We start from the raw sequence: 108,935 nt of genomic DNA on the forward strand, positions 1-108,935 counted from the left end.
CCACCACGTCGAACTTGTGGTCGACATAGGTATAGGCGGAAGCCGTGCTGGCGGCTTTTGCGTCCTTGGCCAACGTCAGCCTCCGAATGCCAGTTTGAGCAGGGCGAAGAGCGAGGCGACGCCGACCGCTATGGAAAAGAATGTGTTGAGTGCGATGAGCGCCAGCTTCATGCCCTCGCCATGCACGTAATCCTCGATGATGACCTGCATGCCGAGCCGCATATGGTAGAGCCCCGAGATCAGCACCAGCGCCAGGATCAGCGCCACGAACGGATTGGCGAGCGCTGCCCGCACCTCGGCATAGCCGGCGCCGTTGAGCGCGATCAGGAAGCCGACGAAGAACAGCGTCAGCGGGATGTTGGCGATTGCGGTAAGGCGCTGGCGCCAGAAATGCTCGGTGCCCTCGCGGGCCGAGCCAAGACCACGGACCTTGGCCAGCGGCGTGCGCATATCGGTATTCTTGCCGCTCATGGTCAGGCTCCCCGCGCCATGTAGCCGGCGATCCAGATCAGCAGCGTCAGCGCGATCGAACCGGCCAGCGTCGCCCAGGCGATCTTCGAGGCGGTGTGCTTCTCAAGCCCGGCGCCGGTGTCCCAGACCAAATGGCGCACGCCGCCCAGCATGTGGTGCACAAGCGCCCAAGTGTAGCCGAACAGCACCAGCCGTCCCAGCCACGAACCGAAGGCCCAGTTGACGAGATCGAAGGTGGCCTCGGTGCTCGCCGCAGCCATCAGCCAGAGCGCCACCAGCAGCGTGCCGAAATAGAGCGCGCCGCCGGTGATGCGATGGATGATCGACATCGTCATGGTGATCGGCGGCCGGTACACGGTCAGATGCGGCGACAGCGGCCGTTCACGTCTGGCAGTTGCGCGGGTGGCTGGTGATTTGCTCATGGCTCCCCCAGTTCGGCGTCGCTCAAGCCCCAAGCGGAAAGCGGCATTGCCGCTTCCGGATGCGACTTCGGACAAGCGGTTTCTAATGCTCTTTTTGCACCGCGTCAAAGCCAGAAAATCGTTTTGGAAACGTCATTTAGTCTGACAAATCGGCAGTCTTTTGCTTCAATCGATTAGGGCACCGGCTCGAAGCCGGCGCAACGTTCGCTGCAGTGCGGTATACCTGTAGGATCGCATTACCGTGTGCAGGTGAGCGGCGTCTTTCCGCCCTTCATGACCAGCGCGTCGCGCCCGTCGATCACGATTGCGTCATGTGCGATGCCGAAGCGGCTGTTCTGGTTGGCGGGCGAGGCCGGCAGATCCTCGATCGTGCCGTCGGGACCGATCACGCGCAGCGACGTGCCCAGGTTTTCGATGGTCATCCTGCCGCCGTCGGCGCAGTTGTAGGTGGCAGTGCGCGGCTGCGGCGCCGTCAGGTCGGTGGCCGTGGGGGCGGCGGCATTTCCAGCCTTCGGCGCGCTGTTTTGCGGCACGCAGGCCGCTACGGCCAAGAGCAGCAAAACCAACGGCGCCACCCGAAATGCCCGGCGTAACGCCATATGCTGTCCTCCCGCGCGGCAAGCTAGCCACGATGCCTCGCCAGATCAAGGTCACCAGACCTTAGCCCCTGGGCCGGCGATGGTGCGGGCAAGCATGGCCGAAAGATGGCCGCCGACCGCCGGATATTAACCATGTTCATCAAGATCCTGCCCCGAAAGCCGTCGGGCTATTAACAAAGGTTAAGAAAAGGTTAATTTCTGATTCGAACAGGCTCCGGACCAAAAAGGTCGTAGAAGATGGAGGACGCCATGCGTTCGAATTCGGGCAGACTGCGCCTCGCGGCGCTCACGCTGGCGGTGATGTCCGTCGGCTTCGCGGCACCCGCAATGGCATGGTCGCGCCACCATGATCGCGTCTATGCCGATTCCTTCGGCAATCTCGTCATCGACAGCGCCGCCGGCTACAAGCGCATCATCGTCGGCGAGGGCAAGCTAGCCAAGGAATTGTCCGACTACACCGGCGCCGGCCAGCCCGACGTGATCTATGAGAACGAATCGGACGATGTCTCGGACCATGGCTGCTACCAGCCACCGGTCTTCGTGAAGGGCCGCTCCTATATGTACGGCCTCTCCGACGGCGAGATGCCAAACCTCAGCCCTTGCCGCTGACCTTGGACATCGCGCGGTCTTGCCGCGCGGCCGGTCCAGCCGAGACGCGCACGCAGTCGCGGCCGCTGCCCTTGGCCTGATACAGCGCCTCGTCGGCGCGCCGCAGCAGATCGGAAAAATCCTCGCCCGCATCAAGCTCGGCGACGCCGAAGCTGGCGGTGCAGCGATGTTCGACCGGCAGGCTGTCGATCGGCAGCGCGCCGAAAGCGCTGCGCGCGCCTTCGGCGAACAGCCGCGCCGCGGCAAGATTGGTGCCCGGCAGTATGATGGCGAACTCCTCGCCGCCGATGCGGCCGGCGACGTGATGCTCGGCCGCCGCCTCGCGCAGGAAGCCGGCAAACGTCTCGATGACGCGGTCGCCGGCGGCGTGGCCGTAGCTGTCGTTGATGCTCTTGAAATGATCGAGATCGGCGATGACAAGCGCCACCGGAACGCCCTGGCGCACCGCGTCCTTCAGCGCGATCTCGGCATGGCGCTCGAAGCCGCCGCGGTTGAGCAGCCGCGACAGCGTGTCGGTCTCCGACTTCGACGTCGCTTCGGCCAGCACGTCGCGCACCAGGATCGCCAGCGCCAGCAGCGCCAGCGCGAAGCCGAACACCGTGCCAACCGATTGCGACACCAACGCGTAGACGGTCTGCCCATAGGCTTGCGGATTGGCGCCCCAGCCGCCCAGGGCATGCGCGATGAACGGCTTCGAGGCGAATTGCGCGGCGCTGGCGGCCAGGACGGCCATCAGCAGGGCGTCGAGCCGCTCGCGCCTTTGCCTGGACGACCAGACGATGCCGAGGGCCGCGAACTGCATGGCTGCGTAGGGAAGCTGGTAGGCCATCATGCGGGTCAGCGAATGGCGCGGCAGATCCTGCACGAACCAGACCGCGACCGAAGCGACGGCCAGAAAGGCCAGCATCGGCGGCCAGGGCGGCGTCACACCGTATTTATGGGCCAACCCGCCATTGAAGGCGATGGTGGCGCCGAGGAACACGGCAAAGGCCGTGACAACCACCGGCCGGGCATTGTCGAAGGCCGGGATGCTGAATTCGATGGCGAAATAGGCCATGCCCAGCATGTAGCCGAACGCCAGCCAGCGCGCCGACACGCGGCCCACGTCGTGGATGGCGATCATCATGAAGGCCGCCGCCAGCAGGCCGGCGACGAACAGATTGATAATCAGAATGAATTCGGCGCTGCCCATGGTTCTTCATACCCCGCGGGACAGCAAACCATCGACGGGCGAAAAAGACGTTAACGGGCGGCACGATGACATAGTCGTTGGCCGAAGCGCGTTCGCCTTCAGCCGACGCTGGCGTTCTCCGCAACGAAGACGGTTTCCGCCCGCTCGTAGGACAGCCGCACGCTGTCGCGGCCGTTCTTCTTGGCCTTGTAGAGTGCCTCGTCGGCGCGCTGCATCAACGGCGCCAGCCCTTCATCGCCGGTGCGGGCGGCGACGCCGAAGCTTGCCGTCACCCTGACACCCGGCGGCAGGGTGGTGACGCCACCGGACGAATAGAGCGAACGGATCGCCTCGGCGAACAGGCGCGCCGAAGCAAGGTCGCACAGCGGCAGGAGCACGGCGAACTCCTCGCCGCCGATGCGGCCGGCAGCACCCCGCGTGCCGGTGGCGAAACTCAGCTTGGCGGCGAAATCGGCGATGACCCTGTCGCCCGCCGCATGTCCGTGCTGGTCGTTGAGCGCCTTGAAGTGATCGAGGTCGGCCAGCACCAGCGCAACCGGGAGCTTGGCCGAAGCGCACTGCCGCAGAAGCAGGGCCGCTCGATCCTCGAAGCCGCGGCGGTTGAGCAGGCCGGAGAGCGGATCGGTGTAGGTCTCGGCCTTCAGCGCCTTCATCACGTCGAGCGCAGCGGCGGTAAACAGCGAGAGCGCGATCAACAGCGACAGCAACGCCTGCGACAGCAGCGCCGTGGTCCAGTAGGACGAGGAATAAAACCCGTCATAGGTCGTGAAGGGGCCATGCATGACGACGATGGCGAGGGTGCGGCCGATGAAATTGAGCCCGGAAAGCAGCGCCAGCACGAACAGGATCATCTCCGTCGGGCCATTTCTGCGCACGGTGCGCAGTTCCGCGGCGACCAGCAGGCTGAGGCCGCCGAAACCGAAATTCATCGAGAGAATCCGCCATGTCAGGTCCGGCTGGACGAACAGGAACCAGCACAGCGCCAACAAGCCGCCGCCCGCCAGAATGCCGATCCCGACATAGGGCACGCGCCGCCCGTAACGCGCCACGATCGCCCCGGCCAGGCAGCAGGCGGCAATGGTGAAGCATATGTTGGACAGGAGCTTGGTCGGCGCCATGCCGATCGGCAGCGTGAAATACTGCAGCAGGAAACCCGCCGGACAGAAGGCATAGCTGAGGGCCAGCGCCGCCAGATAGGGACGGTGGCGCTGATGGAACCACAGCACGAGGAACGCAGCGCCGAGCGCCAGCGCTATCGTTGGATTGAGCAGCGCTATGAATAGGCCTGTGTCCAAAGGACCGTGACTTCCCCTCGCTTACGCCGGGGAAGACGTTAGACCCTAAGCCCAAACAAGCAGTTAAACGACACCGGAAATATACAGGGATCGTCTCCTATCGGCGGGTCGCCGGCGCGATCTTCAAAGCAATTCCAGGAAAAGTGTGAACGGTTTTCCGTCCGGAATTGCACCAAAACAAGAGCAAAAACCCCGAGCCGCAGCGCGGTCTCGGGGTTTGGCATGGTTCGCGACGGATTGCCGAGGTCGGTACCTATTTCCAGTCGCGGATGTCGACGAAATGACCGGCGATCGCCGCCGCCGCCGCCATCGCCGGCGACACCAGATGGGTGCGGCCCTTGAAGCCCTGCCGGCCCTCGAAATTGCGGTTCGAGGTCGAGGCGCAGCGCTCATGCGGCTTCAGCCGGTCGTCATTCATGGCCAGGCACATCGAGCAGCCCGGCTCGCGCCAGTCGAAGCCGGCGGCAAGGAAGATCTTGTCCAGACCCTCGGCCTCGGCCTGTTCCTTGACCAGGCCTGAGCCCGGCACGATCATGGCGTTGACGCGCGGATTGACGGTCTTGCCCTCGACCACCTTGGCGGCGGCGCGCAGATCCTCGATGCGGCCATTGGTGCAGGACCCGATGAAGACGCGGTCGAGCGCGATGTCGGTGATCTTGGTGCCCGGCGTCAGCCCCATATAGTCGAGCGCGCGCAGCTTCGAGCTGCGCTTGTTCTCATCGGTGATGTCTTCCGGATTCGGCACGATGCCCTGCACCGAGACGACGTCCTCGGGCGAGGAGCCCCAGGAGACGATCGGCGGCAGTTTCGCCGCATCAAGCACGATCACTTTGTCGAAATGCGCGCCCTCGTCCGACTGCAGCGTCTGCCAGTAGGCAAGGGCCGCATCCCAGGCCGCGCCCTTCGGCGCGCGCGGCTTGTCCTTGACATAGGCGAAGGTCGTCTCGTCGGGCGCGATCAGGCCGGCGCGGGCACCGCCCTCGATCGACATGTTGCAGATGGTCATGCGGCCTTCCATCGACAGCGCGCGGATCGCCTCGCCGGCATATTCGATGACATAGCCGGTGCCGCCGGCGGTGCCGATCTCGCCGATGATGGCGAGGATGATATCCTTGGCGGTGACGCCTTCCGGCAGCACGCCGTCGACGCGCACCAGCATGTTCTTGGCCTTGCGCTGGATCAGCGTCTGCGTCGCCAGCACATGCTCGACCTCCGAGGTGCCGATGCCATGCGCCAGCGCACCAAAGGCACCGTGCGTCGAAGTGTGGCTGTCGCCGCACACGATGGTCATGCCGGGCAGCGTAAAACCCTGCTCCGGGCCGATGATGTGGACGATGCCCTGGCGGATATCGTTCTCGGAATAATATTCGATGCCGAAGTCCTTGGCGTTCGTCGCCAGCGCCTCGACCTGGATGCGGCTTTCCTCGTTCTTGATGCCGAACTTGCGCTCAGGCGAGGTCGACACATTGTGGTCGACCACGGCCAGCGTCTTTTCCGGATGCCGAACCTTGCGGCCGGTCATGCGCAGGCCTTCGAAGGCCTGCGGGCTGGTCACTTCATGGACGAGGTGACGGTCGATATAGAGCAGGCAGGTGCCGTCGTCCTGGCGGTCGACGACATGGTCGTCGAAGATCTTGTCGTAGAGGGTGCGCGGTGCGCTCATGTGCGTAAATCCGTCGATTTGACTATGGGAAGAGGAACGCCAGCAGACCGGCGCTGGTCAGTCGGCCTGGCTAAGTCGGCTGGTCGGCGCGCCGCAGACGCGCGCGGAAAATCGCGACGGCAGGCGTTTTCTGTCCTGCAGAACGAAACCCTTGTAGGCCGGATCGCCAAAAAGCTCTTCCATGGCGCTGCTCATATCAACGTTTTGGCTTTTCGGCAATTGCGGCTGCCTTGCACGACTCTACCTTCTCCCCCTGCGGGAGAAGGAAAGATGCGCCCCGCTCAAGCCACCTCGAACACGAACGTCTTCACCAGCGCCTCCGGATCGCCGATCGCATAGCAGCGGAACCATGGGCTTTCCTCGACCGGCCGCCATTTTTGCGCCTGCGCAAGCTCATCGAACACCGCCTGAAACCCGCCGGCCCCAAAAACCTGGTCGCGCACGGTGAAGATGGCGTGGCCGCCTTTTCTGGTGATGCGCACCAGTTCGTGCAAACCGGAGGCCGGCGCATGGCCGATGGTGAACACGCCGGTGGAGAAGAACGCGCGAAAATGCCCGTCCGGCCAGGGCAGCGGACCGCCGAGCATCGCCTTCTTCAGTTCGCTGTAGGCATTGCGGCTGCCGGCGATCTTGAGCATGTCGTCGGACAGGTCGAGCCCGGCAATGTCATGATAGCCAAGCGCCTTGAGCGATGGCCCCGACAGGCCGGTGCCGCAGCCGGCGTCGAGCAGCGGCCCTTCGCTCAATGGCACATGGCGCGACACCCAGGCGGTGATCAGGAACGGCAGCAGATAGCCGAGCGAAGCGGTCTCGCTGTCATAGGTCGCCGCCCATTCGGCATAGGCCTTGGCGAGTGCTTCCGGCGTATCGGCCGAATAGACGGAGTCCAGCGCCGCATTGGCCTTGTCGACGATCATGGGGTTCTCTGGATCTTGTCGCATCGTTGCGATGGTAGCCCGGTCTTCGCTGGCCGACTATTCCCCTTGCTGGTTTCGCAGCCGCTTCTCCAGCGCCCGCAGGGCCAGCGACAGGCCGACGGTGAGGATGAGATAGATATAGGCGACGATCGAATAGGTCTCGAAGAAGCGGAACGAGCCGGCGGCATAGACCTTGGCCATCTGGGTGACGTCGGCGACGCCGAGCACCGAGACCAGCGAGGAATCCTTGACCATGGCGACGAAGTCGTTGCCGAGCGGCGGCAGGATGGTGCGGATTGCCTGCGGAAAGACGATCAGCCGGAAGCGCTGCGCACGCGTCAGCCCGAGCGCCTTGGCCGCCTCGATCTGGCCCTTCTCGACCGCCTGGATGCCGGCCCGGAAAACCTCGGAGATGAAGGCCGAATAGCCGATGGTCAGCGCCATGATGGCGCGCCACAAGAGCGACACGTCGCGCACCAAAAGCTCGCCGAGGATACCGGCAATCTGCAACGGTGCTGTCAGCGCGTTCCACGCGGCGACGAAGGCCGGCGCGCCGGCGAAGGCGATCCAGAACAGCAGCACCAGGATCGGCACGCCGCGGATGATCTCGACATAGAAGCGCGCGACCTGGCGCAGCACACGCGAGCCCGACAATCCCATCAACGCGATGCCGAGCCCGATCACTGACGCCAGCGCGAAGGCAACGACGGTGACGAAGATTGTGATGCCGATGCCCTTGGCGACAGTGGCGAAAACCTGGGCGTAGAGGCCGTTGGCGGCGATGAAGACGGCGGACGCAAGCGCAAGTGTCGCGGCTACGGCCAGCCACCAGGGGAAATCGGGCTTGGAGGTTGCGGGCGCGGGTGGCATCAAACGATACCGGTGACAGAGCCACGAGGGCTGCGTTTCGTCACACCCCCCTCTGTCCTACCGGACATCTCCCCCGCAAGGGGGGAGATTGGCTGCTTCTTCGAAGGTGGCCCCTCACCAGCGTCGGGAATTATTGAAACCAGTCGCGACATCCGATCTCCCCCCTTGCGGGGGAGATGTCCGGCAGGACAGAGGGGGGTGGGAAGAAACTCCGTCCGTGCGATGTTCAGCACACGGTCCTCGCGCAGCAAGGTGCGCCGAGACGAGCTCACTGCCCCATCTTGTAATCAAGAAACCACTTCTTGTTCAGCGCATCCAGCGTGCCGTCGGCCTTAAGCGCGGCGATCGCCGCATTGACCGGCTTCACCAGGTCGGATCCTTTCGGGAAGATGAACCCAAAATCCTCGGTGCCGAGCGGTCCGCCGATCAGCTTCAGCTTGCCTTCGGAGGCATCGACATAGCCCTTGCCGGCGGTGCCATCGGTAAGCACCGCATCGACGTCGCCCGACTTCAGCGCCTGCACCGTGGCGCCGAACGTCTCGAACAGTTTTATCCTCGGGTTCTGTTCATTGCCGTCGAGCACGCTGTAGACGGCGGTGTAGAAGGGCGTCGTGCCGGCCTGCGCGCCGATCAAACCGTCCTTGAAGGCGCCGAAGGTCTTGGCGTCGGTGAAGCGGCTTTCGTCGCCACGCACCAGCATGAACTGTTCCGAGCGCATATAGGGGTCGGAGAAGTCGACTTTCTCCTTGCGGTCGTCCTTGATGGTGATGCCGGTCATGCCGATGTTGTACTGGTTGTCGGAAACCGCCTGGATCATCGCGTCCCAGGAGGTGTTCTGGTACTCGACCTTGAAGTTCAGCCGCTTGGCGATCTCGTCCATCGCGTCATATTCCCAGCCGATCTGTTTTCCCGTCTTGGCATCGATGAACTGCAGCGGCGGATAGGCGTTTTCCGTCACCACCACCACTTTCTTGCCGCCGAGATCGGGCAGCGCCTGCGCCCATGCGGCGACGGGCGCGAGCAGGCAGGCCAGCAGGCCGGCCAGCAGCAGTTTCGATTTGGTCATGACACACTCCCGGAACGTGAAACGCCCCGATCCGTTTTGGGGCTTGCAGGAAAATCCGGCGCCGACTTTAGCTTTCCGCAAGCGCCATGCAAGCCGATCCGCTGCACCGCTTGGCGCGATAGCGGATTCCCATGCTTTCAATCGGCGGGTTCCGGAACGATCGTGTCGTGGTGAGGATCAGTCGCGATCCGCCGCATTCTCGGTGGCGTTGCGCAACCGAGTGACCAAACGGCTGACCGTCGCGTGCAGGGCTTTCAGCTCGCCAGGCTCCAGCGGCATGCTGCAGGCAAGCCCGGAGGACACATCCTTGACGCGCCCGCGCAGCGCCTGGCCCTTGGCGGTCGGCTCGACCAGCACGCGGCGCTCGTCCGCCACGTCGCGCCGGCGCGTGACCAGACCACCTGCTTCCAGTCGTTTGAGCAGCGGGGTCAGCGTCGCGGAATCCAGGCCCAGCGCCGCGCCAAGCGCGCCCACCGTGCTCGGCGCGTGCTCCCACAGCGCCAGCATCGCCAGATATTGCGGATAGGTGAGCCCGAGCGGATCGAGCAACGGCCGATAGAGCTTCGTCATCAGCCCGCTCGCCGAATAGAGCGCGAAACAGAGCTGCTGGTCGAGCCGCGGAACAGGAAAAGTCCCGGCGCTTGCCGCCGGGAGGTCGCTGGCACTCTCTATGGTGTTTGTCGTCATGCTGCCTTTGCCGGAAGCGTCACTGCCGAAAGCGCCACCTCGACATTGCCCTTGATGGCGTTGGAATAGGGGCAGATCTGGTGCGCCGCCGATACAAGCGCTTCCGTGGCCGCCTGATCAAGACCTTTCGTCTCCGCCAACAGCGAAACGCCCAGTGCGAAACCGCCCTGGCCATTGGGGTGCAGGCTGACATTGGCCGTCACCGCGGCATCCTCGAGCGGCAGCTTCTGCTTGCCGGCGATGAAGCGCATGGCACTTTCGAAGCACGCCGCATAGCCGGCAGCAAACAGCTGCTCCGGATTGGTGGCGCCACCCTTGCCGCCCAGTTCCTTCGGCATGGCAAGGTCGACGCTGAGCAGGCCATCGCTGGTCCGGACATGGCCGGCGCGGCCGCCGACGGCACGGGCTTCGGTGGAGTAGAGTGCAGGCATTTCGTTTCTCCAATTACTTTGTACACGATTGTTTAGTATACAAGGTAATTGGAGTCAACCAAAGCTGGGGCAGATTTTCCGCCTTGAGCAAACCGATCCCATCGGGACGGCTCTGCCTGCCCGCAAAACGAAAAAAGGCGGCCGAAGCCGCCTTTCCGAAGAATGCGTATCGAAAAACTTATTCGGCGGTAGCCGCTTCCGCGGCCTTGGCAGCCTCGTCCGCAGCCTTGGCGGCTTCGTCAGCGGCCTTCTTCTCGGCGGCTTCCTGGGCGGCCTTCTCGGCGGCCAGCGCCTGGGCAGCGGCGACTTTCTCGGCCTCGATGCGCGCCTTCTCGGCGTTCAGCGCATCACGCTCCTCGTCGTTCAGCTTGCGGGCGCGCACGCCGGTGTTCTCGGAGATACGGGCCGACTTGCCGCGACGGTCGCGCAGGTAATAGAGCTTGGCGCGGCGCACCTTGCCGCGGCGCACGATCTCGACGCCCTCGACCATCGGCGAATAGACCGGGAACACGCGCTCCACGCCTTCGCCGTAGGAGATCTTGCGGACGGTGAAATTTTCCTGGAAGCCGGCGCCGGAGCGGGCGATGACGACGCCCTCATAGGCCTGGACGCGGGTGCGGGTGCCTTCGGTCACGCGGACCTGGACGCGCACGGTGTCGCCGGGCTGGAATTCGGGAAGCTTGCGCTTGGCTTCGATCTTGGCGGCCTGTTCGGCCTCGAGCTGACGGAGGATATCCATCTAAAAATCCACTTCTTGTTCTTCCGACAGTCAGAGCGTCCGACACTCGCCTTGCAGTTCCATTGACCGCTCGGCTATGCCCTTTGTCGGAGACATCGGGCAGGGGCGACTACACCGTCATTGTTGACGGGTCCCGGCAGATTTTTCTTCCGGTTCGGGCGGGCACATACAGCTATTTCGAGGCTTTGTCACGCCTTGGCCCTGTCTTTTTTCCTCGCATGCCTCCATCCATTCGTCCAGCGCGGGGTTGCGCGCTCCGGTCAAGCTTCCTAATCCGGGGCAAGCATTCAGTCTTCGGCGGCGCCCTGATGTCAGTTTTCGACGTGATCCTGCTCTTTCTGGCGGGTTTTTTGTCAGGCGCCGCCAACGCGGTCGCCGGCGGCGGCACGTTCATCACCTTCGGTGCCATGACGCTGGTCGGCCTGCCGCCGATCGTCGCCAACGCCACCTCGTCGGTGACGCAGTTTCCCGGCTACGTCACCTCGACGCTCGCCTACGCCGCCGACATCAGACATTTCTGGCGCCGGGCATTGCTGCTCTGCCTGATCTCGGCCTTCGGCGCGCTGGCCGGCTCTCTCATCCTTTTGGCACTCGACAATCCGTCCTTCCGCGCCATGGTGCCGTGGCTGCTCTTGGCGGCGACCGCTCTCTTCGCTGCCGGTCCCTGGCTGAAGCCGTCGCCGAAGCCGGATCATGAAGCGTCTGTGGGCTCACTCGTCGGCTCGCTGGCACAGTTCCTGACCGCCATCTATGGCGGCTTCTTCGGCGCGGGCATGGGCGTCATGATGCTGGCGACGCTTGGCCTTACCCAGTCAGGTGACTATCACAAGCTGAACGCACTGAAGAATATGCTGGCCATGGTCATTGCCGCGGTTGCGATCATCGTCTTCGTCTCCGGCGGCGTCATCGCCTGGCCGGAGGCGATCGTCATGATCCCGGGCGGCGCGCTGGGCGGCTATGCCGGCGTCTGGATCGCCAAGCGCGTGCCGCAAAATGTCGTGCGCGGCTTCGTCGTCGCCGTCGGCCTCTTTCTCGCCTTCTATTACTTCGCCAAGGGGTGAACCCGACCATTGCCGGAAGCTTTGTCGGCATCGGTCTCGTTCGCCACCATGGAATTCGCCAGCTCCCCAACCCGCCGCAGTGCGTGCCGGTGGGCATCGTCCCAGCGTCCGCCCAGCCCCAGCCGGATGCAGTGGCCGAAATGGTTTGTGGCGCTGAACATCTTTCCAGGCGCAATCACGATGTTCTCCGCCAGGCAGACCCGGTACAGCTCAAGCGAGTCGATGCTGTGCGGCAGTTCCACCCAGATAATAAACCCGCCCTGCGGATCGGTGACGCGCGTTCCCGCTGGAAAATACCGCGCTATCAATCCGCGCGCCTCGTCGACCCGCGTCGCGACCGTCGCGCGCAATTGACGGTATCCGGCCTCGATGCCCGGCTGCGTCAAGAGATCGGCCATCGCACGTTCCAGCACCGCCGTCTGGCTTCCGCTGGTCGATTCCTTCAGGCGCACGAGCTTGGCACCCCAGCGCCCGGCCTCAACCCAGCCAAGCCGAAGGCCTGGCGCGATCGTCTTGGAGAACGACCCACACATCATGACGTGCCCGGTCGCATCGAATGAGCGCACCGCGCGGCGCTGTTCGTCCAGCTCGGCGAGATCGTTGTAGAGGACATCCTCGACCAGCGGGATGCCACGGTCGGCAACCATCCGCGCCAAACGCTGCCGGTCGGCCAGGGGAATACTTGATCCGATCGGATTGGAAAGTGTGGGCACTGCGAGCACGGCCTTGATCGGTTGAGTGTCGAAGGCGAATTGCAGCGCATCGAGCGAGAAGCCGGTGCGTGGATGGGTCGGGATCTCGAGCGCGCGCAGGTGCAGGTTCTCGAGGATCTCCAGGAAGGCAAACAGGGTCGGCGATTCCAGCGCAACGATGTCGCCCGGTTTCGTCACCGCCCGCAAGCACAGCGTGATCGATTCCAGGCAGCTGTTGGTCACGACGATGTCCTGTGGGTCGAGCTGGCAGCCCATGCGTAGCGCATGGCGTGCAATGGCGCGCCGCAGGCTCTCGTCGCCATAACCGGTCGTGTAGTTGCACAGTGTCGCCCTGTGGCGTTGCACGGCGCGGCTGACGGCACGGCGGACACGCTCCTCGGCAAACAGGTCCGCACTCGGACAGGCAGCGCCGAAGGGGATGTAGGCGGGATCGTGCGCGAGATGCATCACTCGCGCCGCGAGCGAACTGACGTCCACCGCCATGGAATCTGCCGGCGGATTCGATGTCTCCGGTTCGGGCAGGCTCGGCGACCGTGTCGCGACGAAATAGCCCGAGCGCGGTCGCGCTTCGATCAGGTGCGCATCCTCCAGCATGCGATAGGCCTGCAGCACGGTGCCGATCGACACGGCGCGGCTGCGCGCCAGTTCGCGCACGGACGGAATGCGTTCGCCCCGCATCAGCGTACCCGCCCGGATCGGCGTCGCGATCGAATGCGCGAGCTGCAGGTAAAGGACCTCTGCGGATTGATCGTCTTGCATGTGCAATGCCTACCGCAAAATCGACTGAGCCGACTGACACAGATTGCAGGCACTTCGCCTGGTACAGATGCCCGATAATCCTCACTGTACCATATCAGATGCCCGCTGGCTGTGACTGTGCGTGCTGACGCTGGCGATCTACCGTTCAGCCCATGACCGATGTCGGCCCCGAGCCTGGCGGTCGAAATGGACCACGCAAAACAGCCAGCCGACACCAACGCATTCACACGGAGGACGGAGCCATGTTTCCGATCGATATCTGGTTGGCCTACACAATCGCGAGCGTCCTGATCGTGCTCGCGCCCGGACCCGACATCGTGCTCTCGATTGCGCGCGGCCTGAGCCAGGGCCGCCTCGCGGCGACGGTGTCGGGAATGGGGGCCGGCACCGGCATCCTGATCCACTCGCTTGCCGCCACCTTCGGGCTGGCGCTGCTGATCCAGACCTCGGCCGCAGCGTTCCTGGCGCTAAAACTCGCCGGAGCTGCATATCTTGTCTGGCTGGGCGCAAAGGCGCTGTTCTCACGAAATCTCGTCAGTTTCGCGCCGACGGCGCGGCGGCCTCTTCACGCGATCTACCTGGCGGGGCTGATGTCGAACGTCCTCAATCCGAAGATCGGACTGTTCGTGCTTGCCTTCATCCCGCAGTTCGTCAGCGCCGACCGCGGCCTGGCTTGCCATCATCGCCGCCATCGGCCTTTCGCTCATCGGCGGCTTTGCTTCGGTTTTGAGCCGATGGCTGCTCAGCCGTCCGCGCGCGGTTGCCGGGATCAATATCGGCGCAGGCATCACATTCGTCATGACCGGCCTGTCCGCCGCCGCGATGAGACACAGCTGAAGCCGGCAGCGGCATGGCGAAAGGCATCAGCCAGCTGGCCGACGGTGCTGTCCAGCTTGAAATCCTTCCTCGAAACCGGCAGCGGCATCGACCTTTTCGCCAAGCCGAAATCACCCTGAAACGCTAGAGCAATTCCACGCAAAGTGCGTAGCGGTTTTCCGTGCGGAATTGTGTGAAAACAAAGAGTTATCGGGAGAACGACGATGAGCAAGATCTATGGCGGCGGCTGTGCGTGCGGCGCAATCCGTTACGAAACGAGCAGCGAACCCATCTTCGAGAACCACTGCCAATGCCATGATTGCCAGAAACGCAGTGGCACTGGCCACGGATCCTATCTGACCTTCGGCCGCCGCGCCGATATGGCAATCACCGGCGAAGCGAAAACCTGGCGGTTGGCGGGCGACAGCGGCAACGAAAAGGTGCATGCTTTCTGCCCGACCTGCGGAACGCCGGTCTATCTGACATTCGCCGCCATGCCGGACCTGATCGCGGTCCACGCGAGCAGCCTTGACGACCCGGGCCAATTTAATCCGCGGGTTGTGACATACAGCATTCGCGGCCATGCCTGGGACACGATGGATCCCGTCTTGCAGAAGTTCGAGCGGATGCCCGGCTAATAGCCAACGGGGTGGCCAAATTGTCGCCAGAGATTCGAAACGATCTCAGCCTTTGGTCTTGCCGTTCTGCACCAGGTCCGGCCGTCGTGTTTTTGTGAGCGCCTCGGACTCCGCGCGTCGCCAGGCGGCGATCTTCTTGTGATTGCCCGAGATCAGCACCTCGGGGATCGGCCGGCCCTCGAACTCCTGCGGCCGCGTATAGTGCGGGTGCTCGAGCAGGCCGTTCTCAAAACTCTCTTCCTCGCCCGACACCGCATTGCCCATGACGCCGGGTAAAAGCCGCACCACCGCGTCGAGCAGCACCAGTGCGGCCGGCTCGCCGCCGGAAAGGATGAAGTCGCCGACCGAAACCTCCTCCAGCCCACGCGCCTCGATCAGCCGCTGGTCGACGCCTTCGAAACGGCCGCAGAGTATAACGGCGCCCGGCCCGGCGGCGAGCTCGCGCACCCGAGCCTGCGTCAACGGTCTTCCACGCGGGCTCATCAGCAGGCGCGGTCGCGTATCGCCCGGCGGCGAAGCATGGTCGATCGCCTTCGCCAGCACGTCGGCGCGCATCACCATGCCGGCGCCGCCGCCGGCCGGCGTGTCGTCGACGGTGCGGTGCCGGTCGGTGGCGAAATCGCGGATCTGGATCGCGTCCAGCGACCATGTCCCGGCCTCCAGCGCCCGCCCGGCCAGCGACAGGCCGAGCGCGCCCGGAAACATCTCGGGATAGAGCGTCAGCACCGAGGCGGCAAAGCTCACCGGTTGCCCCCGGCATCCCTTGGCCCGCGCGGCCGGCCCTTCGGATCGAAACCGTCGCGGCCGGGCGCCTCGCTGTCCTCGTCGTCGACCAGGCCGGCGGCCGCCGGATCGACGCGAACAAAACCTTCGGCGATCGACACTTGCGGCACGGCGGCCTGCGTGAACGGGATCAGCACGCCCTTGCGCCCGCCCAGAGTCACGTCGAGTATGTCGCCGCCACCAAAATTGTGTACCGCCACGACCTTGCCGATCTCGGCGCCGGTGTCGTCCCTGACCGCCAGGCCGACCAGGTCGGCATGGTAGAATTCGTCCTCTTCGCCATCGTCCGGCAGCATCGAGCGGTCGACGAAGAGTTCCGTGCCGGCGAGCGCCTCGGCCGCATTGCGGTCGCTCACGCCCTTGAACCGCACCACGACCACGGTGTTGGCCGGCCTGATGTCGATGATCTGGAAGGCGCGGCCGTCCCTGGCATAGAGCGGCCCGTAATCGGCGAGCGCCAGCGGCTCGCCGGTGAATGTCTTGACGCGCACTTCGCCCTTGATGCCGTGCGCGGCGCCGATCACTGCCATCTGGACGGGGTTCTGGGGCTTGCTCATGGTGAAAGGTCCTTTGCCTTGCTCTAGCCCCAGCCAGTTGTCATTTCAATGACGCGCTCTTCACCGCTTCCTAACCTGGCTGCCGGAAAATGGCCGGGAACTGGACGAGCGCCATGCAGGAATTCCTCATCCCGGCAAAGCCCGACCTTCAGGCGGCGCGCGAAAGCTGGCTGAAGATGCTGGCGCGCGAACGCCGGCTGTCGCCGGAAACCGTCGAAGCCTATGAGCGCGACACGCGCCAGTTCCTGCATTTCCTGACCGGCCATTGCGGCGGCCCGCCCGGCATTTCGGATATCGCCGATCTTCGCCCGGCAGACCTGCGCGGCTTTCTCGCCGCCCGCCGCAACGCCGGCGCCGGCGCCCGCACGCTCGGGCGAGGGCTGGCCGGCATCCGCTCGCTGCTGCGCTTTCTCGAACGGCGCGGCCTTGCCAATGCGGCGGGCGCGGCAGCGCTGCGCGCGCCGCGCCAGCCAAAGTCGCTGCCCAAGCCGCTGACCGCCGACGATGCGCGGCGCGTCGTTTCGGTGGAAGGCCAGCTGGCGGAGGAGCCATGGATCGCCGCCCGCAACGCCGCTGTGCTGACGCTGCTCTATGGCTCGGGCCTGCGCATTTCCGAGGCGCTCGGCCTCAGCGGCGCCGACCTGTCGTCGGAGACCGACACCGTGCTGCGCATCACCGGCAAGGGCGGCAAGACGCGGCTAGTGCCGGTGCTGCCGGTGGCGCTCAGGGCAGTTGCCGAATACCGGCGGCTCTGCCCCTATCATATCGACCCGAAGGGCCTGCTGTTTCGCGGCGCCCGCGGCGGTCCGCTCAATCCGGCCATCGTCCAGCGCGAGATGGCAAAACTGCGGTCGGCGCTCAATTTGCCGGATACGGCGACACCGCACGCGCTGCGCCATTCCTTCGCCACGCATCTTTTGGGCCGCGGCGGCGATCTCAGAACCATTCAGGAACTCTTGGGCCATGCCAGCCTGTCGACCACCCAGATCTACACCGGCGTCGACACCGCAAGGCTGCTCGAAATCTACGACTCCGCGCATCCTAGGGCGTGATCGGGTTGGGTCTCAGAACAATTTTGCCACGCCGGTTAACCGTTTTGCCGCTTTTTTCCCTTAAGACGCAGGCCATGAAACGTGTCATCGCCATCGCCGACCGCGCGGCCTCTGTGTCGTTGAAGCTGCTTGTGGCGCTCAACATCCTGTTTTTCCTGTCTTTCCTGGTCGTCGCGCTGCTTGCCGCCGGCAGGGCGCATGCGCAGACGCCAGCCTGCAGCGGCACCGACATGCTGTCGGCCTTGCAGAAGGACAACCCGGACACCTACCGCAAGATCGAGACGGAGGCGACCGCGACACCGAACGGCAAGGGCCTGTTGTGGAAACTGGAAAAGGCTGGCGAAAGGCCGTCTTTCTTGTTCGGCACCATGCATATGACCGACCCGCGCGTCACCACTCTGCCGCCCGCCGCGCAAACGGCCTATGACGCCGCAGACACCATCATCATCGAGACCACGGAAGTGCTCGACAAGCAGAAGATGATGGCGGCCATGCTCAACGAGCCGGACCTGATGATGTTCACCGACAACACGACGCTGTCGTCGCTGCTGTCGCCGGACGATGCAGCGGTGGTGAACAAGGCACTCGACGCACGCGGCATTCCGCCGGGCAGCGTGTCCAAGATGAAGCCGTGGCTGTTGTCGGCCATGGTGGCGCTCCCGGTCTGCGAGGTCGCCCGCCAGGCCGGCGGCACACCGGTGCTCGACGTCAAGCTCGCGCAGGATGCCATGGCTTCAGGCAAGACCGTCGAAGGTCTGGAAACGGTCGCCGGCCAGCTGCGCGCCATGGCCTCGCTGCCGCTCGCCTTTCACATGAAGGGGCTGGTCGACACACTCAAGCTCGGCGACAGGATAAACGACGTCAACGAAACCATGATCGTGCTCTACTTGAACGGCGACACCGGCATGTTCTGGCCGCTGTTCCGCGCGATCCTGCCGGGCGATGGCGACGACGCGGCGGGCTACGCGGCCTTCGATCAAACCATGATCACCAGCCGCAACAAGGTGATGGCTGACCATGCCGGACCGATCCTCGCTCGCGGCAACGCCTTCATGGCGGTTGGCGCCATGCACCTTCCGGGCGCGCAAGGCCTGGTCGAGGATTTTCGCAAGGCGGGTTACACCGTCACCGCCGTGCGCTGATCTGCACGGTCGGGTTGCACGTCGAATCACGCGAGTCCCCGTCCCTGTCGGGATTCGCCCTGATTCGCAGATCGATGGCGGACGGGTCCTGTTTTCAGCGAAAAGGGCCAAAGCGGTTGGCTTCCGCTCGCTCGCGGCCAAATTTGCGGGGGAAATACATGCCAACCAGCGATTCCGGGTTAAGATTGCCCTGCTTTCGGCATTTTCCAAGCGTAGTATGAAACCCGTTCAACGGTTGCGCGTTGATGGGTGTTGATTGATACTTTTCATCCTCGGAGGACACTTTTATGGCGAACCCAAACGACCCCTTCACCTCTCCTGGCCCTGCGCCCAAATCGGGTGGCGGCGGTAGCGGCTGGCTGATTGCCCTGGTTGTCATCATCCTGGCCATCGTCGCCTACTATGTTTTCGGAAGAAGCGGCGAACACCCCACGGCGCCCGCCGAACCGCCAGCCGCCAGCACACCGGCGCCTGCGCCCGCACCGGCTGAGCCGATGAAGCCCGCCGAACCGGCTCCCGCGCCTGCGCCAGAACCCGCGCCGGCTCCCGCACCAGCCCCGGCGCCTGCTCCAGAACCGGCCCCTGCGCCCGCACCGGCTCCTGCACCAGCCCCGGCGCCCGCACCGGCCAACTGATCAGGCCCTGAATTCAACGACGAACGGCCCGCTGCAAAGCGGGCCGTTTTGTTTTGGGCAAGACACGCGAACACCGGAAGCGCAGAAAACCGCGTCAGATGGCCGCCGGAGTAGAGTTTATGACGGGGCCTTAGATATGGATCGGCTTGAAGAACGTAGCCAGCGCCGCTTCCTTCACCGCTTCCGACATTGTCGGGTGCGCATGGCAGGTGCGGGCGAGATCTTCCGACGAGCCGCCGAATTCCATCAGCACCGCCGCCTCGTGGATCATCTCGCCGGCGCCGAAGCCGACGATGTGGACGCCGAGCACGCGGTCGCTCGCCTTGTCGGCCAGGATCTTGACGAAGCCGTCGGTGTGCAGCATGGCGCGCGCCCGGCCGTTGGCCGTGAACGGGAATTTGCCGGCCTTGTAGTCGATGCCGGCCTTCTTCAGCTCCTCCTCGGTCTTGCCGACCGAGGCGATTTCCGGGCTGGTGTAGACGACGCTCGGGATCACGTCATAATTCACGTGGCCGGCCTGGCCGGCAATCGACTCCGCCACCGCCACGCCCTCGTCCTCAGCCTTGTGCGCCAGCATCGGCCCGGCGATGACGTCGCCGATGGCGTAGATGCCGGGCACATTGGTCCTGAGATGGCCATCGGTCTTGACCCGGCCGCGCTCGTCGACCTCGACGCCGGCTTCCTTCAGCCCAAGGCTGTCCGAATAGGCGCTGCGCCCGGTGGCGATCAGCACCGCGTCGGCCTCGATCGTCTCGGCAGCGCCGCCCTTCACAGGTTCGAAGGTGACGGTCGCACCCTTCTTGGCCTTGGCGACGCCGGTGACCTTGGCGCCGAGCTTGAACTCGAAGCCTTGCTTGGAAAGCATGCGGTGGAACTGCTTGGAGACCTCGCCGTCCATGCCGCCGAGGATCGTGTCGAGGAACTCGACGACGGTGACCTTGGCGCCTAGCCGCGCCCACACCGAGCCGAGTTCGAGCCCGATGACGCCGCCGCCAACCACCACCAGATGGCCCGGCACCTTGGCCAGCGACAGCGCGCCGGTCGACGACACGATGACCTTCTCGTCGATATCGACCTTGACGCCGGGAATGCCGGCGACGTCGGAACCGGTGGCGATGACGATGTTCCTGGTCTCGATCTCCTCGATCTTGCCGTCCTCGCCGGTCACCGAGACCCTGCCGGCCGCGACCACCTTGCCGGTGCCGTGAAAACTATCGATCTTGTTCTTCTTGAACAGGAAGGCGACGCCGTTGACGTTGGCCGCCACCGTTGCGTCCTTGTGCGCCATCATCTTCTTCAGATTGAGCTTCGGCGTCACCTCGACGCCGAGCGTGTCGAAGGAATGGCCGGCCTCGGCGAACATCTCGGAGGCATGCAGCAGCGCCTTGGACGGGATGCATCCGATGTTGAGGCAGGTGCCGCCGAAGGTCGCGTTCTTCTCGACCACGGCGGTCTTCAGCCCGAGCTGTGCTGCCTTGATGGCGCAGACATAGCCGCCCGGTCCCGATCCGATGATAACGACGTCATAAGCCATGATGGTGTCCTTCTTGGTCCGGCCGTCAGCGGCCGCCGCTTACATTCAGGATCGCGCCCGTCGAATAGGACGCCGCGTCCGACAACAGATAGAGGATTGCGCGCGCGACTTCATCCGATGTGCCGGCCCTTTTCATCGGCAGCGTATCCTGGATGCGCGCCACGCGGTCGGGCTGGCCGCCGGAAGCATGGATTTCGGTGTCGATGATGCCCGGGCGCACCGCATTGACGCGGATACCCTCGGTCGCCACCTCGCGGGCGAGCCCGAGGGTGAAGGTATCGATCGCGCCCTTGGATGCCGCGTAGTCGACATACTCACCCGCCGAGCCATGCGCTGAGGCGGCCGACGAGACGTTGACGATGGCGCCGCCCTTGCCGCCGTGCAGCGTCGACATGCGCCTGACCGCCTCGCGCGCGCAGAGGAAGGAGCCGACGACGTTGACGCGCATCATGCGCTCCAGCCGCGCGCCGCTCATCTCGTCGAGGCGCGCCTTGACGTCGACGATGCCGGCATTGTTTACCAAGGCATCGAGCCGGCCCCAGGAACGGTCGACCACCTCGAACATGCCGACGACATCGGCCTCACTGCCGACATCGCCTCTGACCGCGATCGCCTCGCCGCCGCCAGCCTCGATCTCGGCGACCAGCGCCCTGGCGGCGCCTTCATTGGCGGCATAGTTGACCGCGACGCGGTAGCCGGCTTCGGCGCCGAGCCGGCAAACCGCCGCACCGATGCCGCGGCTGCCGCCGGTGACCAGCAGAACTCTTTGCGTCGCGCTCATTCCTGGCAACCCTTCAGCAGAAACGCATCCCATGGCACCTTGGAGAAGCCATTGTTGCCATAGGCCGCCGACATCTGGAGGGACGGCCCGAGATCGGGAAAGATCAGTGTCTTCGGCGCATCGACGCCTTCGGCCGGCAGCAGTGCGATGTTGCCCTTGTCATCGGCGCTATAGACGACGCCTTCCCACACCGTGCAGGCGGCGAGCTCCTCACCGGTGACATCGCCGGTCGGGCATTTGTACATCAGCGAACCGTGCGGCCGCGCCACGCCATCCGTCCACATGACGATGCCGTCCAGCACGACGCCCTTGTCGAGCACCATCTTGAAGCTGTTGGTGACGGTGGCCGAGTCCGTGGTGGGCCTGAAATCGATGCCGGCCTCGCTTTCGGCATCGCCATAGACGGCAAGCGCCAGCGGACAGGCAGCGTGGACGGTGGCAGGTATCATCACCGCTCCAACCGCTATCGATACGGTCGACAGGCCTTTGGACAAGAAAGAACGAATCGTCACTGCTATCCACCTTGAACAGCTTGATCGAGGATGAAGACCGTAGAAAGAAAATAGTCTATCTCGAAAGCAACGTTCTCATTCCTGTCGACCGGAAGCGCATTCACCTCGTATTTGAGGGTCAAGATGCGAGAACTCTCCGCCATCTCAATATAAACGTCGCGCTCACGACCGCCGCCGACTACCCACTTGAATTCGCTCTTGTTCAGGAACTGTAGTGCCTTGGGCAAGGTATGTATGGCTATCGGCTTTGTGCCTGCAAAAGTCACGGGATGCCGGCCCACGTCGACGTCCAGATGGCCGTACCAAGTTGCCATCGTTCCACCCGATTGCATTCTTCCGAAGATGGGCTCGATGCTGATCGACCTCAGACGAAAATCGGGGCTGAAGAAGAATTCGCAATTGGCGCCATAGATGCACCACGCGGACTCCGTGTCCTCGTGGCGATAATGGTTGTCCGCCCGCAGATCCTCCTCGTCGATAAGGCCTCGAACCGTCTCTCGGCTGCTTTTGCCGAGTTCGAGAGGACCCGCACGGCCTGCCGCCAGAAGCTCGAACAGGTCGATGGGCTGGGCGGGCTCGGCCATCCCGGGTCACTCACAGGTCGAGCACCAGCCGTTCCGGATCCTCCAGGCTTTCCTTGACGCGCACCAGGAAGGTCACGGCTTCCTTGCCGTCGACGATGCGGTGATCGTAGCTCAGCGCCAGGTACATCATCGGCCGGATGACGATCTGGCCGCCGACCACCATCGGCCGGTCCTGGATCTTGTGCATGCCCAAAATGCCCGACTGCGGTGCATTGAGGATCGGCGTCGACATCAGCGACCCGTAAACACCGCCATTGGAAATCGTAAACGTGCCGCCTTGCATATCAGCCACCGAGAGCTTGCCGTCGCGCGCAGCCAGACCCAGCCTCCCGATCTCCTTCTCGATCTCGGCGATGGACATCTGGTCGGCGTTGCGCACGACCGGCACGACGAGGCCCTTTTCGGTGCCGACGGCGACGCCCACATGGGCGAAGTTCTTGTAGATGATGTCGGTGCCGTCGATCTCGGCGTTGACCGCCGGAATCTCCTTCAGCGCATGCGTCACCGCCTTGGTGAAGAAGCCCATGAAGCCGAGCTTCACGCCGTGCTTCTTCTCGAACACGTCCTTGTATTTGGTCCGCAGCGCCATCACCGCGCTCATGTCCACCTCGTTGAAGGTGGTGAGCATGGCGGCGGTCGACTGCGCTTCCTTGAGCCGGCGCGCGATGGTCTGGCGCAGCTTGGTCATGCGCACGCGCTCTTCGCGCGACGCGTCGTCGGCGGTTGATGGCGCGCGCACGGCAACCGGCGCCGCCTTCGGCGTCTCGGCCGGCTGCGACGGCGCGCCCTTGGCGATGGCATCGAGCACGTCGCCCTTCAGCACCTGGCCGCGCTTGCCCGAGCCCGCGATCTGGTCGACCGCAAGATTGGCCTCGGCGAGCAGCTTTGCCGCGGCTGGCGCCGGCGGCATGGAGCGCGTCTCGATCGCGCCGGCATCGCCGGCGATCTTGGCGCTCTCGGCCGCGGCCTGCTTGGTCGTATGGGCCGCATCGGGGCTCGACGCCTGTGACACGGCTTGCGGCTTGGTGGCGGGTGCGGCAGCGCCGGCGCCAGCCGAAATCGTCCCTAGAAGCGCGCCGACCTCGACCGTCTCGCCTTCCTTGACGGTGATCTCGGACAGCGTCCCGGCGGCCGCTGCCGGCACCTCCACCGTCACCTTGTCGGTTTCGAGCTCGACCAGCGGCTCGTCGGCGGCGATCGTGTCGCCGACCTTCTTGAACCATTTGCCGATGGTCGCCTCGGTGACGGATTCGCCGAGTGTGGGGACGCGGATTTCGGTAGCCATTGTGCCTGTCCGTTCTTCGAGGGTTCTATTCGCCAAGCGCGTCGTCGAGCAACGCGGCGAGCTGGCTGAGATGCTTCGACATCAGTCCGGTCGCCGGCGAAGCGGAAGCCGGCCGGCCGGTGTAGCGCACCCGCTGATGCTTGGCGTCGATATGCGCCAGCACCCATTCGAGATACGGATCGATGAACGACCAGGCACCCATGTTCTTCGGCTCCTCCTGGCACCACACCATCTCGGCGTTGCGGAAGCGCGACAGTTCGGTGATCAGCGCCTTGGCCGGGAACGGATAGAGCTGTTCGACGCGCAGCAAGTAGATGTCGTTGATGCCGCGCTTCTCGCGCTCCTCGTAGAGGTCGTAATAGACCTTGCCCGAGCACAGCACGACACGGCGGATCTTGGAATCCTTGACCAGCTTGATCGCCTGGCCGGAAAGCAGCTGGGCATCGTCCCACAGCAGTCGGTGGAAGGAGCTTTCGCCGGAAATCTCCGGCAGCGTCGACACCGCCCGCTTGTGGCGCAGCAGCGACTTTGGCGTCATCAGGATCAGCGGCTTGCGGAAGTCGCGCTTCAGCTGCCGGCGCAATATGTGAAAATAGTTAGCCGGCGTGGTGACGTTGGCCACCTGCATGTTGTCCTCGGCGCAAAGCTGCAGAAAGCGCTCGAGCCGGGCCGATGAGTGCTCGGGCCCCTGGCCTTCATAGCCGTGCGGCAACAGGCAGACGAGGCCGGACATGCGCAGCCACTTGCGTTCCCCCGACGAGATGAACTGGTCGAACACCACCTGGGCGCCGTTGGCGAAGTCGCCGAACTGTGCTTCCCACAAGGTCAGCGCCTTTGGCTCGGCCAGACTGTAGCCGTATTCGAAGCCGAGCACCGCTTCCTCCGACAGCATCGAGTTGATGACTTCGTAGCCTGCCTGAGCTGCCGACAGATTGTTGAGCGGGATGTAGCGGGTTTCGTCGCTCTGGTCGTAGAGCACGGAATGGCGCTGTGAGAAGGTGCCGCGCTCGGAATCCTGGCCGGATAGCCGGATCGGATTGCCGTCGAGCAGGATGGCGCCGAAGGCCAGTGCCTCTGCCGTCGACCAGTCGATGCCTTCGCCGGATTCGATCGCCTGGCGGCGGTTCTCCAGGAAGCGCAGGATCGTCTTGTGCGCCTCGAAATCCTTCGGCACCTCGGTCAGCTTCTTGCCGATTTCCTTCAGCGTCTTGACCGGCACGGCCGTCTTGCCGCGCCGCTGTTCGTCCTGGTTGTCGGCCGTGCGCAGGCCCGACCATGCGCCGTCCAGCCAGTCGGCCTTGTTGGGCTTGTAGCTCTGGCCGACCTCCCACTCCGATTCCAGATGCGCCCGCCAGTCGGCTCTCATCTGGTCGAACTCGGCCTGGGTGATGTGGCCTTCGGCGATCAGGCGATCGGCATAGATCTGCACCGTCGTCTTGTGGTTGCGGATACTGCGATACATGATCGGCTGGGTGAAGGCCGGCTCGTCGCCCTCATTGTGGCCGAAGCGGCGGTAGCAGAACATGTCGACCACGACCGGCTTGTGGAACTTCATGCGGAATTCGGTCGCCACCTTGGCGCCGTGGACCACGGCTTCCGGGTCGTCGCCATTGACGTGGAAGATCGGCGCCTCGATCATCTTGGCCACATCCGACGGATAGGGCGACGAGCGCGAGAAACGCGGATTGGTGGTGAAGCCGATCTGATTGTTGATGATGAAGTGCAGCGTGCCGGCGACGCGATGGCCGCGCAGGCCCGACAGGCCGAGGATCTCGGCGATCACGCCCTGGCCGGCGAAGGCGGCGTCGCCGTGCAGCAGCAGCGGCATCACCTTGGCGCGTTCCGACAGCGGCACGATTTCGCCGCGCTCGCGGCCGGCGAACTGGTCCTGCTTGGCGCGCGCCTTGCCCATCACCACCGGATCGACGATTTCCAGATGCGAGGGGTTGGCGGTCAGCGACAGATGCACCTTGTTGCCGTCGAACTCGCGGTCCGATGAAGCGCCGAGATGGTACTTGACGTCGCCCGAGCCCTCGACCTCGTCGGGAGCCGCCGAGCCGCCCTTGAATTCGTGGAAGATGGCACGGTGCGGCTTGGCCATCACTTGGCTGAGAACGTTGAGACGGCCGCGATGCGCCATGCCGAGCACGACCTCCTTGAGGCCGAGCTGGCCGCCGCGCTTGAGAATCTGCTCCAGCGCCGGAATCAGCGACTCGCCGCCATCGAGGCCGAAACGCTTGGTGCCTTTGTACTTGACGTCGATGAACTGCTCGAAGCCTTCCGCCTCGATCAGCTTCTGCAGGATCGCCTTCTTGCCGGGAGCGGTGAAGGTGATCTCCTTGTCGGCGCCTTCGATGCGCGCCTGGATCCAGGCCTTCTCCTCGGGGTCGGAAATGTGCATGAACTCGACACCGAGCGTCGAGCAATAGGTGCGGGTCAGGATCTCCAGCATCTGCCGGATGGTGCCGAATTCAAGTCCGAGCACATTGTCGAGGAAGATCGGCCGGTCGTAGTCGGCGGCGACGAAGCCGTAATTCTCCGGCGACAGCTCATTATAGTCCTCGAGCGGCTTGGCGATGCCGAGCGGGTCGAGATTGGCGTGCAGATGGCCGCGCATGCGGTAGGCGCGGATCATCATGATGGCGCGCACCGAATCGCGCGTCGCCTGGTGCACGTCGGCGTCGGAAAGGACGTTGCCGTTGGTGACCGCCTTCTCCTTGACCTTCTTCTCGATCGCCTTCTCGACCAGGCCCCAATTGCCGTCGAGCGCCGACACCAGTTCGCCATTGGCCTGCAGCGGCCAGGAAGGCCTCGCCCAGGAGGCGCCCTTGGCGTTCTTGCGGACGTCGGCGGCGTCGTCCTTCAGCGCCGCGAAGAAGTCCTGCCATTCGGGATTGACCGATTCCGGATCGTCCTCATAGGCGGCGTAGAGCGCGTCGATATAGTCGGCATTGCCGCCATAGAGGAAAGAGGTGAGCGAAAACTGGTCGTTGGCCTGATCTTGTCGTGCCATTTTTGTCTGCGGAGCCCGGCTCCGTCTCCTTTTCAAGGGGAATAGCGAGTAGTCAGTAGTGAGTAGGAAAACGGAAATTTCCCACTCAGCAGCTACTCACACGTTCTTCCCTTTTCACTACTCACTAATGACTACTCACTTAACCCTTGATCGCCTCGACCAAGGTCGTACCCAGCCGGGCCGGCGACGGCGAAACTTTTATCCCGGCCGATTCCATCGCCGCGATCTTGTCTTCCGCGCCGCCCTTGCCGCCGGAGATGACCGCGCCCGCATGGCCCATCGTGCGGCCGGCCGGCGCCGTGCGGCCGGCGATGAAGCCGGCCATCGGCTTGCTGCGGCCACGCTTGGCTTCGTCCTTGAGGAACTGCGCGGCGTCTTCCTCGGCCGAGCCGCCGATCTCGCCGATCATGATGATCGACTTGGTCTCGTCGTCGGCGAGGAACATCTCGAGCACGTCGATGAACTCGGTGCCCTTGACCGGGTCGCCGCCGATACCGACGGCAGTGGTCTGGCCGAGGCCGACATTGGTGGTCTGGAACACTGCCTCATAGGTAAGCGTTCCCGAGCGGGAAACAACGCCGACCGAGCCCTTGCGGAAGATGTTGCCGGGCATGATGCCGATCTTGCATTCGTCGGGCGTCAGCACGCCGGGACAGTTCGGCCCGATCAGCCGCGAGGTCGAGCGGTCGAGCCGCGCCTTGACCTTGACCATGTCCATCACCGGAATGCCTTCGGTGATGCAGACGATCAGCGGGATCTCGGCCTCGATCGCTTCGATGATCGCTTCCGCCGCGCCCGCCGGCGGCACATAGACCACCGAGGCGTTGGCGCCGGTCCTTTCCTTGCCCTCGGCGACGGTGGCGAAGATCGGCAGGCTTTCGCCCTTGGCGCCGGCCCAGGTCTCGCCGCCCTTCTTGGGGTGGATGCCACCAACCATCTTGGTGCCGTGATAGGCGAGCGCCTGTTCGGTATGGAATGTGCCGGTCTTGCCGGTCAGGCCCTGCACCAGCACTTTGGTGTTCTTGTCGACGAGAATGGACATTGGGGCCCTTTTCTAAAAACCGTTGATCGAGGAAGGCTGCGCGGTCATGGTCAGAGCCGCTTGAGATCGGCGACGGTGAGATCGCTCTTGGCGTTGCCGGTGTTCAAAGTCGTCGCCGGCTCGAACATCAGCACCACCGGCTCTTCGGTCAGCGAGCGCGGCCGGTGCTCGACGCCGCGCGGCACGACGATGAAATCGCCCTCGCCAAGCTCGACCGGCCCGTCGCGGAAATCGATCGCGATCCTGCCGCGCAGCACCAGGAAGGCTTCGTCCTCATTGTCATGCGCATGCCAGTCGAAGACGTCGCCGAACTTGGCGACCTTCGCCTGGCTGTCATTGACATCGCCGGCGATATGCGGATCGAACACCTTGGTGATCGTCCGATCCGCCGCCTCGACGAGGTTTATCTTGCGCGGGGGCACAGGCTCAGCCCTTCACCGCCGCAACAATTTTCTTGGCCGCATCATCGAGATCATCGGCCGACACGACATTCAAACCGCTCTCGTTGATGATCTTCTTGCCGAGCTCGGCATTGGTGCCTTCGAGGCGCACCACCAGCGGCACCTTCAGCCCGACTTCCTTGACCGCGGCGATCACGCCTTCGGCGATGACGTCGCACTTCATGATGCCGCCGAAGATGTTGATCAGAATGCCTTCGACCGCCGGATCCCTGGTGATGATCTTGAACGCCGCCGTCACCTTCTCCTTGGAAGCGCCGCCGCCGACATCGAGGAAGTTGGCGGGCTCGGCGCCGTAGAGCTTGATGATGTCCATCGTCGCCATGGCCAGGCCGGCGCCGTTGACCATGCAGCCGATATTGCCGTCGAGCGCGACATAGGCGAGGTCGTATTTCGACGCCTCGATCTCCTTCTCGTCCTCTTCGGTGGTGTCGCGCAATTCCATCACGTCGGGGTGGCGGAACAGCGCATTGTTGTCGAACGACACTTTCGCGTCCAGCACGCGCAGCCGGCCGTTCTTCATGACGATCAGCGGGTTGACCTCGAGCAGGCTCATGTCCTTCTCGACGAAGGCGTTGTAGAGCAGCGGGAACAGCGTGCCGCCGTCCTTGGCCGCGTCACCGTCGAGCTTCAGCGCGCTGTTGAGCGTCTTCACGTCATCCGCCGTCACGCCCTTTTCCGGGTCGACGGCGACGGTGATGATCTTTTCCGGCGTGTCGTGGGCGACCGCCTCGATATCCATGCCGCCCTCGGTCGAGACGACGAAGGCGATGCGGCCAACCGAACGGTCGACCAAGATCGACAAATAGAGCTCGCGCTCGATGTCGGCGCCATCCTCGATATAGAGCCGGTTGACCTGCTTGCCGGCCGGGCCGGTCTGCTTGGTGACCAACGTGTTGCCGAGCATCTCGTTGGTGTTGGCGACGACATCGGCCACCGACTTCGCCAGCCGCACGCCACCCTTGGCATCGGGCGACAACTCCTTGAACTTGCCCTTGCCGCGGCCGCCGGCATGGATCTGGCTCTTCACCACATAGAGCGGGCCGGGCAGCGCCTTGGCGGCGGCTTCCGCCTCGCTCGCCTTGAACACCGGCACGCCCTCGGCCACCGGCGCGCCAAAACTCTTCAGCAGCGCCTTGCCCTGATATTCATGGATGTTCATGGCTCAATATCTCCAGATCAGCTGCCGGGGGATCACTTCGAGGCGAGATGCGGGGCGATCTTGACGCAGGCCTCGGTGAGGCCCTGCACCGCCGCCACAGAGGAGTCGAACATCTTCTGCTCGGCCTTGGAGAGGTCGATCTCGATGATGCGCTCGACGCCGCCGGCGCCGATCACCACGGGAACGCCGACATAAGTGTTCTTGACGCCATACTGGCCCGAGAGATGCGCCGCACAGGGCAGCACGCGCTTCTTGTCCTTGAGGTAGGCCTCGGCCATCGAGATCGCCGAAGCGGCCGGCGCGTAATAGGCCGAGCCTGTCTTGAGCAAGCCGACGATCTCGGCGCCGCCGTCGCGGGTGCGCTGCACGATCTGGTCGAGCTTGTCCTTCGAGGTCCAGCCCATCTTGACGAGGTCGGGCAGCGGGATGCCGGCGACCGTCGAATAGCGGATCATCGGCACCATGGAATCGCCGTGGCCGCCGAGCACGAAAGCGGTGACGTCCTCGACCGAGACCTTGAACTCCTCGGCCAGGAAATAGCGGAAACGTGAACTGTCGAGCACGCCGGCCATGCCGACGACATGGGTCTTGGGCAGGCCGGAAAACTTCTGCAGCGCCCAGACCATGGCGTCGAGCGGGTTGGTGATGCAGATGACGAAGGCCTTCGGTGCGTATTTCTTGAGACCTGCGCCGACCTGTTCCATGACCTTGAGGTTGATGCCGAGAAGATCGTCGCGGCTCATGCCAGGCTTGCGCGGCACGCCGGCGGTGACGATGCAGACATCGGCGCCCTCGATCCCGGCATAGTCGTTGACCCCGGTCAGCCTGGAGTCGAAGCCGTCGACCGGCGACGATTGCGCGATATCCAGCCCCTTGCCCTGCGGAATGCCCTCGGCGATATCGAACAGCACCACATCGCCGAGATCCTTGAGGCCGATCATATGGGCGAGCGTGCCGCCGATCATGCCAGAGCCGATGAGCGCTATCTTGTTGCGTGCCATGTCAGGATGTTTTCCCTTGGTCTGTGACGGCGCCAAACGGCGTCGAGGAAGAGGCCGGAATGCTGCGGGGAACCGCGGATTTTCGCCGCACCAATTAGCCCTCGTGAAGATGAAATTCAACCGATTATTTTGGGCGTAGGAATTTCAATCGGTTAGATGATTTGGGATTTACGTAAACGTCAAAGTTTGTGAGCCGACTTCGAGGAATTTACACAATGGCGATCGAAATCAGAAGGCTGGAAGCGGGCGATGACGCCCTTGTGATGCATGTCGCCGAAGACGTGTTCGACGAGCCGGTGCGGCCGGACAGGCTTGCCGCCTACCTCGCTTCGCCGGGTCATTTCATGATTATGGCGCTGGCCGACGGCGTGGTCGTCGGCCAATGCGCCGCCGTCATCCACCGCCATCCCGACAAGGTGAGCGAACTCTACATCGACGAGATCGGCGTGACGCCGGCCTTCCAGCGCCAGGGCATCGCCCGAAGAATGCTCGACGCGATGTTTGTGATCGGCAGGGAGAATGGCTGCGAGGAAACGTGGGTCGGCACCGAGCCGGACAATGCTGCGGCGCGAGCGCTTTACGAGTCGCGCCGGGAGCCGCATGGGCCAGCGGAGGAGTTCGTCATGTATGTATATAAGCTTTAGGATTGGCCGAAGCCTCCCCACCTTGGCGGCTAAGCCTGCGCCTGCTGCGCTTCCGCCGGCGCCATCCTCGCCTTCTGCCGCTCCGTCCAGTCCTCCAGCCAGTCGCGGCTCTGCATTTCGATCAGCCGCGAGGCCGTACGCTCGAACTCGAACACCTCGACGCCGCGCCTGGCCGTGTAAAGCGCCTGTGGCGGCGCTTCGGCGCTGACCACCAGCCGAACATGATGGTCGTAGAGCGTGTCGATCAAAAGGATAAACCGCTTGGCCTCGTTGCGCTTGCCTTCGCCGAGTACCGGCACGTGGTCGATGAAGAGGGTCGAGAAGCGGCCGGCGATGGCCAGATAGTCACGCGCGCCGAGCGGCTTTTCGCAGAGATCGGCGAAGGAAAAGCGCGCCGCATCGCCAGCCGCGCGCGGCACCACCACCTGCCGGCCCTTCACCGTCAGCGCCGTCTCCATGGCCGACCGACCATGCGTCATCGCTTCCCAGGCCTGGTCGAGCACGGCATCGGCTGCCGCATCCGCCGGCGTGACATAGACCGGCATGCGGCTGAGCTTTTCGAGCCGGTAGTCCTTGTCGGCGTCGAGTGCGAGCACATCGGCGTGCCGCCCCAAAATGCCGACGAAGGGCAGAAAAAGCTGCCTGTTCAGCCCGTCGCGGTAGAGGTCGTCCGGCGCGACATTCGAGGTGGCGACCAGCACCACGCCATTGGCGAACAGCGCCGAAAACAGCCGCGACAGGATCATCGCATCGGCGATGTCGGTGACCGAGAATTCGTCGAAGCACAGCACCCAGGCCTGTTCGGCCAGCGCGCGCGCCACCGGCGGGATCGGATCGTCCTCCTTGACGTCGCCATTCTTGCGCGCCGCCCGGTGCTTCTGGATGCGGTCCTGCACATCGGCCATGAAGTCGTTGAAATGCACGCGGCGCTTGCGCCGGACCGGCAAGAGCTCGAAGAACATGTCCATCAGCATGGTCTTGCCGCGGCCGACGCCACCATGGATGTAGAGGCCCTTTACCGCCGCGGGCGGCTGCTTGCGCGCGAACAGCCAGCCGAGCGCGCTCGACTTCTGTGCCAGCCGCTTGGCCGAGATCTCGTCGGTCAGCCGGTCGAGTGCCGCGGCGATGCGCTCCTGCGCCGGATCGCGCTCGATGGCGCCGGTCTCGACCAGATGATCGTAGCGCTGCCTGACGGTCGCATGGGTCTGGAGGCCGTCGCGCAGATGCATCGGTCACGTCGTTCTCGAGCAATTCCAGGAAAAGTGTGTAGCGGTTTTCCGTCCGGAACTGCGTAAGGGCGGATCGGCCTACCTTGTAAGCGAGATCGGCAGGCCGGTGGAAGTCTGGCCGTCGAATTTCTCGCCGCCCGAGGAATAGAGACGCGCCAGCGTGCCGCCACTCTCGTCGTAAAGCGTCAGCTGCTTGCCGGCAACGTTCCAGGACTTGATGCCGTCGATCGGCGCCGGGCAGTGCAGCGGGCCGGCGCGGTAGCCGGCGCCGAATTTGGTCTGCGGCGTTGCCACCTTGCAGCTCTGGCCCGATACGCTGGCGTTCCAGACGCCGGCGACGCTGGCAGCGGTCAGATCCGGTGCGCCGGCAGGCGCCGTGCCGTCCGCCGGCAGCGAGGCGACCTGGCTGTTCGCCGGTGCCGTCGGGAACTGCGACGGATCGGTGGTGCCGGGCGCGGCGGGCGGCGGCAGCTGGTTTCCCGTCACCGTTCCGGAAGGCGCCGGCGTCAGCGGCGCCGGCTGCTGGTCATCCATCGATGAGAATCGCGAGGTCGAACAGCCGCTTGCAACGAGCGCAGCAAGCGATACGGCCACCAGAGCGGTCTTCGAAAAAGTCATTCCAACCTCCGTCGGATCCGGCTTGGGGGACGCCGTCCGCGCAATCTCTCCCTCACCAAGATGGAGAAGGTGGCAGAATTTCAACCCGATATGGTTAAAATAGGGTTTTCGGGAGAATTGTTGCAATTTTATCGCAACAGGCGTGTGACCCCAGACGCCTATTGCTGTCTGCCCCGCGAATGCGCGACGTTTTGGACGTGGCCCTACGCGGGGAGCGGCGCGCTTGGCACGAAGACATAGCCGTCCGGACCGACGATATGGCATTCGCGCAAGCCGTGCGGCTTGTCGATCGCCCCAGTGAGCACGATATGGCCGAAGTCGCGCGCTTTGGCCTCAACCGCGTCGGGATCGGCACCGTAAAGGCGAAGCTCGATGCCCGCGCCACGCGTTTCGGCGCCTGCTATGACGCCGGTCATCGGGTTGTCGAGATAGGAGTGGTCGGCATGCAGCATGAACACCGACCCTAACAGTTCGATCGCGGCGAAATCCTCATCGGCATAGATGATCCGTGCGCCGAGCACGTCGCGGCAAAACGCTTCCATGGCCGGCATGTCGGTGACCAGAAGATTGATGCCGATGCCGCGTGGCAGCGAACGGCCAAAATCCTCGGCTTTCATCCACGGTGTTTTCGTCCGCTTCATAGCCATGGCCGTCCCTCCTCCCGCCCGCATCTCACGATCCTAGCCGAGGCCACCTCTTCGCCCTTGGCATTGGCGTGAAAAATGCTTGCGCCAGACGGCCCAGACCCTATCTCAGAGGAACCGACACAGCGGGACGGAAGAAAAATGGCTGCGAGAAAGAGAGCCGCCAACCGCTACTACAGCGGCTCGCCCAGCGATCATTTCGACGGCACCTTGTTCTTCAATCCCAACGGCCAGCCGCCCGGCCGCTTTGCCGACCTGCTGAAATGGCAATTGAGCGGCGAGCGCTCGAAATGGCCGGCGGCCAATCCGAGCCCGTTTCATCAGGCAAGGCCGGCCGAACGGATCGACGGATCAGGGCTGCGGCTGACCATGGTCGGCCATTCCTCGCTGCTCATCCAGACGGCTGGTCTCAACATCCTCACCGATCCGGTCTGGTCGCCGCGCGTCTCGCCGCTCTCCTTTGCCGGGCCGAAGCGGGTCAATGCGCCCGGCATCGCCTTTTCGCAGCTGCCGCCGATCGACCTCGTGCTGGTCAGCCACAACCATTACGACCATCTCGACCTCGCCACGCTGAAGCGGTTGAAGGCGAAACACGACCCGCTTGTGCTGACGCCGCTCGGCAACGACGCCATCATCGACGATGTAGTGCCTGGCATGCGGCTCATGGCGCATGACTGGGGCGACCGGGTCGAGATCGGCGACGGTGTCGCCGTCCATGTCGAACCGGTGCATCACTGGTCGGCGCGCGGCGCGCGCGACCGGCGCATGGCGCTGTGGGCGGGTTTTGTCGTCGAAACCCCGGACGCAAAAGTCTATTTCGCCGGTGACACCGGCTTTCATAGCGGCACCAATTACCGACTGATGGCCGACAAACATGGCGGCTTCCGCCTCGCCATCCTGCCGATCGGCGCCTACGAGCCGCGCTGGTTCATGGCGCCGCAGCACCAGAACCCCGAAGAAGCGGTGCAAGGCATGAGGCTGTGCAACGCCGCCCATGCCGCCGGCTGCCACTGGGGCACCTTCCAGCTCACCAACGAGCCGATCGACGAGCCGGCCCGGAAACTGGCCGAGGCGCTGGAAGCGGAAGGGGTGCCACAAGAGCGGTTCCGCGCCTTGCGACCGGGCGAGATCTGGGACGTGCCGGAGATCAGCTGAGGAACCCATCCTTTGAAAACGCGTTGGTTCCACAAGGCAATTCGGCTGGGAGCCTTTCCATGATCAAGTGGATCATCATTCTTCTGATTGTCGCCGCCGCCGCCGGCCTGCTCGGCATGCCGGCGCTGGCGGGTGCCGCCGCCACCGGCGCGCGCATCCTCATCGGCATCGTCCTCATCATCTTCCTGCTGCTCGTGCTGGGCGTCTTCGCGGTAACATAGGCGCGGCGTCTTCGCCGTCGTCAGCTCGGTATCTCCGCCGTAGCTAGGTCCGGCGTCTTCGCCGTCGCCAAAAGGCGTGGCACACTGGTAATTCCTGCCCGTTTCCGCCATATAGCGGCAAACGGACATGGAACCATCGGAGCAATGGCAGGCACCGCCCCCTTCGCCAAGATGAACGGCATCGGCAACGAGATCATCGTTGCCGACATGCGCAGCCGTGCCGACCGTGTGACCCCGGCTGCGGCAATCGCGCTGAATGCCGATGCCGCGACCAAGTTCGACCAGATCATGGCGATCCACGACGCCAGGACGCCGGGCACCGCATTCTTCATCGACATCTTGAATTCCGACGGATCCGGCGCGCAGGCCTGCGGCAACGGCATGCGCTGCGTCGTCCAGGCTCTTGCCGCCGAGACCGGCCAGAAGATATTCACCTTCGAGACCGTCGCCGGCATCCTCAACGCCAGGGAACACGCCGACGGCACGATCTCGGTCGACATGGGCACGCCGCGCTTCGGCTGGCAGGATATCCCGCTAGCCGAGGAATTCCGCGACACCCGCATGATCGAATTGCAGATCGGCCCGATCGACGCGCCGGTGCTGCATTCGCCCTCGGTCGTCTCGATGGGCAACCCGCACGCCATCTTCTGGGTCGACGGCGACGTCTGGTCCTACGAGCTCGACCGTTTCGGGCCGCTGCTCGAAAACCACCCGATCTTCCCCGAGCGCGCCAACATCACGATTGCGCAGGTGACCTCGCCCGACACCATGGTCATCCGCACCTGGGAGCGTGGCGCCGGTTTGACCAAGGCGTGTGGTTCGGCCGCTTGCGCAGCTGTTGTCGCCGCTGCCCGCACCAGACGCACCGGACGCAGCGTGTCGCTGATGACGCCGGGCGGCGGCTCGCTGCATGTCGAATGGCGCGACGACGACCATGTCATCCTGACCGGTGCCGCCGAATGGGAATTTTCCGGCAGCTTCGACCCGTCGACCGGCGCCTGGGCCCGCGACACGGAAAGCGCGGCCTGATGGCAGCTCTCTCAAAGGGCATCGACGTCGTCACCTTCGGCTGCCGGCTGAACACCTATGAATCCGAGGTGATGCGCCGCGAAGCCGAAAGCGCCGGCCTCGGCGCGCTTGAAGGTGGCGCCATCATCTTCAACACCTGCGCCGTCACCGGCGAGGCGGTGCGCCAGGCCAAGCAGTCGATCAGGAAAGCCCGCCGCGAAAACCCCGCCGCCCGCATCATCGTGACCGGCTGCGCCGCGCAGACCGAGCCGGAGAATTTCGTTGCCATGGACGAGGTCGATCTCGTGCTTGGCAATGAGGAGAAACTGAAGGCGCACTCCTATCGCGCGCTGCCGGATTTCGGCGTCAACGACACCGAGAAGGCGCGCGTCAACGACATCTTCTCGGTGCGCGAGACGGCCGGCCACATGGTCGATGCCATCGAGGGCCGGGCGCGCGCCTTCGTCCAGGTGCAGAACGGCTGCGACCACCGCTGCACCTTCTGCATCATCCCCTACGGCCGCGGCAATTCGCGCTCGGTGCCGATGGGCGCCGTGGTCGAGCAGGTCAAGCATCTCAGCAACAACGGATATGCCGAGATCGTGCTGACCGGCGTCGACATGACCAGTTTTGGCGCCGACCTGCCGGGCAGCCCAAAACTCGGCAAGCTGGTCAAGACGATCCTCAGGCAGGTGCCCGACGTGAAGCGGCTGCGGCTGTCCTCCATCGATTCGATCGAGGCCGATGACGATTTGCTCGATGCGATTGCCACCGAGCCGCGGCTGATGCCGCATCTGCATCTGTCGCTGCAGTCGGGCGACGACATGATCCTGAAGCGAATGAAGCGCAGGCATCTGCGCGACCAGTCGATCCGCTTCTGCGAGGATGTGCGCAAGCTGCGCCCCGGCATCGTCTTCGGCGCCGACATCATCGCCGGCTTCCCGACCGAGACCGAGGCGATGTTCGAGAACTCGGAAAAGATCGTTGAGGAATGCGGGCTGACGCATCTGCATGTCTTCCCGTTCAGCCCGCGCGAAGGCACGCCCGCCGCGCGCATGCCGCAGGTCCGCCGCGAACTGGTCAAGCAGCGCGCCGCCCGACTGCGCGCCGCAGGCGAGGCCGCCTATCGCCGTCATCTGGCTACGCTCGCCGGCACGCGTCAGTCGATCCTGGTCGAGCGCGACGGCCTCGGCCGCACCGAAGGGTTTACGCTTGCCGCTATCGCCGCAGGTTCGCCGGGCGAGATCGTCGAGGCCGATATCACCGGCCATGACGGTGCCCGCCTGATCGCCGCGCCCGCTACCGCCCGCGCCGCCTGAGAAACGCAAAGCATGGCTGGTTTTTTCAAGAAGATATTTTCGTTCGGCAAGAAGGAAGTGGTCGAGGAGCGGATCGACGAGACCGCACCGCTGCCGCCGATCAAATGGGAGGCGCTGGACGCGCTGAAGCCTGCGACTGAGCAGGCTGCACCCAACCCTCCCCTTGATGGGGAGGTAAAGGACGCACCGCAACCAGCGCCCGAGGAGCCGAAGCCCGAGCCGACCCCGACCATTCCACCGGCGCCGGAGCCGATTGTTCCGTCCGAGCCGGAACCTCTGCCGGAACCCGAGCCTATAGAAGAGCCGAAACGCGCTCCTGAGATACCTGCCGAGCCGCCAGCGCCTCAGGAAGTTCCTGCGCCCGTCGTTCCCGAGCCTGCCCCCGAGCCTCAGCCTCAGGAAGTCCCGCCACCCGCGCCGGCCGAGCCGGAGATCGTTCCGTCACGCCCGGAAAGGCAGCCGGAACCAGCACCCGTCGAAGTGCCGACGCCTCCTGCAGAGCTCCCGGCGGAGACGCCCATACCGGTCGAGATACCACCATCGACGCCGTCTTCTGCGCCGCCATCTTCAGAGCTCGGCCCTGCCCCTCATCCGCCTGCCGGCACCTTCTCCCCGTATAGTGACGGGGAGAAGGGAGCTGATCTTAGCGCCAGCACCCCTCTTGCAGACATCAAAGAAGAAGCCTCAACGCTCGCGCCCGCCTCTCCCCGTCCTTCACTGGGAGAGGGTGAGGGTGAGGGGCAGCGCGAACCTAGCGATCTTGGCCTCTCTTCTGCCGAAGCTGCACCATCGGCCGAAATCCCAGCGCCTATTCGCCAGCCCGCGCCTGTCGAGCCACAGCCGATCCTCGCCGAGATCGCGCCCGAGTTGCAGCCAGTACCGCAACCCGCGCCGGAGCCAAAACCCGCTCCCGGCAAGGTGACCGTCTCCAAGAAGGTCGAGCAGAAAGCCGAGCCGCAGAAGGCGCCGGAGCCGGCGCCGAGGCGCTCATGGTTCCAGCGCATGAAGGACGGGCTTGCCCGTTCGTCCCGCGAACTCTCCGGCAACATTGCAGGCGTCTTCACCAAGCGCAAGCTGGACGAGGACACGCTGCAGGATCTGGAGGACGTGCTGATCCGCGCCGACCTTGGCCTGGAGACGGCCTTGCGCGTCACCGACGCGCTTGCGTCCAGCCGCTACGGCAAGGATGTCTCCGATACCGAAGTGCGCGCCGTGATGGCGGCCGAGGTGGAGAAGGTGCTGACCCATGTCGCCATGCCGCTGGAGCTCGACCTCTCGCACAAGCCGCATGTCGTCCTGGTCGTCGGCGTCAACGGCACCGGCAAGACCACGACCATCGGCAAGCTGGCGGCCAAGCTGACCGATGGCGGCCTGTCGGTGATGCTTGCCGCCGGCGACACGTTCCGCGCTGCGGCGATCGAGCAGTTGAAGATCTGGGGCGAGCGGACGAAGTCGCCGGTGATCGCCTCCAAACTCGGCGCCGACGCCGCCGGCCTCGCCTACGACGCCTTCGAGAAGGCGAAGGAGGCCGGCTCCGACGTGCTGATCATCGACACCGCCGGCCGACTGCAGAACAAGACCGAGCTGATGGCGGAGCTGGAAAAGATCGTCCGCGTGCTGGGCAAGCTCGATCCGGAGGCGCCGCATACCGTGCTGCAGACGGTCGACGCCACCACCGGCCAGAATGCGCTCAACCAGGTCGAGATCTTCCGCAATGTCGCCGGCGTCAACGGCCTGGTGATGACCAAGCTGGACGGCACGGCGCGTGGCGGTATTCTGGTGGCGATCGCGGCAAAGCACAAATTGCCGGTCTATTTCATCGGCGTCGGCGAACAGGTCGACGACCTCGAACCTTTCTCGGCAAGCGAATTCGCCAGGGCGATCGCTGGAGTGGCCTAACAAGCGTGATCTCGAAAGGCGCAAGCTTTTTGGATTGGATCACGCGCAAGAAGGAAGCTTATGAACCCGCCCATTCTCGAGCGCGACCCGTCGGATCCGCAGAAACAAAAGAAAGAAGCCGTCAACCCGGTGCTCAAGCTGGCACTCGAGCTCGGCCCGCTGCTGGTGTTCTTCTTCGCCAACGCGCGCAGCGGATGGCTGGTGCAGAAATTTCCCGTGCTGGCCGAATTCGGCGGCCCGATCTTCGTCGCCACCGGCCTGTTCATGGCCGCGACCGCGATCGCGCTGATCGCCTCCTGGCTGCTCACCCGCACTCTGCCGATCATGCCGATGGTGTCGGGCGTCGTCGTCTTTATTTTCGGCGCGCTGACGCTCTATCTGCAAGACGACGTCTTCATCAAGATGAAGCCGACCATCGTCAACACGCTGTTCGGAGGCGTGCTGCTCGGTGGCCTGTTCTTCGGCCGGTCGCTGCTCGGCTACGTCTTCGATTCCGCCTTCAGCCTCGACGCCGAAGGCTGGAAGAAGCTCACCTTCCGTTGGGGGCTGTTCTTCCTGTTCCTGGCCCTCGTCAATGAAGTGGTGTGGCGGAATTTTTCGACCGATGCCTGGGTTACCTTCAAGGTCTGGGGCATCATGCCGATCACGCTTCTCTTCACCTTCAGCCAGATGCCGCTGATCCTGCGCCATTCGCTCGAGGACAAGACCGAAGAGAAGGCCGGCAAGTAGAGCAATTCCAGGAAAAGTGTGTAGCGGTTTTCCGTCCGGAATTGCGTTGGAACAAGAGGGAGACCGGGATGGACTTCGTCACCACGCGCGACGAGCTGAGGACGATCTACAAGACGCCCCGGCCGACCGACGGCTCCATTCGCAAGGAACTGAAAGGGCTCGACGGTCACTGCCGCTCCTTCATCGGCAAGAGCCCTTTCGTGCTGATCGGCTCTTCAGACGGCGCCGGCAACGCCGATGTGACGCCGAAGGGCGACAGACCGGGCTTCACCGCCGTGCTCGACGACAGGACCATCGCCATCCCCGACCGGCCCGGCAACAATCGGTTGGACACGCTCGAAAACATCATCCGCAATCCGTCCATCGGGCTGCTCTTCCTCATCCCCGGCATGAACGAGACGTTGCGCGTCAATGGCGATGCCCGCATCACCGTCGATGCCGGTTTGCGCGAACGCCTCGCGATCGACGGCAAGGCGCCGCAAAGCGTCGTCGTGGTGTCGGTCAGAGCCGCCTACATGCATTGCGCCAAAGCCTTCATGCGCTCCGATCTGTGGAAACCCGAGACCTGGTACGACCGCGCGACGCTGCCGACGCTGGGCCAGATCATGCGCGACCAGCTGACGCTGGCCGACACCGCGGGCGATATCGACCGCGAGTTGGACGAGGATTACCAGAAAACCCTGTGGTAGCTTTTGGGAACGATTCTCCGTTCACCCGGCTCGCATCCCTTTGATCGAAATCCTCGCCATTTCCGGCAGCCTGCGCGCCGCCTCGACCAATTCGGCCTTGCTGACGGCGCTGGCCGCGAACGCGCCTTCGGATTGCCGCGTCACCGTCTATGACGGGCTTGGCCGGCTGCCGATCTTCAACCCCGACGACGAGGGCGAACGCACGCCGCCGGAGGCTTCGAGGCTGATCGACGCCGTCACCCGCGCCGACGGCGTCATCGTCTCCTGCCCCGAATACGCCCATGGCGTGCCGGGCGGGCTGAAGAACGGGCTCGACTGGCTGGTGTCGCGCGATGCAGCGGTCGGCAAGCCGGCCATGCTGGTGCATGCCTCGCCGCGCTCGCTGTTTGCCCGCGCTGCACTGGCCGAGATCATGCGCACGATGTCGTTCGCGCTCTATGAGGATACCGCACTCGAGGTCGTCCTGATCGGCAAGAAGCCACCGGAGATGGACAATATCCTGGCCGAGCCGGCAAGCCGGCTGGCCATGCGCGAGGCGGTTTCGGCCTTCGCCGGCTTCATCCGCGCCCGCCGACCGACATGAGGTTCAAAACGTCTTGGCGCCGTTGACCATCAGCCGAACCATGTAGAGCGAAGTGGTGCCGGCTATATAGAGGCAGTTGCGCTTGTTGCCGCCGAACACGCAATTGGCGGTGACTTCGGGCACCTTGACCTTGCCGATCAGCGTCCCGTCCGGATCGTAGCAATGGATACCGTCGGCCGCACTCGTCCAGATGCGCCCGTCCTCGTCGAGCCGGAAGCCGTCGAACATGCCGGAAGTGCAGTCAGCGAACACCTTGTCGCCGGAAACCTTCTTGCCGCCCTTGCCGACATTGAACACGCGCATATGCGCAGGGTTCTTCGCGCCATGCGTACGACCGGTGTCGACGACATAGAGCTTGCTCTCGTCGAGCGAGAAGGCCAGCCCGTTGGGCCTGACCATGTCGGTGATCACGGCTTCGATCTCGCCGCTGTCGGGATCGACCCGGTAGACATTGCAGGCGCCGATCTCGCTCTCGGCCTTGTCGCCCTCATAGTCGGTGTCGATGCCATAGGTCGGATCGGTGAACCAGATCGAGCCGTCGGACTTCACCACCGCATCATTGGGCGAATTCAGCCGCTTGCCGCGCCATTTGTCGGCGATGGTCGTGATCGAACCGTCATGTTCGGTGCGGCTGACGCGGCGGCCCGAATGCTCGCAGGTCACCAGCCGGCCCTCCCGGTCGACCGTGTTGCCGTTGGAATTGCCGGAGGGCTGGCGGAAGACGCTGACATTGCCGTCGGTTTCGTCGTAGCGCAGCATGCGGTTGTTGGGGATGTCGGACCACACCACATAGCGGCCGGCGGCGAACCAGGCCGGGCCTTCCGCCCACTGGCAGCCGGTGAACAGCTTTTCCACTTGCGCGTTGGAGTTGAACAGCCGCGCGAAACGCGGATCGAGAACTTCATAACAGTCTGCGGCGGCCATGCTTTTCCTCCAGGCACTTGAGATCGGGCGCGATCAAGCCAGCCGGCGGCCGATCTGGCAAGATCGATGATGAGTGCTTCACCGCATCTTGAGGCCTCCAGGCAAGGCGGGAGCGATGCCGTCCCGCAGGAATTGCGGGTAAGGGCCGGTTAACCGGCTATGCACTGGGCGCAATGGTGCATTGCAACATCTTCTTTTTGCAACGCACCATTACTATGTCATGCTCCGTAACGATCAAGGGAGGAACAATTCGCCGCCAGAATGCGGCACGAAAGGAACCTTGCTATGATCATCGACAGCCTCATGACCCGCGCTCGCCAGAGCATTGCCAAGCGCAAGCACTACAACCGTCTCGTCGCCGAAATCGACAGCTTCACCGCCCGCGACCTGGCCGACATGCGCGCCGACCGCTCGGAAATGCTCTACCAGATCCACAAGCAGATCTACGGCTGAGCCTGCATCACCTTCGTCATCCTAGGGCGTAGCGACGCAAAGCGGAGCGCAGACCCTAGGATCCATGCCGTGACCTTCAAGCACCCGCAACGGTGCTGAATTTCTGTCCGGCGTTGCCCAGCGGGCGATTGTTTTGGCCCGCTGCATTCTTTAGCTGATGTCACGGCATGGATCCTGGGGTCTGCGCCGCGTCGCTTCGCTCCTTGCTTCGCCCCGGGATGACGAAGCCTAAGGGACGCCTCAACCTGGGGCAGCCAGAGCCTTCTCGATCTGCGGCACCAGCAGCGTCTCGGCCGACTCGGCCGTCAGCGGACCGACATGCTTGTAGGCGATCTTGCCGTCCTTGCCGACGACGAAGGTTTCCGGCACGCCATAGACGCCCCAGTCGATCGCCGCGCGTCCGGCTTCGTCGACGCCGATCGCCTGGAACGGATTGCCGAGCTCGCCAAGGAAGCGGCGGGCGTTTTCCGGTTGGTCCTTGTAGTTCAGCGCCGCCGTGACGAAGCGCTTGTCCTGTGACAGCGCCAGCAGCACCGGATGCTCCTCGCGGCACGGCGCGCACCACGACGCGAAAACATTGACCAGCGTCACCTTGCCGGCGAACTGTTTCGAATCGAGACCGGGCAGGTTGGTGCCTTCGAGCGCCGGCAGATTGGTCTGCGGCGCCGGCAGGCCGATCAGTGCCGACGGCACTTCCGAAACATCGCGGCCGGACAGAAGCTGCAACAGGAACAGCCCCGCCAAGCCGAGGAAGATCACCAGCGGCAGCAGCACGATCAGGCGGCGACGGGCCGGCGTTTCGGTTTCGCTGCTCATCAATTGGCGCCCTTTTCCCGAACACTCTTGTCGCCGGCGCCCTTGTCGGAGCGGCGACGCACGCCGGCCGCCTCCAGCTCTGCCAGGTCGCGCTTGCGCCCGCGCTGGTCGATCAATATCCAGCCGATCAGCCCGGCTAGCACGATCGCCGTGATGGCATAGGCGGCAGTCACATAGAGCGCGTGTACGCTCACGCCAGCTGCTCCGCGCGGGCGTCCGACCCAATCATGTCGCCGTGTTCGATCATGCCTTCCCTTAGCCTTGCCGTCCCGGCTTCGCAATCGGCCGCCGCGCCGCAGCCGCCCACGGCCCAATGCATCAGTCGGTCCCATGCCGCAGCGCCAGCGCTGCGGCCAACGGCCCCAGCACGGCAAGAAACAGGGTCAGCGCGGCGAGAATGAGGAAGGGCTGCAGGAACGGATCGGGGTCCGCCACCGCGCCGTAACTTGCCGAGACGCCGAAGATCAGCACCGGGATGGTCAGCGGCAGCACCAGCACCGAGATCAGCAACCCGCCGCGCGGCAGGGCCACCGCCACGGCGGCGCCCGCCGCTCCGATGAAAGTAATCGCCGGCGTGCCGACCAGAAGGGTCAGCGCGGTTGCGCCGATGCCGATCGGCGCCATATTCATGAACAGGCCGAGCAGGGGCGCGGCAATGACCAGCGGCAGCACGCTGCCAGCCCAATGCGCCAGGCATTTCACCAGGACCGTCAGCGCCAGCATGTGGCGGTCGTGGCCCAGCACCAGAAGATCGAGCGAGCCGTCTTCGCGATCGGCCTGGAACAGCCGGTCGAGCCCGAGCAGGCAACCAAGCAGTGCCGCGATCCACAGGATCGCCGGACCGATGCGGGCCAGCAGATTGAGGTCCGGCCCGACGCCGAAGGGGATCGTGGCGATCACGGCGAGGAAGAAGATCACGCCGGTCAACGCGCCGCCGCCGGCACGGATGGAGAGGCGGATGTCGCGGAGGAAGAGCGACCACATTAGGATGCGGGCCCTTGATGGCGGCAACGCGAAATGTAGCGTTCCTTCGCCGACATCAAACGGTCTCCCCCATCACCAACGCCTTCGCCCCATCCAGTCCCAATGGCAAATGCGTTGCTGCTATGATGACCCCCCCTTGCCGACAGTGATCCGTCATCACCCCGCCAAACCGTGCCTCCGACGCCTTGTCCAACCCAGCCGTCGGCTCATCCAGCAGCCACAGCGGCCGTTGGCTGACCAGCAATTTGGCGATCGAAATCCGTCGCCTCTGCCCCGTCGAGAGATAGCCGAACGGCAAATGGCCGATCCCTCCGAGCCCGACAGTCTCCAGCGCCTCTTCAACACTCAACAAACCTGCACCGGCAAAATCCCGCCAGAAGCGCAGATTCTCCGCCACGCTGAGCACCGTCTTCATCGCGTTCTGATGGCCGAGATAGTGGCAGGCCGAAGCAATCGACGGGAAATCCTCGCCTCCGCCTTCGATTCGTACGCGGCCTCCCGCCACCGGAAGCAGCCCGGCGATGACCCTGAGCAGCGTCGACTTGCCGGCGCCGTTCGGCCCGGTGACGACCAGCGCCTCGCCTTTTTCCAGGGCGAAGCCGATGCCGGAAAAGACTGGCTCGCCGCCGCGTTCGCCGCCCAGATTTTCGGCGATCAGCCGCATTCGTTCCCCTTCGCCGAAAGTCCAAGCGCCGCTTCGGTGCGCCGCAGCAAAAATGGCGATTCCGTGTCTAGAACTATTCCAGGAAATTCTCTATATCCGGGTCATCCGTGCCAGCGGTCGGCACGGGAACAGAATTAGCGCCGAACCAGCGCACGCGCCGCCTTGAACGGCTCGGGTTGGCTGGGAACGGACAGCGGAAATGGCCGTACCCGCACCTTTGCGCGTGATTGCATGCCATCGGCGTCCGTTCCCTTTCAGGCTGAACAGACAAGGACGGATCGCGTGTCAAAATCCCTCGATAGTTTCAACTGCCGCCGCACCCTGACTGCGGGTGGCGCGGACTATGTCTATTACGATCTCATCGAGGCCGAAAAGAACGGCCTTACCGGCATCGCCCAGCTGCCCTATTCGATGAAAGTGCTGCTGGAGAACCTGCTTCGCAACGAGGACGGTCGCTCCGTCACCAAGGAAAGCATCCAGGCGGTCGCCGGTTGGCTCACCGACAAGGGCACCGCAGGCGTCGAGATCGCCTATCGCCCGGCCCGCGTGCTGATGCAGGATTTCACCGGCGTTCCGGCGGTGGTCGACCTTGCCGCCATGCGCGACGCCATGGCCTCGCTCGGCGGCGATCCGCAGAAGATCAACCCGCTGGTGCCGGTCGACCTCGTCATCGACCATTCGGTCATCGTCGACGAGTTCGGCACGCCGATGGCCTTTGCCCGCAATGTCGAGCTCGAATATGAGCGCAACGAAGAACGCTACAAGTTCCTGAAATGGGGCCAGCAGGCCTTCCGCAATTTCCGCGTCGTGCCGCCCGGCACCGGCATCTGCCACCAGGTCAATCTCGAATATCTCGGCCAGGTCGTCTGGACCAACGCCGAGGACGGCGAAACCACCGCCTATCCCGACACTTGCGTCGGCACCGATTCGCACACCACCATGATCAACGGCCTCGGCGTGCTCGGCTGGGGCGTCGGCGGCATCGAGGCCGAGGCCGCGATGCTCGGCCAGCCCGTCTCCATGCTTTTGCCTGAAGTCATCGGCTTCCGTCTCACCGGCAGGCTCAAGGAAGGCGTCACCGCCACCGACCTCGTGCTCACCGTCACCCAGATGCTGCGCAAGAAGGGCGTCGTCGGCAAGTTCGTCGAGTTCTTCGGCCCCGGCCTCTCCAACATGACGCTGGCCGACCGCGCCACCATCGGCAACATGGCGCCGGAATATGGCGCCACCTGCGGCTTCTTCCCGGTCGACTCTGAAACCATCCGCTACCTGACCATGTCCGGCCGCGAGGAAAACCGCATCGCGCTGGTCGAGGCCTATTCCAAGGCGCAAGGCATGTGGCGTGACGCCGGATCGGCCGACCCGGTCTTCACCGACCTGCTCGAACTCGAGCTCGGCGACGTCGTGCCGTCGATGGCCGGCCCCAAGCGCCCGGAAGGCCGCGTCGCGCTCGAAGGCATTCCGGCCGGCTTCGCCAAGGCGATGGAGACCGAATACAAGAAGGCCGCCGAGATCTCCAAGCGCTACGCCGTCGAAGGTACTTCGCACGATCTCGGCCATGGCGACGTCGTCATCGCCGCCATCACCTCTTGCACCAACACCTCCAATCCGAGCGTGCTGATCGGTGCCGGCCTGCTCGCCCGCAACGCCAACCGGCTTGGCCTCAAGCAGAAGCCCTGGGTGAAAACCTCGCTGGCGCCGGGCAGCCAGGTGGTTGCCGAATATCTGGAGAAGTCCGGCCTGCAGAAGGAGCTCGACCAGATCGGCTTCAACCTTGTCGGCTTCGGCTGCACCACCTGCATCGGCAATTCCGGCCCGCTGCCGGCGCCGATTTCCAAGACCATCAATGATAAGGGCCTGATTGCTGCCGCGGTCCTGTCCGGCAACCGCAATTTCGAAGGCCGCGTCTCGCCCGACGTGCAAGCGAATTACCTGGCGTCGCCGCCGCTGGTCGTCGCCCACGCGCTGGCCGGCACGGTGACCAAGGACCTGACCACCGAGCCGCTCGGCGAGGACAAGAACGGCGAGCCGGTCTATCTCAAGGACATCTGGCCTAGCTCGGCCGAGATCCAGGAGTTCATCGAGAAGAACGTGACGCGCGAGCTGTTCGCCCGCAAATATGCCGACGTCTTCAAGGGCGACGAGTACTGGCAGAAGGTCAAGGCGCCGGAGGGCCAGACCTATGCCTGGGACGACAACTCGACCTATGTGCAGAATCCGCCCTATTTCGCCGGCATGACGTCGGGCTTCGGCAAGATCGGCGACATCAAGGGCGCGCGCGTGCTTGGCCTGTTCGGCGACAAGATCACCACCGACCACATTTCGCCGGCAGGCTCCATCAAGGCCGCTTCGCCGGCCGGAAAATACCTGACCGACCATGGCGTCGGCGTTGCCGACTTCAACCAGTACGGCACGCGCCGCGGTAACCATGAGGTGATGATGCGCGGCACCTTCGCCAACATCCGCATCCGCAACCACATGCTGGGCGAGAACGGCCGCGAGGGCGGCTACACGATCCACTACCCGTCGAAGGAAGAGACGTCGATCTACGACGCCGCGATGGAGTACAAGAAGGACGGCGTGCCGCTGGTCATCTTCGCCGGCGTCGAATACGGCAACGGTTCGTCGCGCGACTGGGCGGCCAAGGGTACCAATCTCTTGGGTGTCCGCGCGGTCATCGCCCAGTCCTTCGAGCGCATCCACCGCTCGAACCTGGTCGGCATGGGCGTCATCCCCTTCGTCTTCGAGGACGGCACATCATGGGCCTCGCTCAACCTCAAGGGCGACGAGTTGGTCGAGATCGACGGCCTGGACGCCATCAAGCCGCGCCAGAAGATGACCGCCAAGGTCACTTACGGCGATGGCACGGTGAAGAACGTGCCGATCATCTGCCGCATCGATACGCTGGACGAGCTCGATTACTTCAAGAACGGCGGCATCCTGCAGTACGTGCTGCGCGATCTGGCCGCGTAGCGGCCAGGGAATAGGGCTTAGGCAGTAGGGAACGGGACCATCCTACTGCCTACTGCCTACTGCCTACTGCCTACTGCCTCGGCGCGCCAAAGCGCGCCGTCGCGGCCAGAAGCACGCCGAGCATCAGGCCGTTCAGCATGTGCCACAGGAAATGCGTGCCGAGCGGGAAGCTGCCGCAGACCAGCGGATCGGCCATACGGCAGATGACCGAGACGACGAAGATCGCCAGGGCCGCCAGATTGTAGCGGCCGGCGCCGCTGCCGCTCAACGCTGTCCATGTGCCGAGGAAGGCAAGCGCCAGGAAGGGCGCCAGATAGCCGGTCGTGCCGTTCGAGGCCTGCCGCAGCCAGTCCGGCACCGCCCATGTCAGCAGCCCGGCGACGGCGTAGAAGGCGACGAAGATGGCGATCGCCTTGCCCCATTCCATGCCGAGGAAGCGACGCAGCGTGAACAGCGTGTAGGCGAGCGTGAAACCGGCGATCGGCAGCACGTCGGCCCAGATCGTGGCTCGGATGGCGAAGGTATGGAACAGCGTCGAGCCGATGCCGATCGCCACCACCCACCAGGCCAGCACTTCGGCGAAAGTGCCGGTGCCGTACCGGCGCACCTCACGCACACCCCACAGGCCGGCGGCAAGAAACGCAAGATTTGTCAGAGCATTGACCGGTTCGGCCCAAAGTTCCGGGCCTGTCCGTTCACAATAAAGATCGACCGGCGTCAGGAGAGTTTGCCACATGCTGGTGCCGCCGCCTCCAATCGAACCGCACCGCAAAGTGCAGACGCCTCTCCTATTGCGGGCTTGCCTTCAGTTGCAACCACAAAATTTCACCGCAACGTGACTTCCCGTTGACTGTCGCTTCTGCCACATATTTTAGCAATCACGACAAAGCCGGCGTCACCGGCGGGAAATTGGAACGGCCATGGCATTTCAGGGATCATTGCGGCTTGCGGCACTGGCGCTGGCCCTTTCGGCCTTCGCCGGCAACGGGCTTGCGCAAGAGTCTGACAAACCGCTCGGCGTGGTCGAGCTTTTCACCAGCCAAGGCTGCAATTCCTGTCCGCCGGCCGACGCGTTCTTCGCCGAGCTCGCCGCCAAGGAAAACATCATCGCGCTCGCCTATCATATCGACTACTGGGACTATCTCGGCTGGCAGGACACGCTGAGCCGCAAGGAGAACACCGAGCGGCAGTATGACTATATGCGCGCCTTCGGCGGCCGATCGGTCTATACGCCGCAAGCCGTCATCAACGGCCGCAGCCATGTCAACGGCGCCAGTCGCAAGGAAGTCGACGGCACGCTTGCCCGCCTGCAGAAGACCGGCGAAGGCATGCGGGTCGGTATCAAGGTCAGCCGCACCAGCGACCGCGTCATGATCGACACCGGCGACGCCGGCAGCGGCCCCACCGATGCCCATGTCGTCATCGTCTATTTCAATGCGCCGCAGACGATCGACATCGCCAAGGGCGAAAACAGCGGTCGCAGCATGACCTACTGGAACGCTGTCTCCGGCATCCAGACCGCCGGCATGTGGCACGGCAAGGCGCAGCGCTACGAATTGCCGATGACCGAGATCTCCAAGAAGGGCGGCTGCGCGGTGCTGCTGCAGTCGGTCGGCAAGGACGGCACCCCCGGGCCGATCCTGGGCGCCGCGTTTATTCGCAAGCCCGACCGTCTTTAGCAAGGGCACCCCCTTCTCTCCTTGTGGGAGAAGGTGGCCGAGCGAAGCTTTGTCGGATGAGGGGTGTTGCAAGGAATGAGGCGGCGATGATTTCGCGCTTGTTGCCAAGCTGGAACACCCCTCATCCGTCTCGGCGCTGCGCGCCGATCCACCTTCTCCCACAAGGGGAGAAGGGAAGGCCGCGCACACCACCACGGCTCAAGCCAACAAAAAACCGGCGTCAGCTTGCTTCTGACGCCGGTCATTTAGGTTTTGGGATCGTCGCACCCGATTTTTCCGAGGGAAAAACCGAGGTTGGTTCGATCCGACGCAGACCCGTGGGCGGGGGGCTTGGGGTTTACGAGCCGGTGCCGGACCGAACCGTCTCAGGCAACGCCGGTAAACTCGTCGGAGATTGGGGCATCAGCGCGGATAAAATAAGGCAGGAATGTGGCGAAGCATCACCAATTCCAACAGGCGTTAGACAAACGTGACTGGACGTGGCGGAAACGGCTTGGCTCTGGCTTGCTTAGCCGGGGCCTTGCAATTCGGCAGCGAACACGCCAACTTCTGCAAGCGAAGATTCATTCGAAGGATCGAGGCATGACCGATCGCGGCGGCAGTGGGACGGAGGATGGGGACGCATCCGCAATATTGATCCCGCTGCATGAGGCAAGACGCGAACGCCTCGACCAGCCGGTGCGCTTCGACCGGCGCGAACTGGACCAGATCCTGAGACTTTACGGGCGCATGGTCGCCGCGAATGAATGGCGCGACTACGCCATCGATCACCTCTCCGACCGCGCCGTCTTTTCCGTCTTCCGCCGCGCCAGCGAAGTGCCACTGTTCCAGATCGTCAAGGACCCGAAGCTGGCGCGCCGGCAGGGCGCCTTTGCCGTCATCGCCGCCGGTGGCAGCATCCTCAAGCGTGGCCAGGAGCTCGGCCGCGTGCTCGGGGTCTTCGACAGCAAGCTGAAGGTGGTCGAAGCTTAACTATTTGATTTTTGCCGGAATTTGCGCTCCGGCAGCGAGGCGGGATCGGGCGGGAGCTGCGCTCCGCCATTCACCGACAGCTGCATGAACACCGTGTCCAGCCAGCGTCCGTGCTTGAAGCCGGAGCCTTCCAGGCGGCCCGAATGGCGAAAGCCGAGCTTCTCATGCAGCCGCACCGAAGCGCTCTCGGCATGGCCGTCGCCGATGACGGCGATGATCTGGCGAAACCCCGCAACGCGCGCCGCCTCGATCAGCGCGTCCATCAGAAGCCGCCCGACGCCCTGGCCCTTGGCCTCCGGAGCGACATAGACCGAATCCTCGACGACGAAACGATAGGCCGGGCGCGGCCGGAACGGGCCTGCATAGGCATAGCCGAGCACGGCGCCGTCCTTTTCCGCAACCAGAAAGGGAAAGCCGCCCGCCGTCAGGCTATCGAATCGGTTGCCCATTTCGGCGCGGCTGGGCGGCTCAAGCTCGTAACTCGCGGTGCCGTGTGTCACCGCGTCGGCGTAGATTTCCGTGATTCGATCGAGGTCGGCCGAACTGGCGGCCCGTATGGTGATGCTGCTCATAATTTATGCATGCCATTTGCCTGCCTGAGATAACAGCAAAGGCCGGCACAAAAGAAAAGGGCGGCCGTTGGGCCGCCCTTCGGGAACTCGATGGTCCAACTGCGAAATCAGCGGCGATCGCCCATGAACTGCAGCAGGAACATGAACAGGTTGATGAAGTCGAGATAGAGCGTCAGCGCGCCCATGATCGCCTTGCGGCCGGCGACATCGGTGGCGTCGCCCTCGAAATACATCTCCTTGATCTTCTGCGTGTCATAGGCGGTCAGGCCCGAGAAGATCAGCACGCCGATCGCCGAAACGGCGAAGGACAGAGCCGACGACTGCAGGAAGATGTTGATCACCATCGCAATGATCAGGCCGAACAGGCCCATGATCAGGAACGAGCCGATCGCGGTCAGGTCGCGCTTGGTCGTGTAACCGTAGAGCGACAGCGCGCCGAAGGCGGCAGCGGTGGCGAAGAAGGTCTGCGAGATGCTGGCCGTCGTGTAGACAAGGAAGATCGACGACAGCGACAGGCCGACGAGGCCGGCATAGACCCAGAACGTCGTCTGCGCGGCCGACACGCTCATCGACTGGACACGGAACGACAGGAACAACACCGCGGCCAGCGGGGCCAGCATGACGACCCAGCGCAGCGGCGACCCGAAGATCGCGTAGCCGAAGGAGGTCAGCATCTCGCCGCTCGGCAGCGTTGCGACCGCCGAGGCCGGATCGGTGGTGGTGGCCAGCATGATCGTGCCGATAGCGGCAAGGCCAGTGATGAGCAAGCCAAGTCCCATCAGATTGTAGACTTTGATCATATAGGCGCGCAGGCCCTGATCGATATCGACGGCCACGCCGGGTACGGCGCGCGTCTGGTAATTGCGAATGGGATCAGCCATTGGAATCCTCTTTTGCTTCTGCCCCGTCCGGTCCGGTGTCAGGCTCGATCGAGCCCAGGCGCCGCTGGCGGGGCTCCAGCATGCCTGCGGCGGAATATGATGGTTCTTGGCGACAAGAACAAGACCGTAACCGAGCGTAATGCTTCGTGAAGCAGCCAAATTGCGGTTTATCAGCCGCCCCAGCCGCAACATTAACGAGATTTAATCGAAAGTGGGCCGATTCAGGCGGTTTCGGATCAGAGATTTCGCAGCACCGGCGCCGCTTTGTGCCCCAGCACCCGCCAAGTTCCGGCAAGGCCGATGCCGACCGTGATGACCAGCGCAAAGCCTATGGTTGCCACCGCCACTTCCGGCATGAAATGCGATGGCAGGGTCATTATGCGCGCGACGACGAACCACGCAGCGACCCCGCCAGCCGCCAAAGCGAAGACCGCGGTGGCAAGGCCGATCAGCATATATTCGAGCGAGAAGGCCGCTATCAGCGTTCGCCTGGTGGCACCCAGCGTCTTCAGCACCACAGCGTCGTGGATGCGGGCCCGGTTGCCGGCGGCGAGCGCGCCGGCCAGAACCAGCACGGACGCAATCAACGCCACGCCGGCGGCGGCGCGGATGGCCGTTCCGAGCTGCGCCACCAGCCGGTTGACGATATCAAGCGCGTCCTTGACCCTCACCGTCGTCACCGCCGGGAAGGCGCGGGTGACGGCATTGAGCAGGCGGGCATCGTCCGCCGCCGACGCGTTCTTCTCGGTCAGCGTCGCCAACCAGCCATGCGGCGCACCTGCAAATGTGTTGGGCGAGAACACCATGACGAAATTGATGCCCATGGTTTCCCACTCGACCTGGCGGAAATTGGCGATCCTCGCTGTGACGTTGCGTCCCAGCACATTGACGGTGACAGTGTCGCCGAGCTTCAGCCCGATCTCCTTGCCTTCTTCGGCCGAGAACGACACCAGCGGCTCGCCGGCATAGTTTTGCGGCCACCATGAACCTTCCGTCAGCGTCGCGTTCGAGGGCTGGCGGTCGTCATAGGTCAGCCCGCGATCGCCGCGCAGCACCCAGGCGCCTTCCGCCGGCACCTTGACTTTTTCGACATCGACGCCGTTCAGCGCCATCACCCGGCCGCGCAGCATCGGCACTTTGACCAGCGTTCCCTGCGGCGTCTGCCCGCCGACCAGCGCCGAGAAGGCATCGACGTCGCTGTTCTGGATGTCGACGAAGAAGAAGTTCGGCGCCCGTTCCGGCAGGCTGCCGGAAATCTGCCGCCTGAGATTGCCGTCGATCAGCGCCAGCGTCACCAGCAGTGTTAGCCCGAGGCCGAGCGACAGCACCACCGACGGCGTGAGTGCCCCCGGCCTATGGATGTTGCCGATGGCGAGCCTCAGCGCGACGGAGCGGACCCTCGGGCTTCTCTTGGCGATCCATTGCACCAGCGCGCCGACGAGGCGCAGCACCAGGAATGACACGACGGTGGCGCCGACGAAGATCGAGGCGATGCGGGGGTCGCCGGAAAACAGGATGGCCAAGGCCGCCAAAGCGAGCGCGATGCTGACCGCTGCCGCCACATAGGGCAGGCGCGGAAAGCCGCGGCTCTCGAAGCCCATCTCGCGAAACAGTGCCGTCGCCGGCACGTCGCGGGCGCGGCCGAGCGGCAGCAGCGCGAAAGCCAGCGTCACCAGCAGCCCGAACAGCGCCGCCATGGCAAGCGCGCCGGGATAGAAGCCGCCCTCCGCCGGCACCGGGATGACCGACTGAAGGGCCGCGCTCGCCGCGAACGGCATCAAGGCGCCGAGGATGAGGCCAAGCACGATGCCGAGACCGGCGATCAGCAGGATCTGCACCAGGTAGACGGCAAAGACGAAACCGCCCGAGGCGCCCAGACTCTTGAAGGTGGCGATGACGCCGCGCTTGCCGTCGAGATAGGCGCGCACCGCGTTCGCCACGCCGACGCCACCGACCACCAACGCCGTCAGCCCGACCAGGGTCAGGAATTGCGAGAAGCGCTCGATGTTGGAGGACAGCGCGGGTGCCGCGTTGCTGCGCGTGCGGATCGACCAGCCGGCCTGCGGAAAGTCCGCTGCGGCCTGGTCCTGGATCGCCTTGATATCAGCCTCGCTGGCGCCGGCGGGCAGGCGGATCTTGTAGGCGTGCTCGACCAGGCTGCCAGGCTGGATCAGGCCGGATGCGGCAAGCCCTTCGGTCGACACCAGCAGCCGCGGCGCGAAGCCAAAACCGTCGGACACCGCATCCGGCTCGCTGGTGAGCCTGGCGCGCAGTTCGAATGTGGCGCTGCCGAGCTTCAGCCGGTCGCCGATCTTGAGGTTCAGCCGGTCGAACAGCAGGTCGGGTGCCACGGCGCCGAAGACGCCGGATTTCTCGCCGAACAGGTCCTGCCTCGATAGCTGCGGCTCGGTCTCCAGCGCGCCATAGAGCGGATAGGCGTCGTCGACCGCCTTGGCCTCGACCAGCGACTGGTCGGAGCCGTCCTCGAGCCGCGCCATCGAGCGCATGCTGGCGCTGTGCGAAACGGCGCCCAGCCGATCGACGAAACCACGTTCGTCCGGCGTCGCGTCGCGCTGGTTGAGCTGGAAGCGCAAATCGCCGCCAAGCAGCGTCTGGCCCTGATTGGCAACGCCGGCGGTAATTGCCTGCGCCACCGAATTGACGCCGCCGATTGCCGCGACGCCAAGCGCGATGCAGGCAAGGAAGATCAGGAAGCCCGACAGCCCGCCGCGCATTTCGCGCAGCGAGAAGCGGACCGCGAGCTTCAGCGTCTGCGATAGCGGCATCAGGCCGTCACCTTCAGCGGCCTCGGTGTGTCCTCGATCCGTCCCGAGCGCATCGAGACCTGGCGCGAGCAGCGCGCCGCCAGCGCCGGATCATGCGTGACCAGCACCAGCGTCATGCCGCGCTCGGCCGCCTTGGCGAACAGGAGGTCGGCGACCTGCCGCCCCGTCGCCTGGTCGAGATTGCCGGTCGGCTCGTCGGCGACCAGGATGCGCGGCGACGGCGCCAGAGCCCGTGCGATTGCCACGCGCTGCTGCTCGCCGCCGGACAATTCGCCGGGATAGTGGGTGACGCGGTCGCTGAGGCCGACTGCCGCGAGTTCGCGTGCCGCCACACCGAACGGATCGGCATGGCCGGCGAGTTCGAGCGGCACCGCGACATTTTCGAGCGCCGTCATGTTCGGGATGAGATGGAAGGACTGGAAGACGATGCCAATGTTTCGCCCACGAAACGATGCGATCTGGTCCTCGCTTTTGCCGTTAAGCAGCTCGCCGGCGATTCGAACCGTGCCCGAATCGACCCTTTCCAACCCTGCCAGAACCATCAGCAGCGTCGACTTTCCGGAGCCTGACGGTCCGACGATGCCGGTTGCTTCGCCGGCGGCGACATCGAGGCTGACGCCCTTCAGCACATGGACCGAGGACGCGCCCTCACCGAGCGTCAGCGATACGTCTTTCAGCACGATGACGGCTTCTGTCACAATGAAAGCGTCCTATATGGGATGGTATAGGGGACGAAGTTTGCCTTCGCCAAGAAATTGTTCCGCTCATATGGGGCCTGCCGCATGGCTTTCAAACACACTCTTGCCGCAGCCCTCGTTCTTTTCGCCGCGATCAGCAGTGCGATTTCGTCGGCACGCGCCGAGACCTTCACCATCGTCGGATACGGCGACAGCCTGATGGCGGGCTTCGGCCTTGGTCCCGGCGAAGGCTTTACCGACAGATTGCAGGCCGCGCTGCGCGCCAGGGGTCATGACGTGACGGTCGCCAATGCCGGCGTTTCCGGCGATACGACAAGCGGCGGCCTGGCGCGGCTCGACTGGTCGGTGCCCGACGGCACACAACTGGTGATCCTCGAGCTCGGCGCCAACGACATGCTGCGCGGCGTCTCGCCCGGCATCACCGAAAAGAACCTGGATGAGATGCTGGCCAGGCTCAAACAGCGCAAGATCGCCGTGCTTCTGGCCGGCATGCGCGCCGCCCCCAATCTCGGCGCCGACTACCAGAACGCCTTCGACGCGATCTATCCGAAGCTGGCCGCGAAATACGGCGTTCCGCTCTACCCGTTCTTTCTGGACGGCGTCGCCGGCCATGCCGGGCTGCGGTTGGAGGACGGCCTGCATCCCAACGCCAAGGGTGTCGAAATGATGGTCGTGCGCATCCTGCCGACAGTCGAAAAGGCTATTGCCGGGGCGGGCGGCGCGTCATGAGGCCGAAAAGTCACGGTTGCCGCAAGGGAAACCGCGGAGCCAACAAACCGCTTGCCCCGTTTGAATATCGATGATTCGCTAGGGGCGTGAGTTCGATTCGAGGACAGGAGGCTTTCCATGCCACGTCTTTTCACCGCCCTCGAAATTCCGCGTGATGCTGCCCTTTCGCTGTCCCTGCTCCGGGGCGGCCTGCCCGGAGCCCGCTGGATCGACGTCGAAAACTACCATCTGACGCTGCGCTTCATCGGCGATGTCGAGGGCCACGTCGCCGACGAGATCGCCAACGCGCTCGACCGGGTCCATCGCCCGTCCTTCCCGATGGCCCTTACCGGCGTCGGCGCCTTCGGCCAGAAAAAGCCGCATGCGGTATGGGCGGGCGTTTCGGCCTCTCCGGATCTTGCCGGCCTGCAAGCCGAAATCGACCGCATCTGCCAGCGGCTTGGCCTTGCGGCCGACCCACGCAAATTCACGCCGCATGTGACGTTGGCGCGCTTGCGCAATTCGAGCCCGCTCGACGTCGCCCAATATCTTTCGGCGCGCGGCAATTTTTCGACGCTGCCGTTCCGCGTTGGCCGCTTCGTCTTGATGTCGTCGCGCGATTCGGTCGGCGGCGGCCCCTATATCGTCGAGGAAGCCTGGCCGCTGTCGGGCGCCGAGACGCGCGCTGCCAGCCGTGCCGCCAGCGCTTCCGACGCCTCGCGGATCATGCGGTAGACGGTCGCGAACGCCTCCGGCCCGTCATAGTAAGGGTCCGGCACATCGCGACCGCTTCCGCCCGCAAACTCCAGGTAAAGATGGATGCGGTCGTGCACGGCGGCTGGCGCCAGCGCCTTCAGGTCGCGGACATTCTGCCGGTCCATCCCCAGGATCAGGTCGAAACGGGAAAAATCCTCCGGCCTGACCTTGCGCGCTGTCTGTCCGGAAATGTCGATACCGTGGCGGGCGGCGATCGCGATCGAGCGTGGGTCGGGGGCCGAGCCCACCTCCCAGCCGCCGGTCGCGGCTGAATCGAGCACCATATCCAGGCCCCCTGCGCGCTCGGCCCAGACGGCGCGAAAAACGCCCTCGGCCAGTGGCGAGCGGCAGATATTGCCGAGGCAGACGAACAGAATGGATTTTATGGGCTTTGCGCTCATCGATCCGGCGCTATTTTTGTGCATCTCGCTGTCCCAAAACCGCGACGCACTTTTGGGCGACATGCATTATGGTGAGGGTCATTTTTCGAATAGCACAGGAATCCGACATGACGAGAGAGAAACTGGGCAAGGACGCTATCGCTGCTGCCCTTGCTGAACTGGGCGGCTGGTCGCTGGCTGCCGACGGCGCTTCGATCAAGCGCAGCTTCGTCTTCAAGAACTTCTCCGAGGCCTTCGCCTTCATGACCCGCGTCGCGCTGGCGGCGGAAAAGATGGATCATCATCCGGACTGGTCGAACGTCTACAAGACCGTCGACGTCACGCTGAACACGCACGATGCCGGCGGCGTGACCGCACTCGATATCGAGCTGGCGAAGAAGATGAACCGCTATTTCGGCGGCTGAGTGACGCCCCGCGATGCCAAATCGGCGCCGGCATCTTGCAGCGGGGGTCGGCTTTCACCACATTTTTGCTCGCAGCCGCGCGTTGAACGATACGCAGCCGCCTGCAAGGAGAGATTGATGGCGCAAGATTCCGGTTTTGATTTCTTCGGCTTTGGCGACAAGCTTGCCGGCGAGCGTGAGGTGCGCGAGAAGTTCTGGCGCACCGCCAAGAAGGCTGCCCGGCAGATCCCGTTTATGGAGGACGTGGTGGCAGCCTATTACTGCACCATGGACAAGAACACGCCGCTGCGCGCCAAGGGCATCCTGGTGGCGGCACTCGGCTACTTCGTGCTGCCGGTGGACTTCATCCCCGATTTCGTCCTGGGCCTCGGCTTCACCGACGATATCGCCGTGCTGACGGCCGCGATCACCACCGTCAGCGCCCACATTACACCGGCGCACCGGCAGGCCGCCAAGCAGGCGATTGCCGACAAGAGCTGAGCCGGCACAGCGCACGCAGGGGTGGTTTGAAAAGACAAACTCTTGCCGCTTTCGTGGCCTCCAAGTCGAGACAGGGACGTCGCGCTGCTGCTTTTCGAGCGGCAGTGCGGTGATGGCGGCGGTTTCCTGGGGTGTGGGTCCTTTTCTTGAGGAAAATTCACCGTTTGGTAACCCAGATTAAATCAAAATGAAGCGACGGGCAGGACGCCAGACCGGCCTGCCGCCGCACCAGTTGGAATACGGGAAAAACGATGCGCGGATTGATTGCTACAGTTTCCAGCCTGGTCCTGGTGGCCCTGGCCGCGCCGGCGCTGGCGCAGTCGGCGACCAAGATCGGCCAGCACAATGCCTGGGGCACCTACAGCTACCAGGCATCCGGCGGCAAGGTCTGCTACGTGCTCACCGTGCCGACCGACAAGCAGCCACCGACGCTCGACCATGGCGACATGTTCTTCTTCGTCAGCCAGCGGCCGGGGCAGCAAGTCTCCTACGAGCCGCAATTCATCGCCGGCTACAATTTCCAGGAAGGCTCCAAGGCCACCGTCACCATCGACAAGAAATCCTTCTCGATGTTCACCCGCGGCAAGTCGGCCTGGGTCGAGAACGCCGCCGAGGAGCCGGTGCTGATCGCCGCCATGAAGACCGGCACCGACATGAAAGTGTCGGCCAAGTCCGGCCGCGGCAACACCACCACCTATGTCTTCTCGTTGAAGGGCATCTCGGCCGCACTGGCCTCGATCGCCAAGTGCAAATAAGGCTCGCCTAGCGCGACTCCCCTTCTCCCCTTGTGGGAGAAGGTGTCGCCGAAGGCGACGGATGAGGGGTGTTCCAGCTTGGCGATACGGTGGAAATCGCCGCCGCCTCGTTTCCGTCACGCACCCCTCATCCGTCTCGGCGCTGGCGCGCCGATCCACCTTCTCCCACAAGGGGAGAAGGTAAGACGGCTCCCCTGCATGACTCCGCCCGCAACCTGTGCTATGCGCCGCGCTTCATTTCGGGCACGATGCTGAAATCGGCCGCAAACCGCTTATATTGGCGCTACCATGACCCTTTCGTTCGATCTGACCGCCGACGGCGCCCGTGACGCGTTGCGCGCCCGCGCCGCGCCCGAAAAGCCGACGCTGATCGGCCTGACCCGCGCCGAGCTCGGTGCTGCCATGGTCGAAGCCGGCATCGTGCCGGAGCGCCAGGCAAAGATGCGCGCCCAGCAGCTCTGGCACTGGATGTATGTACGCGGCGTTTCCGACTTTGCCGGTATGTTCAATATTTCCAAGGACCTGCGCGCCGAACTCGACAAGCATTTCACCGTGGCGCGGCCCGAGATCGTCGAGGAGCAGATTTCCGCCGACGGCACCCGCAAATGGCTGTTCCGCTTTCCGCCGCGCGGCGCTGGCCGGCCGGTCGAGATCGAAACCGTCTACATCCCCGAAGAGGGCCGCGGCACGCTCTGCATCTCCTCGCAGGTCGGCTGCACGCTGACCTGCTCCTTCTGCCACACCGGCACGCAGAAACTGGTGCGCAACCTGACGGTCGAGGAAATCCTCGCCCAGTTGCTCACCGCCCGCGACCGGCTCGGCGATTTCCCCGACCGCGATACGCCGGACGGTGCCATCGTGCCGGCCGAGGGCAGAAAAGTCTCCAACATCGTCATGATGGGCATGGGCGAGCCGCTCTACAATTTCGAGGCGGTGAAGAAGGCGCTGTTGATCGCTTCCGACGGCGACGGACTTTCCCTGTCGAAAAGGCGCATCACGCTGTCGACCTCCGGCGTCGTGCCCGAAATCTTCCGCACCGGCGAGGAGATCGGCGTCATGCTGGCGATCTCGCTGCATGCCACCAATGACGATCTGCGCGACCTGTTGGTGCCGATCAACAAGAAGTATCCGCTGAAGGAATTGATCGCCGCCTGCCGCGCCTATCCTGGCCTGTCCAACGCCAAGCGCATCACCTTCGAATATGTGATGCTGAAGGACGTCAATGATTCCATCGACGACGCCAAGGGGCTGATCAAGCTGCTCAAGGGCATCCCGGCCAAGATCAATCTGATCCCGTTCAACCCGTGGCCGGGCACCAACTATCAGTGCTCCGACTGGGAGACGATCGAGAAGTTCGCCGACTACATCAACAATGCCGGCTACGCCTCGCCGATCCGCACCCCGCGCGGCCGCGACATCCTCGCCGCCTGCGGCCAGCTGAAGTCGGAATCGGAGCGCATGCGCAAAGTCGACCGCCTCGCGCTGGAAGCCATGATGATCGCGGGGCACGGCGAGGCGTGAGCCGTCTTCTCGCCTATCTCGTCCGCTTCGCCGTCATACTGATCGGCTATGTCGTCGCCTCGCTGGCGGCGAGCGCCTTCCTCAACATCCTGTTCCTGGCTTCGCTCGGCTATTCGCCGGACCAGACCCACCCGACGGCGACCGCCTCGCTCTATTTCTCTATTCCGTTCGTGGCGCTGTTCGTCGCCTATTTCGGCTTCATGCCGGCGGCGATCGTCATCCTGATTTCCGAAATCCTCGGGCGGCGCGACTGGCTGTTCTACGCGCTTGCCGGCGGCGTGGTTGCCGCGGTCTTCCTCGGCTTTGTCCATCAGAACGCCGACGCCGATTTCGACGTCACCGACCCCCGTGCCATCGCTGCCGTGATCGGCTGCGGCATGGTCGGTGGCATCTTCTATTGGCTCGCCGCCGGCCGCTGGGCCGGAAGCTGGTGGAAAAGCGAAGCGCCTATTTCGCCTGGGCCGTCAGGATCTTGAGCGCGAAGGCCGAGAACACGCCGGCAAACAGATAGTCGACCACCCGCGTGACGCGCGGGCTGGCCTTCATCGCCGCCGAGAACTTTTCCGCAGCAAACACCATCGGCGCCGTCACCGGGATCGACAGCACGATGAACACCGCACCAAGGAAGAACAGCTTGCCCGGTGCGTTCGGATCGTGCGCCGAGACGAACTGCGGCAGGAAGGTCATGAAGAACAGGATGATCTTCGGGTTGAGCAGATTGACGCCGAGCCCAGCCGCCCAACTGCGGAACAGCGATATCTCAGGCCCGCTCTTCTTCTCCGGCGAAAACGCCGAGCCCTTGGCCAGCGCCTGCCAGGCCAGGAACACCAGATAGCCGGCGCCAAAAATCTTCAGCACGAAGAAGGCCATCGGCGAGGCGACGATCAGCGCCGAAATGCCGACCACCACCAGCGTGGTGTGGATCAGCGTGCCGCACAGCGCCCCCGCCATCGAGGCAAAGCCGGTGGCGCGGCCCTGGCTCAGTGTCCGCGAGACGAACAGCGTCATGTCGGGCCCCGGCGTGATCGCCAGGATGACGGTGGCGATGGCAAACTGGATCAGCGTCGTGGTGTCGGGAATGAAGGACATGGCCGTTCTCAAGGCAGCAAAAGACGGCGCAGCCATAACGCAAGTGTCTTGCCCTTGCCAGCTTCTGGCTGATCCGGCGTCTGGTCCAGCCACCGTTCGTCTCTTGCGCAGGCCGGAAACGCCGTGATACCTCGCCGGCCGAGAACTCCTGTCGCGGAACCGCCAAATGTCAAAAGCAAAAGACGTCAAGAAAGTCGTGCTCGCCTATTCCGGCGGCCTCGACACCTCCATCATCCTGAAATGGCTGCAGACCGAGCTCGGCGCCGAAGTCGTCACCTTCACCGCCGACCTCGGCCAGGGCGGCGAGCTGGAGCCGGCGCGCCGCAAGGCCGAGATGATGGGCATCAAGGACATCCGCGTCGTCGACGTGCGCGAGGAATTCGTCGCCGACTTCGTCTTCCCGATGTTTCGCGCCAACGCCGTCTATGAAGGCACTTACCTGCTCGGGACCTCGATCGCCCGGCCGCTGATCTCCAAGCACCTGGTCGAGATCGCCAGGGAGACGGGTGCCGATGCAATTGCTCATGGTGCTACCGGCAAGGGCAACGACCAGGTCCGTTTCGAGCTGTCGGCCTATGCGCTGAATCCCGACATCAAGGTCATCGCGCCGTGGCGCGACTGGTCGTTCAAATCGCGTACCGACCTGATCAACTTCGCCGAGCAGCACCAGATCCCGGTGCCGAAGGACAAGAAGGGCGACGCGCCATTCTCGGTCGACGCCAACCTTTTGCACTCATCTTCGGAGGGCAAGGTGCTGGAAGACCCGTGGACCGAGCCGCCGGAATTCGTCCACCAGCGTACCGTTTCGCCGATGGATGCGCCGGACAAGGTCACCGAGATCGAGATCGAATTCCTCAAGGGCGATCCGATTGCGCTGAACGGCAAGAAGTTGTCGCCGGCGACCATGCTGGCCGCCCTCAACGATCTCGGCCGCGACAATGGCATCGGCCGGCTCGACCTGGTCGAGAACCGCTTCGTCGGCATGAAATCGCGGGGTGTGTATGAAACACCTGGCGGCACCATCCTGATCGCAGCGCACCGCGCCATCGAGTCGATCACGCTCGACAGGGGCGCCGGCCACCTCAAGGACGAGTTCATGCCGCGCTATGCGGAACTAATCTACAACGGCTTCTGGTTCTCGCCCGAGCGGCTGATGCTGCAGGCGATGATCGACAAGAGCCAGGAAGACGTCGAAGGCACGGTGCGGCTCAAGCTCTACAAGGGCAACGTCATGGTCACCGGCCGCAAGTCGAGGAAGACGCTCTATTCCGACGCTCTGGTCACCTTCGAGGACGACCGCGGCGCCTACGACCAGAAGGACGCCGCCGGCTTCATCCGCCTCAACGCGCTGAGGCTGCGCACACTGGCGGCACGCAACCGCAAGGGCTGAGCCAAGCCTATTGCCCGAACAAAACCCGGCGGAAACGCCGGGTTTTTATTTGGCGCCGCTAATATGCGATAAGTCACACCGCCTCGGATAGTTTCCTGTTTGACCTTTCGGCGACTTCATTTAAGTTCTCGTGGGGATACGGGGGGCTTTGACAGTGAAAAACTCCATTTTTCTGCTGCTAGCGGCGGCCATCTTCTTTACGGGCTGCCCGTCCTCGCAGGCAGCCGCGAAACGCGAGCAGAAGCTGGATTCGGATGGGTGCATCTCCGCTGTCCACCTATGGAGCATCACGTTCAAGCACGAAATGGCCTCTTTCATGGGCGTCTCGCAGGAGCGCATGCCGGCCTTGTTCTGCCATCGGCTTGGCGAAGGGATACGCAGCGGGCGGATCAGCTACTCCGACTTGAACCGGCTGCAACTCGACCAACCGACCGAAATCTGGATGGTCATCAAGGGTAAGTCAAAAGCGCCTCCGCAAGCCCCGACGCCGCGGAACTCCAAGTTCCGTAACTGCAACGGTATTGACGGCACCTTCCAGGTTCCCGCTTCCCAGAAATGCCCGTTGAGCGGCTACGCGCATTATTGAGAGTGATATCGAACCTGGTCGTTCCCTGCTCCATAAACAAAAAGCCCGGCGCATGGCCGGGCTTTCCATCGATTAGAGATTTCTAATCAGTTGCCGTCGATCGCCGTGGCGATACGGGCGATGGCCTGCTGATAGACGCTCGCGGAATTCCAGCCGGCAATGGCGCCCATATTCGCGCTCGCGCTCGCACCCGCCTGCCAGCCATGAGCCTTGAGGAAGTTGGCGGTGGAGGCCAGCGCAGTGGCCTTGTCGCGCAGATTCCCGTTGCCGACGCCATACTGCAAAACATTTCCGGGCAGGAACTGCGTATGGCCGATCTCGCCATGCGCTGCGCCGACCGACGAGGCGCTCAGCGCGCCGCGATCGACCAGCTTCAGGGCTGCAATAGCATGCGGATAAAAGAAGCCCGGCCGGCGGCAATCATAGGCAAGCGTCAGAATGGCAGAGACCGTATTCTGCTTGCCCAAGGAGGCACCGAAGCCGGTCTCCATGCCCCAGATGGCGAGCAACACACCCGGCGACACGCCGTAGGTCGCTTCGATCTTGTTGAACAGCGCCGCGTTCGACTTCTTCAGCGAACGGCCCTTGGAAATGATCGCGGCCCCACCGCGGCGCTTCATGAACTCTTCGACAGAGCCGCTGAAAGCCTTATGGATGGCGCGGTCGACGCTGATCGTTTTTGTTGCGTAGGTGGCGCCGGCCAGAGCGGCCAGGCCCTTCGAGCCGACGCCGTTGGACCTGGCCTCCGCGGCAAACTCCTGCTTCCACGCCTCGAAGCCGGCGCTGTTCTTGCCGCAGCTGGCGGCCTGCGCGCCCGTCGCCAGTGCAAGCATCGCCACCAGCGCGGCCGCAAAAATTCTTCCCTTGGCAAGAAATGCCATGCTTTTCTCCTGATTGCCTGAATCACGTCCCGGTTGCGAATTTGCCAGTGAAACGCGCAATTGTCACCGTACCCCCGGCGCTACGCTGGCCAATGCCGCGCAATTTGCCTACGATCAAGTAGATATTGTGGCGGGGGTCTTGCATTCATGGATGACGTTGACGTCGTGATCATCGGCGCCGGCTCCGCTGGCCTCGCCGCAGCCAAGACCATTCGTGCCGCCGGCCTTTCCTTCAAACTGCTGGAAGCGATGGGCCGCGTCGGCGGTCGCGCCTGGACCAGCGACCAGCATTTCGGCGTCCCGTTCGACATCGGCTGCGCCTGGCTGCACGCCGCGGACCGCAATCCCTATTTTCCCGAGGCCGAGGCCGCCGGCTGGACGCTTCACCATCACGACATGAATGTCGATCATCTCTATTACCGCAAGCGCAAGGCAAGCGAGGCCGAAGAGGCCGAGATGAAGGCCGCCGATGCGCGGCTGTTCGAACTGCTGGCCGCGCACCAGGTGGAAGAGGGCGACGACGACCGCCTTTCGGCACTGCTCGCCAAGGGGCATGCGCCGCGCGCCGCCGCCACCTTCGCCGGGCCGATGGATTTTGGCGCCGACGAGGACGAAATATCGATCCGCGATTTTCAGGCCGCTGCCGATCTCGATCCCAACTATTTCAGCAAGGAAGGGTTTGGCGCCCTGGTGGCGCATTTCGGGGCAGACCTGCCGGTGGAACTGTCGACGCCGGTGCGCAAGATCCTCTGGGACGTGCCGGGTGTCGCCTGCGTCACCGATCGCGGCACCATCCGCGCCAGGGCGGTCATCGTCACAGCCTCGCCGGCGGTGCTCGCCTTCGAGGAGATCGAATTCTCGCCGGCGCTTCCCGATACGCATTTTGGCGCCTTCTTCGATCTGCCTATGGGCATGCTGACCAAGCTGCCGGTCGAGATCCGGGGCACCAGGCTTGGCCTGCAGCCCTTCGACGATCTTTTGATCGAGCGGTTGGCCAGGCACGACATCTACTTCCTGTGCTTTCCCTTCGATCTCGACCTGATGGTCGGTTTCGTCGGCGGCGACTTCGCCTGGGAGATGTCGGCTGCCGGTGAGGCGGCGGGTATCGACTTCGTGGTCGACCGTCTCTGCAACATCTTCGGTGCCGACACCCGCAAGCATGTCGCACGCGCCATGATGACCAATTGGGGCGGCGAGCGCTTCGTGCGCGGAGCCTATGCGGCGGCCCGCCCGGGACGTTCCGAAGCGCGCGCCGCGCTGATGCAGCCAGTGGCGGAAAAGATCTTCTTCGCCGGCGAGCACCTGGCCGGTCCGCTCATCCAGACCTGCGGCGGCGCGCGCCTGTCGGGAGAGAGCGTGGCACGACAGGTGGCCGCCTTGCTTGCGATTGGATAGCGGCGGCTTCGGCTCGCGTTTGGGTGGCCGGCGATGCCGCCCTATATGCTGGCTCTGACGATTTGAGAGCACAATGAAGCTGTTCGACTGCCCGCATTGCGGCCACCGCCTCTATTTCGAGAACGCCCAGTGCCTGAGCTGCGCCAGCCTCGTCCTCTATGATCCCGAGCAGGCAAGCTTTGCCTTGTCTGGTATCGACGGCGTTTTCCAATGCACCAATGCCGATGAATGCGCCTGCAACTGGCGGGCGGAGCCGGGCCAGGCCTTCTGCCGCGCCTGCGCGCTGAATCAGCTGATCCCGGACCTCTCGGTCGACGGCAACCGCCGGCGCTGGATCCGCGTCGAGGCGGCCAAGAAGCGCGCCATCTATTCGCTGCTCGCCTTCGGCCTGCCGACCGCCCCAAAGCACAACCCCGGCGACGAGGCCGGCCTTGCCTTCGACTTCCTTGCCGATCCGATCGGCGGCGGCCCCGGCGGCGAGCGCATCCTGACCGGCCACGACAACGGCCTGATCACGCTCAACGTCGCCGAGGCGGATTCGGCCGAACGCGAGAGGCGGCGCGTCGAAATGGGCGAGAACTACCGCACGCTGCTCGGCCATTTCCGCCACGAGCTTGGCCACTATTACTGGGACCGCCTGATCCGTGACGACCCGCAAAGGCTTGCAGCCTTCCGCGCCTTGTTCGGCGACGACCGCCCGGACTATGAGCAGGCGCTGCGGACCTACTATGCCACGGGTGCTGCGCCCGACTGGCAGCAGGGCCACATCTCCGCCTATGCGACGTCGCACCCTTGGGAAGACTGGGCCGAAACCTTCGCGCACTATCTGCACATCACCGACACGCTGGAGATGGTGCATGCGCTGAACTTCCCGCTTGGCCGGCTGGAGACCGTGGATGCCGACGCGCTGCCGCGCGGCGATACCGGCGGCGAACTGCAAGCCGCACCGTCCGAGCCCGCCAACGTGCCCGAGCCCTTCGACAGGATCCTCGCCCGCTGGCTGGTCCTGTCGGAGGCGTCCAACTCGATCAACCGCTGCATGGGCCTGCCCGATCTCTATCCCTTCGTCATTTCGGACGTGACGGCGCGGAAACTGGACTTCGTCCACGCGCTTTTAACCGGTTTGCCGAAAGAAACCGGAACAATTCGTGAGCTAGTGTCGTGATTTCGAAGTTCGCCAGATTTCGATATCGGGCACCGAGCGAACTTCGAAATCAAAACGGCACTAGAATCAATAAGTTGCTAGTGTCTCGATTCTGAAATTCGCAATGCCCTTGATATCGAACGCAAAGCGAATTTCAGAATTGGGACACTAGCAGGGGCATTTTAGCCGGAACGCATAGAGCCTTGTTTCGTTTCCGTTCGCGAGGGAGTTCGAAGAACGGAGAGAAATCATGAAAGCCATACTGTTTCCGGCCATCGCCGGGGCGCTCGTCGCTATGTCGGGCGCGGCCCTGGCCGAAACCGCCGTTTCGGCTGTCACCGATCTCAACGTGCGCGCCGGCCCCGGCCCGCAATATCCCGTGATCGGCGTGCTGGCCGCCGGCCAGTCGGCAACGCTCCAGGGCTGCATTGCAAACAGCAAATGGTGCACGATCGCCGAGGCCAATGGCCAGGGCTGGGTCTATTCGGATTATGTTACGGCCGACTTCGGCGGCAATCAGGTGGTGCTGACGCGCCGGCCGGTTGACGCCGATATCCAGGTTGTGACGCCGCCGAGTGACGATATCTATACGGATACCTATACCAGCGCCATTGTCGCGGCCGAGCCGCTCGACCCGATCGCCAGGCCCCCGGCCGAAGTCGGCACCTACGTCACGACGCACCGGCTCGATCCTGTCTATCTCGACGGCGAGGTGGTGACAGGCGCGACCTTGCCGGACACGGTCGAGTTGCGTGAAATCCCCGATTACGACTACCGCTATGTCTATGTGAACAACCAGCCGGCGCTGGTCGACCCCGGCACGCGGCGCATCGTCTACGTCATGCGTGACTAGACCAATTCCAGGAAAAGTGTGAAACGCGCGGCCGCCAACAGGCGGTCGCTGCTTTTTGAGGCGTGCCCATGCGCGGCAAGACGAGGATGATTGCGCACGGAGCCCCGATCCCATAGATCATGCGTCGTGAATACGTTGGGCAGGGGAGCCGCGTGATCATCGACAATGCCGCTTTCGAGCGCTATCGGCGCTCGCCGAACGACAAGACAAATTTGCCGCGCCTCCTGCTCGGAAGCGCCATTGTCGTGCTTTTCTGGGTGGCGACGACCCTGGTCGTGCTGCTCGGCGGTACCTATGCCTTCGTCGCCTGGCGGGCCTCGATGGCCGGCAGCGCGCCGACCGGCCGGCCGGTGCAGGATTTCCTGGCATCGCCCGAAGGGATACTTATCGCACTGGTCTCCTTCGCCGGCATCTGGATCGGCCTTTGGATCGCCATGCGCTGGGTGCACGGCGAGCCGCTGTCGGCGCTGATCGGAACCAGCCGCCGCGTTTCGCGCCAGGGATTCCTCAAGGGCCTGGCGGCGGTGCTGATCACCTCGCTGCTCTCCGAGGTGTTGCTCTATTGGCTGCAACCCGAGATCGCGCGCGGCGCGATCAGCCTGCCGTCCTGGCTGCTGTTCCTCGTCCCGATCGTCTTGCTGGCCTTTCTGCAGACATCCTCCGAGGAGGCGCTGTTTCGCGGTTATCTGCTGAGAGGCCTGGCAAACCGGTTTCACAGCCCTCTTATCTGGGTGTTGCTGCCGGTGCTGCTGTTCACCGCGCTGCATTGGAGTTCGGCCTCGTCGCTCGCCATCAATGCCTGCGTGCTGGTCTCGATCGCCACCTTCGCGCTGGTGCTGACGCTTCTGGTTTATGCGACGGGCAATCTGGGTGCTGCCTTCGGCGCCCATCTCGGCAACAACCTGACCGGCTTCCTGCTGATTTCGCACCAGGCAAGCTACAATTCCTTCGCCCTATTCAACGCCAAGCCGCTGGAAGGCCCCGGCTGGACGACGTGGGACGCGGTCCTGATCGCCGCGATCGGCATCGTCAGCAGCCTGCTGACGGTGTTGCTCCTGTTGCATCCGCGCTCGCCGCTGAAGGTCGGGCCGGACTGATGCGCATCACATTGGTGGTCAGGGGCGCAATCCCCTGCAAGGGCTATGGCGGCACCCAGCGTCAGGTCGAATGGCTGGCGAGCGAACTCGCCCGCCTCGGCCACCGGGTGGTGCTTATCGCCGACCCTGGCTCCAGCCATCCGTTGTGCGAAGTGCGGCAGGCGTCGTCGGCGCAGCAGTGCCGGGCCGCCATCCCCGCCGACACCGATATCGTCCATTTCAACAGCTGGTTTATCGAGGTTCCGTTTCCGACCCTCAACACCGAGCACGGCTATACTCCAAGCGAGCCCAGACGGCAGAAGAACTGGAGTTTCGTCAGCGCCAGCCACGCCCGCAACCACGGCCGCGAGACCTTCGTCCACAACGGCTTTCCGATCGACGCCTATCGGCTGGCCGAAACCAAGACCGATCGTCTGATGTTCCTTGCCGGCATCGCGCGCGCCGGCAAGAACCTGAACCGCGCCGTCGACCTGGCGAGGAAGTTTGATTTCCCCCTCGATATCGCCGGCGGCTCGCGCTGGAAACTGCTCACGCGCAGCCAGGTTCGAAACCAGGGCGTCTTCTTCAAAAGCCTTGCCGGCCGCTACCGCTTCCATGGCATCGTCGATGGCGACGAAAAGCTGCACCTGCTGGGAGAGGCAAAGGCCTTTCTCAATCCGATCGCCTGGGAAGAGCCGTTCGGCATGGCTTCGGTCGAGGCGATGCTGTGCGGAACGCCGGTGCTGACGACGCCGCGCGGCGCGCTGCCCGAGATCGTCGACGCCGACACCGGGCGCTTCTTCGACACCGACTCGGAGTTCGGCGCGGCCCTTGCCGCCATCGCGGATCTATCCCCGCAACGCTGCCGCGACTCCGCCGCCGAGCGCTTTCCGATCGCTCGCACCGCGAGAGGCTATCTCGAACTCTACGCACGCATCCTCGACGGCGAAGTGCTGCCGTGAGCCTGCGCCGGCCCATAACTTGACTCTTCGCCCGATTTCCTGTCTACAGCCCCCAAATTCCGCGACGAGTATCCCTCCGAGCAAGCCGACCAGGACGCCGAAGCCTTTTTGAGGCGAGTGCCATAAATCGATCCTGGAGGCCAACACCCGGCAGCGCAATGCGCCCCCGGGTGCTTTTTGGCTTTGCACTTGCACGGGCTTTTGTTTGGACACTTGGCGCGAACGCATTATTTCTCCGGCACCATCCAGTGCTCGGGAAAAGGAAACAGAATGTTTGAATCGCTTCAGGAGCGCCTTGGCTCCATCCTGAATGGCCTGACCGGCCGCGGTGCGCTGTCCGAGGCGGATGTCTCGGCCGCACTTCGCGAGGTGCGCCGCGCACTGCTCGAGGCCGACGTGGCGCTGGAAGTGGTACGCTCCTTCACCGACAAGGTGCGCGAGAAGGCTGTCGGCGCCGCCGTGGTGAAGTCGATCAAGCCCGGCCAGATGGTCGTCAAGATCGTCCATGACGAGCTGGTCGAGATGCTGGGCGCCGAGGGCGTCGCCGTCGACCTCAACGCGCCGGCGCCGGTCGTCGTCATGATGGTCGGCCTGCAGGGCTCAGGCAAGACGACGACCTCGGCCAAGATCGCCAAGCGACTGACCGAGCGGCAGAACAAGAAGGTCCTGATGGCGTCGCTCGACACGCGGCGCCCCGCCGCGCAGGAGCAGCTGCGCCAGCTCGGCGAACAGGTGAAGGTGGCGACGCTGCCGGTCATCGCCGGCCAGAACCCGGTTGATATCGCACGGCGGGCCGTGCAGGCGGCAAAGCTCGGCGGCCATGACGTCGTCATTCTCGACACTGCCGGCCGCACCCATATCGACGAGCCGCTGATGGTCGAGATGGCCGACATCAAGAAGGTGTCGTCGCCGCACGAGATCCTGCTGGTCGCCGACTCGCTGACCGGCCAGGACGCCGTCAACCTGGCCAAGAGTTTCGACGAGCGCGTCGGCATCACCGGCCTGGTGCTGACCCGCATGGACGGCGACGGCCGCGGCGGCGCGGCCCTTTCCATGCGCGCCGTCACCGGCAAGCCGATCAAGCTGATCGGCACCGGCGAAAAGATGGACGGGCTGGAGGAATTCCATCCCAAGCGCATCGCCGACCGCATCCTGGGCATGGGCGACATTGTCTCGCTTGTCGAAAAGGCCGCCGAAAACATCGACGCCGAGCAGGCGGCGGCGATGGCCAAAAAGATGCAATCGGGCAAGTTCGACCTGAACGACCTCGCCGGCCAGCTTCAGCAGATGTCGAAGATGGGTGGCATGGGCGGCATCATGGGCATGATGCCCGGCATGGGCAAGATGAAGGACCAGATGGCCGCGGCCGGCCTCGACGACAGGATGTTCGGCCGTCAGCTCGCCATCATCTCGTCGATGACCAGGGCCGAGCGCGCCAACCCCGATATCCTGAAGCACTCACGCAAGAAGCGCATCGCCGCCGGCTCCGGCACCGATGCAGCCGAGATCAACAAGCTGCTGAAAATGCATCGCGGCATGGCCGACATGATGAAGGCGATGGGCGGCAAGGGCAAAGGCGGCGGCCTCATGCGCGGCATGATGGGCGGCCTTGCCTCGAAGATGGGTCTTGGCGGCATGATGCCGGGTGGCATGGGCGGTATGGGAGGCATGCCGGACCTGTCCAAGACGGACCCCAAGCAGCTCGAAGCCCTGCAGAAGCAGGCGCAGGCGGCCGGCCTCGGCGGCATGAAGGGCTTGCCCGGCGGCCTCCCCGGCGGCGGTGGCCTGCCCGGATTGCCCGGCGGCATGAAGCTGCCCGGCCTTCCCAGCCTGGGCGGCGGCGGGCTGCCCGGTCTTGGGAAGAAGAAGTGAGGGCGTCATGAACGAGGACAAGGACATGGCCGATGCGCGCACGATTCTCGCCAGCTATCGCGCTTCGATCGACAATATCGACGCCGCCCTCATCCATATGTTGGCTGAACGCTTCCGTTGCACCAAAGCGGTCGGCGTGCTGAAGGCCGAACATGGCCTGCCGCCGGCCGATCCGGCGCGCGAGCAACAGCAGATCGCCCGCCTTCGCCAATTGGCCAAGGATGCGCATCTCGACCCCGATTTCGCGGAAAAATTCCTCAACTTCGTCGTCCGCGAAGTGATCCGTCACCACGAACAGATCGCCGCTGCCAACGGCGTGACGAAAACCGGCTGACCGGTGCATGTCGCCCAAAAGTGCTCAGCGGTTTTGGGGTAACGACATGCACAAACAAAGACTCAGCCCTAACCCAATCAACGAATCAGAGCTTTTAGGAGAAAAGAAATGGCACTGAAGATCAGACTGGCCCGTGCGGGCTCGAAGAAGCGTCCCTACTACCACGTCGTCGTCGCCGACGCCCGTTCGCCGCGCGACGGCCGGTTCATCGAGTCGCTCGGCTCGTGGAACCCGCTGCTGCCCAAGGACGGCGAACGCGTCAAGGTTGACGCCGACCGCGTCAAGCATTGGCTGTCGCACGGCGCCCAGCCGACCGACCGCGTGCTGCGCTTCCTCGACGAGGCCGGCCTCGCCAAGCGCGACGCCCGCTCCAACCCGAAGAAGGCCGAGCCCGGCAAGAAGGCGCAGGAGCGCGCTGCCCTTTTGAAGAAGGCGCAGGACGATGCCGCCGCCGCTGTTGCCGCCGCGGCCGCCGCACCAGCCGAGGCGGAAGCCGCCACCGCCGAGTAATGCGGTTGCCTATCGCTTAGAGAAACGGCGGGCCTTGGCCCGCCGTTTCTCTTTTCAGCGCATGCTCGGTCGCAGAAGGTCACGCTGGTTCAATAGCCCTCCGGGCAGCGGGCTATGTAGGTGCGCCCGTAGCGATCCCGGTAGCGGCAGCGGTCCGGTTCGTTGGCCCGGCCGATCAACGCGCCGGCAACGGCACCGACGGCGCCACCGACGACTGCGCCTTCCACCGGATCATTGGCCACGGCAGCACCGATGGCGGCGCCACCCAAGCCGCCGACCGCGGCACCTTTTTCCGTTTGCGAACAGGCCCCTAGCGGAACCAGCAGCGCCAGCAAAAGCAACGTTTTTTTCATCATCGTTCCTCTCCAAGGGGAGACCATCTTCACCCACCCCTGGGCCGATAACGCACGGAAGCGTGATTTGATCCGCCTAGGGCAATTCCAGGCAAAGTGTGAAGCGGTTTTCCCGGGAAAAGCGCGTAGCGCTTTCCCTTGGGAATTGCGTCAAAACAAAGAGATAGAGCGCCGCACCTACCGCTTTACTTTTCAACGGCTCGCTTCAGATTGGCGAGTCCGGCCTCGAAATCCCTGCCGATCAGCGTGTCGAAATTCATGAACAGGCCCATCAGCTTGGCGATAAAGGGCCTGCCGCCGCGCATCGCCCAGCTGACGGTCGTGTCCTCGCCCGACGGCGTCAAGGTGAAGTCGACGGTGTTGTTGGCCCTGAATGGCTTTTCGAAATCGAGCTTCAGCGCCACCAGCGACGACGGAACCGAATTGGTGATTTCCATGCGGCCGACCCCGGCCTTGCTGTTGCCTTGCCATGCATAGGCCGCGCCCTTGCCGCTTTCGGCGCCGGAGAGCGTGCGTTTCATGTCCGGGTCGAGTTTTTCGTAAGGCGACCAGCTGGGCCAGCGCCTGAAATCGTTGATCAGCGGAAAGATCACCTCGGCAGGCGCCTTGATGCTGGCCGAGCGGCTGACGACGAAGTCGTTCGGCCGCGTCGCGGCATAGAGGAGCACCGCGGCGACGATGGCGAGCAGAATGATGAGGATGGTGGCAAGCATTGTCTTGTCCCTTCAATGGCTTAGTTGGCGAACAGCGCGCGCACCCTGAGGTCGCGCAGGAACAGGCCGCCCCACAGGATGACGCCGAGATAGACGCCGAACAGAATGTGCGAAAACAGCGGGCTGCCGATGCGCACATGGGTGGCGACGGCGCCGCCCATATAGGCAGTGAGCAGGATGGCGCCGAGCAACGAGGTGCGCGGCAACGCATAGAGCGCGGTCGAAACCAGCCCGATAATGCCGAGCAGGCGCGCGGCATTGGCATCGGCCGGCCAGCCAAGCTGCGTCATGGTCTGGGTGACGATATCCAGCGGCGGCAGTTTGATGACGCCGTCGAAGATCATGAACAGCACGATGATCGTGCTGAGCGCACGGCCGGTCCACAAGGCGCCTGATGAGACGGGTGCGGTTTGCGATATGGACATTGATGTTCCCTCCTGAGCTGCAGGCCCCCTCTTCTTGGGAGTCGAGCCAAGGACGCGGCAGGAGGCGGCAATCCGACACGGGCCGGAATCTTTTGGCATCCGGGCGCGGTGACGCCCCGGTAAGCCATTGCCAAGGCTAGGAAAAATAGAACCTTTCGGCCGCAATCATCTTCGGCGGCGTCTCGCCCAGTGCCTCGAACACCGAGATCTCGCAGACGCGGCACAGGCCGTCCAGCGCAAGGTCGTTGGGCTGGGTGCCGAACGGATCCTCGAGCTCCTCCGAAAGCGCGTCGAGGCCGAAGAACGTGTAGGCGATCAGCGCGGTGAACAGCGGCGTCGCCCAGCCGGCGGCGGAAGTCAGCCCGAAGGGCAAGAGCAGGCAGAAGATGTAGGCTGTGCGCTGCAAGAGCAGCGTATAGGCAAAAGGCAACGGCGTTCCGGCGATGCGCTCGCAGCCTGCCTGCGCGGCGGCGATCTCCGACAGCCGCTCGTCGAGGATGCGATAACCGATCGTGTCGATGGCACCGGCCTTGCGGAGTGCTGCGATACGTCCGCCCATCCGCCGCAACATGGCGTCCGGCGCGTTGGCGGCCTGGACGGCGCTTTCAACCCCGTCGCCGATGAAGGTGCGAGCTTCCGCAGTCGCATCGACCCGTCTGAGCAGGCCGCGCAGGAAATGACAGAAGGCCGTCGCTTCCATCAACAGGCCGCGCAACTCGGTCCGGTCCTCGATCAGCCCGGTGGAAGCGCGCGCCAAATTGCGGATGTCGAAGACCAGCTGACCCCACAGCTTGCGCGCCTCCCACCAGCGGTCATAGGCGGCGTTGTTGCGGAAGCCGAGATAGATCGACAGCGCCACGCCAAGCAAAGCGAAGGGTGCTGTGCCGGCATTGCCGAAGTCGAGCTTCAGTGCCCGCACGATGATCACCACCAGCGCGCCGTAGGCCGCGAACCCAAAGATCTGCGGCAGGATGCGCGGCACCACCGATCCACGCATGATGAAGAACAAATGCAGGATTCCCGGACGCGGGCGAACGATCATAGGAAAACCCTTTCACGGACCGGCGCCGGCCCTGAGCTCGTTCATTGTGTGACGGCGCTGCTGCGCAAGCTCAGCCGTCAACGACATCGCCATGTCGTCTTGCGAGGGAAGGGCGGTGCGCGCTATCGAAGTCGGCGAAACTTGACGAAAAGGCGCAGGCGCTCAACGGCCGCGCATAAGATCCGGAAGCACGCGATGGCTGGCCAGACCGACCTGAAAAAACTCCTGGCGACGATGACGCCGGAACTGCTACCAGGCGTGCATGTCTTCGTCACCTTGCCGCCCGGTAGGCCGGTTCCCGGCACGCTCGAACCGGTGATGCTGTTTCGCGAGCACGAAGGCACGACGCTGATCGTGCTGGAAGGCGAAGCCAGGGCAGCTGGCCTCGACGCCGTATTCCCGTGCCACATGATCACGCTGAACATCCATTCGTCACTGGAAGCGGTCGGCTTCCTCGCCGCCATCACCGCGCGGCTGGCCAGAGCCGGCATGGGCGTCAACCCGGTCTCGGCCTTCTATCACGATCATCTGTTCGTGCCGGCCGACCGGGCGGAAGAAGCGATGGAACTGCTGAGGGACCTGGCAACCGAAAGCGCATGAGAAGCGAGGCCGGCGCTGCCCCTCATCGCCCTGCCGGGACCTTCTCCCCGTATAGTGACGGGGAGAAGGGAGCTGCCCGGCCGAAGGCCGAGCCCGCGACTGCGGGCCGCCGGTCGTCCGGCGCCCTCGCGGAGGGCCAGCCGCGCTAGCGGCGGTGCGGCCCGTGAGCGAAAACTAGGCCGCCTTCTTCTTCGGCTGGATCAGGCCGCGCTCGACCAGCAGCTCGGCGATCTGCACCGCGTTCAGCGCCGCGCCCTTGCGCAGATTGTCGGAGACGATCCACATCGACAGACCGTTGTCGATGGTCGAATCCTCGCGGATGCGCGAGATGAAGGTGGCGTCCTCGCCGGCCGATTCGAGCGGCGTGATATAGCCGCCGTCCTCGCGCTTGTCCAAGACCTGGCAGCCCGGCGCTTCGCGCAGGATGTCGCGCGCCTCGTCGGCGGTGATCGGCTTTTCGAACTCGATGTTGACCGCTTCCGAATGGCCGATGAACACCGGCACGCGCACGCAGGTCGCCGTCAGCTTGATCTTGGGGTCGAGCATCTTCTTGGTCTCGGCCACCATCTTCCACTCTTCCTTGGTGAAGCCGTCGTCGAGGAAGACGTCGATATGCGGGATGACGTTGAAAGCGATGCGCTTGGTGAACTTCTTGACGTCGACCTGGTCGGCGACGAACACGGCACGCGTCTGCGTGAACAGCTCGTCCATGCCTTCCTTGCCGGCGCCCGACACCGACTGATAGGTGGCGACGACGACGCGCTTTATGGTGGCGACGTCATGCAGCGGCTTCAGCGCAACCACCAGCTGCGCCGTCGAGCAGTTCGGATTGGCGATGATGTTCTTGCGCGTGAACAGCGAGATCGCGTCCGGGTTCACTTCCGGCACGATCAGCGGCACGTCCTGGTCGTAGCGGAAGGCCGACGAATTATCGATGACGACGCAGCCCTGCTTGCCGATCTTCGGCGACCATTCCTTGGAGACGTTGCCGCCGGCCGACATGATGCAGATATCGGTATCGGAAAAATCATACTGGTCGAGCGACTTGACCTTCAGCGTGCGGTCGCCGAACGACACTTCCGTGCCTTGGCTGCGCCGCGAGGCCAGTGCCACAACTTCGCTCACCGGAAAGCCGCGCTCTTCCAGTATGTTCAGCATTTCCCGGCCCACATTGCCCGTGGCGCCGACGATCGCAACCTTGAAACTCATAAAGATCTCCTGTCCCTCTCCGCTCGGTTTCTGGAGAAAACCCGCCGGCCGATGCGGGTTTCAACCCCCGGGCCGGACCCGGGAGAGGGTGGTTAGGCCAAGGGAATCAGACCGTTTTAGTGGTCGTTTTGCCAGTTTTCTTGGCCAAGACTGGGGTTTTGCTGGAACGAGGGGACGCGCCGACGCGCCCGGCCCAATGGTTCGCATTGTGGCCAGGGAAGTCGAATGCAAGAAGAGCCATCAAAAGGCCGCGCATCGAATGACGATCCCGTTCGATGCGGGCTTTTACGCGGTTTGCATAAAGAGTCAATTGGTGGCACGCGCACGGTCTTCATGCCACCCTGTACAATGGCGGCGGCAGGAAGTACGAACGGCCAAGATTGTTTGGCTGGCATGCGCCGGCATGTGCTCCATGACGAGCGCAGACCCTGAATTCCGAAAGAGATAGATGTCCAGTTTCCAAGCTATTGTTCCTGCGCTTGCACAGGCGCTGGAAAAACGCGGCTATGCCGAGCTGACGCCGGTGCAGAAGGCGGTTCTCGCCCCCGAGCTCGGTCAGGCCGACGCACTGGTTTCGGCGCAGACCGGTTCCGGCAAGACCGTCGCCTTCGGCCTTGCTTTGGCGCCGACCCTTCTCGAAGGCGCGGAGCGCTTTGCCCAGGCGGGAGCACCGCTGGCGCTGGCCGTGGCGCCGACGCGCGAGCTCGCCCTGCAGGTGACGCGCGAATTGCAATGGCTTTACGAGTTGACCGGCGCGACGGTGGCGTCCTGCGTCGGCGGCATGGACATGCGCACGGAGCGGCGCGCGCTTGAGCGCGGCGCCCACATCGTCGTCGGCACGCCGGGCCGGCTGCGCGACCACATCACCCGCAACGCGCTCGACATGTCGGCGCTGAAGGCCGTCGTTCTCGACGAGGCCGACGAGATGCTCGATCTCGGTTTTCGCGAGGACCTGGAATTCATCCTCGATGCCGCCCCGGCCGAGCGCCGCACGCTGATGTTTTCGGCCACCGTGCCGCGCTCTATCGCGACGCTGGCCCAGGGCTACCAGCGCGATACGGTGCGCATCTCGGCCGCCGGCGAGGAAAAGCAGCATCTCGACATCGAATACCGGGCGCTGAACGTCGCCCAGGCCGACCGGGAAAACGCCATCATCAACGTGCTGCGCTACTACGAGGCCAAGAACGCGCTGGTGTTCTGCAACACCCGCGCCGCCGTCAACCATCTGACAGCGCGCTTCAACAACCGCAATTTTTCCGTCGTGGCGCTGTCGGGCGAACTCAGCCAGAACGAGCGCAGCCATGCCTTGCAGGCGATGCGCGACGGCCGCGCCAAGGTCTGCATCGCCACAGACGTGGCGGCGCGCGGCATCGACCTGCCTAACCTCGAGCTGGTCATCCACGCCGACCTGCCGACCAATCCTGAGACGCTGCTGCACCGGAGCGGGCGAACCGGGCGTGCGGGACGAAAAGGCGTCAGCGCGCTGATCGTTCCGAACAGTGCCCGCAAGCGCACCGAACGGCTGCTGCAGAATGCCGGGCTGAAGGCGACATGGGCGAGCCCACCATCGGCCGACGATGTGATCCAGCGCGATGACGAGCGCATTCTTGCCGATCCGGCTTTCGACGAGCCCGTGAAGGATGACGAGCGCGGTTTCATCGACGCGCTTCTCGCCCGGCATGGCGCCGAACAGGTGGCGGCCGCCTTCGTGCGCCAATGTCGTGCCAGCCGCTCGGCGCCCGAGGACCTGCTCGATGTCGCACCGTTCACGCCGTCGGGCGAAAAGTTTGCCCGCCGCGACGACACGCCCAGCCGCCGTGACGATTTCGGCGCCAGCGTCTGGTTCTCGCTGTCGGTCGGCCGTCGGCAGAATGCCGAGCCGCGCTGGCTGATCCCGATGCTGTGCCGCACCGGCAACATCTCCAAGCGCGAGATCGGCGCCATCAAGATGCAGCCGGAAGAGACCTTCGTGCAGATCGCCGCCGACTGGGCCGACCGGTTCCTGGCGGCAATCGGCCCCGACAGGAAGCTGCAGAACAACATCGTGGTGAAGCGGCTGGACGGCACGCCCGACCTTTCCCGCGCCGGCTATCAGCCGCCGCAGCCTGACAAGAAGCCGCACCGCGGCAAGCGGGCATTCGACCAGAATGCGCCCCAAAGTGCCCACAAGCCGAAATTCGACAAGCGCGCCGCGGCATCGGATGGCCAGCGCCCTCCGTTCGAGGCAAAGCCCTGGGCCGCGAAAGCGGGCAAGCCGAAATTCGACAAGGCCGGACCGCCAAAGCACAAGAAGTCGAAGAAGCGGCCGGCGTAGAGGCGAGCCCTTGCCGCCGGCCTTGCGGTCCTCAGCCGAGGGCCTCAGGCGGACGTGATCTGCCAGCCCTGAGACCGGCCTTGATCGCCGCCCAGCTGGCTGCTGCGGGCGTCGGCCGGTGCTGCCGCGCGATGCGGTCCGTCAGTGAGGAACGCCATTCCGTGTCCTCGGCCATCCTGCGGATGGCTGCGTACCAACCTGCCTGATCGGTTGACTCGATTGCCGGCATCAGGCCACCGGTCGCCTCGATCAGCGACGGCGTTTTCGAGACGATCACCGGCACCCCGAAATCGAGACATTCCGAGGCACCATAGCCCCAGCCCTCGATATGCGAAGGGAAGACGCCGAAGGACGCGCTGCGGTAGTGGCGGATGAGCTCCTCGTCACTGATCGGACCGGTGAACGTCACCGGACCGGCCAGCTCGGGGTGGGCCTTCAGATAGGCGTTCAACGCCTCAACCATCCATCCCCGGCGTCCGACACAGACAAGCCTTGGCAGGCTGACGCCGTCTTCGAGCGCCTGCCGCCAGATCCGCGCCAGCATGATGTGGTTCTTCCGCACTTCGATGGTCGAACAGTAAAGCACGAACGGCTCATCGGGCTCGAAGCGCGACGTCATATCGAGCCGCGAAGCAGTCTCGTAGAGGATCGACGGCATTGGAAAGCGGTGGATGACCGGCGGCGCGATGCCGGCCTGGCGCATGTGATCGGTCAGCGTGACGCTGGCCTCGGCCGAGGTGCAGAAAGCCGTCGCCCCCGACCGCACAAGCCCCTCTAGGTAGGTCCCGAAGGCCTTCTCGGCCGGGCTCGAGCCTACCAGGTCGGGGCGCAGTACCGGGATGAGATCGTGGCAGATGAAGGCGAAGCCTTTGGCGTCGCCCGAGATGGCCGATCGGTCCTCCCGCGTGAGAATGTGATTGGAGATCAGCACCAGGCTCCGTTCGGCATCGACGGGTCGATTCGGAACCTCCTGGCGCCAGCCGAGCCTGCCAAGAACCCTCCGGTATGAGCGATAGGCACGGATCAGCAGCCTCACCGCGCGAAACCCGGGTCCCTTCTTGCCGCTGGTCACCGTCATGGCAAGGTGACGGTCGGCATCTCGCTTGCCCCACGGATATCGCCTCACCGACCGAAGAGCCTGCGACAGCGCCTCCATCGTCCCTGGCCGTCGCCTGGCGCGAAAAGGCGCAATCCCGCTTGCCGCCCAATAATCCTGCTCGAAGGGAGCCAGCGCTTCGAACCTGCACTCCGCAGCTCTGAACGCCACCACCTCCACGGCAGGGTCGGGATCCGCCAAGGCTGCCTTGACCAGAAACTCTTCGATCCGCGGAATGCCCGCCAGGGCCCTGCCGGGCGGCCACAACAACAATCCCGTCGCGTCGATGAACAGCGTTGGCGCTCTCGTGCCCGCTTCGTCTTCCCCCGTCGTGGCGGCGTTCAAGCTTTGGATGGTCATTGCCTACTTCTTGACGAGGAAGATTGCGCCTTATGCTTCATTTGCAGCGACGGCAAAAGCCACGTTTTCCTGGCGCAGGCCTTGCTTGCCGGTTCGGGCGCGTGTCACATTTCGGCCGGATGTATTGCGGGGGCAAGGACATGCGCGGCGAAGTTCTTCACTATGACGAAGACCAGGGCTTCGGTTTCATCGCCGGAGCCGACGGCAGCCGCTACAGCTTCGCGCGCGAGGACATGCGCCGCGATGCCTCGGTGGCCAAGGGCGCGCTTGTCGAATTCCAGCCGGGCGGTGGCCAGGCGCGCAATGTCTATTCGATCCGTGCACAGACGCCGGCGGCTCCGGCAGGCGCTGCCGCAGCATCGCCGCAGGCCAGCAGCAAGCCGGCTGCCGCGCCTCAACCGCAGCATTTCGGCCGCCTTGCCGAGAACGAGACCGGCGGCTCCACCGGATTGTGGAGCTACTTCTGGCGGGCGGTGACGGAGAACTACGTCAACTTCGCCGGTCGCGCCCGCCGCAAGGAATTCTGGGCTTTTTGCCTGTTCTGGACGGTCAGCTTGATCGTGATCTTCGGTATCGGCGTCGCCGCCGACGCGGCCATGGGCAATCTGGACGCCGGCACAGACCTGCCGGCGATGGCGATGGGGCTTTCCATCACGTTCGTCCTTGCAACGTTCGTGCCGTGGATCGGGCTGATCGTTCGCCGTCTGCACGATATCGGCCTGACCGGCTGGCTTGCCGTGCTGTTTTTCATCCCGACCGTCGGCGGCCTCGCCACGCTGGTCTTCGCGTTGATCCCGACGCAAGGACAAGAAAACCGGTGGGGACCGGTGCCGGCAGGCGTCAGGGTCTAGCGGCCGCCTCCAGCGCCTCGCCCGACAGCCTGAGGAAGATCTTCTGGCCGTGGCGCTCGGCGCCGAGCCCGGCGTAGAAGCGCAGCGCCCCTTCGTTCCAGTCCTCGGTCGTGAAGTCGATACGGCCGATGCCGTCACGTTGGCAATGGCCGGCGAGAAAGCCGATCAGCGCCCGGCCAACACCGGCGTTACGGACATCCTCGCGCACGAACAGATCCTTGAGGAACATGAGCCGCTCGAGGTCGATGCCGGGATGCGCGATGGCGACTGACGCCAGGCCGGCAACCTCGCCATCGACGAAGGCCAGCGCGAAATGCGGATAGGCCGTGCTTTCCTCGCCAAGCCATTTTCGCGCCGCAGCCATGGCGCGCGCGCTGTCGAGCGGCGGCTGCCGGTAATGCACCGCCATCTCGCAGAGCATGACGGTAAGCGCCGCCGCATCTCCGGTCGTCGCCCAGCGGACGTCGACCGCCATGGGATCAGCCCAGGAACTTGGCGATGATCGCGTCGCCCATCTCGACGGTGCCGACCTCGGTCATGCCCTCGGACATGATGTCCTTGGTGCGCAAGCCCTGATCGAGCACGGCGGCGATGGCGCCTTCGAGCTTGTCGGCCTCGGCCACCATGCCGAAGGAATAGCGCAGGCACATGGCGAAGGAGGCGATCATGGCGATCGGGTTGGCGATGCCCTGGCCGGCGATATCGGGCGCCGAACCATGTACCGGCTCGTAGAGTGCCTTGCGCTTCTTGGTCTTCACATCCGGCGCGCCGAGCGAGGCCGACGGCAGCATTCCGATCGAGCCGGTCAGCATGGCGGCGATGTCGGACAGCATGTCGCCGAACAGATTATCGGTGACGATCACGTCAAACTGTTTTGGCCAGCGCACCAGCTGCATGCCGCCGGCATCGGCCAGCATGTGGTCGAGCTTGACGTCGGCATAGCGCGCCTTGTGGGTCTGGCTGACGACCTCGTTCCACAGCACCCCCGACTTCATCACATTGCGCTTTTCCATCGAGGTGACGTGGTTCTTGCGCGTTCGCGCCAGCTCGAAGGCAACGCCGGAAATGCGCTCGATCTCGAACGTATCATAGACCTGCGTGTCGATGCCGCGCTTCTGGCCGTTGCCGAGGTCGATGATCTGCTTCGGCTCGCCGAAATAGACGCCGCCGGTGAGTTCGCGCACGATGAGAATATCGAGACCCTCGACGACCTCCTGCTTGAGCGAAGAGGATGCCGCCAGCGCCGGATAGCAGATCGCCGGACGCAGATTGGCAAACAGCTCCATGTCCTTGCGCAGCCGCAGCAGACCGGCCTCGGGGCGGACTTCATAAGGCACCTTGTCCCATTTCGGCCCGCCGACGGCGCCGAACAGCACCGCATCGGCCGCCATCGCCTTTTCCATGTCGGCATCGGAGATCGCCGCGCCATGCGCATCATAGGCGCAGCCGCCGACCAGCCCCTCGTCGGTGACGAAGCCGCTGCCCAGCTTTGCGTTCATGGCCGCGATCAGCTTCTTCACTTCGGCCATCGCCTCGGGGCCGATGCCGTCGCCGGCGAGCAGGAGAAGATTTTTCGAAGCCATGGAGAACCGTCCCGGAAAGAAAGTTGAAATCGCGGCCTTGCTAAACGCCAAGCGGGCGGCGCGCAAGCCTGCGCGTGGGAAGCGTGGTCACCGATGCGAGAGGATATTGACCAGCCTGCCGAACGGGTCGCGCACATAAAAGCGTCGCACGCCCCAGGGTTCGTCGGCCGGCCCGTATTCGATGGCGAAGCCGGCGCCCTTCATGGCCTCGAGCGCGGCATCGACATCGTCGACCTCGATCGACAGGTCCGGCACCGGCGTGCCGGAGCCGCCTTCGGCCATGAAGCTGATCTGCACGGTCATCGTTTCTTGGGAGCCGTAAGTGGCGATCCAGCCCATATCCATGAGCACATCGAGGCCGAGCACATCCTGATAGAAGCGCTTTGCCGCCGCGATGTCCTGGGTGTCTATGTTTGCAACGATGCGCCGAACTTTCATCGGGTTCACACCGTGCGCCGCAGCGCCGTGACTTCGATCTCGATCTTCATTTCCGGCTTGTTGAGCTGGCAGACGATCATCGTCCCTGCCGGCCTGATGTCACCGAAGGTCTCGCCGAGGATCGGGAAGACGATATCCACGAAGGCCTGGTCGGTGATGTAGTAATGCGCCCGCACCACGTCGGCCATCTCGAAGCCGCCGTCCTGCAAGGCCTTGGCAATCGTCGCCAGGCAATTGCGCGTCTGCGCCTCGACCGTTTCCGGCATGGTCATGGTCGCATAGTCGTAGCCGGTGGTTCCGGAGACGAAACACCAGTCGCCCTGCACCACCGCGCGCGAATAGCCGGCGGTTTTCTCGAAAGGCGAACCTGTGGAGATGAGTTTGCGCATGGAGCCTCGCGATGGTTGCGCTCATCCTGCGGGGAAAGGGCGGGGCTGACCATGGGCCAGAGTCGGCCGATTGTTGTTACGACTGGGGAGCACCACTTTGGAGATTGGCCGAACCCCTCACGTCTTCGTCATCCTATGGCGAAGCAAGGAGCGAAGCGACGCGGCGCAGACCATAGGATGCCATGACATGACATTCGGGCTACGCAACGGTGCAGAATTCTGGTCCCGCTGTAGCCTTCGGCTAATGTCGCGGCATGGATCCTCGGGTCAGGCCCGAGGATGACGAAGGAACGAGGTGGAACCCTAATTCCCCGAGCTCATCGCCTTGTCCAGCGCTTCCTTCACATCCGCCGGCCAGGTCTTCACCGCCGGCCACGCGTCCGGCTCCGGCTTGTCGCCGCGGCGGGCGAAATAGAGTGTGTGCTTGGCCGGGTCGACCGCCATGAAACCGTCATTGCCGCCGCAATCATGCGGCACGCAACCGCTGGCGTAGAAGGCGCCGGACGCCGTCTTTTCGGTGCCGCCGCCGACCAGAAGGCTGGTCGCCATGTCGGGCATGTCCTTGCCGAGCAGCGTCTCGGCCGCCTTGTAGACGGCCTCATTGTGGAAGGCGTCGATGATGTTCTGGTATTTGGCCGGATCGACATCTTTCCAGTCGGTGCCGGGCTCCGGCATATAGCTGAGATTGCCCGAGGTGGTCAGCCCGTCCGTGGGCGACCATTTCAGCGCCGGCTTCGATTCTCCGGGCAGGAGATAGGGCACGAAATAGAGGGCGTTGTCCGACACGGCGGCCGGCGGCGCGCCGCATTCGTCCTGCTCGACCGTTGTGGTCTGGATGGTGCCGCCTTCCGGCTTCCACACGATCACCTTGGCCGGACCGCATTGGTTGCCGCCATCGCCGACATCGACCAGCGCCACGTTGACGTCGCCAATCTTGACGATTTTGTCGAAATAGACGTCGTAATTGCTCGCCAGCTTCTTGCCGTCATAGGCCAGCACCTTTTCGCCGTCCTGTTCCGGCTGGGTGATGGTCAGCTGGCCGCCCTCGAACGGGATCGGCGCCTGCTTGTCGTCGTCGGCGGGCGCCGCATCGGTGGTGCTCGACGATCCCTGGTCAGTTGCCGGCTGGTCGCCCGCTGCCGGGGTCTGTCGCGCGGCGGGCGTCTGGGTCTGGGCATAGGTGCTCGTCGTGGGCAGCAGCATCAACACCAGCGCCGAAGCGCCGGCCAGAAGCGAGCGTGTCATGACCGTCCTCCGTTCACCGCCATGCCGGCCATCGGCGCCGCTTCGCCAGCCGTTCAGATCCGGCCGTTCAGGCCCAGGGGCGCTGCTCGGCGTTCTTCTTTTCGAACGAGTCGATGGCGCCAACCTTCTCCATGGTCAGGCCGATATCGTCGAGCCCGTTGAGCAGGCAGTGGCGCTTGAAGTCGTCGAGGTCGAAGGTGACCACGCCGCCATCCGGTCCACGGATCTCCTTGGCTTCGAGGTCGACCGAGACCGTCGCATTGGAGCCGCGCGAGGCGTCGTCCATCAGCTTCTCCAGATCTTCCGGGCTAACGGTGATCGGCAAGATGCCGTTCTTGAAGCAGTTGTTGTAGAAAATGTCGGCGAACGAGGTCGAGATGACGCAGCGAATGCCGAAGTCGAGCAGCGCCCACGGCGCATGCTCACGGCTCGAGCCGCAGCCGAAATTGTCGCCGGCGACCAGGATCTGCGCCTTGCGATAGGCCGGCTTGTTGAGCACGAAGTCGGGGTTTTCCGAGCCGTCGTCCTTGTAGCGCATTTCGGCGAACAGGCCGCTGCCTAGCCCGGTGCGCTTGATCGTCTTCAGATAATCCTTGGGGATGATCATGTCGGTGTCGACATTGACGATCGGCATCGGAGCGGCAACGCCGGTGAGCTTGGTGAACTTGTCCATGGGTCTGCCCGTCTTCTTTTCGTTGCGGGGGATTGCTGGCGCACGGTTTACACAAAGCCGCAGGCAAATAAAAGGCAGCTGTTTGCGCCCGCTCTTGGCCGCCGATCACAAGATCGGCACGCAAGGCTTCAAAACTAGCCGCCCGTGGTGCACCTTGACGGCATGACAACAGCTTCAAAAGTCCTCTACGCCAGCGAGCCGACGCTCGGCATCGCCGAATTCCGCCGCGTGCTGGTCGAATCCGGCCTCGGCGAGACGCGCCCCGTCGACGACGGGGCCCGGCTGAAGAAAATGCTTTCCGGCGCCAACCTGGTGCTGACGGCGCGTCTCGATGTCGAGGGCAAGCCGCTGCTTGGCGTCGCCCGTGGCCTCACCGACTTTGCCTGGGTCTGCTACATTTCCGAACTCGCCGTCTCCCAATCGGCGCAAGGGCTCGGCATCGGCAAGGGCCTGATGGACGAGGCGCGCCGGCAGCTCGGACCATCCGTCGCCATCAGCCTGATTTCGATGCCCGACGCTATCGGCTTCTATGAGCGCATCGGCATGAAGCGCATGCCGGACGCCTTCTGGTTCGGCCGCAAGGGCTGACGCTTTCAGCGGACGCAATCGCCCCTCCTGCGGCACGCGGCTCACCATCTGCCATGGCGGCTTCGTCCGGGCGGCGGCTTAGAGCAGCTTCAAATCACATTCAACTCCCGAAACGCCCGCCCCTCGGCCACCCTTCCATACCCAAAGGCCGAGCAGTCCACCGTCCTGTACCCGCCATGCACGATCAGCTCGGCCAGTGCCTTGCCGACAGCCGGCGCCTGCTGCAGGCCGTGGCCCGAGAATCCGTTGGCGAAGAGGAAATTGGCAACCTCGGGATGCGGACCGATCACTGCGTTCTGGTCGAGCGTGTTGTAATCATAGTGCCCGGCCCAGGCGCGCGTCGGCTTGATCGCCTCGAAGGCCGGGATACGCGTCGCCAGCACCGGCCAGATCACCTCTTCGAACAAGGGCCAGTTGACCTCGAAATCCTTGGGATCAGGAGCATGATCGCCTTCCTCCGGCTCGGCGCCGCCGGTGAGATAGACCGAGCCTTCGGGCCGCACATAGATGCCACTCGGGTCGACCAGCAGCGGCATGTCGGCATATCTCTCGCGCGCCTCGAAGACGAAGACGTTGCGCTTGCGCGGCTCGACCGGCAGCACCAGCCCGGCAAAAGCAGCGACCTTGCCGGCATTCGGGCCGGCGGCATTGACGACGATGCCGGCTTCGAGTTTTTCACCGTTATCGAGGCTCACGCTCACAACACGGTCGCCCTGCCGCTCGATGCCGGTGACATCGGCCGTAATGAAATCGATCTTTTTAGCCCGCAGTGCCTTGCGGAACAGCATCAGCAATGCATGCGCGTCGAACCAGCCCTCGCCGGTGCGGCCATAGGCGCCGGCGGTGATGCCTTCGGCCGACAGCCAGGGGAAGCGGCGCACCAGTGCTTCGGCGTCCTCGAGCACGATGTCGGCGCCCTCGGCGATCTGAGCATCATAGTTTGCCTTGAGGGTCGGCAGGCCGTTCTCGCCGGCCAGAATGAGATAGCCGCCCTCGCGAAAGCCGATATCGGCATCGGCGCCAAAGGTCTCCTTCAGCTGCCGGAACAGTTTCAGCGTGAATTGCGACAGGCGGATGTTCTCCGGGATGGAAAATTGCTGGCGGATCGAGGCCATGGACAGCGTCGTTGCCGCATGGGCGAATTGCGGGTCGCGCTCGACAAGCGCGATGGAGCCCGTAAAGCCTTCCTCGCGCAGATAGTAGGCAACCGAGGAACCGACGATGGCTCCGCCGATGATGACGATGTCGTAGCGCACTTTTTTCTCCGTTTCGCCGCCTGCATCCTTTACGCAACCGGCAGCGTGATCTCGAAGCGCGTGCCGCGTTCGGAGTCAACCAGCCTGATCGTGCCATCATGCGCTTTCAGGAGGGCCAGCACGATGCCAAGCCCCATGCCGGTGCCGCCGGACTCGCGGCGCGTGGTGAAGAACGGCTCGAAGATTTTGGCCCGGTTGCTCGGCGAAATGCCGGCGCCGTCGTCGCTGACAAAAATAGTCGCCTTGCCGTCCGCGCTGGTCGCCGAGAGCGAAACCGCGGTGGCGCCGTGCCGCGCCGAATTGTCGATGAGATTGGCAAGCACGATGGCCGCGTTTTCGCCGGAGATGCTGAGGCCGATGTCGCCGCCGGCCTCGACGCTTGCCGTCAGCCTGTTTTCGGCCGGCAGCAGCGCCAGTGCCGCACCAATCGAGGTGGTATCGCCGCTGGGGGCAAGGTTTTCTGCACGTGCCAGGTCGAGCAGGCGGCGTACCAGCAGATTGAGCCGCCCGGCATCGGTGACGATGTTGTTGGAAAACCGCCGCCGCTCGGCCTCGTCCATCGTCGAACCGGAATCGCGCAAAAGCTCGGCCGCGCCCTGCATCGCCGTCAGCGGCGATTTCAGCTCATGCGAGACATGGGTGGCAAAGGTCTGGATGCTGTCGGAGCGCGCCTGCAGCTTCTCGGCCATGTCGAGGAAGGCCGTGGAAAGCGCGGCCATTTCGCGCGTACCGTGGTGGTCGAGCGGCCGCATCGCGGTACGGTCGCCGGCGGCGATGCGCCGTGTCCGTTCGATCAGCCCGTAGATCGGCCGGCTGACGGTGCGCAGGAAGACCAGCCCGATGAGCAGCGTGCCGCCGAGAATGGCGATGGCCGCCAACGTCACCTTGCCGCGCTCTCCATAGAGATGCTTGACGATGTTGTTCGGCGTTCGCGACAGATAGACCACGCCGGCGACCTTGTCGTCGACGGCGACCGGCATGGCGACGAAGACGCGCACCTTGGTGCCGCGGCTGACCGAATAGAGGGGTGGCGCCGGCTCCTCGGGGATCCGCAGCCTGAGCGCGCTGGCGTAGCGGCCGGAAAGCGCTGCGCGAACCTCCCCGACCCCGCCAAGCGACAGCCCGACCTCTTCGCGTCCGGCGATGACCACGCCCCTGGGGTCGAGCAAACGGAAGCCGGCCAGCGTGGTCTTTTGCGTTTGCGTAAGGAGGCCTGACAGGCGCGCGCCGATTGCCGCGAAGGCCGGATCAGCATTGGCGGCGACGGCAGCGGGCCGGGTTGGAAGAACATTGTCCGAAGCGAGATCGAGGGTCGGCTCGATCGGCCGGTAGGATGTATCGGCTTCGTCGCTCCGGCTCTCAGCGTCGCTTCCCGACGGCGGCATCGGCACGCCGAGTTTCCCAAAAGGAATGCCGGCCTCGCGCACATCCTGCGCATAGATGGCGGCAAGCACGGCACCTTGCGCGATGAGCTCCGCCTCGGTCTGGCGGATCAGCTGGTTCTCGTAGAGTCGGAAGAAGAACAGGCCGACCAGCGGCAGCGCCATCACCACGACCAAAATGGCAATGACGACCGTGGCAAGGCGCGGCCGCCATTTGTCGGAGGTCACGCGCCGCACCGGCCGAGCCGGAAGCCGACGCCGTGCACGGTCTCGATCGCGTCGGCGCAGCCGGCCGCCGCCAGCTTGGCGCGGATGTTGCGGATATGGCTGTCGACCGTGCGGTCGGCGACATGGATGTTGGCGGCATAGGCGCTGGCCATCACTGCCTCGCGGGCAAGCACATGCGCTGGCCGGGCAAGAAATCCTCTGAGGATGGCGAATTCAATCGAGGTCAGCGCCAATGCCTTGCCGTCGAAGCTGGCGCTATGGCTGGCCGGGACCAGCACCAGCCTGCCATGCGAGAACTGCCGCTCGTCGCTCTCGGCTGGGGCCGCGCGGGCGCGGCGCAGGATGACGTTGACGCGCGCGACCAGCTCGCGCGGGCTGAACGGCTTGGTGACGTAATCATCGCCGCCCATCTCCAGCCCGAGGATGCGGTCGATCTCTTCATCGCGCGCCGACAGGAACAGCACCGGCACGTCGGAATGTTGCCTAAGCCGCCGGCAGACCTCCAGCCCGTCCATCTCCGGCATGCCGATATCGAGCACGACGAGATCGGGCGCTCGGCGTTCGATCGCCTGCAAGGCGGCGGCGCCGTCGGATACCGAAACCGTCTTCATCCCCGCCTTTTCCAGCGCGAAGCAGATGATCTCGCGGATGTGCGGATCGTCGTCGGCGACCAGGATATTATGCGGCATCGATCAGCGGCCCGGCACGTAGGGTTCAAAAACGGCGGGATTCGCGAGCGCGCCGTTCCTGTCGAGATAGCGCAGAAGTCGCCAGTCGCGAAAGCTCCAGGCGCGCCAGTTTCTCTGTATGGTGCGATAGCGGGCCTCGGTCATCGCGTCGACGCCGTCGCGGCGGTCGGCGAGGAACACCTTCTGTTGATGGTCGAAAAAGCGATCGAGGGCCGGCAGGGCGCTGGGGCCAAGCGAGCGCACATACCAGAGATCGAGGCTGGTGCCGGGGCCGTTCATTTCGTAGGAATGGTCGACATTGTAGTTGGCAATCAGCGCGGCGAAGTTGATGTACGAGCAGGCATAAAGCGTCGCCGATAACGTCAGAAGATTGGCGGACAGCAGCCACTCGCTGGATTTTCCGAGCGCGATGCGGGCGATAATCAGCGCCAGGCCCGCAGCCACCAGCCCCATCCAGACAAAGGCGGCGATGCGCAGATAGGTCAGCGCGTAGATGCCGACATAGAGGTCGAGCCGCAGGATCGAAGAAATGACCAGCACGATGTTCTGCGCCACCCAGGCATAGACCAGCCGGCGGATCAGCGGATCATTGGAGGTTTCGCTGCCCGGCCGCAGCGCCGCCAGCACGAAGCCCGCGGCAAGCAGCGCGGTCACGATCAAGGGATAGGCGCCGCGATGCGCATAGGCGGCGTAGGTCAGCCCGTCGGGGAGGGCGACGCCGCCCCAGAGATAGGTGGCGTCGAGCCCGGTCTGCATCGCAAACAGGATGTTGAACACGATCAGCGCGCGCAGGATCGCGGCCTTGCCGAAGACGATGTCCTCGATCGTGGTGACGGACTTTGTCGGCGGCGGCGCAACGGGAGGCACGGTCAGCGCCAAACGCGGCAGGCGACGAACAATGCGCGGCAGGCGGGGGCGCAGAAAGGCCCAGACGCCGGCAAGCACCAGCAACCAGAAGACCAGCCGCGCCGGCTGGATAAGGTCGAGCAGCGCGAACAGGTCGATCAGCGTGAACCAGTATTCGATGACCGGGTTGGCGGCGCCGAACAGGGCCAGGAACACCGCGCCGAGCGCCAGCGGCATCACCCAGACGGCGATGGCCGCCAACCGAATGCGCCGCAGGCCAAGCCGACGCGCCGCCTTGCGCCAGCGGAAGAAGTCGCGAATGAGCCGGAACGGCGCGGAGAGCAGGAAGACCGAGAGCTGGCCGGCGATGCGGGCAAGGCTGGAACGCAGCCGTCCGGCAAGCGAAAGCGCGAACACCGCCAGGCCCACAAGAGCGATCGAGACGGATAAGGGGCTGACGTTTTCGACCAGCGGCAGTAGCGCGACGAGCAGGGCGGCGGGTTTGAGCCAGAGCCTGGCGTCGCTGAAGGCCGAAGGATGCACGGCCACGATCGCACCGGCGATCAGGATGGCGAACAGCAGGAAATTGATGCCTGCGGGCTGGCCGTAGAACAGAAAATCCGCCAGCGCGACCAGCAGCACGGCGAGGCCGAAGCGGCTGCAATAACTCGGGATAGGCAACGTCGTCATGAGCGGATGGTCCTCGCTTGTGCCGCGCGGCCGGCATAGCGCGGCCGCGATCTCGGGACGAAGGGCAGCAGGCACGCCGTCGGGCGGACCTTTGGCGGATCGACGAGCCACCAGCCTTCGCTGCGCAGTCGCCAGGGCAGGGACCAACGGAGTTTTGTTCGCTGTTGCATGCCGCCTGTCTCGCAGGCAGGCAGGGAAGAGACGCGGCGGATTGGAGGAGGTTTTCCGCAATTGCGTGCAGTTTTCGTGCAGGATCGGGCAATAGCCCGCATCCTTTCGGGACGTTGGCTCATCTCCAACGCGTCAGCTCTGTGCTTGCCTCAGCCTTCGGCAGGCGGCATAGATCGGGCATGACTGAAACCTACCGCCCGCGCCGCTCGGTGCTCTACATTCCCGGCTCGAACGACAAGGCGCTGGCCAAGATCGCTTCGCTTGCCTGCGACGCCATCATCATCGACCTCGAAGACGCCGTCGCACCCGCCGACAAGGTCGCGGCACGGGAAAAGCTGGCGGGCATCCTTGGCGGCCGCCCGAAGTGGCGCTGCGAAATGATCGTGCGCGTCAATGCGCTGTCCAGCGAATGGGGCCTCGACGATGTGCTGGCGGCGGCGAAGGTCGAGGCCGACGGCATCCTGTTGCCCAAGGTCGTCAGGCCGCGCGACATCCTCGAGGCCGGCGACGTGCTCGACGACAATTTCGCCCCGGATACGGTCAAGATCTGGGCGATGATCGAGACGCCGAAGGCCTTGCTCAACATCGGCGCCATAGCCGAACTGGGCCGCGACCCGGCCTCGCGGCTCGCTTGTTTCGTTTCCGGAACGAATGATCTGATCAAGGAGACCGGCATCTTGGCCACGCCGGACCGGCGCTATCTCATGCCCTGGTTGATGCAGATGGTGCTGGCCGCGCGCGCCGGCGGTCTCGATATTCTCGACGGCGTCACCAATGATTTTCGCGATTTGGATGCCCTGGCGCGCGAATGCGCGGAAGCCGCCGCCATGGGGTTCGACGGCAAGTCGCTCATCCATCCGGCCCAGATCGAAGCCGCCAACCGTGCCTTTGCGCCGTCACCCGAAGCCGTGGCCGCGGCCCGCGCGGTGAAAGAGGCCTTCGCGCTTGCCGAAAATGCCGGCAAGGGTGTGATCGCGCTGAACGGCAAAATGGTCGAGCGGCTGCATCTGGCGCAGGCCGAAAAACTGCTGGCGAAGGCGGCGGCCATCGGCGCATGATGCCCGCGTAGAGCGCGGGCCATAGGTACTCACGACAGGAACTAAAACATGAAACTCTACCGCTTTCTGTCCGCTCCGGACGACAACACCTTCTGCCACAAGGTGACGGCGGCGCTGAACAAGGGCTGGCACCTGTTCGGCTCGCCGACCTACGCCTACGACAAGAAGACCAAGACCATGCGTTGCGGCCAGGCGGTGGTGAAGGACGTCGATGGCCAGGAATACGGGCCCGACACCAAGCTCAGCGACTGGTAGTCACTGAGGCGCTCAACATTCGTCATCCTGGGGCGCAGCAGTCGCGAAGACCCCGGGAAGACGACGGGATAGGCGCGCGCCACGCTCTACTGAAAATTCCGCCCCTTGGGCATGACGCTTTCCGCCTTGCCCGACAAGGTTGCGATGTCCTGTCCGGCCGGCATGTTGCGAGTAGCGGGCGGGCTGGAGCGATCCGGATTTGCCGGTCTCGCCGGGTCACTCTTCGGATCGGAGCCTGGATGGCCCGCGGCCTCCTCCAGCAACGCTGACAGCCAGGGTGTCAGATCCTCGACCTTCTCCGCGACGATATGGATGACACCTGATTCCGACTGCAGCTTGCCGGTGACGCGGATGAAGCGCGCGCCCATGACGATGGGCCGGAAGCGGGTGAAGGTCCTTTCCCAGAAGATGATGTTGGCAACCGAATGCTCGTCCTCCAGCGTCAGGAAAATGGCGTTGCCTTTGCCGGGACGCTGGCGCACCAGAACGAGGCCGGCGACGGATACTCGCCTGCCATCCCGGACGGACAGGAGGCGCGCATTCGGCGTGACGCCAGCGCGGTCCAGCCGCTCGCGCAGGAAGGCCACCGGATGCGCCTTAAGCGACAGGCCGAGCGAGCGGTAGTCATGGATGACATGCTCGCCGAGCGGCATTGTGGGCAGCCTCGTCTCGGGCTCCAGCTCGCGCAGACGGATATCCTTCTGGTCGAACAGCGGCAGTTTTTCGGCCGCACTCTTGCCGTCGAGCGCCCGCACCGCCCACAGTGCCGCGCGGCGGTCGAGGCCGATCGAACGGAAAGCGTCGGCCTGTGCCAGTTTCTCGATCTCGTCGACATCGAGGCCGGAGCGCAGCCAGACGTCCCTGACGGTCTCGTAGCCGGAGCCGCGCCGGTCGACGAACTGCTTCATGCGATCCTCCGACAGGCCCTTGATCTGGCGGAAGCCGAGCCGCACGGCATGGTGGGTGCGGATGACGCCGCGCATTTCGGCATGGCGTGAGAGGATGCGGGCGGGATCGAAAGAGGAGTCCTCCAGAGTGCAGTCCCAGATGGAGAAATTGATATCGACGTCGCGAACCTCGACGCCATGGTCGCTTGCGTCGCGGACAAGCTGGGCCGGCTGGTAAAACCCCATCGGCTGGGAATTAAGGATCGCGGCGCAGAACACGTCGGGATAGAAGGTCTTGAACCAGCAGGAGGCATAGACCAGCAGCGCGAAGGACGCGGCATGGCTCTCGGGAAAGCCATATTCGCCAAAACCCTCGATCTGCTTGAAGCAGCGCTCGGCGAAATCCTTCTGGTAGCCCCTGCCGACCATGCCGTCGATCATGCGCTGGCGGTAATTGCCGATCGTGCCGGTGCGCTTGAAGGTGGCCATGGCGCGGCGCAATTCGTCGGCTTCGCCCGGCCGGAAGCCGCCGGCGACGATGGCGATCTTCATCGCCTGCTCCTGGAACAGCGGCACGCCCAGCGTCTTGCCGAGGATCTTCTCCAGTTCTGGCTTCGGATACTCGGGCTTTTCCTTGCCCTGCCGGCGACGCAAATAGGGATGAACCATGTCGCCCTGGATCGGGCCCGGCCGCACGATCGCCACTTCGATGACGAGGTCATAGAAACTCTTCGGCCGAAGGCGCGGCAGCATCGACATCTGGGCGCGCGATTCGATCTGGAAGACGCCGAGCGTATCGGCGCGGCAGATCATGTCGTAGACGTCCTTGTGCTCGGGCGGGAGAGTGGCCAGCACATAGGGTTGGCCATACCGGTCCCGCGCATCCGGATAATGATCCGTGAGCAGGGTGAAGGCGCGCTTCAGGCAGGTCAGCATGCCGAGCGCCAGTACGTCGACCTTGAGGATCTTCACCGCATCAAGGTCGTCCTTGTCCCATTCGACCATCTTGCGCTCCTCCATCGCCGTCTTGACGATGGGCACGATCTCATCGAGCCGGTCCCTGGTGATGACGAAGCCGCCGACATGCTGGGAGAGATGACGGGGAAAGCCCATGATCTCGTTGGCGTGCTCGATCACCTGCCTGGCCAGCGGATCGCTGCGGTCGATGCCGCCGGCGCTCGCCTCCTTTTCGCCGAGCTCCGAGGTCGACCAGCCCCAGATCGAGCTGGACAATGCACTGCGGACATCCTCCGACAGGCCCATGGCCTTGGCGACCTCGCGCAGCGCCGAGCGGCCGCGATAGCTGATGACGGCGGCGGCCAAAGCGGTACGCTTGGCGCTGTATTTTTCGTAGATGTACTGGATGACGATTTCGCGCTTCTCATGCTCGAAGTCGACGTCGATGTCGGGCGGCTCGTTTCTTTCCTCGGAGATGAAACGCTCGAACAGCGTGTCGATGCGGTCCGGCCCGACTTCGGTGATGCCGATGCAGAAGCAGACGATGGAATTGGCGGCGGAGCCGCGACCCTGGCAGAGGATATTCTGGTTGCGGGCGAATTTGACGATGTCGTGGACGGTCAAAAAGTAGCGCGCGTAGTTCAGCCGTTCGATCAGGGCGAGCTCTTCCTCGATGCGCTGCGTCACGGAAGCAGGGACGCCCGCCGGGTAGCGCGTGGCGGCCCCCTCCCTGGCCAATCGTTCAAGCTCGGCCTGCGGCCCAAGACCCGATTCCGTCGGCTCGTCGGGATAGTTGTATTGGAGGTCACTCAGCGAGAAGCTCAGCTCCCCGGCAAAGCGCAGCGTCTCCGCCAGCGCCTGCGGATGCCTGCGGAAAAGCCGGGCCATCTCGAGCGACGGCTTCAGATGGCGCTCGGCATTGGCCGTCAATTCCAGCCCGACTTCGGCAACGGGTGTGTTGAGGCGGATCGCCGTCAGCACGTCCTGCAGCGAGCGGCGTTCGGCGCTGTGGTAGAGAACATCGTTGGTCGCCATCAGCGGCACGCCGGTCATGTCAGCCATGCTTGCGGCCTGCTCGATCCGAAAACGGTCGTTGCCGCGATAATCCGGCGCAACGGCAAGCCGAAGCGCTTTGCCGAACCTGTCCTTGAGCCGGCTAATCAAGGCAAGGCTGTCTTCGACGCCCATCTGCAGGTCGGGCAGGATCGCCAGCGACAGCAGGTCGCCCCATTCGAGGAGGTCGGAAAACCTGAGCAGCGTCGCGCCCTTCTCGTTCTCGTCGCGCAGATTGGCCTGCGTCAGCATGCGGCACAGATGCCCCCAGCCCTTGCGGTCCTGCGGATAGGCGAGGATGTCGGGCGTGCCGTCGCCAAACACCAGGCGGCAACCGGGATGATAGGCAAGGCCTTCGACCTTGGCCTGCTGCCAGGCGCGCACGACGCCGGCTACCGTGTTGCGGTCGGCCAGCCCGATCGAGGAGAAGCCAAGGTACTTTGCCGCCACCACCAGTTCCTCCGGCTTCGAGGCGCCGCGCAGGAAGGAGAAGTTCGACTGGATGCCGAACTCGGCATAGGGGATGGCGGCCAGCGCATTCATGCGAAAACCCCGTGCATGAACCAGCGCGGCGGCACCTCGGAAGCACCGTAGAGGCCCTGGCGATAGAGCCAGTAGCGGCGGCCGTCGCTGTCCTCGATGCGGAAATAATCGCGGGTCGGCGCCTCTTCCTCGCCTGGCTGCCGGCGCCACCATTCCGGCGCGATGCGTTCCGGCCCTTCGGCGCGCGCGACGCGGTAGAGCGCGCGCCGCCAGCGGAAATTCATCGGCGGTCCCTCCGGCATTTCGGTGGCCGGCACCTCGATCGGCTCGGGCGAGCGGAACAGCCGGATCGGCCGCTCCGGCGGAAAGACGGTCGCCGGCGGGGTGTTACGCTGCCTCGGCGGTGCGCGCCTTTGCGGCGCTTCCGAAAAGGGGACAGTGGTGACGGCGCGCTCCGGCAGATGGCTCTCGACGACAACCGGCCTCAGCACCGCGGCTTCGCCAAGGCGGGCGCGGATGCGGTCGGCGAACAGCGCGATGTCGGCGTCGCTGTCCTCCGCCTCGCCGGCAAGGTCGGCCTGCTGCATGTCGAAGGCGGCGGCCGACAGCACCGAAAGGCGCACCAGGTCGAAACCGTAACCGGCATCGATGTCCTGCTCCAGCGCGGCAAGCCTTTCGTGGAACAGTTTCTGGATCAGCACGGGCTCGCGCAGGGGGCGCGAGGTGCCGACAGCGATGCGGCTGACGGCGCCGTCGACGCGGAACAGCAGCAGCGCCAGCATCCTGGCGCCCTCGCCGCGGCGTTCGAGATCGCTCTTCAGCGCCCGCGCCAAAAGGCTCACCAGCCGCTCAATGTCGGCGGTCAGCATGATGGGTTCGGAAAGATGGCGTTCGACCGACAGCGGCGCCACCGGCAGGCGCGGCGACACCGCCTCGTCGAGGCGGCCAAGCGCCTGGTCGAGACGCAACAGCAGCGTGGCGCCGAAGCGGCGGGCAAGCGGGGCGCGCGGGGCCGCCATCACCGCGCCCGCCGTGCGCAGCCCGACGCTTTCCAGGCTGGCGCGGATCTCGGGCTCGATGCGGAGTGCTGCCAGCGGCAGGGGCGCCAGAAGCGCCTCCTCCTCGCCGCCGGCGACGATGCGGTCGCCGCAAAAGCGCGCCGCCGCCCAGGCGGCACCGGGCGTCGCGGCCAGCCCGGCGCGGACGTCAAAACCCTGATGGAAGAAGCGCGTGAGGATCTCGTCCAGCATCGTGCGTTCGCCGCCGAACAGATGGGTGCAGCCGGTGACATCGAGGAACAGGCCGTCGGCACCGTCGAGCGCCACCAGCGGCGTGTAGCGGTCGCACCAGTCGGCGAGGCCTTCGAGCAGGCGGCGGTCGGCCTCCGGATCGGCTTCGACGATATCGATCGACGGATGCATGGCGCGCGCATCGGCGATGCCCATGCCGCGCTTCAGGCGCAGCACCTCAGCCCGCTCGTCGAGGGCTGATATGCGCTGGGCGTTGCGGTCGCGATGGCTGATCACCAGCGGCAAATGATCCGACGGTCGGGAACGCCAGGACCGCCCCAGACGCTGGCGCAGGATGCGTTCGGCGGCCAGATGCGGGAACCACAGCGACAGGATTCTCTGTTCTTTCCTCAAAAGCGTGTTCATTGGGGTTCCACTCCAGTGTGAATTGACCGGGCAGAGCGGTGCGGCTCTTGCCGATGCTGACGGTGAAGGCGGGGCGGCCGATCGAGCCGGCGAGCGGCCCGGCAATGGTGTCGCGGCTTGCCGAGGGTGCGGCCGACACGATGAGGCGCACGGGTGCTGCGGTGGGTTCTGCCTCGCCGGCCTGGCGCAAAAGCAGGACCGGCCGGCCGGCGTTTTGCGCCCGCGCGTGCAGACGCCTTGTCGCGGTGAGGTCAAGCCGCTGCGGGCAGCCGCGGATTTCGAGGATGACGGCGGCGAGCGCCGTCATGCGGGCGGCCTCCTCGGCGATCCACAGCGCATCGACAAGTTTTGGCGCCTCGGAAAACAGAAGCTGTTCCGGTTCGATGCCGAACAGGCCATGCAGCCCCCTGGCATAGGGAAAACCGGCCTCGCGGAAAATTTCCGATGTGCCGATCCAGAGAACCGGCAAATGCGGCTCTTGCCTGAGGATCAGGCTGGTGAGCGACAGGGCAAAGCCGGCGACGGCCCCGGCGTCGCGGGTTTCCAGCCCGTGGATTTCGCTCAGTGCCGCCTTCGGCAGACCGCCGCTGAGCGCTGTATCGAGACGCTCGACACCGGTACGCAAAAATGCATCCGGCGAGGCTACGGCAACGCCGCGCCGGAGAATTGTGATCTCGGGCGTGCGTTCGGGCGCGATACCGCTGGCATCGGTGTCAGCGCGCGCGTCAGGCCGCGTGCCGGCCGGCGCCGCCAGGCGCTCGGGCAGCGTTCCCTCGATCTTCGCGATCTGGCGGCGCAGGGCAAAAACGGTCTCCCGCGCCACGGCGGTCATCGCCATGACGGTCAACTTTCAGCAGCATTGTTCCTGTTATGTTCCTATAGATTCCAGAGGGCACTAAAAGAGTCAAGCAGAGTCATGGGGAATTTATTCCTGCCCTGAGGCGCGGTGGTCGTGACGCAGCCCGCTTATTTGCCTGGACCGGCGTGAAAGCCTATATGCCGGGATCAAAGGACAAAGCATGGCCCGCATCTACAAGACCCGCACCTGGCACGACCAGCTTTCGCCGTCGATGGAGGAGATGGAGTTCCTGGCGCTGGAGGCCTACGCCCATCTGCCGGAGGAATTCCGCAAACTGACCGGCGAGATCGTCATCCAGATCGCCGACTTCCCGACCGACGAGATCATGGACGATCTGTCGCTGGAAACGCCGTTCGACCTGCTCGGCCTGTTCGAGGGCCGCGGCATCGCCGAGCGCTGGAACCCGCAGACCGGCGAGGGCCCGAACCGCGTCACGCTCTACCGCCGCGCCATCCTCGACTACTGGGCCGAAAACGAGGAGACGCTGGGCGACATCGTCACCCATGTGCTGATCCACGAGATCGGCCATCATTTCGGCCTGTCGGACGACGATATGGAGCGGATCGAAGAGGCGGCCGAATAAAGCCCTGCATCCTCGTCGACATTCACCGGCTTCCGCCCTGTGCGGCTCAGGACGGTCCGCTCAGGCGCGGCGGCGCGGGCGGCAGCACATCATCGGCGGAAATCGTCCGTGCCTCCGAGGGCAGCATGATCGGGATGCCGTCGCGGACCGGATAGGCGAGCTTTGCCACCCTGGAGATCAATTCGCCGCGCTCCGGATCCCAGGCCAGCGGCCCCTTGGTCAACGGGCAGGCCAGCAGCTCCAGCAGCTTCGGATCGACCTTCTTTTCCTCACGCCCGTCCGCCGCCATTCTTTCTCCCCCACTCCGATGTACCCGGCCAGCTATTGAAGGCTCGAGCCAAAGTCCTCGTTCTCGCGCGCCAGCGCCATCTCGGTGATGGCGATCAGCGTTTCGGCGCGCGTCTTCAAATCCGCCGCCTCGAGCAGCGCCTGTTTTTCCGCCGGTCCGTAGGGCGCCATCATCGACAGCGCGTTGACCAGCATGGCGTTTTCGGCGCGGCTGACGCTTTCCCAGTCGGCCTCCAGATCATTGGCCTGCAGATAGGCGCGAAACGCCTTGAGCAGCGACGGCCTGTCGACCTCGCCCCCGACCTTGTCCTCGTCGAGATCGGTCAGAAAGGGGGTGATCCGGCACTGGCGAAACGGCGTCTTGGCGGCGGTTTCATGCGCAATGCGGAAGCGGCATACGCCCTGCAGCGAGATCAGGTAGCGGCCGTCGCCACTCTCGGCCAGCGAGATGATGCGCCCGGCGCAGCCGACATTGCACAGCTCCGGCTCGCCGTCGTCGCGCAAGGCGCCATCGAGGCTGGGCTGGATGATGCCGATCAGCCGCGTTCCGGCGATCGCCTCGTCCACCATCTGCAGATAGCGCGGTTCGAAGATGTTGAGCGGCATACGGCCACCGGGCAGAAGCAGCGCTCCGGCAAGCGGAAACACGGGGATCGTCGACGGCAGATCCGCGCCACGCCGGTAGTGCGCATTTCCCACCTGCACGTCAGTGCTCCCTTCGCCTCGCCAGTCCCGGAGCGTTCACCGTTTCACGCAAACGCAGAACCGCTCTATCCACGCAATTCCGGACGGAAAACCGCTACGCACTTTTCCTGGAATTGCTCTAATCTGGCGCGCCGGCCGCCGGCCGCAAGCCCACCGGGCAAAAACAGCTGGCAAAGCGCCTCAGGAAAACAGCAGCGACGACAGTTTGCGCCGCGCCGCGAGCGTCGCCTCGTCGGTCATGCCCCAGGCTTCGAAGAATTTCAGCAGCTGCGCCTTGGCGCCGTCCTCGTTCCAGGTCCGGTCGGCCTTGATGATCGCCAGAAGATTGTCGGCCGCCTGCGTGCGCTCGCCCTTGGCGTTCTGGATCATGGCGAGGTCGAACCGTGCCTGATGATCGTCCGGATTGGCGGCCAGCCGCCGCTCGAACTCGGCCGGATTGCCGAGCGAGGCCGCCTGCGCAGCCAGCGCCATTTTGGTGCGCAGCGCGGCAAGTGCGGGCGCATCCTTCTTGGCTTCCGGCGCGCGGGCCAGGATGGCTTCCGCGCCGTCCGCATCGCCGGCCTCGAACAAAAGCTCGCCCAGTCCGGCGATCGCCTCGATCGTCTCCGGCGCCTGCTCCAGCACGGCATCATAAATATCGGCCGCGGTCTGGACGTCGCCGGCCTCGCGCGCTTCCGCAGCCGCGGCAAGCGCCTCGGCCACTTGCGGGGCGCCGCCGGCCTTGCCGCCGATCTTCTTGATGAACTCGCCGATCTGGCTCTCGGGAATGGCGCCCATGAAGCCGTCCACGGGCTGGCCGTCCTTGAAGGCGATGACCGCCGGTATCGACTGGATGCCGAGCTGGCCGGCGACCGAGGGGTGCTCGTCGATGTTCATCTTGACCAGCTTGACCGCACCGCCGGCGGCCTTGACCGCCTTTTCCAGCAGCGGCGTCAGCTGCTTGCACGGGCCGCACCAGGGCGCCCAGAAATCGACCAGAACCGGCTGCCGGCGCGATTCCTGGACGACATCGGCGGCAAAGCCGGCCGTCGTCGTATCCTTGATGACGTCCGCCGGCGCCTGGCCAAGCGCGGCTTTCGCGCGCTCTGCGTCAGTGCCGCCATATTGCACGGTGGTGGCATACTGGCCGGCATTGCTGCCGAATTGGCCGCCGAACGGATTGTTGTCGCTCATGTCGTTGCCCTTCCAGTCGCGCCGCCCACCAGCGCAGGGGCGCAACGTCCTTCCTAGAGATCAGTTTTCGCCATCCATGTGGCGATCATGCCGAGACTTTCAAGATAACAGCATCGTGTCCGGTTGCCTCGACGAATTTGACGAGATCGGCGGCAGCTATCGAGGTCGTCGCCTCATTGGTCAGCGGATGGGCATTGATGACATCATGCCCCATCAGCTCCTGGTCGAGCACCACCTTGACCCGCCGCCCGGTGTCGTTGATCAGCCCGAAAACCGTGACCGCGCCCGGCGTGACGCCGAGAAGCTCCATCAGCATCTCAGGCTTGCCGAAGGAGACCCGGCTGGCGGCGCCGATCAGCTGGTGGATCTGCTTGAGGTCGACCACGGCCTCCTCGCCGACGCTGACCAGGAAGAAATTGTCCTTCTTGTCCTTCAGGAACAGGTTCTTGGTGTGGCCGCCGGGGATCTCGCCGCGCAGCGCCTGCGAATCGGCGACCGTATAGAGCGGTGGGTGCCGCCGCGTCGAGACAGTGATGCCGAGGTCGGCGAGAAAGGCTAACAGCTCGGCTTCGGTCTTCGGCATCGGTCTTCTCTTCATCTCCAGCGGGGCCATGCCGTTTACGGCCAATGTACCCTCCCGGCAAGGCCGTCCTGGAACGGACCGGCGAATCCTCGGTACCGCAAAACGGAGTCGGTCGCACTTGAGAGCTAGGCCAAAAAGCTCGTCATTTCCCTGTTGCAATCGCCGCGCTCTTCAGCCATATAGGCGCGGCTTGCGGCCCAAAAGCCGCGCGAGCGGGTGTAGCTCAGGGGTAGAGCACAACCTTGCCAAGGTTGGGGTCGAGCGTTCGAATCGCTTCACCCGCTCCAGTTTCCTTCCGGGGATCAAGCACATACGAAAAAGGCCGGATCAATCCGGCCTTTTTCGTTTTCGGGGGCAAGCACCGGCGTTTGCGGTAACTCTGATGGCGGGCGGCGGGCGGGCTTGCGGCGAGACATGAGGGCCGGCCGACGAGCGGCCTACAGCCTGCGCCCATCTCCGCTCTACCCAACGTTCGCGACTTCCATTAGCATTCCCTAATGTCTGCCCTCTCGTTCAGCCCCAAGGTCCCTGTGAAGACCAATGCCGGTCACCGACTTCTGATCAGCAACGTCCAGGCTGCGTCCAAGGAACTCCTGACATGGACCGAGCGTGGCCCGCACTGGAACCGAGCGGCACGCGCTTGCACCGCCGCCCTGACCGGCAACGCGACTCCGCAGGAGGCCAGGAGGTGCTTCAGGATTGCCGCCATAGAGAATGGTCGCCTCCTTCCCCGCATTGAAGAAGAAAATTGAATACCTATGCCGCCTCGGCCACCTTCGTCGGTCGCCGCTTCTTTCTGGCACCATGGTTGATTGGGACGTTGGCCGTGCGGACGAACGACTGCAAGGCAAAGCGGACTGGGCCTTGACCGACCGGAATCGCCGGGCCGCCGCAGTTGCCGCGTTCGACCCATAGATCGCTGCCTGCACCATGCGCTTGGGGCTGGGCGAGTTTGAGATGCGAAAACTACATTTCGCTGTTGCCGATTATCCCGACCTCACCCTCCGCGAGGTTGGTTCGTGACGGCCCTGCGGCAGTGAAGACCACACCGGCTACCTCAAACGCCTGCCGTATTGCCGCCAGCTTCTCCGGACGTAGGGTCCTGCGTCCTCTTTCAAAGTCGCGTATCGTCCCGTCGCCAAGACCGCACCTGACGGCGAGCCGCACCTGCGACCAGTTCAAGAGCGCCCGTGCTGCCCTCGAATGCTCTGGTGTCATCACCGGCTTGCAATCGCTTTCGCCTCGCGTTCCAGCGTCGGCCGATCATTGCCATGCCTCTTGATAAGCTCGCGAACCTCGGGGATCGTAAGTTGGAATTTCCTCGCAAAGTAGGCGACCTCATATCCCTCGTCGCTCGACACCCGGTCGCGTTCACGGAAATCACTTTTGATTTTGTCGTCGGTCATGGGGGCTCCTCCCTGGTGGAAGGAGAACAATGGCCGTCGGCTAATGTTCCACCGCACTTATTCAAGCGAGAGCCAACGGAGCCGAAACAACCATGCGGTTTCGAATTTGAATCAATAGTTGCGCGGAGATTCGAACGTGTTGCCGCAGCTTCCCCAAGCTGGAGGGCGTGCGTTCTTGCCTCGGCGGAACAGACCACCGAGGCAAGGTCAAGCAGCTAACGCTAAAACCCAAATCGGATCCAGACACGCCGGCGATAGCACCGCCTGCGCCGATAGCCATAGCGCCAATAGCTGCGGCAGTACCGTCTCCAGACGCGACGCCTGCGGCGGCGATGCCAGCGGCGATGATAGACAGGCTGTGGCTGCGTGCCATCGTCGTCGAAAGGCTCCGTGTCCGGCGCGTCGAGCTCATCGAGAATGCCGGGCCCGACATTCGGAACCCCGGCCACCGCATTGAGTGGTCGAACCGTGCTGGCAAGGGCCGCCGCCCCCGCAACACCAAACATTGCCGTCAAGAATGATCGCCGATCCATCAAAACCTCCCAGTCTAGGCAACCATGAAACAAGTGCGCGGCCTGCCGAGGCAGGCATTGCGCACGGTGCAAATTGAGGGTTCACAAACCGCCGGTGGCGGCTCGCGAACCCTATCGGCGCAGGAAGGGACTTGACTGCGCAGATTCCATTCAAACGATTGTTCTTGTGTCATCTTGGAATTTAGCCAAGCGCTATTCCAATCGCCAAGAACATGATGGCGACAGCGAACATCGGTGCGAGTAACCAGCGTGCCTGGTCGACACTCTTCTCCATGAGTTCCTCCCAATGAACTTGCAGCGGTGCAACGAATGCCGGCCATCGCGGTTCCGGCCGTCGCCTATTGCGCCTGACAAATGCACAAAGGTCCGACACCAATTCAGACCGAAGGCCCAGCCAAGGAACGTTTGCAAATGGCTGGCGTTGGGTGAGCTTCTGGCGTGAAGACGATGTCGTCTGGCGCAACTCACACCACTAGGAGGAAACTATGAGAATCCATCTCACCGCGGCCGCTGCCGGGTTTTTGCTGCTCGCCGGTATCGGTGCAGCCGCCGCCGACACCGTGATCATTCAGCCGGAGCAGGAAACCGTCATCCGGGAATATGTGAAGAAGCAGCCCCTGGCTTCAGTGACCCTTCCCGGCGTGGAGCTCAATATCGGCACGGCTCTTCCCGATACGGTCGAGCTGCGTGAAGTCCCCGACGTGCAATACCGCTACGTCGTGATCGACAACCGAACGGTCCTCGTGGATCCGGGCACGCGCAAGATCATCAAGGTTTACGAATGAGCCAAGCGCTTTAGCTGAAAGCCCGCCGCACAGAAATGAGCGGCGGGCTTTTTAAATTCAAACAACGAGGAGATTTGACCCATGTCGAACTGTGAAATCGGAAGGTCCCCAGACTTGGAACTGCGCGTGACTGACCTGAAAGAGAGGATGCGAGGGGCCGAGATCACCGATGATGAAATGAAGACCTTTCAAAGGGTCGCGGCTATCATGGACGATGGCCAGGGCAGGATCGACGCTGACGACCTCATCGCTATTTCGTTTTGTTGCTGATCCCGAGCCGGCGAGCCTGACCGGCGAGCCCGCCGGGCTCCGGTTTCTGCCGACAACGGTCCTGCATCGCGGAGTCGAACATTTTGCTCAGCAACGAAGCGGCCCAGCGGTCGTGGCTGGGTGTGGGGTCGGCCGCCGGGCCTAACCGGCGATAGGGGGTAGTTTTCGCCGGCTGGCATATCCATAGGCGCTTCGCGCAGCTTTGCTAATTTGCCAAAATGGCCATGGTCCGAGGCGACAATTCGGATGAACCCCGAGTCACATCCGGTTGAGACAGAACGCTGCGTCCGGCACCCGCAAACGGCCGCAGGCATCTGCGCGGCAAGGAGGGCTTGCGACACGCCTCGCCCAGGATTTCCGGGAGGTATCGGTAGCACTGGGCCATTTGGTCACGTCCTCACGATCCCTCAGCCTCGAAGAACCCCATGGATCAGGACCAAATAGACGACCGGGGCAACGAGCAACCAGCAGATGGCCATTCCGATAACCACGGCGATGCCCAAGCGCTCCGCTCGCCTGGCGATGTCAGCGAAATCGGCCTCACCTGGGATGAGATCAAGGATGGAGCACTCACTGGCGCCATGATTGTCGTTCGCAGCTTGGCATACGGCATCATCGACGTTTTGATTGCGCGACGAGATTTGGTTCACACATCGGCCTCGTTATATCGGTGCCCGCCGCCGGGGGACAACAGCGGGCATCGCGGTTAACCGCCGGTTAAGGGAACTTCGTATTCGGCAGTCCATTGCAATGTCTTGGCGAGGCATCGGTTTCCACCCTCAGGCCTTTGCCGCTGAAGCTGAGACTTCAGTCGGACCCATATAGGACCGTAGCCCCCAGGCGGAACGAATGGCCTTCGACGCGTGCAAGCAGGGAAATGGCCGGCGCAGGTCCGGGGCTCCTTGGGGGCTTGGGAGGCCACGCCGGCCACTGCGGGTGGTGGCAACCAATCCCCGCGCTGCCCAAGTTAGAAGCACATTGGAACTCGCTCAATTCCGACTGAGTGCCCTGTTCACCATGGCCTAAAGATAAGAGTCTAGCCTGTTAGAGCGGCCGATTCAGGCTTTTGGCAAAACCTCGGGGTGCGCTGCACCGGCGCCGCCCGTTTTGAACATGGTCTCAGGAACCTTTTCATGCGCGAGCCGCTTTGTGTGCATGTCCAAAGCCGTCGAACCACCTTTATTGCCAAAGGGTAGCCCAGATCGGGAGGCCAACTGCGAAGTCGCCATGGAAGCGGCATTCGCAGCGCTGGTGACTGCCTCGGAAGCGCAGGGTTGGACGCCGCGCGAGACGGCTGCAGCCTTGCTGAAAATCGCTACGGAGCATGCCCGGCAGTTCAGGCTTGTGCCGGCTGAGCCGCCGAGGTGGCAAACGCGAACAGGTATATCGGTCGCGTGTGCCGCGCTCGTGCTCTTGCTGTGTGCCGCCACCGTTTGGTGGATGCTTGGGTGAAATCGGAACAAATGGGATCGACGCCGGTTAACAATCGAAGGGACTGCGACGAGTACGGGAAAATGGTTGATCTCTTGAACTTGGAACTGGCTAAGGCCAGACAGCGCGTGAAACGAGCCGAGAATTCTCTGAAGCGCGCGAATAAGTTGCTGGACGAGGATTGCGGCGTCGGAATCAACATCGCGTTGTGCAGCCGGATAAGGGCCGAGCAAAGGCGCGTGGTCGAGGCGAGGGAACGCCTGACGAAGATCGATCCCGACAGCATTGACAGCGTCCGCGCGGGTTGAACCATCCGGTCGTCCAGGGGCGACTGGCCCCAACCGGCCTTGCCGCCGCTCGTCGGCGGCGTCCTGCTGCTGGTCGGCTGCCTCTGCTGCACAGCGTTCGCTGCGCCGCGCGGCGCACAAGCCAATGATCAATGGCCGCTGATCAATAGAGGGTGAAAAACACCGGCAGCATGCCGCTGTTCCGCAAATGCTCGGCCAGCTCGATGATCGGGAACAAGGCAAGGAAATAGAGCCCGTCCAGGAACGTGCGCTTCAAGGTGCGCGTCGAAAACTGGCGCTCGGCCTGGTCGTTATAGAGCAGCGGGTTCGGCCAGAACAGCGGCGTCCGCTCCGTATAGGCGCTGTAGGCCGGGCCGAACTTTCCCAGCAGGAACTTGGCTTCCTTGCGCGCCGTGACCCTGAAGACGACGAAGCTGGCCAGACCCAAACCAGCGGCGGCCAGCACGGACCCGTACATCAATCCAACACCTGTCGCTCCGACGGTGGAGAAGAAATAGAGCGGGTTCTGGGTGACCGAAAAAGGTCCCGCCGAAATCAGTTCGGCGTTCTTCTTGCCGCCGACATAAAGGGTGCTCCACAGACGCCCGATGAAGCAGACAAGAACAAATCCGACGCCGAGCGCTTCGACGAATTCGTGCCCGTCCGAGCCCTCGCCGAGGAATGGCTTCGTAAACAGCAGCAGGACAATGGCGACGACTGCAGTGACCTGGACGACGACCAGCCGCTTGCGCTGCTCGAACACCTTCACCGCCGGCTTGAGGGACGCATCGCTCATCGTAAGTCCGCAGCTCCGGGGGGTCAGTGGAGACAGCCCGACGCCATCCATTAGCCGTTTCGCATGCTCATGGCGAGGTACCCGCGCGGGATTCTGGCCATTCTTGCGAATCTGTAGCGCCAACACAGAGTGCGGCGTGGGCCTCAGCCTCGTGCAGGCGATCGCCGGCCTGCATGGCGCATCTGTCACGCTCGAGGATCTCCATCCCGGCCGATGGTCGCTTCCCCGCGCGCCGGTTCCCTCAAAGCGTGTCGTCGAGGCTCCAGTGATTGCTCCAGCGGGCATCGATCTCGTCGTCGACATTCTGGTAGCGGATATCGGTCGAAAGGCGGATGCGCCTGTCGGCGCTTCGATTGGTCGTCGAAGCGTGGATCATAAACGGCGAGTGCAGCACCACGTCACCGGCCTCGTAGTCGGCGACCAGCCATCGCGTGTCGAAGCGCGCCGCCATGTCGGGAAGGTCCTTGGACACCCAGCCGCCCTCGGTCATATTGCGATTGAAGGCGCTGATCCGCTCCGCAGGCGCCAGAGCGGCATTGTCCTTTTCGAGGCGGGCCTCCATCGCCGTCCCGATCGCATGAGAGCCTTCCAGATAGGCAAGGCCACCCATCTCGACCGGCGTATCGCCGATCGGTATCCAGGCGGTCACCAGGCGGCTCGTGCCGCCGCGCAAATAGACCAGATCGTAATGCGCCGGGGTCGCGGCCGGCGTTCCGGGCTGCGTGAAGCGCATGAGCCTGCGCTTGTGCAGATAGGACAGGCCGCCGAGGAACTGATCCATGAAGCCGGAAAGGCGCGGCTGGGCGCAAAAGCCCTCATAGGCGGCCGAGCGCACCAGCGACATCAGCCGACGGTCGGCGAGGCCCTTGTCGAGCACGCCGTCGGCCGCGATGCCCAGGGCAGGATCCGAGCCGGGCTGGATCAGCCCGGTATCGCCGAGGTGGGAAAACACCCAGCCGCGGAAATCGATGACATCGGCCCGGCTGAGAAAACCCTTCAGC

General features: G+C 64.1%; 120 protein-coding genes and 1 tRNA gene (2 of these 121 cut by a window edge). 49 read left to right on the plus strand and 72 right to left on the minus strand.

What is annotated here, in order from left to right; all coding sequences use genetic code 11:
- The 4 genes from sdhA to A6B35_RS03185 form a co-directional block, all read right to left on the minus strand.
- Positions 1–73, minus strand: the beginning of a protein-coding gene (sdhA, locus tag A6B35_RS03170; RefSeq protein WP_006202214.1) for a succinate dehydrogenase flavoprotein subunit. Its footprint begins 1,766 nt before the window's first position; the window shows 73 of its 1,839 coding nt (coding positions 1–73); it begins with the start codon at positions 71–73; its stop codon lies beyond the left edge, outside the window.
- A 2-nt stretch (positions 74–75) separates the two neighbouring features.
- Positions 76–471, minus strand: coding sequence for a succinate dehydrogenase, hydrophobic membrane anchor protein (gene sdhD, locus A6B35_RS03175; RefSeq protein ID WP_006202213.1), 396 nt, complete (start codon positions 469–471; stop codon positions 76–78).
- Between the two features lie 2 nt (positions 472–473).
- On the minus strand, positions 474–893 hold the full coding sequence (sdhC, locus tag A6B35_RS03180; protein ID WP_006202212.1) for a succinate dehydrogenase, cytochrome b556 subunit: 420 nt from the start codon (positions 891–893) through the stop codon (positions 474–476).
- Between the two features lie 236 nt (positions 894–1,129).
- A complete protein-coding gene (locus tag A6B35_RS03185) occupies positions 1,130–1,492 on the minus strand; it encodes a hypothetical protein (protein WP_006202211.1) in 363 nt (120 codons plus the stop codon).
- 249 nt (positions 1,493–1,741) lie between these two features.
- Here A6B35_RS03185 and A6B35_RS03190 point away from each other — a divergent pair, with 249 nt between their 5' ends.
- Positions 1,742–2,101 carry a hypothetical protein gene (locus A6B35_RS03190; protein WP_040582765.1) on the plus strand — a complete coding sequence of 120 codons (360 nt, stop codon included), beginning with the start codon at positions 1,742–1,744 and terminating at the stop codon, positions 2,099–2,101.
- On the opposite strand, the gene A6B35_RS03195 is transcribed toward A6B35_RS03190, so the two are convergent.
- From A6B35_RS03195 to rplS, 10 genes are all read right to left on the minus strand, one after another.
- Positions 2,085–3,293 carry a GGDEF domain-containing protein gene (locus A6B35_RS03195; RefSeq protein ID WP_006202209.1) on the minus strand — a complete coding sequence of 403 codons (1,209 nt, stop codon included), beginning with the start codon at positions 3,291–3,293 and terminating at the stop codon, positions 2,085–2,087. The two genes, A6B35_RS03190 and A6B35_RS03195, sit on opposite strands and share 17 nt — an antisense overlap.
- A gap of 98 nt (positions 3,294–3,391) precedes the next feature.
- Positions 3,392–4,588 (minus strand): GGDEF domain-containing protein, encoded by a 1,197-nt coding sequence (locus A6B35_RS03200; protein ID WP_006202208.1) that lies wholly within the window; start codon positions 4,586–4,588, stop codon positions 3,392–3,394.
- Positions 4,589–4,841: 253 nt separating this feature from the next.
- Positions 4,842–6,251: a 3-isopropylmalate dehydratase large subunit gene (gene leuC / locus A6B35_RS03205; RefSeq protein WP_006202207.1), complete on the minus strand. Its 1,410-nt coding sequence runs from the start codon at positions 6,249–6,251 to the stop codon at positions 4,842–4,844.
- 57 nt (positions 6,252–6,308) lie between these two features.
- The gene (locus A6B35_RS37130) at positions 6,309–6,434 is read right to left on the minus strand and encodes a hypothetical protein (RefSeq protein WP_081482138.1); all 126 of its coding nucleotides are present in this window, start codon (positions 6,432–6,434) and stop codon (positions 6,309–6,311) included.
- 98 nt (positions 6,435–6,532) lie between these two features.
- Positions 6,533–7,168, minus strand: coding sequence for a class I SAM-dependent DNA methyltransferase (locus A6B35_RS03210; protein WP_006202205.1), 636 nt, complete (start codon positions 7,166–7,168; stop codon positions 6,533–6,535).
- 57 nt (positions 7,169–7,225) lie between these two features.
- Positions 7,226–8,038 (minus strand): amino acid ABC transporter permease, encoded by an 813-nt coding sequence (locus tag A6B35_RS03215; RefSeq protein WP_006202204.1) that lies wholly within the window; start codon positions 8,036–8,038, stop codon positions 7,226–7,228.
- A gap of 268 nt (positions 8,039–8,306) precedes the next feature.
- Positions 8,307–9,104 carry a transporter substrate-binding domain-containing protein gene (locus A6B35_RS03220; RefSeq protein ID WP_006202638.1) on the minus strand — a complete coding sequence of 266 codons (798 nt, stop codon included), beginning with the start codon at positions 9,102–9,104 and terminating at the stop codon, positions 8,307–8,309.
- Positions 9,105–9,281: 177 nt separating this feature from the next.
- Positions 9,282–9,791: a MarR family winged helix-turn-helix transcriptional regulator gene (locus tag A6B35_RS03225; RefSeq protein WP_006202639.1), complete on the minus strand. Its 510-nt coding sequence runs from the start codon at positions 9,789–9,791 to the stop codon at positions 9,282–9,284.
- A complete protein-coding gene (locus A6B35_RS03230; RefSeq protein WP_006202640.1) occupies positions 9,788–10,222 on the minus strand; it encodes an organic hydroperoxide resistance protein in 435 nt (144 codons plus the stop codon). Before A6B35_RS03230 ends, A6B35_RS03225 begins: the two co-directional genes overlap by 4 nt.
- A 178-nt stretch (positions 10,223–10,400) precedes the next feature.
- Positions 10,401–10,961, minus strand: a complete 561-nt coding sequence (gene rplS, locus A6B35_RS03235) for a 50S ribosomal protein L19 (RefSeq protein ID WP_006202641.1) — start codon at positions 10,959–10,961, stop codon at positions 10,401–10,403.
- Between the two features lie 308 nt (positions 10,962–11,269).
- Between rplS and A6B35_RS03240 the strand changes: the two genes are divergently transcribed.
- Positions 11,270–12,022, plus strand: a complete 753-nt coding sequence (locus A6B35_RS03240; protein WP_006202642.1) for a sulfite exporter TauE/SafE family protein — start codon at positions 11,270–11,272, stop codon at positions 12,020–12,022.
- Here the strand turns inward: A6B35_RS03240 and A6B35_RS03245 are convergent.
- On the minus strand, positions 12,004–13,494 hold the full coding sequence (locus A6B35_RS03245) for an aminotransferase-like domain-containing protein (protein ID WP_006202643.1): 1,491 nt from the start codon (positions 13,492–13,494) through the stop codon (positions 12,004–12,006). The two genes, A6B35_RS03240 and A6B35_RS03245, sit on opposite strands and share 19 nt — an antisense overlap.
- Positions 13,495–13,736: 242 nt before the next feature.
- On the opposite strand from A6B35_RS03245, the gene A6B35_RS03250 reads away from it, so the two are divergent.
- Positions 13,737–14,450: a LysE family translocator gene (locus A6B35_RS03250; protein WP_006202644.1), complete on the plus strand. Its 714-nt coding sequence runs from the start codon at positions 13,737–13,739 to the stop codon at positions 14,448–14,450.
- Positions 14,451–14,534: 84 nt separating this feature from the next.
- Positions 14,535–14,948 carry a GFA family protein gene (locus tag A6B35_RS03255; protein WP_006202645.1) on the plus strand — a complete coding sequence of 138 codons (414 nt, stop codon included), beginning with the start codon at positions 14,535–14,537 and terminating at the stop codon, positions 14,946–14,948.
- A 45-nt stretch (positions 14,949–14,993) separates the two neighbouring features.
- On the opposite strand, the gene trmD is transcribed toward A6B35_RS03255, so the two are convergent.
- Together trmD and rimM are read right to left on the minus strand one after the other, a co-directional pair.
- Positions 14,994–15,692, minus strand: coding sequence for a tRNA (guanosine(37)-N1)-methyltransferase TrmD (trmD, locus tag A6B35_RS03260; RefSeq protein ID WP_006202646.1), 699 nt, complete (start codon positions 15,690–15,692; stop codon positions 14,994–14,996).
- Positions 15,689–16,288 carry a ribosome maturation factor RimM gene (gene rimM / locus A6B35_RS03265; RefSeq protein ID WP_006202647.1) on the minus strand — a complete coding sequence of 200 codons (600 nt, stop codon included), beginning with the start codon at positions 16,286–16,288 and terminating at the stop codon, positions 15,689–15,691. Before rimM ends, trmD begins: the two co-directional genes overlap by 4 nt.
- A 113-nt stretch (positions 16,289–16,401) precedes the next feature.
- Here rimM and A6B35_RS03270 point away from each other — a divergent pair, with 113 nt between their 5' ends.
- Both A6B35_RS03270 and A6B35_RS03275 read left to right on the plus strand, forming a co-directional pair.
- The gene (locus A6B35_RS03270; protein ID WP_006202648.1) at positions 16,402–17,340 is read left to right on the plus strand and encodes a tyrosine recombinase XerC; all 939 of its coding nucleotides are present in this window, start codon (positions 16,402–16,404) and stop codon (positions 17,338–17,340) included.
- Positions 17,341–17,414: 74 nt separating this feature from the next.
- Complete coding sequence (locus tag A6B35_RS03275) at positions 17,415–18,482, plus strand: TraB/GumN family protein (protein ID WP_006202649.1); 1,068 nt, start codon at positions 17,415–17,417, stop codon at positions 18,480–18,482.
- Positions 18,483–18,576: 94 nt separating this feature from the next.
- On the opposite strand, the gene A6B35_RS35395 is transcribed toward A6B35_RS03275, so the two are convergent.
- The 11 genes from A6B35_RS35395 to mdh all read right to left on the minus strand — a co-directional run bounded on the left by A6B35_RS35395 (position 18,577) and on the right by mdh (position 30,489).
- The gene (locus A6B35_RS35395) at positions 18,577–18,864 is read right to left on the minus strand and encodes a hypothetical protein (RefSeq protein ID WP_156788601.1); all 288 of its coding nucleotides are present in this window, start codon (positions 18,862–18,864) and stop codon (positions 18,577–18,579) included.
- 383 nt (positions 18,865–19,247) lie between these two features.
- Positions 19,248–20,651: a dihydrolipoyl dehydrogenase gene (gene lpdA, locus A6B35_RS03280; RefSeq protein WP_006202650.1), complete on the minus strand. Its 1,404-nt coding sequence runs from the start codon at positions 20,649–20,651 to the stop codon at positions 19,248–19,250.
- 25 nt (positions 20,652–20,676) lie between these two features.
- The gene (locus A6B35_RS03285) at positions 20,677–21,432 is read right to left on the minus strand and encodes an SDR family oxidoreductase (protein WP_006202651.1); all 756 of its coding nucleotides are present in this window, start codon (positions 21,430–21,432) and stop codon (positions 20,677–20,679) included.
- Positions 21,429–21,881 (minus strand): hypothetical protein, encoded by a 453-nt coding sequence (locus A6B35_RS03290; RefSeq protein ID WP_006202652.1) that lies wholly within the window; start codon positions 21,879–21,881, stop codon positions 21,429–21,431. Before A6B35_RS03290 ends, A6B35_RS03285 begins: the two co-directional genes overlap by 4 nt.
- A 65-nt stretch (positions 21,882–21,946) precedes the next feature.
- Positions 21,947–22,528, minus strand: coding sequence for a hypothetical protein (locus A6B35_RS03295; protein WP_006202653.1), 582 nt, complete (start codon positions 22,526–22,528; stop codon positions 21,947–21,949).
- Between the two features lie 10 nt (positions 22,529–22,538).
- A complete protein-coding gene (gene odhB / locus A6B35_RS03300; protein WP_006202654.1) occupies positions 22,539–23,813 on the minus strand; it encodes a 2-oxoglutarate dehydrogenase complex dihydrolipoyllysine-residue succinyltransferase in 1,275 nt (424 codons plus the stop codon).
- A 25-nt stretch (positions 23,814–23,838) separates the two neighbouring features.
- Positions 23,839–26,826 carry a 2-oxoglutarate dehydrogenase E1 component gene (locus A6B35_RS03305; RefSeq protein WP_006202655.1) on the minus strand — a complete coding sequence of 996 codons (2,988 nt, stop codon included), beginning with the start codon at positions 26,824–26,826 and terminating at the stop codon, positions 23,839–23,841.
- 139 nt (positions 26,827–26,965) lie between these two features.
- A complete protein-coding gene (gene sucD, locus A6B35_RS03310; protein WP_006202656.1) occupies positions 26,966–27,868 on the minus strand; it encodes a succinate--CoA ligase subunit alpha in 903 nt (300 codons plus the stop codon).
- A 50-nt stretch (positions 27,869–27,918) separates the two neighbouring features.
- Positions 27,919–28,290, minus strand: coding sequence for a cupin domain-containing protein (locus A6B35_RS03315; RefSeq protein ID WP_006202657.1), 372 nt, complete (start codon positions 28,288–28,290; stop codon positions 27,919–27,921).
- Between the two features lie 4 nt (positions 28,291–28,294).
- Positions 28,295–29,488, minus strand: a complete 1,194-nt coding sequence (sucC, locus tag A6B35_RS03320) for an ADP-forming succinate--CoA ligase subunit beta (protein WP_006202658.1) — start codon at positions 29,486–29,488, stop codon at positions 28,295–28,297.
- A gap of 32 nt (positions 29,489–29,520) precedes the next feature.
- A complete protein-coding gene (gene mdh, locus A6B35_RS03325; RefSeq protein WP_006202659.1) occupies positions 29,521–30,489 on the minus strand; it encodes a malate dehydrogenase in 969 nt (322 codons plus the stop codon).
- 215 nt (positions 30,490–30,704) lie between these two features.
- Between mdh and A6B35_RS03330 the strand changes: the two genes are divergently transcribed.
- Positions 30,705–31,133, plus strand: a complete 429-nt coding sequence (locus tag A6B35_RS03330; RefSeq protein ID WP_006202660.1) for a GNAT family N-acetyltransferase — start codon at positions 30,705–30,707, stop codon at positions 31,131–31,133.
- Between the two features lie 29 nt (positions 31,134–31,162).
- On the opposite strand, the gene zapE is transcribed toward A6B35_RS03330, so the two are convergent.
- The 3 genes from zapE to A6B35_RS03345 all read right to left on the minus strand — a co-directional run bounded on the left by zapE (position 31,163) and on the right by A6B35_RS03345 (position 33,627).
- Entirely contained in the window at positions 31,163–32,362 is a 1,200-nt protein-coding gene (gene zapE, locus A6B35_RS03335) for a cell division protein ZapE (protein WP_006202661.1), read from the minus strand.
- A gap of 78 nt (positions 32,363–32,440) precedes the next feature.
- Positions 32,441–32,980 carry an AprI/Inh family metalloprotease inhibitor gene (locus A6B35_RS03340; protein ID WP_006202662.1) on the minus strand — a complete coding sequence of 180 codons (540 nt, stop codon included), beginning with the start codon at positions 32,978–32,980 and terminating at the stop codon, positions 32,441–32,443.
- A gap of 203 nt (positions 32,981–33,183) precedes the next feature.
- Complete coding sequence (locus A6B35_RS03345; RefSeq protein ID WP_081482156.1) at positions 33,184–33,627, minus strand: VOC family protein; 444 nt, start codon at positions 33,625–33,627, stop codon at positions 33,184–33,186.
- A gap of 138 nt (positions 33,628–33,765) precedes the next feature.
- On the opposite strand from A6B35_RS03345, the gene A6B35_RS03350 reads away from it, so the two are divergent.
- The 8 genes from A6B35_RS03350 (at position 33,766) to A6B35_RS03385 (ending at position 41,227) form a co-directional block, all read left to right on the plus strand.
- A complete protein-coding gene (locus A6B35_RS03350) occupies positions 33,766–34,779 on the plus strand; it encodes an MBL fold metallo-hydrolase (protein WP_065518148.1) in 1,014 nt (337 codons plus the stop codon).
- Positions 34,780–34,838: 59 nt separating this feature from the next.
- A complete protein-coding gene (locus A6B35_RS03355; RefSeq protein ID WP_006202668.1) occupies positions 34,839–35,000 on the plus strand; it encodes a DUF1328 family protein in 162 nt (53 codons plus the stop codon).
- 144 nt (positions 35,001–35,144) lie between these two features.
- Positions 35,145–36,029 carry a diaminopimelate epimerase gene (gene dapF, locus A6B35_RS03360; RefSeq protein WP_006202669.1) on the plus strand — a complete coding sequence of 295 codons (885 nt, stop codon included), beginning with the start codon at positions 35,145–35,147 and terminating at the stop codon, positions 36,027–36,029.
- A complete protein-coding gene (gene mtaB / locus A6B35_RS03365) occupies positions 36,029–37,327 on the plus strand; it encodes a tRNA (N(6)-L-threonylcarbamoyladenosine(37)-C(2))-methylthiotransferase MtaB (RefSeq protein ID WP_006202670.1) in 1,299 nt (432 codons plus the stop codon). The genes dapF and mtaB overlap by 1 nt, the downstream gene beginning before the upstream one ends.
- A gap of 12 nt (positions 37,328–37,339) precedes the next feature.
- Positions 37,340–39,226, plus strand: a complete 1,887-nt coding sequence (gene ftsY, locus A6B35_RS03370; RefSeq protein ID WP_040582909.1) for a signal recognition particle-docking protein FtsY — start codon at positions 37,340–37,342, stop codon at positions 39,224–39,226.
- Positions 39,227–39,286: 60 nt separating this feature from the next.
- Complete coding sequence (locus tag A6B35_RS03375) at positions 39,287–39,955, plus strand: septation protein A (RefSeq protein WP_006202673.1); 669 nt, start codon at positions 39,287–39,289, stop codon at positions 39,953–39,955.
- 68 nt (positions 39,956–40,023) lie between these two features.
- Positions 40,024–40,644, plus strand: a complete 621-nt coding sequence (locus A6B35_RS03380; protein ID WP_006202674.1) for a pyridoxamine 5'-phosphate oxidase family protein — start codon at positions 40,024–40,026, stop codon at positions 40,642–40,644.
- Positions 40,645–40,684: 40 nt separating this feature from the next.
- Complete coding sequence (locus tag A6B35_RS03385; RefSeq protein ID WP_006202675.1) at positions 40,685–41,227, plus strand: NADPH-dependent FMN reductase; 543 nt, start codon at positions 40,685–40,687, stop codon at positions 41,225–41,227.
- A 3-nt stretch (positions 41,228–41,230) separates the two neighbouring features.
- On the opposite strand, the gene A6B35_RS03390 is transcribed toward A6B35_RS03385, so the two are convergent.
- Positions 41,231–42,151 (minus strand): SMP-30/gluconolactonase/LRE family protein, encoded by a 921-nt coding sequence (locus A6B35_RS03390; RefSeq protein ID WP_006202676.1) that lies wholly within the window; start codon positions 42,149–42,151, stop codon positions 41,231–41,233.
- Between the two features lie 285 nt (positions 42,152–42,436).
- On the opposite strand from A6B35_RS03390, the gene A6B35_RS34225 reads away from it, so the two are divergent.
- On the plus strand, positions 42,437–42,604 hold the full coding sequence (locus tag A6B35_RS34225) for a hypothetical protein (protein ID WP_006202677.1): 168 nt from the start codon (positions 42,437–42,439) through the stop codon (positions 42,602–42,604).
- A 240-nt stretch (positions 42,605–42,844) separates the two neighbouring features.
- Here the strand turns inward: A6B35_RS34225 and A6B35_RS03395 are convergent, their stop codons facing one another.
- From A6B35_RS03395 to ccmA, 5 genes are read right to left on the minus strand one after another with little or no spacing between them, the layout of a single operon-like run.
- Positions 42,845–43,420 (minus strand): DsbE family thiol:disulfide interchange protein, encoded by a 576-nt coding sequence (locus A6B35_RS03395; RefSeq protein WP_006202678.1) that lies wholly within the window; start codon positions 43,418–43,420, stop codon positions 42,845–42,847.
- The gene (gene ccmD / locus A6B35_RS03400) at positions 43,420–43,614 is read right to left on the minus strand and encodes a heme exporter protein CcmD (RefSeq protein WP_006202679.1); all 195 of its coding nucleotides are present in this window, start codon (positions 43,612–43,614) and stop codon (positions 43,420–43,422) included. Before ccmD ends, A6B35_RS03395 begins: the two co-directional genes overlap by 1 nt.
- Complete coding sequence (locus tag A6B35_RS37135) at positions 43,611–43,739, minus strand: hypothetical protein (protein WP_006202680.1); 129 nt, start codon at positions 43,737–43,739, stop codon at positions 43,611–43,613. Before A6B35_RS37135 ends, ccmD begins: the two co-directional genes overlap by 4 nt.
- A complete protein-coding gene (ccmB, locus tag A6B35_RS03405) occupies positions 43,739–44,404 on the minus strand; it encodes a heme exporter protein CcmB (RefSeq protein ID WP_006202681.1) in 666 nt (221 codons plus the stop codon). Before ccmB ends, A6B35_RS37135 begins: the two co-directional genes overlap by 1 nt.
- Positions 44,405–44,459: 55 nt before the next feature.
- The gene (ccmA, locus tag A6B35_RS03410) at positions 44,460–45,068 is read right to left on the minus strand and encodes a heme ABC exporter ATP-binding protein CcmA (RefSeq protein WP_006202682.1); all 609 of its coding nucleotides are present in this window, start codon (positions 45,066–45,068) and stop codon (positions 44,460–44,462) included.
- A gap of 282 nt (positions 45,069–45,350) precedes the next feature.
- On the opposite strand from ccmA, the gene acnA reads away from it, so the two are divergent.
- Positions 45,351–48,041, plus strand: a complete 2,691-nt coding sequence (gene acnA, locus A6B35_RS03415; protein ID WP_006202683.1) for an aconitate hydratase AcnA — start codon at positions 45,351–45,353, stop codon at positions 48,039–48,041.
- A gap of 70 nt (positions 48,042–48,111) precedes the next feature.
- Here the strand turns inward: acnA and A6B35_RS03420 are convergent, their stop codons facing one another.
- A complete protein-coding gene (locus A6B35_RS03420) occupies positions 48,112–48,777 on the minus strand; it encodes a ceramidase domain-containing protein (protein WP_006202684.1) in 666 nt (221 codons plus the stop codon).
- A 184-nt stretch (positions 48,778–48,961) separates the two neighbouring features.
- On the opposite strand from A6B35_RS03420, the gene A6B35_RS03425 reads away from it, so the two are divergent.
- The gene (locus A6B35_RS03425; protein ID WP_006202685.1) at positions 48,962–49,720 is read left to right on the plus strand and encodes a DUF1223 domain-containing protein; all 759 of its coding nucleotides are present in this window, start codon (positions 48,962–48,964) and stop codon (positions 49,718–49,720) included.
- A gap of 582 nt (positions 49,721–50,302) precedes the next feature.
- A complete protein-coding gene (locus tag A6B35_RS03430; protein ID WP_006202686.1) occupies positions 50,303–50,692 on the plus strand; it encodes a DUF2794 domain-containing protein in 390 nt (129 codons plus the stop codon).
- Here A6B35_RS03430 and A6B35_RS03435 read toward each other — a convergent pair.
- The 4 genes from A6B35_RS03435 to A6B35_RS03450 all read right to left on the minus strand — a co-directional run bounded on the left by A6B35_RS03435 (position 50,689) and on the right by A6B35_RS03450 (position 55,629).
- On the minus strand, positions 50,689–51,264 hold the full coding sequence (locus A6B35_RS03435; RefSeq protein WP_006202687.1) for a GNAT family N-acetyltransferase: 576 nt from the start codon (positions 51,262–51,264) through the stop codon (positions 50,689–50,691). The two genes, A6B35_RS03430 and A6B35_RS03435, sit on opposite strands and share 4 nt — an antisense overlap.
- A 107-nt stretch (positions 51,265–51,371) precedes the next feature.
- Positions 51,372–52,145, minus strand: coding sequence for a Bax inhibitor-1/YccA family protein (locus A6B35_RS03440; protein ID WP_006202688.1), 774 nt, complete (start codon positions 52,143–52,145; stop codon positions 51,372–51,374).
- Positions 52,146–52,381: 236 nt separating this feature from the next.
- Complete coding sequence (locus A6B35_RS03445; protein ID WP_006202689.1) at positions 52,382–54,931, minus strand: ABC transporter permease; 2,550 nt, start codon at positions 54,929–54,931, stop codon at positions 52,382–52,384.
- Entirely contained in the window at positions 54,931–55,629 is a 699-nt protein-coding gene (locus A6B35_RS03450) for an ABC transporter ATP-binding protein (protein ID WP_006202690.1), read from the minus strand. Before A6B35_RS03450 ends, A6B35_RS03445 begins: the two co-directional genes overlap by 1 nt.
- An 84-nt stretch (positions 55,630–55,713) precedes the next feature.
- On the opposite strand from A6B35_RS03450, the gene A6B35_RS03455 reads away from it, so the two are divergent.
- Complete coding sequence (locus A6B35_RS03455) at positions 55,714–56,358, plus strand: arylesterase (RefSeq protein ID WP_006202691.1); 645 nt, start codon at positions 55,714–55,716, stop codon at positions 56,356–56,358.
- 117 nt (positions 56,359–56,475) lie between these two features.
- Positions 56,476–57,072 (plus strand): RNA 2',3'-cyclic phosphodiesterase, encoded by a 597-nt coding sequence (gene thpR / locus A6B35_RS03460; protein WP_006202692.1) that lies wholly within the window; start codon positions 56,476–56,478, stop codon positions 57,070–57,072.
- Here thpR and A6B35_RS34230 read toward each other — a convergent pair.
- Positions 56,976–57,494, minus strand: coding sequence for a low molecular weight protein-tyrosine-phosphatase (locus tag A6B35_RS34230; RefSeq protein WP_081482157.1), 519 nt, complete (start codon positions 57,492–57,494; stop codon positions 56,976–56,978). The genes thpR and A6B35_RS34230 overlap by 97 nt on opposite strands.
- Positions 57,495–57,601: 107 nt before the next feature.
- Between A6B35_RS34230 and A6B35_RS03470 the strand changes: the two genes are divergently transcribed.
- The 5 genes from A6B35_RS03470 to A6B35_RS03490 all read left to right on the plus strand — a co-directional run bounded on the left by A6B35_RS03470 (position 57,602) and on the right by A6B35_RS03490 (position 61,130).
- Positions 57,602–57,898 (plus strand): 4a-hydroxytetrahydrobiopterin dehydratase, encoded by a 297-nt coding sequence (locus A6B35_RS03470; protein ID WP_081482158.1) that lies wholly within the window; start codon positions 57,602–57,604, stop codon positions 57,896–57,898.
- A 117-nt stretch (positions 57,899–58,015) separates the two neighbouring features.
- Entirely contained in the window at positions 58,016–58,378 is a 363-nt protein-coding gene (locus A6B35_RS03475; RefSeq protein ID WP_006202695.1) for a YkvA family protein, read from the plus strand.
- Positions 58,379–58,629: 251 nt separating this feature from the next.
- Positions 58,630–59,133 (plus strand): invasion associated locus B family protein, encoded by a 504-nt coding sequence (locus A6B35_RS03480; protein ID WP_006202696.1) that lies wholly within the window; start codon positions 58,630–58,632, stop codon positions 59,131–59,133.
- Between the two features lie 288 nt (positions 59,134–59,421).
- The gene (gene rlmN, locus A6B35_RS03485; protein WP_006202697.1) at positions 59,422–60,654 is read left to right on the plus strand and encodes a dual-specificity RNA methyltransferase RlmN; all 1,233 of its coding nucleotides are present in this window, start codon (positions 59,422–59,424) and stop codon (positions 60,652–60,654) included.
- Positions 60,651–61,130, plus strand: coding sequence for a hypothetical protein (locus A6B35_RS03490; protein ID WP_006202698.1), 480 nt, complete (start codon positions 60,651–60,653; stop codon positions 61,128–61,130). Before rlmN ends, A6B35_RS03490 begins: the two co-directional genes overlap by 4 nt.
- Here the strand turns inward: A6B35_RS03490 and A6B35_RS03495 are convergent.
- Entirely contained in the window at positions 61,102–61,743 is a 642-nt protein-coding gene (locus A6B35_RS03495; protein WP_006202699.1) for a LysE family translocator, read from the minus strand. The genes A6B35_RS03490 and A6B35_RS03495 overlap by 29 nt on opposite strands.
- Before the next feature lie 166 nt (positions 61,744–61,909).
- On the opposite strand from A6B35_RS03495, the gene A6B35_RS03500 reads away from it, so the two are divergent.
- Both A6B35_RS03500 and A6B35_RS03505 read left to right on the plus strand, forming a co-directional pair.
- Positions 61,910–63,133 carry an argininosuccinate synthase gene (locus A6B35_RS03500; RefSeq protein WP_006202700.1) on the plus strand — a complete coding sequence of 408 codons (1,224 nt, stop codon included), beginning with the start codon at positions 61,910–61,912 and terminating at the stop codon, positions 63,131–63,133.
- Between the two features lie 154 nt (positions 63,134–63,287).
- Entirely contained in the window at positions 63,288–63,719 is a 432-nt protein-coding gene (locus A6B35_RS03505) for a hypothetical protein (protein ID WP_244425938.1), read from the plus strand.
- A gap of 86 nt (positions 63,720–63,805) precedes the next feature.
- On the opposite strand, the gene A6B35_RS03510 is transcribed toward A6B35_RS03505, so the two are convergent.
- Positions 63,806–64,600 (minus strand): lytic murein transglycosylase, encoded by a 795-nt coding sequence (locus A6B35_RS03510; RefSeq protein ID WP_006202702.1) that lies wholly within the window; start codon positions 64,598–64,600, stop codon positions 63,806–63,808.
- 147 nt (positions 64,601–64,747) lie between these two features.
- Here A6B35_RS03510 and A6B35_RS03515 point away from each other — a divergent pair, with 147 nt between their 5' ends.
- The 8 genes from A6B35_RS03515 to rpsP all read left to right on the plus strand — a co-directional run bounded on the left by A6B35_RS03515 (position 64,748) and on the right by rpsP (position 72,746).
- Positions 64,748–65,995 carry a flavin monoamine oxidase family protein gene (locus tag A6B35_RS03515; protein WP_006202703.1) on the plus strand — a complete coding sequence of 416 codons (1,248 nt, stop codon included), beginning with the start codon at positions 64,748–64,750 and terminating at the stop codon, positions 65,993–65,995.
- A 73-nt stretch (positions 65,996–66,068) separates the two neighbouring features.
- Positions 66,069–67,160 (plus strand): zinc-binding metallopeptidase family protein, encoded by a 1,092-nt coding sequence (locus tag A6B35_RS03520; RefSeq protein ID WP_006202704.1) that lies wholly within the window; start codon positions 66,069–66,071, stop codon positions 67,158–67,160.
- 229 nt (positions 67,161–67,389) lie between these two features.
- Positions 67,390–67,992, plus strand: a complete 603-nt coding sequence (locus A6B35_RS03525; RefSeq protein ID WP_006202705.1) for a DUF1236 domain-containing protein — start codon at positions 67,390–67,392, stop codon at positions 67,990–67,992.
- Between the two features lie 152 nt (positions 67,993–68,144).
- The gene (locus tag A6B35_RS03530) at positions 68,145–69,089 is read left to right on the plus strand and encodes a CPBP family intramembrane glutamic endopeptidase (protein ID WP_006202706.1); all 945 of its coding nucleotides are present in this window, start codon (positions 68,145–68,147) and stop codon (positions 69,087–69,089) included.
- Positions 69,089–70,030: a glycosyltransferase gene (locus tag A6B35_RS03535; RefSeq protein WP_006202707.1), complete on the plus strand. Its 942-nt coding sequence runs from the start codon at positions 69,089–69,091 to the stop codon at positions 70,028–70,030. The genes A6B35_RS03530 and A6B35_RS03535 overlap by 1 nt, the downstream gene beginning before the upstream one ends.
- A gap of 270 nt (positions 70,031–70,300) precedes the next feature.
- Complete coding sequence (gene ffh / locus A6B35_RS03540; RefSeq protein WP_006202708.1) at positions 70,301–71,902, plus strand: signal recognition particle protein; 1,602 nt, start codon at positions 70,301–70,303, stop codon at positions 71,900–71,902.
- A 7-nt stretch (positions 71,903–71,909) separates the two neighbouring features.
- The gene (locus A6B35_RS03545; protein WP_006202709.1) at positions 71,910–72,236 is read left to right on the plus strand and encodes a chorismate mutase; all 327 of its coding nucleotides are present in this window, start codon (positions 71,910–71,912) and stop codon (positions 72,234–72,236) included.
- A 108-nt stretch (positions 72,237–72,344) separates the two neighbouring features.
- Positions 72,345–72,746, plus strand: coding sequence for a 30S ribosomal protein S16 (rpsP, locus tag A6B35_RS03550; protein WP_006202710.1), 402 nt, complete (start codon positions 72,345–72,347; stop codon positions 72,744–72,746).
- Positions 72,747–72,835: 89 nt separating this feature from the next.
- On the opposite strand, the gene A6B35_RS03555 is transcribed toward rpsP, so the two are convergent.
- The 4 genes from A6B35_RS03555 to A6B35_RS03570 all read right to left on the minus strand — a co-directional run bounded on the left by A6B35_RS03555 (position 72,836) and on the right by A6B35_RS03570 (position 75,279).
- Positions 72,836–73,099: a glycine zipper domain-containing protein gene (locus A6B35_RS03555; RefSeq protein WP_040582915.1), complete on the minus strand. Its 264-nt coding sequence runs from the start codon at positions 73,097–73,099 to the stop codon at positions 72,836–72,838.
- A 185-nt stretch (positions 73,100–73,284) separates the two neighbouring features.
- The gene (locus tag A6B35_RS03560; protein WP_006202712.1) at positions 73,285–73,812 is read right to left on the minus strand and encodes an SRPBCC family protein; all 528 of its coding nucleotides are present in this window, start codon (positions 73,810–73,812) and stop codon (positions 73,285–73,287) included.
- Positions 73,813–73,832: 20 nt separating this feature from the next.
- Positions 73,833–74,237 carry a DoxX family protein gene (locus A6B35_RS03565; RefSeq protein WP_006202713.1) on the minus strand — a complete coding sequence of 135 codons (405 nt, stop codon included), beginning with the start codon at positions 74,235–74,237 and terminating at the stop codon, positions 73,833–73,835.
- Positions 74,238–74,373: 136 nt separating this feature from the next.
- The gene (locus A6B35_RS03570) at positions 74,374–75,279 is read right to left on the minus strand and encodes a bestrophin family protein (RefSeq protein WP_006202714.1); all 906 of its coding nucleotides are present in this window, start codon (positions 75,277–75,279) and stop codon (positions 74,374–74,376) included.
- 195 nt (positions 75,280–75,474) lie between these two features.
- Here A6B35_RS03570 and A6B35_RS03575 point away from each other — a divergent pair, with 195 nt between their 5' ends.
- Positions 75,475–75,879: an ACT domain-containing protein gene (locus tag A6B35_RS03575; RefSeq protein ID WP_006202715.1), complete on the plus strand. Its 405-nt coding sequence runs from the start codon at positions 75,475–75,477 to the stop codon at positions 75,877–75,879.
- A 174-nt stretch (positions 75,880–76,053) separates the two neighbouring features.
- On the opposite strand, the gene A6B35_RS03580 is transcribed toward A6B35_RS03575, so the two are convergent.
- Positions 76,054–77,088 carry an aspartate-semialdehyde dehydrogenase gene (locus A6B35_RS03580; RefSeq protein ID WP_006202716.1) on the minus strand — a complete coding sequence of 345 codons (1,035 nt, stop codon included), beginning with the start codon at positions 77,086–77,088 and terminating at the stop codon, positions 76,054–76,056.
- A gap of 448 nt (positions 77,089–77,536) precedes the next feature.
- Here A6B35_RS03580 and A6B35_RS03585 point away from each other — a divergent pair, with 448 nt between their 5' ends.
- The gene (locus tag A6B35_RS03585; RefSeq protein WP_006202717.1) at positions 77,537–79,402 is read left to right on the plus strand and encodes a DEAD/DEAH box helicase; all 1,866 of its coding nucleotides are present in this window, start codon (positions 77,537–77,539) and stop codon (positions 79,400–79,402) included.
- A 31-nt stretch (positions 79,403–79,433) separates the two neighbouring features.
- On the opposite strand, the gene A6B35_RS03590 is transcribed toward A6B35_RS03585, so the two are convergent.
- Entirely contained in the window at positions 79,434–80,858 is a 1,425-nt protein-coding gene (locus A6B35_RS03590; protein ID WP_006202718.1) for a glycosyltransferase, read from the minus strand.
- Between the two features lie 140 nt (positions 80,859–80,998).
- Here A6B35_RS03590 and A6B35_RS03595 point away from each other — a divergent pair, with 140 nt between their 5' ends.
- A complete protein-coding gene (locus tag A6B35_RS03595) occupies positions 80,999–81,709 on the plus strand; it encodes a DUF805 domain-containing protein (protein WP_006202719.1) in 711 nt (236 codons plus the stop codon).
- On the opposite strand, the gene A6B35_RS03600 is transcribed toward A6B35_RS03595, so the two are convergent.
- The 6 genes from A6B35_RS03600 to leuD form a co-directional block, all read right to left on the minus strand.
- The gene (locus tag A6B35_RS03600; RefSeq protein ID WP_006202720.1) at positions 81,699–82,184 is read right to left on the minus strand and encodes a GNAT family N-acetyltransferase; all 486 of its coding nucleotides are present in this window, start codon (positions 82,182–82,184) and stop codon (positions 81,699–81,701) included. The two genes, A6B35_RS03595 and A6B35_RS03600, sit on opposite strands and share 11 nt — an antisense overlap.
- Positions 82,185–82,188: 4 nt before the next feature.
- Positions 82,189–83,292: a 3-isopropylmalate dehydrogenase gene (gene leuB / locus A6B35_RS03605; RefSeq protein WP_006202721.1), complete on the minus strand. Its 1,104-nt coding sequence runs from the start codon at positions 83,290–83,292 to the stop codon at positions 82,189–82,191.
- 87 nt (positions 83,293–83,379) lie between these two features.
- A complete protein-coding gene (locus tag A6B35_RS03610) occupies positions 83,380–83,730 on the minus strand; it encodes a VOC family protein (protein ID WP_006202722.1) in 351 nt (116 codons plus the stop codon).
- Between the two features lie 5 nt (positions 83,731–83,735).
- Positions 83,736–84,119, minus strand: coding sequence for a RidA family protein (locus A6B35_RS03615; protein ID WP_006202723.1), 384 nt, complete (start codon positions 84,117–84,119; stop codon positions 83,736–83,738).
- A 303-nt stretch (positions 84,120–84,422) separates the two neighbouring features.
- The gene (locus A6B35_RS03620) at positions 84,423–85,364 is read right to left on the minus strand and encodes a hypothetical protein (protein WP_006202724.1); all 942 of its coding nucleotides are present in this window, start codon (positions 85,362–85,364) and stop codon (positions 84,423–84,425) included.
- 67 nt (positions 85,365–85,431) lie between these two features.
- Positions 85,432–86,037 carry a 3-isopropylmalate dehydratase small subunit gene (leuD, locus tag A6B35_RS03625; RefSeq protein WP_006202725.1) on the minus strand — a complete coding sequence of 202 codons (606 nt, stop codon included), beginning with the start codon at positions 86,035–86,037 and terminating at the stop codon, positions 85,432–85,434.
- 162 nt (positions 86,038–86,199) lie between these two features.
- Between leuD and A6B35_RS03630 the strand changes: the two genes are divergently transcribed.
- Positions 86,200–86,625: a GNAT family N-acetyltransferase gene (locus tag A6B35_RS03630; RefSeq protein WP_006202726.1), complete on the plus strand. Its 426-nt coding sequence runs from the start codon at positions 86,200–86,202 to the stop codon at positions 86,623–86,625.
- 89 nt (positions 86,626–86,714) lie between these two features.
- Here the strand turns inward: A6B35_RS03630 and A6B35_RS03635 are convergent, their stop codons facing one another.
- The 4 genes from A6B35_RS03635 to A6B35_RS03650 are packed head-to-tail and all read right to left on the minus strand — an operon-like array spanning position 86,715 to position 91,716.
- Positions 86,715–87,881, minus strand: coding sequence for an NAD(P)/FAD-dependent oxidoreductase (locus tag A6B35_RS03635; protein ID WP_006202727.1), 1,167 nt, complete (start codon positions 87,879–87,881; stop codon positions 86,715–86,717).
- Between the two features lie 29 nt (positions 87,882–87,910).
- The gene (locus A6B35_RS03640; RefSeq protein ID WP_100084786.1) at positions 87,911–89,428 is read right to left on the minus strand and encodes a sensor histidine kinase; all 1,518 of its coding nucleotides are present in this window, start codon (positions 89,426–89,428) and stop codon (positions 87,911–87,913) included.
- Positions 89,429–89,487: 59 nt separating this feature from the next.
- Complete coding sequence (locus tag A6B35_RS03645) at positions 89,488–90,180, minus strand: response regulator transcription factor (RefSeq protein ID WP_006202729.1); 693 nt, start codon at positions 90,178–90,180, stop codon at positions 89,488–89,490.
- Positions 90,181–90,183: 3 nt separating this feature from the next.
- Positions 90,184–91,716 (minus strand): DUF4153 domain-containing protein, encoded by a 1,533-nt coding sequence (locus A6B35_RS03650; RefSeq protein ID WP_006202730.1) that lies wholly within the window; start codon positions 91,714–91,716, stop codon positions 90,184–90,186.
- A gap of 350 nt (positions 91,717–92,066) precedes the next feature.
- Here A6B35_RS03650 and A6B35_RS03655 point away from each other — a divergent pair, with 350 nt between their 5' ends.
- Together A6B35_RS03655 and A6B35_RS03660 are read left to right on the plus strand one after the other, a co-directional pair.
- On the plus strand, positions 92,067–92,945 hold the full coding sequence (locus A6B35_RS03655; RefSeq protein ID WP_006202731.1) for an HpcH/HpaI aldolase/citrate lyase family protein: 879 nt from the start codon (positions 92,067–92,069) through the stop codon (positions 92,943–92,945).
- 48 nt (positions 92,946–92,993) lie between these two features.
- Complete coding sequence (locus A6B35_RS03660; RefSeq protein WP_006202732.1) at positions 92,994–93,200, plus strand: DUF1737 domain-containing protein; 207 nt, start codon at positions 92,994–92,996, stop codon at positions 93,198–93,200.
- Between the two features lie 86 nt (positions 93,201–93,286).
- Here the strand turns inward: A6B35_RS03660 and A6B35_RS03665 are convergent, their stop codons facing one another.
- The 3 genes from A6B35_RS03665 to A6B35_RS03675 are packed head-to-tail and all read right to left on the minus strand — an operon-like array spanning position 93,287 to position 99,073.
- A complete protein-coding gene (locus A6B35_RS03665; RefSeq protein WP_006202733.1) occupies positions 93,287–96,640 on the minus strand; it encodes an error-prone DNA polymerase in 3,354 nt (1,117 codons plus the stop codon).
- Positions 96,637–98,106, minus strand: coding sequence for a DUF6504 family protein (locus A6B35_RS03670; protein WP_040582918.1), 1,470 nt, complete (start codon positions 98,104–98,106; stop codon positions 96,637–96,639). Before A6B35_RS03670 ends, A6B35_RS03665 begins: the two co-directional genes overlap by 4 nt.
- Positions 98,048–99,073 (minus strand): ImuA family protein, encoded by a 1,026-nt coding sequence (locus A6B35_RS03675; RefSeq protein WP_040582914.1) that lies wholly within the window; start codon positions 99,071–99,073, stop codon positions 98,048–98,050. The genes A6B35_RS03670 and A6B35_RS03675 overlap by 59 nt, the downstream gene beginning before the upstream one ends.
- Positions 99,074–99,254: 181 nt before the next feature.
- Here A6B35_RS03675 and A6B35_RS03680 point away from each other — a divergent pair, with 181 nt between their 5' ends.
- Positions 99,255–99,677: a metallopeptidase family protein gene (locus A6B35_RS03680; protein ID WP_006202736.1), complete on the plus strand. Its 423-nt coding sequence runs from the start codon at positions 99,255–99,257 to the stop codon at positions 99,675–99,677.
- A 46-nt stretch (positions 99,678–99,723) separates the two neighbouring features.
- Here the strand turns inward: A6B35_RS03680 and A6B35_RS03685 are convergent, their stop codons facing one another.
- The 4 genes from A6B35_RS03685 to A6B35_RS03700 form a co-directional block, all read right to left on the minus strand.
- Positions 99,724–99,966, minus strand: coding sequence for a Trm112 family protein (locus tag A6B35_RS03685; protein ID WP_065518149.1), 243 nt, complete (start codon positions 99,964–99,966; stop codon positions 99,724–99,726).
- Between the two features lie 32 nt (positions 99,967–99,998).
- Entirely contained in the window at positions 99,999–100,670 is a 672-nt protein-coding gene (locus A6B35_RS03690) for an LON peptidase substrate-binding domain-containing protein (RefSeq protein WP_006203498.1), read from the minus strand.
- A 180-nt stretch (positions 100,671–100,850) separates the two neighbouring features.
- Positions 100,851–101,843 carry a thioredoxin gene (trxA, locus tag A6B35_RS03695; RefSeq protein ID WP_006203499.1) on the minus strand — a complete coding sequence of 331 codons (993 nt, stop codon included), beginning with the start codon at positions 101,841–101,843 and terminating at the stop codon, positions 100,851–100,853.
- 85 nt (positions 101,844–101,928) lie between these two features.
- Positions 101,929–102,426 carry a prolyl-tRNA synthetase associated domain-containing protein gene (locus A6B35_RS03700; protein WP_006203500.1) on the minus strand — a complete coding sequence of 166 codons (498 nt, stop codon included), beginning with the start codon at positions 102,424–102,426 and terminating at the stop codon, positions 101,929–101,931.
- A 212-nt stretch (positions 102,427–102,638) separates the two neighbouring features.
- Between A6B35_RS03700 and A6B35_RS03705 the strand changes: the two genes are divergently transcribed.
- Positions 102,639–102,713 (plus strand) — tRNA-Gly (locus A6B35_RS03705).
- A 210-nt stretch (positions 102,714–102,923) separates the two neighbouring features.
- Positions 102,924–103,178: a DUF982 domain-containing protein gene (locus A6B35_RS03710; RefSeq protein WP_006203501.1), complete on the plus strand. Its 255-nt coding sequence runs from the start codon at positions 102,924–102,926 to the stop codon at positions 103,176–103,178.
- A gap of 214 nt (positions 103,179–103,392) precedes the next feature.
- On the opposite strand, the gene A6B35_RS03715 is transcribed toward A6B35_RS03710, so the two are convergent.
- Positions 103,393–103,644 (minus strand): helix-turn-helix domain-containing protein, encoded by a 252-nt coding sequence (locus A6B35_RS03715; RefSeq protein WP_006203502.1) that lies wholly within the window; start codon positions 103,642–103,644, stop codon positions 103,393–103,395.
- Positions 103,644–103,832 (minus strand): DUF3606 domain-containing protein, encoded by a 189-nt coding sequence (locus A6B35_RS03720; RefSeq protein WP_006203503.1) that lies wholly within the window; start codon positions 103,830–103,832, stop codon positions 103,644–103,646. Before A6B35_RS03720 ends, A6B35_RS03715 begins: the two co-directional genes overlap by 1 nt.
- A gap of 1,018 nt (positions 103,833–104,850) precedes the next feature.
- Between A6B35_RS03720 and A6B35_RS03725 the strand changes: the two genes are divergently transcribed.
- The 4 genes from A6B35_RS03725 (at position 104,851) to A6B35_RS03745 (ending at position 107,159) form a co-directional block, all read left to right on the plus strand.
- The gene (locus A6B35_RS03725) at positions 104,851–105,150 is read left to right on the plus strand and encodes a DUF1236 domain-containing protein (RefSeq protein ID WP_006203506.1); all 300 of its coding nucleotides are present in this window, start codon (positions 104,851–104,853) and stop codon (positions 105,148–105,150) included.
- An 81-nt stretch (positions 105,151–105,231) separates the two neighbouring features.
- On the plus strand, positions 105,232–105,420 hold the full coding sequence (locus A6B35_RS03730; protein WP_006203507.1) for a hypothetical protein: 189 nt from the start codon (positions 105,232–105,234) through the stop codon (positions 105,418–105,420).
- Between the two features lie 425 nt (positions 105,421–105,845).
- A complete protein-coding gene (locus A6B35_RS03735) occupies positions 105,846–106,130 on the plus strand; it encodes a hypothetical protein (RefSeq protein WP_006203508.1) in 285 nt (94 codons plus the stop codon).
- 804 nt (positions 106,131–106,934) lie between these two features.
- Complete coding sequence (locus A6B35_RS03745; RefSeq protein WP_100084794.1) at positions 106,935–107,159, plus strand: hypothetical protein; 225 nt, start codon at positions 106,935–106,937, stop codon at positions 107,157–107,159.
- A 142-nt stretch (positions 107,160–107,301) separates the two neighbouring features.
- On the opposite strand, the gene A6B35_RS03750 is transcribed toward A6B35_RS03745, so the two are convergent.
- Both A6B35_RS03750 and A6B35_RS03755 read right to left on the minus strand, forming a co-directional pair.
- Positions 107,302–107,934: a methyltransferase family protein gene (locus A6B35_RS03750; protein ID WP_006203511.1), complete on the minus strand. Its 633-nt coding sequence runs from the start codon at positions 107,932–107,934 to the stop codon at positions 107,302–107,304.
- Between the two features lie 241 nt (positions 107,935–108,175).
- Positions 108,176–108,935, minus strand: partial view of a phytanoyl-CoA dioxygenase family protein gene (locus A6B35_RS03755; RefSeq protein WP_006203512.1) — the 3' portion only. Its footprint extends 155 nt past the window's final position; 760 of the gene's 915 nt are visible here — the last part of the coding sequence; the start codon falls outside the window, past its right edge — the gene reads right to left on this strand; the stop codon is at positions 108,176–108,178.

Source organism: Mesorhizobium amorphae CCNWGS0123, assembly GCF_001686985.1.
Classification (GTDB): Bacteria; Pseudomonadota; Alphaproteobacteria; order Rhizobiales; family Rhizobiaceae; genus Mesorhizobium; species Mesorhizobium amorphae.

Bases quoted from the DNA above. Each gene is read 5' to 3' on its own strand.
- sdhD (WP_006202213.1), bottom strand. From the start codon at position 471: ATGAGCGGCAAGAATACCGATATGCGCACGCCGCTGGCCAAGGTCCGT.
- sdhC (WP_006202212.1), bottom strand. From the start codon at position 893: ATGAGCAAATCACCAGCCACCCGCGCAACTGCCAGACGTGAACGGCCG.
- A6B35_RS03185 (WP_006202211.1), bottom strand. From the start codon at position 1,492: ATGGCGTTACGCCGGGCATTTCGGGTGGCGCCGTTGGTTTTGCTGCTC.
- A6B35_RS03190 (WP_040582765.1), top strand. From the start codon at position 1,742: ATGCGTTCGAATTCGGGCAGACTGCGCCTCGCGGCGCTCACGCTGGCG.
- A6B35_RS03195 (WP_006202209.1), bottom strand. From the start codon at position 3,293: ATGGGCAGCGCCGAATTCATTCTGATTATCAATCTGTTCGTCGCCGGC.
- leuC (WP_006202207.1), bottom strand. From the start codon at position 6,251: ATGAGCGCACCGCGCACCCTCTACGACAAGATCTTCGACGACCATGTC.
- A6B35_RS37130 (WP_081482138.1), bottom strand. From the start codon at position 6,434: ATGGAAGAGCTTTTTGGCGATCCGGCCTACAAGGGTTTCGTTCTGCAG.
- A6B35_RS03210 (WP_006202205.1), bottom strand. From the start codon at position 7,168: ATGATCGTCGACAAGGCCAATGCGGCGCTGGACTCCGTCTATTCGGCC.
- A6B35_RS03215 (WP_006202204.1), bottom strand. From the start codon at position 8,038: ATGCCACCCGCGCCCGCAACCTCCAAGCCCGATTTCCCCTGGTGGCTG.
- A6B35_RS03220 (WP_006202638.1), bottom strand. From the start codon at position 9,104: ATGACCAAATCGAAACTGCTGCTGGCCGGCCTGCTGGCCTGCCTGCTC.
- A6B35_RS03225 (WP_006202639.1), bottom strand. From the start codon at position 9,791: ATGACGACAAACACCATAGAGAGTGCCAGCGACCTCCCGGCGGCAAGC.
- A6B35_RS03230 (WP_006202640.1), bottom strand. From the start codon at position 10,222: ATGCCTGCACTCTACTCCACCGAAGCCCGTGCCGTCGGCGGCCGCGCC.
- rplS (WP_006202641.1), bottom strand. From the start codon at position 10,961: ATGGATATCCTCCGTCAGCTCGAGGCCGAACAGGCCGCCAAGATCGAA.
- A6B35_RS03240 (WP_006202642.1), top strand. From the start codon at position 11,270: ATGTCAGTTTTCGACGTGATCCTGCTCTTTCTGGCGGGTTTTTTGTCA.
- A6B35_RS03245 (WP_006202643.1), bottom strand. From the start codon at position 13,494: ATGCAAGACGATCAATCCGCAGAGGTCCTTTACCTGCAGCTCGCGCAT.
- A6B35_RS03250 (WP_006202644.1), top strand. From the start codon at position 13,737: ATGTTTCCGATCGATATCTGGTTGGCCTACACAATCGCGAGCGTCCTG.
- A6B35_RS03255 (WP_006202645.1), top strand. From the start codon at position 14,535: ATGAGCAAGATCTATGGCGGCGGCTGTGCGTGCGGCGCAATCCGTTAC.
- rimM (WP_006202647.1), bottom strand. From the start codon at position 16,288: ATGAGCAAGCCCCAGAACCCCGTCCAGATGGCAGTGATCGGCGCCGCG.
- A6B35_RS03270 (WP_006202648.1), top strand. From the start codon at position 16,402: ATGCAGGAATTCCTCATCCCGGCAAAGCCCGACCTTCAGGCGGCGCGC.
- A6B35_RS03275 (WP_006202649.1), top strand. From the start codon at position 17,415: ATGAAACGTGTCATCGCCATCGCCGACCGCGCGGCCTCTGTGTCGTTG.
- A6B35_RS35395 (WP_156788601.1), bottom strand. From the start codon at position 18,864: ATGATGACAACCAGGGCAATCAGCCAGCCGCTACCGCCGCCACCCGAT.
- lpdA (WP_006202650.1), bottom strand. From the start codon at position 20,651: ATGGCTTATGACGTCGTTATCATCGGATCGGGACCGGGCGGCTATGTC.
- A6B35_RS03285 (WP_006202651.1), bottom strand. From the start codon at position 21,432: ATGAGCGCGACGCAAAGAGTTCTGCTGGTCACCGGCGGCAGCCGCGGC.
- A6B35_RS03290 (WP_006202652.1), bottom strand. From the start codon at position 21,881: ATGATACCTGCCACCGTCCACGCTGCCTGTCCGCTGGCGCTTGCCGTC.
- A6B35_RS03295 (WP_006202653.1), bottom strand. From the start codon at position 22,528: ATGGCCGAGCCCGCCCAGCCCATCGACCTGTTCGAGCTTCTGGCGGCA.
- odhB (WP_006202654.1), bottom strand. From the start codon at position 23,813: ATGGCTACCGAAATCCGCGTCCCCACACTCGGCGAATCCGTCACCGAG.
- A6B35_RS03305 (WP_006202655.1), bottom strand. From the start codon at position 26,826: ATGGCACGACAAGATCAGGCCAACGACCAGTTTTCGCTCACCTCTTTC.
- sucD (WP_006202656.1), bottom strand. From the start codon at position 27,868: ATGTCCATTCTCGTCGACAAGAACACCAAAGTGCTGGTGCAGGGCCTG.
- sucC (WP_006202658.1), bottom strand. From the start codon at position 29,488: ATGAACATCCATGAATATCAGGGCAAGGCGCTGCTGAAGAGTTTTGGC.
- mdh (WP_006202659.1), bottom strand. From the start codon at position 30,489: ATGGCACGCAACAAGATAGCGCTCATCGGCTCTGGCATGATCGGCGGC.
- A6B35_RS03330 (WP_006202660.1), top strand. From the start codon at position 30,705: ATGGCGATCGAAATCAGAAGGCTGGAAGCGGGCGATGACGCCCTTGTG.
- zapE (WP_006202661.1), bottom strand. From the start codon at position 32,362: ATGCATCTGCGCGACGGCCTCCAGACCCATGCGACCGTCAGGCAGCGC.
- A6B35_RS03340 (WP_006202662.1), bottom strand. From the start codon at position 32,980: ATGACTTTTTCGAAGACCGCTCTGGTGGCCGTATCGCTTGCTGCGCTC.
- A6B35_RS03345 (WP_081482156.1), bottom strand. From the start codon at position 33,627: ATGGCTATGAAGCGGACGAAAACACCGTGGATGAAAGCCGAGGATTTT.
- A6B35_RS03350 (WP_065518148.1), top strand. From the start codon at position 33,766: ATGGCTGCGAGAAAGAGAGCCGCCAACCGCTACTACAGCGGCTCGCCC.
- A6B35_RS03355 (WP_006202668.1), top strand. From the start codon at position 34,839: ATGATCAAGTGGATCATCATTCTTCTGATTGTCGCCGCCGCCGCCGGC.
- dapF (WP_006202669.1), top strand. From the start codon at position 35,145: ATGGCAGGCACCGCCCCCTTCGCCAAGATGAACGGCATCGGCAACGAG.
- mtaB (WP_006202670.1), top strand. From the start codon at position 36,029: ATGGCAGCTCTCTCAAAGGGCATCGACGTCGTCACCTTCGGCTGCCGG.
- ftsY (WP_040582909.1), top strand. From the start codon at position 37,340: ATGGCTGGTTTTTTCAAGAAGATATTTTCGTTCGGCAAGAAGGAAGTG.
- A6B35_RS03375 (WP_006202673.1), top strand. From the start codon at position 39,287: ATGAACCCGCCCATTCTCGAGCGCGACCCGTCGGATCCGCAGAAACAA.
- A6B35_RS03380 (WP_006202674.1), top strand. From the start codon at position 40,024: ATGGACTTCGTCACCACGCGCGACGAGCTGAGGACGATCTACAAGACG.
- A6B35_RS03390 (WP_006202676.1), bottom strand. From the start codon at position 42,151: ATGGCCGCCGCAGACTGTTATGAAGTTCTCGATCCGCGTTTCGCGCGG.
- A6B35_RS34225 (WP_006202677.1), top strand. From the start codon at position 42,437: ATGATCATCGACAGCCTCATGACCCGCGCTCGCCAGAGCATTGCCAAG.
- A6B35_RS03395 (WP_006202678.1), bottom strand. From the start codon at position 43,420: ATGAGCAGCGAAACCGAAACGCCGGCCCGTCGCCGCCTGATCGTGCTG.
- A6B35_RS37135 (WP_006202680.1), bottom strand. From the start codon at position 43,739: ATGCATTGGGCCGTGGGCGGCTGCGGCGCGGCGGCCGATTGCGAAGCC.
- ccmB (WP_006202681.1), bottom strand. From the start codon at position 44,404: ATGTGGTCGCTCTTCCTCCGCGACATCCGCCTCTCCATCCGTGCCGGC.
- ccmA (WP_006202682.1), bottom strand. From the start codon at position 45,068: ATGCGGCTGATCGCCGAAAATCTGGGCGGCGAACGCGGCGGCGAGCCA.
- A6B35_RS03420 (WP_006202684.1), bottom strand. From the start codon at position 48,777: ATGTGGCAAACTCTCCTGACGCCGGTCGATCTTTATTGTGAACGGACA.
- A6B35_RS03425 (WP_006202685.1), top strand. From the start codon at position 48,962: ATGGCATTTCAGGGATCATTGCGGCTTGCGGCACTGGCGCTGGCCCTT.
- A6B35_RS03430 (WP_006202686.1), top strand. From the start codon at position 50,303: ATGACCGATCGCGGCGGCAGTGGGACGGAGGATGGGGACGCATCCGCA.
- A6B35_RS03435 (WP_006202687.1), bottom strand. From the start codon at position 51,264: ATGAGCAGCATCACCATACGGGCCGCCAGTTCGGCCGACCTCGATCGA.
- A6B35_RS03440 (WP_006202688.1), bottom strand. From the start codon at position 52,145: ATGGCTGATCCCATTCGCAATTACCAGACGCGCGCCGTACCCGGCGTG.
- A6B35_RS03445 (WP_006202689.1), bottom strand. From the start codon at position 54,931: ATGCCGCTATCGCAGACGCTGAAGCTCGCGGTCCGCTTCTCGCTGCGC.
- A6B35_RS03455 (WP_006202691.1), top strand. From the start codon at position 55,714: ATGGCTTTCAAACACACTCTTGCCGCAGCCCTCGTTCTTTTCGCCGCG.
- thpR (WP_006202692.1), top strand. From the start codon at position 56,476: ATGCCACGTCTTTTCACCGCCCTCGAAATTCCGCGTGATGCTGCCCTT.
- A6B35_RS34230 (WP_081482157.1), bottom strand. From the start codon at position 57,494: ATGAGCGCAAAGCCCATAAAATCCATTCTGTTCGTCTGCCTCGGCAAT.
- A6B35_RS03470 (WP_081482158.1), top strand. From the start codon at position 57,602: ATGACGAGAGAGAAACTGGGCAAGGACGCTATCGCTGCTGCCCTTGCT.
- A6B35_RS03475 (WP_006202695.1), top strand. From the start codon at position 58,016: ATGGCGCAAGATTCCGGTTTTGATTTCTTCGGCTTTGGCGACAAGCTT.
- A6B35_RS03480 (WP_006202696.1), top strand. From the start codon at position 58,630: ATGCGCGGATTGATTGCTACAGTTTCCAGCCTGGTCCTGGTGGCCCTG.
- rlmN (WP_006202697.1), top strand. From the start codon at position 59,422: ATGACCCTTTCGTTCGATCTGACCGCCGACGGCGCCCGTGACGCGTTG.
- A6B35_RS03495 (WP_006202699.1), bottom strand. From the start codon at position 61,743: ATGTCCTTCATTCCCGACACCACGACGCTGATCCAGTTTGCCATCGCC.
- A6B35_RS03500 (WP_006202700.1), top strand. From the start codon at position 61,910: ATGTCAAAAGCAAAAGACGTCAAGAAAGTCGTGCTCGCCTATTCCGGC.
- A6B35_RS03510 (WP_006202702.1), bottom strand. From the start codon at position 64,600: ATGGCATTTCTTGCCAAGGGAAGAATTTTTGCGGCCGCGCTGGTGGCG.
- A6B35_RS03515 (WP_006202703.1), top strand. From the start codon at position 64,748: ATGGATGACGTTGACGTCGTGATCATCGGCGCCGGCTCCGCTGGCCTC.
- A6B35_RS03520 (WP_006202704.1), top strand. From the start codon at position 66,069: ATGAAGCTGTTCGACTGCCCGCATTGCGGCCACCGCCTCTATTTCGAG.
- A6B35_RS03525 (WP_006202705.1), top strand. From the start codon at position 67,390: ATGAAAGCCATACTGTTTCCGGCCATCGCCGGGGCGCTCGTCGCTATG.
- A6B35_RS03535 (WP_006202707.1), top strand. From the start codon at position 69,089: ATGCGCATCACATTGGTGGTCAGGGGCGCAATCCCCTGCAAGGGCTAT.
- ffh (WP_006202708.1), top strand. From the start codon at position 70,301: ATGTTTGAATCGCTTCAGGAGCGCCTTGGCTCCATCCTGAATGGCCTG.
- A6B35_RS03545 (WP_006202709.1), top strand. From the start codon at position 71,910: ATGAACGAGGACAAGGACATGGCCGATGCGCGCACGATTCTCGCCAGC.
- rpsP (WP_006202710.1), top strand. From the start codon at position 72,345: ATGGCACTGAAGATCAGACTGGCCCGTGCGGGCTCGAAGAAGCGTCCC.
- A6B35_RS03555 (WP_040582915.1), bottom strand. From the start codon at position 73,099: ATGAAAAAAACGTTGCTTTTGCTGGCGCTGCTGGTTCCGCTAGGGGCC.
- A6B35_RS03560 (WP_006202712.1), bottom strand. From the start codon at position 73,812: ATGCTTGCCACCATCCTCATCATTCTGCTCGCCATCGTCGCCGCGGTG.
- A6B35_RS03565 (WP_006202713.1), bottom strand. From the start codon at position 74,237: ATGTCCATATCGCAAACCGCACCCGTCTCATCAGGCGCCTTGTGGACC.
- A6B35_RS03570 (WP_006202714.1), bottom strand. From the start codon at position 75,279: ATGATCGTTCGCCCGCGTCCGGGAATCCTGCATTTGTTCTTCATCATG.
- A6B35_RS03575 (WP_006202715.1), top strand. From the start codon at position 75,475: ATGGCTGGCCAGACCGACCTGAAAAAACTCCTGGCGACGATGACGCCG.
- A6B35_RS03580 (WP_006202716.1), bottom strand. From the start codon at position 77,088: ATGAGTTTCAAGGTTGCGATCGTCGGCGCCACGGGCAATGTGGGCCGG.
- A6B35_RS03585 (WP_006202717.1), top strand. From the start codon at position 77,537: ATGTCCAGTTTCCAAGCTATTGTTCCTGCGCTTGCACAGGCGCTGGAA.
- A6B35_RS03590 (WP_006202718.1), bottom strand. From the start codon at position 80,858: ATGACCATCCAAAGCTTGAACGCCGCCACGACGGGGGAAGACGAAGCG.
- A6B35_RS03595 (WP_006202719.1), top strand. From the start codon at position 80,999: ATGCGCGGCGAAGTTCTTCACTATGACGAAGACCAGGGCTTCGGTTTC.
- A6B35_RS03600 (WP_006202720.1), bottom strand. From the start codon at position 82,184: ATGGCGGTCGACGTCCGCTGGGCGACGACCGGAGATGCGGCGGCGCTT.
- leuB (WP_006202721.1), bottom strand. From the start codon at position 83,292: ATGGCTTCGAAAAATCTTCTCCTGCTCGCCGGCGACGGCATCGGCCCC.
- A6B35_RS03610 (WP_006202722.1), bottom strand. From the start codon at position 83,730: ATGAAAGTTCGGCGCATCGTTGCAAACATAGACACCCAGGACATCGCG.
- A6B35_RS03615 (WP_006202723.1), bottom strand. From the start codon at position 84,119: ATGCGCAAACTCATCTCCACAGGTTCGCCTTTCGAGAAAACCGCCGGC.
- A6B35_RS03620 (WP_006202724.1), bottom strand. From the start codon at position 85,364: ATGACACGCTCGCTTCTGGCCGGCGCTTCGGCGCTGGTGTTGATGCTG.
- leuD (WP_006202725.1), bottom strand. From the start codon at position 86,037: ATGGACAAGTTCACCAAGCTCACCGGCGTTGCCGCTCCGATGCCGATC.
- A6B35_RS03630 (WP_006202726.1), top strand. From the start codon at position 86,200: ATGACAACAGCTTCAAAAGTCCTCTACGCCAGCGAGCCGACGCTCGGC.
- A6B35_RS03640 (WP_100084786.1), bottom strand. From the start codon at position 89,428: ATGGCGCTGCCGCTGGTCGGCCTGTTCTTCTTCCGACTCTACGAGAAC.
- A6B35_RS03645 (WP_006202729.1), bottom strand. From the start codon at position 90,180: ATGCCGCATAATATCCTGGTCGCCGACGACGATCCGCACATCCGCGAG.
- A6B35_RS03650 (WP_006202730.1), bottom strand. From the start codon at position 91,716: ATGACGACGTTGCCTATCCCGAGTTATTGCAGCCGCTTCGGCCTCGCC.
- A6B35_RS03655 (WP_006202731.1), top strand. From the start codon at position 92,067: ATGACTGAAACCTACCGCCCGCGCCGCTCGGTGCTCTACATTCCCGGC.
- A6B35_RS03660 (WP_006202732.1), top strand. From the start codon at position 92,994: ATGAAACTCTACCGCTTTCTGTCCGCTCCGGACGACAACACCTTCTGC.
- A6B35_RS03665 (WP_006202733.1), bottom strand. From the start codon at position 96,640: ATGAATGCGCTGGCCGCCATCCCCTATGCCGAGTTCGGCATCCAGTCG.
- A6B35_RS03675 (WP_040582914.1), bottom strand. From the start codon at position 99,073: ATGGCGATGACCGCCGTGGCGCGGGAGACCGTTTTTGCCCTGCGCCGC.
- A6B35_RS03680 (WP_006202736.1), top strand. From the start codon at position 99,255: ATGGCCCGCATCTACAAGACCCGCACCTGGCACGACCAGCTTTCGCCG.
- A6B35_RS03685 (WP_065518149.1), bottom strand. From the start codon at position 99,966: ATGGCGGCGGACGGGCGTGAGGAAAAGAAGGTCGATCCGAAGCTGCTG.
- trxA (WP_006203499.1), bottom strand. From the start codon at position 101,843: ATGAGCGACAACAATCCGTTCGGCGGCCAATTCGGCAGCAATGCCGGC.
- A6B35_RS03700 (WP_006203500.1), bottom strand. From the start codon at position 102,426: ATGCCGAAGACCGAAGCCGAGCTGTTAGCCTTTCTCGCCGACCTCGGC.
- A6B35_RS03710 (WP_006203501.1), top strand. From the start codon at position 102,924: ATGTCTGCCCTCTCGTTCAGCCCCAAGGTCCCTGTGAAGACCAATGCC.
- A6B35_RS03715 (WP_006203502.1), bottom strand. From the start codon at position 103,644: ATGACACCAGAGCATTCGAGGGCAGCACGGGCGCTCTTGAACTGGTCG.
- A6B35_RS03720 (WP_006203503.1), bottom strand. From the start codon at position 103,832: ATGACCGACGACAAAATCAAAAGTGATTTCCGTGAACGCGACCGGGTG.
- A6B35_RS03725 (WP_006203506.1), top strand. From the start codon at position 104,851: ATGAGAATCCATCTCACCGCGGCCGCTGCCGGGTTTTTGCTGCTCGCC.
- A6B35_RS03730 (WP_006203507.1), top strand. From the start codon at position 105,232: ATGTCGAACTGTGAAATCGGAAGGTCCCCAGACTTGGAACTGCGCGTG.
- A6B35_RS03735 (WP_006203508.1), top strand. From the start codon at position 105,846: ATGGATCAGGACCAAATAGACGACCGGGGCAACGAGCAACCAGCAGAT.
- A6B35_RS03745 (WP_100084794.1), top strand. From the start codon at position 106,935: ATGGTTGATCTCTTGAACTTGGAACTGGCTAAGGCCAGACAGCGCGTG.
- A6B35_RS03750 (WP_006203511.1), bottom strand. From the start codon at position 107,934: ATGAGCGATGCGTCCCTCAAGCCGGCGGTGAAGGTGTTCGAGCAGCGC.